Source organism: Sphingomonas trueperi, assembly GCF_040545965.1.
Classification (GTDB): Bacteria; Pseudomonadota; Alphaproteobacteria; order Sphingomonadales; family Sphingomonadaceae; genus Sphingomonas; species Sphingomonas trueperi_C.
In genome coordinates this window covers 115,343-226,882 of record NZ_JBEPMV010000007.1, presented here as the reverse complement: position 1 = coordinate 226,882, position 111,540 = coordinate 115,343, and the positions used below count along the sequence as shown (strand labels likewise).

General features: G+C 67.4%; 102 protein-coding genes, 1 tRNA gene and 2 pseudogenes (2 of these 105 only partly in view). 50 read left to right on the top strand and 55 right to left on the bottom strand.

Translation table 11 applies throughout. The features are described from left to right. Window positions 1-634: the 5' end (the start) of a hypothetical protein gene (locus tag ABIC35_RS18925; protein WP_147425858.1), read on the bottom strand. The gene continues 785 nt to the left of window position 1, outside the view; only the first 634 of its 1,419 coding nucleotides appear in the window; it begins with the start codon at window positions 632-634; the stop codon falls past the left edge of the window. Continuing rightward, entirely contained in the window at window positions 631-1,338 is a 708-nt protein-coding gene (locus ABIC35_RS18920; RefSeq protein ID WP_121079255.1) for a recombinase family protein, read from the bottom strand. Before ABIC35_RS18920 ends, ABIC35_RS18925 begins: the two co-directional genes overlap by 4 nt. Window positions 1,339-1,901: 563 nt before the next feature. Here ABIC35_RS18920 and ABIC35_RS18915 point away from each other — a divergent pair. From ABIC35_RS18915 to ABIC35_RS18905, 3 genes are all read left to right on the top strand, one after another. Further along, a complete protein-coding gene (locus ABIC35_RS18915; protein ID WP_147425859.1) occupies window positions 1,902-2,273 on the top strand; it encodes a hypothetical protein in 372 nt (123 codons plus the stop codon). Window positions 2,274-2,973: 700 nt separating this feature from the next. Beyond that, window positions 2,974-3,288, top strand: a complete 315-nt coding sequence (locus ABIC35_RS18910) for a hypothetical protein (RefSeq protein ID WP_121075802.1) — start codon at window positions 2,974-2,976, stop codon at window positions 3,286-3,288. A gap of 44 nt (window positions 3,289-3,332) precedes the next feature. Beyond that, window positions 3,333-3,596 (top strand): hypothetical protein, encoded by a 264-nt coding sequence (locus ABIC35_RS18905; protein WP_121075805.1) that lies wholly within the window; start codon window positions 3,333-3,335, stop codon window positions 3,594-3,596. Window positions 3,597-3,759: 163 nt separating this feature from the next. Here ABIC35_RS18905 and ABIC35_RS18900 read toward each other — a convergent pair whose 3' ends face one another. From ABIC35_RS18900 to ABIC35_RS18890, 3 genes are all read right to left on the bottom strand, one after another. Next, window positions 3,760-4,290 carry a hypothetical protein gene (locus tag ABIC35_RS18900; RefSeq protein WP_121075808.1) on the bottom strand — a complete coding sequence of 177 codons (531 nt, stop codon included), beginning with the start codon at window positions 4,288-4,290 and terminating at the stop codon, window positions 3,760-3,762. Next, the gene (locus tag ABIC35_RS18895) at window positions 4,287-5,213 is read right to left on the bottom strand and encodes a hypothetical protein (RefSeq protein ID WP_147425860.1); all 927 of its coding nucleotides are present in this window, start codon (window positions 5,211-5,213) and stop codon (window positions 4,287-4,289) included. The genes ABIC35_RS18900 and ABIC35_RS18895 overlap by 4 nt, the downstream gene beginning before the upstream one ends. Before the next feature lie 61 nt (window positions 5,214-5,274). Next, window positions 5,275-6,270 (bottom strand): HNH endonuclease, encoded by a 996-nt coding sequence (locus ABIC35_RS18890; protein WP_354278555.1) that lies wholly within the window; start codon window positions 6,268-6,270, stop codon window positions 5,275-5,277. 588 nt (window positions 6,271-6,858) lie between these two features. On the opposite strand from ABIC35_RS18890, the gene ABIC35_RS18885 reads away from it, so the two are divergent. From ABIC35_RS18885 to ABIC35_RS18865, 5 genes are all read left to right on the top strand, one after another. Next, window positions 6,859-7,473 (top strand): hypothetical protein, encoded by a 615-nt coding sequence (locus ABIC35_RS18885; RefSeq protein WP_121075813.1) that lies wholly within the window; start codon window positions 6,859-6,861, stop codon window positions 7,471-7,473. A 112-nt stretch (window positions 7,474-7,585) separates the two neighbouring features. Next, the gene (locus tag ABIC35_RS18880) at window positions 7,586-8,479 is read left to right on the top strand and encodes a hypothetical protein (RefSeq protein WP_121075817.1); all 894 of its coding nucleotides are present in this window, start codon (window positions 7,586-7,588) and stop codon (window positions 8,477-8,479) included. 9 nt (window positions 8,480-8,488) lie between these two features. Next, window positions 8,489-9,103, top strand: a complete 615-nt coding sequence (locus ABIC35_RS18875) for a hypothetical protein (protein ID WP_121075819.1) — start codon at window positions 8,489-8,491, stop codon at window positions 9,101-9,103. Continuing rightward, window positions 9,100-11,514, top strand: coding sequence for a hypothetical protein (locus tag ABIC35_RS18870; RefSeq protein ID WP_220667344.1), 2,415 nt, complete (start codon window positions 9,100-9,102; stop codon window positions 11,512-11,514). Before ABIC35_RS18875 ends, ABIC35_RS18870 begins: the two co-directional genes overlap by 4 nt. A 101-nt stretch (window positions 11,515-11,615) precedes the next feature. Beyond that, window positions 11,616-12,110, top strand: a complete 495-nt coding sequence (locus ABIC35_RS18865) for a hypothetical protein (RefSeq protein WP_147425862.1) — start codon at window positions 11,616-11,618, stop codon at window positions 12,108-12,110. Between the two features lie 99 nt (window positions 12,111-12,209). Here the strand turns inward: ABIC35_RS18865 and ABIC35_RS18860 are convergent, their stop codons facing one another. Together ABIC35_RS18860 and ABIC35_RS18855 are read right to left on the bottom strand one after the other, a co-directional pair. Then, on the bottom strand, window positions 12,210-12,398 hold the full coding sequence (locus ABIC35_RS18860) for a hypothetical protein (RefSeq protein ID WP_121075826.1): 189 nt from the start codon (window positions 12,396-12,398) through the stop codon (window positions 12,210-12,212). Further along, window positions 12,398-14,026: a recombinase family protein gene (locus tag ABIC35_RS18855; protein WP_147425864.1), complete on the bottom strand. Its 1,629-nt coding sequence runs from the start codon at window positions 14,024-14,026 to the stop codon at window positions 12,398-12,400. Before ABIC35_RS18855 ends, ABIC35_RS18860 begins: the two co-directional genes overlap by 1 nt. 99 nt (window positions 14,027-14,125) lie before the next feature. Between ABIC35_RS18855 and ABIC35_RS18850 the strand changes: the two are divergent. The 6 genes and pseudogenes from ABIC35_RS18850 to ABIC35_RS18825 all read left to right on the top strand — a co-directional run. Beyond that, a pseudogene (locus tag ABIC35_RS18850) lies at window positions 14,126-15,553 on the top strand (YifB family Mg chelatase-like AAA ATPase); the annotation flags it as partial. Between the two features lie 263 nt (window positions 15,554-15,816). Then, the gene (locus ABIC35_RS18845) at window positions 15,817-16,116 is read left to right on the top strand and encodes an antibiotic biosynthesis monooxygenase family protein (RefSeq protein WP_121075828.1); all 300 of its coding nucleotides are present in this window, start codon (window positions 15,817-15,819) and stop codon (window positions 16,114-16,116) included. A 44-nt stretch (window positions 16,117-16,160) separates the two neighbouring features. After that, complete coding sequence (locus tag ABIC35_RS18840) at window positions 16,161-17,000, top strand: formate/nitrite transporter family protein (RefSeq protein WP_121075879.1); 840 nt, start codon at window positions 16,161-16,163, stop codon at window positions 16,998-17,000. Window positions 17,001-17,072: 72 nt separating this feature from the next. After that, window positions 17,073-17,158: transfer RNA gene (locus ABIC35_RS18835), tRNA-Leu, on the top strand. A gap of 306 nt (window positions 17,159-17,464) precedes the next feature. Then, a pseudogene (locus tag ABIC35_RS18830) lies at window positions 17,465-18,433 on the top strand (glycoside hydrolase family 43 protein); the annotation flags it as partial. A gap of 8 nt (window positions 18,434-18,441) precedes the next feature. Beyond that, window positions 18,442-19,440, top strand: a complete 999-nt coding sequence (locus tag ABIC35_RS18825; protein WP_121075882.1) for an arabinan endo-1,5-alpha-L-arabinosidase — start codon at window positions 18,442-18,444, stop codon at window positions 19,438-19,440. Window position 19,441: 1 nt separating this feature from the next. Here ABIC35_RS18825 and ABIC35_RS18820 read toward each other — a convergent pair whose 3' ends face one another. From ABIC35_RS18820 to ABIC35_RS18805, 4 genes are read right to left on the bottom strand one after another with little or no spacing between them, the layout of a single operon-like run. After that, window positions 19,442-20,437: a glycoside hydrolase family 43 protein gene (locus ABIC35_RS18820; protein WP_121075885.1), complete on the bottom strand. Its 996-nt coding sequence runs from the start codon at window positions 20,435-20,437 to the stop codon at window positions 19,442-19,444. Then, window positions 20,434-21,468 carry a glycosyl hydrolase family 43 gene (locus ABIC35_RS18815; RefSeq protein ID WP_121075888.1) on the bottom strand — a complete coding sequence of 345 codons (1,035 nt, stop codon included), beginning with the start codon at window positions 21,466-21,468 and terminating at the stop codon, window positions 20,434-20,436. The genes ABIC35_RS18820 and ABIC35_RS18815 overlap by 4 nt, the downstream gene beginning before the upstream one ends. 60 nt (window positions 21,469-21,528) lie before the next feature. After that, window positions 21,529-22,671, bottom strand: coding sequence for a cellulase family glycosylhydrolase (locus ABIC35_RS18810; protein ID WP_183049484.1), 1,143 nt, complete (start codon window positions 22,669-22,671; stop codon window positions 21,529-21,531). 26 nt (window positions 22,672-22,697) lie between these two features. Further along, window positions 22,698-23,858 carry an aldose epimerase family protein gene (locus ABIC35_RS18805; RefSeq protein WP_121075890.1) on the bottom strand — a complete coding sequence of 387 codons (1,161 nt, stop codon included), beginning with the start codon at window positions 23,856-23,858 and terminating at the stop codon, window positions 22,698-22,700. Window positions 23,859-24,017: 159 nt separating this feature from the next. Here ABIC35_RS18805 and ABIC35_RS18800 point away from each other — a divergent pair, with 159 nt between their 5' ends. Then, window positions 24,018-26,798, top strand: a complete 2,781-nt coding sequence (locus tag ABIC35_RS18800) for a TonB-dependent receptor (protein WP_121075893.1) — start codon at window positions 24,018-24,020, stop codon at window positions 26,796-26,798. Between the two features lie 70 nt (window positions 26,799-26,868). Then, window positions 26,869-27,834, top strand: coding sequence for a family 43 glycosylhydrolase (locus ABIC35_RS18795; RefSeq protein WP_121075896.1), 966 nt, complete (start codon window positions 26,869-26,871; stop codon window positions 27,832-27,834). A 74-nt stretch (window positions 27,835-27,908) separates the two neighbouring features. Here ABIC35_RS18795 and ABIC35_RS18790 read toward each other — a convergent pair whose 3' ends face one another. The 12 genes from ABIC35_RS18790 to ABIC35_RS18735 form a co-directional block, all read right to left on the bottom strand. Next, a complete protein-coding gene (locus tag ABIC35_RS18790; RefSeq protein WP_121075899.1) occupies window positions 27,909-28,622 on the bottom strand; it encodes a DUF6683 family protein in 714 nt (237 codons plus the stop codon). Between the two features lie 17 nt (window positions 28,623-28,639). Then, on the bottom strand, window positions 28,640-29,395 hold the full coding sequence (locus tag ABIC35_RS18785) for a DUF6683 family protein (protein ID WP_121075902.1): 756 nt from the start codon (window positions 29,393-29,395) through the stop codon (window positions 28,640-28,642). A gap of 142 nt (window positions 29,396-29,537) precedes the next feature. Next, window positions 29,538-30,350: a DUF6683 family protein gene (locus tag ABIC35_RS18780; RefSeq protein WP_354278554.1), complete on the bottom strand. Its 813-nt coding sequence runs from the start codon at window positions 30,348-30,350 to the stop codon at window positions 29,538-29,540. Between the two features lie 96 nt (window positions 30,351-30,446). Then, the gene (locus ABIC35_RS18775; protein WP_183049357.1) at window positions 30,447-31,325 is read right to left on the bottom strand and encodes a DUF6683 family protein; all 879 of its coding nucleotides are present in this window, start codon (window positions 31,323-31,325) and stop codon (window positions 30,447-30,449) included. A 75-nt stretch (window positions 31,326-31,400) separates the two neighbouring features. Beyond that, the gene (locus ABIC35_RS18770; protein WP_121075912.1) at window positions 31,401-32,036 is read right to left on the bottom strand and encodes a hypothetical protein; all 636 of its coding nucleotides are present in this window, start codon (window positions 32,034-32,036) and stop codon (window positions 31,401-31,403) included. 151 nt (window positions 32,037-32,187) lie between these two features. Then, on the bottom strand, window positions 32,188-32,568 hold the full coding sequence (locus tag ABIC35_RS18765) for a helix-turn-helix transcriptional regulator (RefSeq protein WP_121075915.1): 381 nt from the start codon (window positions 32,566-32,568) through the stop codon (window positions 32,188-32,190). After that, window positions 32,565-33,392, bottom strand: a complete 828-nt coding sequence (gene sctT, locus ABIC35_RS18760; RefSeq protein WP_121075918.1) for a type III secretion system export apparatus subunit SctT — start codon at window positions 33,390-33,392, stop codon at window positions 32,565-32,567. Before sctT ends, ABIC35_RS18765 begins: the two co-directional genes overlap by 4 nt. Next, on the bottom strand, window positions 33,389-33,655 hold the full coding sequence (gene sctS, locus ABIC35_RS18755; RefSeq protein ID WP_019368943.1) for a type III secretion system export apparatus subunit SctS: 267 nt from the start codon (window positions 33,653-33,655) through the stop codon (window positions 33,389-33,391). The genes sctT and sctS overlap by 4 nt, the downstream gene beginning before the upstream one ends. 12 nt (window positions 33,656-33,667) lie before the next feature. Next, complete coding sequence (gene sctR, locus ABIC35_RS18750) at window positions 33,668-34,366, bottom strand: type III secretion system export apparatus subunit SctR (RefSeq protein ID WP_121075921.1); 699 nt, start codon at window positions 34,364-34,366, stop codon at window positions 33,668-33,670. Continuing rightward, on the bottom strand, window positions 34,363-35,280 hold the full coding sequence (locus tag ABIC35_RS18745) for a FliM/FliN family flagellar motor switch protein (RefSeq protein ID WP_121075924.1): 918 nt from the start codon (window positions 35,278-35,280) through the stop codon (window positions 34,363-34,365). Before ABIC35_RS18745 ends, sctR begins: the two co-directional genes overlap by 4 nt. Further along, the gene (gene fliO / locus ABIC35_RS18740) at window positions 35,280-35,600 is read right to left on the bottom strand and encodes a flagellar biosynthetic protein FliO (RefSeq protein ID WP_121075927.1); all 321 of its coding nucleotides are present in this window, start codon (window positions 35,598-35,600) and stop codon (window positions 35,280-35,282) included. The genes ABIC35_RS18745 and fliO overlap by 1 nt, the downstream gene beginning before the upstream one ends. A gap of 24 nt (window positions 35,601-35,624) precedes the next feature. Then, window positions 35,625-36,782 (bottom strand): EscU/YscU/HrcU family type III secretion system export apparatus switch protein, encoded by a 1,158-nt coding sequence (locus ABIC35_RS18735; protein ID WP_183049358.1) that lies wholly within the window; start codon window positions 36,780-36,782, stop codon window positions 35,625-35,627. A 522-nt stretch (window positions 36,783-37,304) separates the two neighbouring features. On the opposite strand from ABIC35_RS18735, the gene ABIC35_RS18730 reads away from it, so the two are divergent. From ABIC35_RS18730 to ABIC35_RS18675, 12 genes are read left to right on the top strand one after another with little or no spacing between them, the layout of a single operon-like run. After that, the gene (locus ABIC35_RS18730; RefSeq protein WP_354278553.1) at window positions 37,305-38,099 is read left to right on the top strand and encodes a lytic transglycosylase domain-containing protein; all 795 of its coding nucleotides are present in this window, start codon (window positions 37,305-37,307) and stop codon (window positions 38,097-38,099) included. Between the two features lie 2 nt (window positions 38,100-38,101). Then, window positions 38,102-40,063, top strand: a complete 1,962-nt coding sequence (locus ABIC35_RS18725; protein WP_121075933.1) for an FHIPEP family type III secretion protein — start codon at window positions 38,102-38,104, stop codon at window positions 40,061-40,063. Then, window positions 40,060-41,898 carry a type III secretion system outer membrane ring subunit SctC gene (gene sctC / locus ABIC35_RS18720; RefSeq protein WP_121075936.1) on the top strand — a complete coding sequence of 613 codons (1,839 nt, stop codon included), beginning with the start codon at window positions 40,060-40,062 and terminating at the stop codon, window positions 41,896-41,898. The genes ABIC35_RS18725 and sctC overlap by 4 nt, the downstream gene beginning before the upstream one ends. Next, entirely contained in the window at window positions 41,895-43,115 is a 1,221-nt protein-coding gene (locus ABIC35_RS18715; protein WP_121075940.1) for a hypothetical protein, read from the top strand. Before sctC ends, ABIC35_RS18715 begins: the two co-directional genes overlap by 4 nt. Beyond that, window positions 43,112-43,420: a hypothetical protein gene (locus ABIC35_RS18710; RefSeq protein ID WP_121075943.1), complete on the top strand. Its 309-nt coding sequence runs from the start codon at window positions 43,112-43,114 to the stop codon at window positions 43,418-43,420. Before ABIC35_RS18715 ends, ABIC35_RS18710 begins: the two co-directional genes overlap by 4 nt. A 2-nt stretch (window positions 43,421-43,422) precedes the next feature. Continuing rightward, window positions 43,423-43,845 (top strand): hypothetical protein, encoded by a 423-nt coding sequence (locus ABIC35_RS18705; protein ID WP_084581885.1) that lies wholly within the window; start codon window positions 43,423-43,425, stop codon window positions 43,843-43,845. Then, window positions 43,842-44,606 carry a type III secretion system inner membrane ring lipoprotein SctJ gene (gene sctJ / locus ABIC35_RS18700; protein WP_121075946.1) on the top strand — a complete coding sequence of 255 codons (765 nt, stop codon included), beginning with the start codon at window positions 43,842-43,844 and terminating at the stop codon, window positions 44,604-44,606. The genes ABIC35_RS18705 and sctJ overlap by 4 nt, the downstream gene beginning before the upstream one ends. Continuing rightward, window positions 44,603-45,079, top strand: a complete 477-nt coding sequence (locus tag ABIC35_RS18695) for a hypothetical protein (RefSeq protein WP_121075949.1) — start codon at window positions 44,603-44,605, stop codon at window positions 45,077-45,079. Before sctJ ends, ABIC35_RS18695 begins: the two co-directional genes overlap by 4 nt. Next, window positions 45,076-45,663 (top strand): FliH/SctL family protein, encoded by a 588-nt coding sequence (locus ABIC35_RS18690; RefSeq protein ID WP_121075952.1) that lies wholly within the window; start codon window positions 45,076-45,078, stop codon window positions 45,661-45,663. Before ABIC35_RS18695 ends, ABIC35_RS18690 begins: the two co-directional genes overlap by 4 nt. Next, window positions 45,660-46,979: a FliI/YscN family ATPase gene (locus ABIC35_RS18685; RefSeq protein ID WP_121075955.1), complete on the top strand. Its 1,320-nt coding sequence runs from the start codon at window positions 45,660-45,662 to the stop codon at window positions 46,977-46,979. Before ABIC35_RS18690 ends, ABIC35_RS18685 begins: the two co-directional genes overlap by 4 nt. Beyond that, window positions 46,969-47,424 carry a hypothetical protein gene (locus ABIC35_RS18680; RefSeq protein WP_121075958.1) on the top strand — a complete coding sequence of 152 codons (456 nt, stop codon included), beginning with the start codon at window positions 46,969-46,971 and terminating at the stop codon, window positions 47,422-47,424. The genes ABIC35_RS18685 and ABIC35_RS18680 overlap by 11 nt, the downstream gene beginning before the upstream one ends. Further along, on the top strand, window positions 47,421-47,975 hold the full coding sequence (locus tag ABIC35_RS18675) for a hypothetical protein (RefSeq protein WP_121075961.1): 555 nt from the start codon (window positions 47,421-47,423) through the stop codon (window positions 47,973-47,975). Before ABIC35_RS18680 ends, ABIC35_RS18675 begins: the two co-directional genes overlap by 4 nt. A gap of 11 nt (window positions 47,976-47,986) precedes the next feature. On the opposite strand, the gene ABIC35_RS18670 is transcribed toward ABIC35_RS18675, so the two are convergent. Further along, window positions 47,987-48,457 carry a hypothetical protein gene (locus tag ABIC35_RS18670; protein WP_121075964.1) on the bottom strand — a complete coding sequence of 157 codons (471 nt, stop codon included), beginning with the start codon at window positions 48,455-48,457 and terminating at the stop codon, window positions 47,987-47,989. Between the two features lie 123 nt (window positions 48,458-48,580). Between ABIC35_RS18670 and ABIC35_RS18665 the strand changes: the two genes are divergently transcribed. After that, a complete protein-coding gene (locus tag ABIC35_RS18665) occupies window positions 48,581-48,958 on the top strand; it encodes a hypothetical protein (protein WP_121075967.1) in 378 nt (125 codons plus the stop codon). A 4-nt stretch (window positions 48,959-48,962) separates the two neighbouring features. Here the strand turns inward: ABIC35_RS18665 and ABIC35_RS18660 are convergent, their stop codons facing one another. After that, window positions 48,963-49,298 carry a hypothetical protein gene (locus ABIC35_RS18660; RefSeq protein ID WP_121075970.1) on the bottom strand — a complete coding sequence of 112 codons (336 nt, stop codon included), beginning with the start codon at window positions 49,296-49,298 and terminating at the stop codon, window positions 48,963-48,965. Beyond that, entirely contained in the window at window positions 49,295-50,599 is a 1,305-nt protein-coding gene (locus ABIC35_RS18655) for a phage tail tip lysozyme (protein ID WP_121075973.1), read from the bottom strand. The genes ABIC35_RS18660 and ABIC35_RS18655 overlap by 4 nt, the downstream gene beginning before the upstream one ends. A gap of 207 nt (window positions 50,600-50,806) precedes the next feature. On the opposite strand from ABIC35_RS18655, the gene ABIC35_RS18650 reads away from it, so the two are divergent. After that, the gene (locus ABIC35_RS18650) at window positions 50,807-51,517 is read left to right on the top strand and encodes a GAF domain-containing protein (protein WP_121075976.1); all 711 of its coding nucleotides are present in this window, start codon (window positions 50,807-50,809) and stop codon (window positions 51,515-51,517) included. Window positions 51,518-51,547: 30 nt separating this feature from the next. Here the strand turns inward: ABIC35_RS18650 and ABIC35_RS18645 are convergent, their stop codons facing one another. Both ABIC35_RS18645 and ABIC35_RS18640 read right to left on the bottom strand, forming a co-directional pair. Continuing rightward, the gene (locus tag ABIC35_RS18645; RefSeq protein ID WP_121075978.1) at window positions 51,548-52,468 is read right to left on the bottom strand and encodes an ankyrin repeat domain-containing protein; all 921 of its coding nucleotides are present in this window, start codon (window positions 52,466-52,468) and stop codon (window positions 51,548-51,550) included. A 34-nt stretch (window positions 52,469-52,502) separates the two neighbouring features. After that, window positions 52,503-53,426 carry a lipase family protein gene (locus ABIC35_RS18640; protein WP_121075980.1) on the bottom strand — a complete coding sequence of 308 codons (924 nt, stop codon included), beginning with the start codon at window positions 53,424-53,426 and terminating at the stop codon, window positions 52,503-52,505. A 179-nt stretch (window positions 53,427-53,605) separates the two neighbouring features. On the opposite strand from ABIC35_RS18640, the gene ABIC35_RS18635 reads away from it, so the two are divergent. Together ABIC35_RS18635 and ABIC35_RS18630 are read left to right on the top strand one after the other, a co-directional pair. Further along, a complete protein-coding gene (locus ABIC35_RS18635; protein ID WP_183049359.1) occupies window positions 53,606-54,460 on the top strand; it encodes a DUF1521 domain-containing protein in 855 nt (284 codons plus the stop codon). 255 nt (window positions 54,461-54,715) lie between these two features. Continuing rightward, on the top strand, window positions 54,716-55,141 hold the full coding sequence (locus ABIC35_RS18630) for a DUF805 domain-containing protein (protein WP_121075986.1): 426 nt from the start codon (window positions 54,716-54,718) through the stop codon (window positions 55,139-55,141). A 12-nt stretch (window positions 55,142-55,153) separates the two neighbouring features. On the opposite strand, the gene ABIC35_RS18625 is transcribed toward ABIC35_RS18630, so the two are convergent. From ABIC35_RS18625 to ABIC35_RS18580, 10 genes are all read right to left on the bottom strand, one after another. Then, complete coding sequence (locus tag ABIC35_RS18625) at window positions 55,154-56,035, bottom strand: RDD family protein (RefSeq protein ID WP_121075989.1); 882 nt, start codon at window positions 56,033-56,035, stop codon at window positions 55,154-55,156. After that, window positions 56,013-57,056, bottom strand: coding sequence for a stage II sporulation protein M (locus tag ABIC35_RS18620; RefSeq protein ID WP_354278552.1), 1,044 nt, complete (start codon window positions 57,054-57,056; stop codon window positions 56,013-56,015). The genes ABIC35_RS18625 and ABIC35_RS18620 overlap by 23 nt, the downstream gene beginning before the upstream one ends. Next, complete coding sequence (locus tag ABIC35_RS18615; RefSeq protein ID WP_121075992.1) at window positions 57,053-58,363, bottom strand: DUF58 domain-containing protein; 1,311 nt, start codon at window positions 58,361-58,363, stop codon at window positions 57,053-57,055. Before ABIC35_RS18615 ends, ABIC35_RS18620 begins: the two co-directional genes overlap by 4 nt. Before the next feature lie 7 nt (window positions 58,364-58,370). Next, window positions 58,371-59,327, bottom strand: coding sequence for an AAA family ATPase (locus tag ABIC35_RS18610; RefSeq protein WP_121075995.1), 957 nt, complete (start codon window positions 59,325-59,327; stop codon window positions 58,371-58,373). After that, window positions 59,324-60,577: a DUF4350 domain-containing protein gene (locus tag ABIC35_RS18605; protein WP_121075998.1), complete on the bottom strand. Its 1,254-nt coding sequence runs from the start codon at window positions 60,575-60,577 to the stop codon at window positions 59,324-59,326. Before ABIC35_RS18605 ends, ABIC35_RS18610 begins: the two co-directional genes overlap by 4 nt. Then, on the bottom strand, window positions 60,574-61,272 hold the full coding sequence (locus ABIC35_RS18600; RefSeq protein ID WP_121076002.1) for a DUF4129 domain-containing protein: 699 nt from the start codon (window positions 61,270-61,272) through the stop codon (window positions 60,574-60,576). Before ABIC35_RS18600 ends, ABIC35_RS18605 begins: the two co-directional genes overlap by 4 nt. A gap of 78 nt (window positions 61,273-61,350) precedes the next feature. Further along, entirely contained in the window at window positions 61,351-63,741 is a 2,391-nt protein-coding gene (locus ABIC35_RS18595) for an FtsX-like permease family protein (RefSeq protein WP_121076005.1), read from the bottom strand. 11 nt (window positions 63,742-63,752) lie between these two features. After that, entirely contained in the window at window positions 63,753-66,164 is a 2,412-nt protein-coding gene (locus tag ABIC35_RS18590; RefSeq protein ID WP_121076008.1) for an ABC transporter permease, read from the bottom strand. A 94-nt stretch (window positions 66,165-66,258) separates the two neighbouring features. Then, window positions 66,259-66,939 carry an ABC transporter ATP-binding protein gene (locus ABIC35_RS18585; RefSeq protein ID WP_121076011.1) on the bottom strand — a complete coding sequence of 227 codons (681 nt, stop codon included), beginning with the start codon at window positions 66,937-66,939 and terminating at the stop codon, window positions 66,259-66,261. A 9-nt stretch (window positions 66,940-66,948) separates the two neighbouring features. Next, complete coding sequence (locus ABIC35_RS18580) at window positions 66,949-68,196, bottom strand: efflux RND transporter periplasmic adaptor subunit (protein WP_121076014.1); 1,248 nt, start codon at window positions 68,194-68,196, stop codon at window positions 66,949-66,951. Between the two features lie 175 nt (window positions 68,197-68,371). Here ABIC35_RS18580 and ABIC35_RS18575 point away from each other — a divergent pair, with 175 nt between their 5' ends. Together ABIC35_RS18575 and ABIC35_RS18570 are read left to right on the top strand one after the other, a co-directional pair. Next, on the top strand, window positions 68,372-69,616 hold the full coding sequence (locus ABIC35_RS18575) for a sigma-54-dependent transcriptional regulator (protein WP_121076017.1): 1,245 nt from the start codon (window positions 68,372-68,374) through the stop codon (window positions 69,614-69,616). 90 nt (window positions 69,617-69,706) lie between these two features. Then, window positions 69,707-70,885: a sensor histidine kinase gene (locus ABIC35_RS18570; protein ID WP_121079267.1), complete on the top strand. Its 1,179-nt coding sequence runs from the start codon at window positions 69,707-69,709 to the stop codon at window positions 70,883-70,885. 54 nt (window positions 70,886-70,939) lie between these two features. Here ABIC35_RS18570 and ABIC35_RS18565 read toward each other — a convergent pair whose 3' ends face one another. The 6 genes from ABIC35_RS18565 to ABIC35_RS18540 all read right to left on the bottom strand — a co-directional run bounded on the left by ABIC35_RS18565 (window position 70,940) and on the right by ABIC35_RS18540 (window position 80,521). Beyond that, entirely contained in the window at window positions 70,940-72,109 is a 1,170-nt protein-coding gene (locus tag ABIC35_RS18565) for a pyridoxal phosphate-dependent aminotransferase (protein WP_121076020.1), read from the bottom strand. A 34-nt stretch (window positions 72,110-72,143) separates the two neighbouring features. Next, window positions 72,144-72,959, bottom strand: coding sequence for a sulfite exporter TauE/SafE family protein (locus tag ABIC35_RS18560; RefSeq protein WP_121076023.1), 816 nt, complete (start codon window positions 72,957-72,959; stop codon window positions 72,144-72,146). 90 nt (window positions 72,960-73,049) lie between these two features. Continuing rightward, window positions 73,050-75,656 (bottom strand): TonB-dependent receptor plug domain-containing protein, encoded by a 2,607-nt coding sequence (locus tag ABIC35_RS18555; RefSeq protein WP_121076027.1) that lies wholly within the window; start codon window positions 75,654-75,656, stop codon window positions 73,050-73,052. 691 nt (window positions 75,657-76,347) lie between these two features. Next, a complete protein-coding gene (locus ABIC35_RS18550; protein WP_121076030.1) occupies window positions 76,348-77,877 on the bottom strand; it encodes a DHA2 family efflux MFS transporter permease subunit in 1,530 nt (509 codons plus the stop codon). A 12-nt stretch (window positions 77,878-77,889) separates the two neighbouring features. After that, entirely contained in the window at window positions 77,890-79,083 is a 1,194-nt protein-coding gene (locus ABIC35_RS18545; RefSeq protein ID WP_220667345.1) for an HlyD family secretion protein, read from the bottom strand. Then, window positions 79,076-80,521: an efflux transporter outer membrane subunit gene (locus tag ABIC35_RS18540; protein WP_354278551.1), complete on the bottom strand. Its 1,446-nt coding sequence runs from the start codon at window positions 80,519-80,521 to the stop codon at window positions 79,076-79,078. Before ABIC35_RS18540 ends, ABIC35_RS18545 begins: the two co-directional genes overlap by 8 nt. 117 nt (window positions 80,522-80,638) lie before the next feature. On the opposite strand from ABIC35_RS18540, the gene ABIC35_RS18535 reads away from it, so the two are divergent. From ABIC35_RS18535 to ABIC35_RS18520, 4 genes are all read left to right on the top strand, one after another. Next, window positions 80,639-81,280: a TetR/AcrR family transcriptional regulator gene (locus ABIC35_RS18535; RefSeq protein WP_121076034.1), complete on the top strand. Its 642-nt coding sequence runs from the start codon at window positions 80,639-80,641 to the stop codon at window positions 81,278-81,280. A gap of 74 nt (window positions 81,281-81,354) precedes the next feature. Beyond that, a complete protein-coding gene (locus ABIC35_RS18530; RefSeq protein WP_183049360.1) occupies window positions 81,355-81,804 on the top strand; it encodes a hypothetical protein in 450 nt (149 codons plus the stop codon). A 72-nt stretch (window positions 81,805-81,876) separates the two neighbouring features. After that, a complete protein-coding gene (locus tag ABIC35_RS18525) occupies window positions 81,877-82,515 on the top strand; it encodes a hypothetical protein (RefSeq protein WP_121076040.1) in 639 nt (212 codons plus the stop codon). Further along, window positions 82,512-82,832, top strand: a complete 321-nt coding sequence (locus ABIC35_RS18520; protein ID WP_121076043.1) for a hypothetical protein — start codon at window positions 82,512-82,514, stop codon at window positions 82,830-82,832. The genes ABIC35_RS18525 and ABIC35_RS18520 overlap by 4 nt, the downstream gene beginning before the upstream one ends. On the opposite strand, the gene ABIC35_RS18515 is transcribed toward ABIC35_RS18520, so the two are convergent. From ABIC35_RS18515 to ABIC35_RS18500, 4 genes are all read right to left on the bottom strand, one after another. After that, window positions 82,829-83,218: a DoxX family protein gene (locus tag ABIC35_RS18515; RefSeq protein WP_121076046.1), complete on the bottom strand. Its 390-nt coding sequence runs from the start codon at window positions 83,216-83,218 to the stop codon at window positions 82,829-82,831. The genes ABIC35_RS18520 and ABIC35_RS18515 overlap by 4 nt on opposite strands. A 4-nt stretch (window positions 83,219-83,222) precedes the next feature. Continuing rightward, entirely contained in the window at window positions 83,223-84,746 is a 1,524-nt protein-coding gene (locus ABIC35_RS18510; RefSeq protein ID WP_121076049.1) for a fumarate hydratase, read from the bottom strand. Between the two features lie 71 nt (window positions 84,747-84,817). Continuing rightward, entirely contained in the window at window positions 84,818-85,567 is a 750-nt protein-coding gene (locus ABIC35_RS18505; RefSeq protein ID WP_183049361.1) for an EAL domain-containing protein, read from the bottom strand. A gap of 69 nt (window positions 85,568-85,636) precedes the next feature. Continuing rightward, complete coding sequence (locus ABIC35_RS18500) at window positions 85,637-86,512, bottom strand: LysR family transcriptional regulator (RefSeq protein WP_121076051.1); 876 nt, start codon at window positions 86,510-86,512, stop codon at window positions 85,637-85,639. Window positions 86,513-86,615: 103 nt separating this feature from the next. Between ABIC35_RS18500 and ABIC35_RS18495 the strand changes: the two genes are divergently transcribed. From ABIC35_RS18495 to ABIC35_RS18460, 8 genes are all read left to right on the top strand, one after another. After that, window positions 86,616-88,163 (top strand): proton-conducting transporter transmembrane domain-containing protein, encoded by a 1,548-nt coding sequence (locus ABIC35_RS18495; protein ID WP_121076054.1) that lies wholly within the window; start codon window positions 86,616-86,618, stop codon window positions 88,161-88,163. 4 nt (window positions 88,164-88,167) lie between these two features. Further along, on the top strand, window positions 88,168-90,558 hold the full coding sequence (locus ABIC35_RS18490) for a YbcC family protein (RefSeq protein WP_121076057.1): 2,391 nt from the start codon (window positions 88,168-88,170) through the stop codon (window positions 90,556-90,558). A 2-nt stretch (window positions 90,559-90,560) separates the two neighbouring features. Further along, window positions 90,561-90,803 carry a hypothetical protein gene (locus ABIC35_RS18485; protein ID WP_121076060.1) on the top strand — a complete coding sequence of 81 codons (243 nt, stop codon included), beginning with the start codon at window positions 90,561-90,563 and terminating at the stop codon, window positions 90,801-90,803. A 52-nt stretch (window positions 90,804-90,855) separates the two neighbouring features. Then, window positions 90,856-91,797 (top strand): hydrogen peroxide-inducible genes activator, encoded by a 942-nt coding sequence (locus tag ABIC35_RS18480; RefSeq protein WP_121076063.1) that lies wholly within the window; start codon window positions 90,856-90,858, stop codon window positions 91,795-91,797. 73 nt (window positions 91,798-91,870) lie between these two features. Further along, complete coding sequence (locus ABIC35_RS18475) at window positions 91,871-93,562, top strand: ABC transporter ATP-binding protein (RefSeq protein ID WP_121076065.1); 1,692 nt, start codon at window positions 91,871-91,873, stop codon at window positions 93,560-93,562. Continuing rightward, on the top strand, window positions 93,546-94,607 hold the full coding sequence (locus tag ABIC35_RS18470) for an HlyD family secretion protein (protein WP_121076068.1): 1,062 nt from the start codon (window positions 93,546-93,548) through the stop codon (window positions 94,605-94,607). Before ABIC35_RS18475 ends, ABIC35_RS18470 begins: the two co-directional genes overlap by 17 nt. Next, window positions 94,604-95,989, top strand: a complete 1,386-nt coding sequence (locus ABIC35_RS18465; RefSeq protein WP_121076071.1) for a TolC family protein — start codon at window positions 94,604-94,606, stop codon at window positions 95,987-95,989. Before ABIC35_RS18470 ends, ABIC35_RS18465 begins: the two co-directional genes overlap by 4 nt. A 137-nt stretch (window positions 95,990-96,126) precedes the next feature. Continuing rightward, complete coding sequence (locus ABIC35_RS18460) at window positions 96,127-96,975, top strand: MlaA family lipoprotein (protein WP_121076074.1); 849 nt, start codon at window positions 96,127-96,129, stop codon at window positions 96,973-96,975. Here the strand turns inward: ABIC35_RS18460 and ABIC35_RS18455 are convergent. Continuing rightward, complete coding sequence (locus tag ABIC35_RS18455; protein WP_121076077.1) at window positions 96,965-98,749, bottom strand: thiamine pyrophosphate-requiring protein; 1,785 nt, start codon at window positions 98,747-98,749, stop codon at window positions 96,965-96,967. The two genes, ABIC35_RS18460 and ABIC35_RS18455, sit on opposite strands and share 11 nt — an antisense overlap. 143 nt (window positions 98,750-98,892) lie before the next feature. Here ABIC35_RS18455 and ABIC35_RS18450 point away from each other — a divergent pair, with 143 nt between their 5' ends. The 3 genes from ABIC35_RS18450 to ABIC35_RS18440 are packed head-to-tail and all read left to right on the top strand — an operon-like array spanning window position 98,893 to window position 104,673. Further along, window positions 98,893-102,006 carry a response regulator gene (locus ABIC35_RS18450; protein WP_121076080.1) on the top strand — a complete coding sequence of 1,038 codons (3,114 nt, stop codon included), beginning with the start codon at window positions 98,893-98,895 and terminating at the stop codon, window positions 102,004-102,006. After that, window positions 101,991-102,863 carry a CheR family methyltransferase gene (locus tag ABIC35_RS18445; protein WP_121076083.1) on the top strand — a complete coding sequence of 291 codons (873 nt, stop codon included), beginning with the start codon at window positions 101,991-101,993 and terminating at the stop codon, window positions 102,861-102,863. The genes ABIC35_RS18450 and ABIC35_RS18445 overlap by 16 nt, the downstream gene beginning before the upstream one ends. Continuing rightward, window positions 102,856-104,673, top strand: coding sequence for a response regulator (locus tag ABIC35_RS18440; RefSeq protein WP_121076086.1), 1,818 nt, complete (start codon window positions 102,856-102,858; stop codon window positions 104,671-104,673). The genes ABIC35_RS18445 and ABIC35_RS18440 overlap by 8 nt, the downstream gene beginning before the upstream one ends. On the opposite strand, the gene ABIC35_RS18435 is transcribed toward ABIC35_RS18440, so the two are convergent. The 3 genes from ABIC35_RS18435 to ABIC35_RS18425 form a co-directional block, all read right to left on the bottom strand. Continuing rightward, window positions 104,670-105,656: a LacI family DNA-binding transcriptional regulator gene (locus ABIC35_RS18435; RefSeq protein WP_121076089.1), complete on the bottom strand. Its 987-nt coding sequence runs from the start codon at window positions 105,654-105,656 to the stop codon at window positions 104,670-104,672. The genes ABIC35_RS18440 and ABIC35_RS18435 overlap by 4 nt on opposite strands. 59 nt (window positions 105,657-105,715) lie before the next feature. Continuing rightward, window positions 105,716-107,779: a phosphocholine-specific phospholipase C gene (locus ABIC35_RS18430; RefSeq protein WP_121076092.1), complete on the bottom strand. Its 2,064-nt coding sequence runs from the start codon at window positions 107,777-107,779 to the stop codon at window positions 105,716-105,718. A gap of 78 nt (window positions 107,780-107,857) precedes the next feature. Then, a complete protein-coding gene (locus ABIC35_RS18425; protein ID WP_121076095.1) occupies window positions 107,858-108,946 on the bottom strand; it encodes a PLP-dependent cysteine synthase family protein in 1,089 nt (362 codons plus the stop codon). A 138-nt stretch (window positions 108,947-109,084) separates the two neighbouring features. Here ABIC35_RS18425 and ABIC35_RS18420 point away from each other — a divergent pair, with 138 nt between their 5' ends. Next, complete coding sequence (locus ABIC35_RS18420; RefSeq protein WP_121076098.1) at window positions 109,085-109,267, top strand: hypothetical protein; 183 nt, start codon at window positions 109,085-109,087, stop codon at window positions 109,265-109,267. 1 nt (window position 109,268) lies between these two features. On the opposite strand, the gene ABIC35_RS18415 is transcribed toward ABIC35_RS18420, so the two are convergent. The 3 genes from ABIC35_RS18415 to ABIC35_RS18405 all read right to left on the bottom strand — a co-directional run. Continuing rightward, window positions 109,269-110,006 carry a Crp/Fnr family transcriptional regulator gene (locus tag ABIC35_RS18415; RefSeq protein ID WP_121076101.1) on the bottom strand — a complete coding sequence of 246 codons (738 nt, stop codon included), beginning with the start codon at window positions 110,004-110,006 and terminating at the stop codon, window positions 109,269-109,271. A 58-nt stretch (window positions 110,007-110,064) separates the two neighbouring features. Then, a complete protein-coding gene (locus tag ABIC35_RS18410) occupies window positions 110,065-110,733 on the bottom strand; it encodes a sensor histidine kinase (RefSeq protein WP_147425865.1) in 669 nt (222 codons plus the stop codon). A 166-nt stretch (window positions 110,734-110,899) separates the two neighbouring features. Next, window positions 110,900-111,540, bottom strand: the 3' portion of a protein-coding gene (locus ABIC35_RS18405) for a bifunctional glycosyltransferase/UDP-glucuronate decarboxylase (protein ID WP_354278550.1). Its footprint extends 1,459 nt past the window's final position; 641 of the gene's 2,100 nt are visible here — the last part of the coding sequence; the start codon falls outside the window, past its right edge; it ends in the stop codon at window positions 110,900-110,902.

Sequence of the window (111,540 nt, the reverse complement as noted above, 5' to 3'; positions counted from 1 at the left end):
TTCGGACATCCACAGCCATACTTGCGCCGGGCGCCCCCTTGCCAGCTCGGGGCTCTTTGGCCGCTCGCAACTCGACCAAGGGCGCTCCCAGCTCTCTAAGTACGGGGAGGGCAGTCGCGGTCACCGATCGCCCCCAATGGTCGCGATGATCGCCACTAAGCACCCCTGCCGAGGCCGCTAGAGAAAGCGCCTCCGGTGAAAGTCGGAACCTAGACCGCCAGCCGCCGGACAGCATACCTGCAGACCCGTCCGTCATCGTCTTCGGGCTGGCCCTGCGCCCTTTTCCGTAACTCAGCCACCCGGCCGTCTCTAGGCCCTCGACCACCTCCATGAAGGCCGGCCGTCCGAACCCGAGCAGCTTCGCGGGGAGGTCAGCGGGCCGCGTTCCGTGGGAGCCAGCCTGTCCCTGGACGTAGAGGCGCAACAGGTCCGCTAGGAGCGCCTGCACGGCCCTACGCATCTTCAAGGCGTTGCTTGGCCGGCTCTGTTTGGTGCTTGCGCCATTGGCCTTCTGGGCCGCCTCCAGGGCCATCGCGCTAAACGCCAAGGCCTCGGACGACACAGCGACGCTGCGCAAGTACATCTCTCCAGCGGCCTTCCATTCAGCCGGTGAGAAGCCATCTCGCTTGGTCACTCTCCGGTGCCCCCCGTTCCGCTTGGCCTCTTCACTTCCAGGCGTGCAAGCAGGTTCCGCACAGACGAAGCGTGCCACTTGCCACCCTGCCGCGTTGGAATGGGAATAGCGTTCAACCCGTCCGCAAGCTCCCGCAGCGACGTGCGCCCCTCTTGCCGCAGCTTTGCAACCACCAGGTCAAGCCGCTGGGCCGAATGATCCGCCCGCACCTTCCGCTCTGCGACTGCCGCACTGTTGCCCTTGCCGGCACGCTGGAGGGCAGCGGCCCCGTTTGGATTGCCCAGACGTACGCCCCGTGCCTTAGCTGCCGCGAGTGCCTCCCGAGTACGCGTCCCAATCGCCTTGCGCTCCGCCTGCGCGACCGCAGCGAGGATATGGACGGTCATCTCATTCGCCTCTGGCATATCGGCGGCAATGAAGCGGACGCCACTATCCTGAAGGGTAGCAAGGAATCGCACGCTTCGGCTTAGGCGGTCCATCTTCGCCACCAGTAGGGTCGAGGCAGTGACGTCGGCCCAGTGCAGCGCCTTCGCCAACTCGGGGCGATCGTCGCGCTTGCCGCTCTCGACCTCCACGAACTCGGCGAGCACCTCACAGCCCCGTTGTCGGCAGAAGGCTTCCACTGCCGCCCGCTGCGCTTCCAAGCCGAGCCCCGAGCGCTCTTGGGCCGCCGTGGATACTCGCAGGTATATTACGACGCGCATGGGGTCGGCTCCGGTGTACATCATTGCGCAATGAGCGTTAGGCGGTGTTGTACAACGCGTCAAGGAAGCTCGGGGCAGCGGGGCTATAGGTCCCTCGGCGTCCGGCCACCTCCGCAGTGTGTTGTCCGACCGGCACACTATCCATGGCGTTGGATAGCGCCGAAACTAGCCGCCAACCGGCGGCCCTAATGTCCCCCTCTTAACGCGCTGCTGCCAAAGGCCCAATCCGCCCCGCTTGCCGCCCGTAGCGAGACCCGCACTGGCTCCTGCATCCAGTAAGGAAGCTAGGTTTCCTGCGGCCTTCGGGTCCCGTGGGGGACTCAGGCGTGGGGCAATCGGCCACTTCGGGTCCCTTCCGCCGCTCCCGATGGAACCGCCCGGACGCGATCGGATGCGGTTCGCAACTGGCGGTTTCGCTAGAGCGCTGACAGCGCCAGTCCGACCCTAATTGACGCAGCGGTTCCCCTGAGTTTTCTGAGAGTTACCCGAAGTTCTGCGCGACTATTGAGGTTCGCTCTGGACCCGGAACGATCACCCGATTATTTTCCTTTTGGATGTGCTTGATGCGCATCAAGACTCGGGAGGGAGGTAGTGTGTACACTTCACCCATCGGCGTCCGTGAGATGAGCAACGCGCCGGCTGACGGCCACTCCAAAGGCTGCCGCTTGCCGCCCGAGGAGGGAACGGTGGAAACCGTCCGACTGATACCCCTAAGCGAAGACCTAATCATCCTCCAGGGCTTGGACCCCGAGAAGGACATCCAGGTCTCCTTGCATTCGAGTGCTCGGATGAAGCTGCTAGGGTCCAAGCTAACCGACTTCGATCCCCTGGACCCTGAAGTCACTCCTCGCATCCGTAGCGCCGTGCAGCGCCTGCTGACGCTTGAGGGGGCCGGGAGCGAGCCTATCACCCTTACGGCTCTCGATATCGATTAGAAGGACGCGAACCCTATCGCGCTTGCGGGATCGAGACAGCCGGAGCTTGCCGTGCCTGGAGGGCGCGATCCGCATCATCGACCGCACGGAGTAGCTCGTCGAAGCAGGGCGCCTCGTCCACGCTATAGATGCGCATGACCGTGTCCCCAAGTATCTCAGCGGATGTTGGAGGGCCGACGACGACCACTGGATTTTCCTTGGGCATGCCGGTCCCTGTGCGTTCGAGCGCCTCGCATCAATAACCCTGATTAACCCAGAATGTTGCGCGATCTAGCAGGGATAATGGGTAGGTCCCTTTTGGCCCCGTCGAGGGACCCAAAGACGCCTTCCGCTGCTCGCCGGTTGACCCGTTGCCCTCTTGGAGCTGAAGGTCCCCGTGGGTCCCCTATGACCGCTGGGAGAGGCCCGCAGACGTCCCGAACAACCGCGCATTGACCCGTTACCTCGTTCAAGGCGGGAAGGGACATGGGGTCTCCTGTCCTCGTATCGCTGATGAGGGACTCGACGGTTATAGGCGAACACCCGTACCTAGCGCCTGTCGTGCGTGCTCGATCTTCTTTGCTCCTCAAGGCTGTTGGCGGCGCGTGAAGGGTATATGCGCGTCCGAAGATTTCTTGAATTGCGCCATGTAGTTGCAAGTCTGGTCTCGATCCTGCGCCGTCCACTCGTTAGACTCAGCCGGGGCAAATGAGGGGGGCGAATGAGGATCAAAGCTGTTCTAGGGGTGCTCATGGCGCTCGCTGTCACTGCATGCAACGCAGAGGCGGGATCGACGAAGGAGGCGCTACAAGACCGCATTGCGGAGCTTGAGGAGCAGAAGGCCGACCTTGAGCAGCAACTACAGGAAGCGCAGTCCGCGGCCGACGAGGCGCAGAGCGCAGCAAGTGAGCTTCAGGACGCGGTGGGGCGGCTCGATAGTGAGAACTGGCGCGATGTTGTGCCGGACATTCAGTCGGCTAGCGACCAGGTGGACAGCGCCGTGGAGGACGCCAAGAGCGCCGCGGAGGAGCAGTAAAGCCGCACGTGCGTTCAGTCGCTGAAGTCATCTAGGGAGGCCGCATGTCCGCAGAGGAAGCCAATACGGGCCGCGAGATCATCGGCAAGGCCATTGCGGCGCTTGATGAGGGCTATTCGGTCCTGATCAGGCTTAGAGGGCGCGGCAGGGGCATCAAGGCTGTCAAAATCGTGCCAGACAGCCTGAGCTTCCGGGTTGATGAGGCTGATGGGTTTAGCTGTGATGTGGCGTTCAGTGCCGTCGAGCACGTGGCGTACAGCAAGGATGCTGGAGGCGAGAAAGGCTTCAACATGGAAAACCTGACCTGAGAATGGCTGCCTCCGCTTTCGATGAAGCGGATTTGCGGGGATTGGGACGAAGCCGTCGTTCGGGCACAGTGGGCTGAACGGCAGCTCCATCGTCAGAACCTGACGCTTAGCGGACGGTCTTCCGAACAGGAACTTTAACGGAAACCATCTCCGCCACGTCAGCTTATTTGGGACTGTCGCGGTATTCCTTCTGAAACAAAGCATGGGATCGCTTCACAATCATCACAAACGTCAAAATGAAATGAGAGTAAAGTACAACCGCGATTGCTGGCCAAAGCCCTTCTTTTAGTTCCGCGACATAAAAGATCAGAAACGCGATGAGGGCGATGCAGCTAACAATCGTGAGGTATGAAATGTTCGAATTTAGCTCCCCTAGAAGCTTGCGGCGATCTGCTAAGTCCATCCTTTGCGCATCGGCTTGGCGTTTGTCCGATGGCTCATCCCACTTCCGCTGAAATATTGCAAAAATAGCGACCTGAATGTTCAGCAGGAGCGCCAGAAAAATACCGAAGAAGGTTATTGAGACATTATATCCCTCAGGTTTAACCTTGAACGACAAGAAATATGCAATCGCCCCCGCCGCGATTGGCGCTCCGTAGAACACGATCACATCGACAAAGTTTGTCCGGTTCGATTGAGCATCGTAAAGCGTTGCCCAATGATCACGAATGATCGAGGTGACGTTGATTTTCACTCCTTCGAACCCTCTAACGTTTCAAAAAAGTCCCGTAGGATCGAATCGGACTCCTTCTTCAGCGATTCGAACGTGGGATGTCCATCGGCACCTCGAACGATCACGTCGGTAACGTCGATCACGCCCGCCTCGCCATTGAAGCCCAACACACCAACTCGTCGCGTCCGATTCCCTACGCGAATCTCGGCAACGGCCTCAGAAAACTCGATACCATCGTGCGTAATGATGGTTTTTGCGCCGTCGCTTCTGACTGATTTTAGCAGAGACGTGAGATCTCCAAGATTTTTTCGCCGCCTTGCCGACATTATAATCTCGAAATCGATCGGCTCGGGCGAAGGGTTGTCGAAATAACGATCTGCGATGTCACTCGAAGCCTTACGCTTTATAAGTCGAAGCTGCTTCACCGGGGCCGAGTAATAGGCGCTACCCTTCGCATCGTTCGGTAATAGCTTCTTGAAGCTGAGAATGTGATCTGGGTTTGCATTTTCAAATGCTTCCTTCATCTTTGTCATCACTAAGCTGATACATGATCTGCCCTGAAATGACTGAAATGTAGCCAAGCCAAATGCGCTCTGGTCGGGGCACCAAAATTCGTAAAAGAGGGGGATTTCTTCGATATCGGTGGTTTTCCGCCGATAGTTTTTCTTCTTGGTCTTCGTGTCTATGAAATCACTCTCGAATCCGAAGGTGCCGTAATGTACGTATCCCTGGCTGTTTCCAGGCCCATCCTCGTCCTTCTCTTCGAAATACCAACTGCGTTCCAACGCGTCGTTCTGAACGACACTGTTGTGCAGCTTCATGAAGGCAGTGATAAAGTCCGGAACCGACTGGTTTAGTTTTTCATCGTCGAAAGCAACAAGCGAAGATTTTCCACGTGCGTGCACACCAATCCGGTAAACTCGCAGGCCGATAGCACTTGCCATAGAATGTCCTGTTCTCAAATCAAAAGAATCTGTAGATAAAGACAGATGTGCGCAAATGCCACTAATGTCTCGATATAGGTGAACAAGCGCCCAATTTCTCACTGCTCCCAATTTTGACGATCGCTTTTAAATCGGCGAGGGTGAGCGGAATGCGGCTTCGATGCGCCATGCGGTGACAGTTCGCGCATAGCAAAACCAAGTCCGTTAGCTTAGTCTTCGTGCCGGGCTTCATCATGTGAACGGGCGTCGTGTGGTGGATTTCGATGAACTGTGCACCTAGCGGCCCGTAAGTCGCTTCGAAATCAAAAGTGCATGCTTCACACTCGAAGTCTCCAGCAGCTCTTGCGGCTTTGAGCTTTTCTCGAATAACACGCGGATCGCGTTCGTGGCGCTTGTGAAGGCGCATGATGACGCCGCCTTCCTCCCCCTCATAAGGTTCTACCGTTGGCAGTTTTGCCACGGCTTCCTCATTTGTGTTCGCCACGGCATCTCGGATTGCCTTCGCATCGGCTGCCAGCTCGATCCGGCGCCCGACGTATTCCGCCCAAACCGCTTTATCGAGCGATCCCCCGGCCTTCATGCCCACTTTGCCTTGCACGATGAATGTCGGGTCTAGAGCCCGGATGTTCATCATCTTTAGATATACGCCATCAGGATTTCGAAACGTCGTACCGCCGACGCCACCAGATAAGCGATGGATCTTGTTCAGGAGGTGCGACAGTGCCGCCACCGCTGCACTCTTTTTCCCCGGCGGATTAGCCGGATTTGTGAAATATAGTTCTAGCGCGAGGATCAGTTCGTCGCGCGTCCAATCCGGGTTGCGTCCTGGCGTTCCAATTTCAAATCCCAGTTTGCGCAGCTTGCGAACTACCGTGGCTTCTCCACTCTTGAATGCCGACGCAACGAGCGGCACCCCGTCCACGAACTTGTGTGCCGCGCCTGCGATGGCCTTGGCTGGATATTGATTGCCGTTGAGCTTGATCCAAATGCGCTTCGGTTCCGGGAAGCCATACTGCGACAGGAACGGCTCGTGCCCCATGGCTTCATATTCCGCCAATGCGGCTTCTACAGCCGGTCTCGTCAATTCACTAAGCCCCATACTCACAGCATGGCAGCGAATCCGCCTTTACGCTAGATCGCGCCAGCGGATACCCATCCGCGACCGACGATTATCGAGTCTTATTCAGGCTTCTCGGCTGCTTCGTGAGCAACTACTTCTGGGATCGACGACAGTCGCCTGAACCGCTGAGATGCGCCGCCAACTGGCGAAAGAGCGATCATTGACCGCTTCCAGCCTGAGCGGCCGTTCCTGCCCTCCGCTCGGAACGCCGTATATTGGTTGTTAGCTGCCATGCCAGCGCCGCGGGGTCTGTTGCAGCTACCCGGTGAGAGCCCGGCGGATAACTAGATGAAGCACTTGGCCGCCGATCTTCGAAAGAGATCAAGGCCTCCATCGAGGTGCTCCACGGCAGCTGTGGGCGGTCGATCAGTGGTCAATTAAATCAAATAGTTAGCGCTAGTACGGATATAAGCACAACAGTCGACGATAGACGGCGGCCGCCGCCTCTCGAAAGTTCGCGACCGACTCGCGCCGCATTAGCGTGCAGACATCTTATCTTCCCTACACCCGAAAGGATCGCGCTGCATGATTGAGCGCACCCTGAGCTACGGCAAGCAACCCATCCGTATCCATGTGATGCCGGACGGGTGGTGGCTTGCCGCTTACGACATTTTCAGAGCCACGAAGTGCGAGCACGACCGCGAGTACCTATCGTACTTCGATCCCGCACACCTACGCCGGCTGACATTCTCGTCCACTGAGGGGCCCGTCGAGCTGACAGCCGTGTCGCCTCTCGGCGCGGCAACGATCGCGCTCGGCCTCTACTTTCCGTCCGATCGCATCATGGATGCCACCATCCGCAAATGGGATGGCCTCCTCGCCGCTGAGTTCGGCTTCCCACCCATGGGATGGACCGTCCTCGCAGACGGCAGGCTCCCGGTGAAGCCGCAGGGTAGCACAGAGCTTTTCTACCACTGGAAGGGCTTGGAGATGCAGATGCCGGACACCTGCGACCGCCGGGACCCCAACTTCTACGAACCGGCGCTGTTCGACAACGCACCGGGCGTCCCTCCGCACGATCCTGCGGCAATCTTCGGCGAGGTTGAGGCTGCGAACGCAAAAGCCGAAGCCAACCTCCAGCCCATCACTCCCGGACCCGCCCGGTACACCAAGTCACGGCCCAGAAGCCGCAGACGCTGAAAGAACCCAATGCACCTAACACCTGCCTACTCGTGGCCGCGCTATCGCGTCCGCGCTCGCACCGTCACGTTCAGACCGCAGGCCCTTCCGGCCGCCCAAAGAAGAGGCTGATATGCTGCCATTCATCGGCTTCCCCGGCGTTGCATCAAGCCCCGCCTTCGCCGCCTCTTCGCTTCCAGCCGCTCCCCCGACCGGCGCTGATGGCAACCACTTCCGCGACCCCTACAGGGACTATCCCGGTGACCTCCAAGCGCCTTCCGCACCCGGCAGCGCCCCCCGTCTACCTTCGGCCCCGCCCGTCCCTGGGGCGCACCTTTGGGACCCCGGCAACCGCCACAAGACGCTGATCGCTCTCGGCACTGGGCTCCTCTCAGGCAACAGCCTCGCAGACGGTATCGGCCGTGCAGGGGCGAACGCGCTGGGCCTCGAAGAGCAGCTCAAGGCCGAACGCCGCGCCCAGCTCCCACAGCGCCAGTATGGAGGCCCGGACGACGCTTTCGAGATCGTCACGAACCCTAGCACCGGAGAGCACACTGTCCGGTCGGTCCAGCAGTTCATGGACTACGCGACGGCCAAGCGCACCAAGGCCAAGGACACCGCAGACCTCAATGGTCGCGCCATGGCGGCGCTACAGCAGCTTCCCGAGGCCGACCGCCCGGCGGCCTACGCCATGATGCTCCAGCACCCCGACCAGTACGGCATCGACGCCGAGCACATGCCGGCCGCTTACGATCGCCAGTACGCGGACATGACATCGCGGATGGGGATGACTGTTGCCCAGGCTCAAGCGATTGAACGCAAGGCCGCTGAGGACGCCGCAAGGGCTGAGGCTCGCAAGCGGGCCGACGAGGATCGAGCGGCACGCACCAGGGCCCTGGTCTCCCGCAGTGCAGCACTCACGGCCCAGGGCCAGCAGCGTATCGGCATCGCAGCCGCAAAGGCGAAGACCGGCGGCCCTCACAAGGCCGCTGGGGCTCACCCCGACCTCACCTACGTCTTGAACTAAGGAACCCCCATGTCACAGAATGACCCCCTGAAGGAGCGCATTGGCCTCCTCGAAATGGGCGAAGCAAAGGGTAGGTTGAAGCCCGAGCACCAGGCCGAGCTGGCGAAATATCGCGCCCAGGGCCTCGCTAGGCCGGCGCCCTCTGCGGACGGAAGCCCGAGCATGTCCCTGGAGATGCCGAAGGCGCGAGACGACGCCCGAAAGGCCCTTGCGCTTATCGACCGCGTTACTCCCCTCCTCGACAACGTGGACAAGCTCCAACGGACCGCAATGCGGGGACAGGGCCTTGCAGGGCTCAAGGAGTACAACCCGTGGCGACGCGAGAACCAGGAGTACGATGCGGCTACCGCGATGCTGGCAACCGCTGTCCGGCCGGCGACCCGAGTGACCGGCGAAGGCTCCACTTCGGACTTCGAGTCCAAGCTCGCCCTCCAGGTCATCCCCGATCGCTGGAACTTCGACGCGAGGAACGAGGGCGCCATTAAGAGCCTCCGGACCTTCCTCAACACCAGCCGCGAAAACTACACGAAGCAGCTCGGCGGCGGTCTCCCCAAAGCGCCTCCGCCCCGCAGACCCGCCGCTCCCGCCCAAGGCGGCGGCTGGACGGTCACCAGGACGAAATGATGCAAGACACATTCACGGTCCGCGCCCCCGATGGCTCGGAGTATCGGGTCCAGGCTCCCGCCGGGGCCACTGAGCAGGACATCCTAGCCCGCGTTCAAGCGGAGCACGATGCTGCCCCCCAGCGGATGTCGGCAGAAGACGAAGCGGACTACATCAAGCTCGCTCAGGACCCGCACGCCACGGCCGGACAGCTCGTGGACTATGTGGCCTCTAAGGGCTTCAACCTGGATCGCCGCACCGCCGACGAGTTCATAGAGCAGCGGGAGGCCGCAGGCGGGCAGGCGGGTAGCCGAGTGTCCTATTTGGACGCGCAGCCGTCTCAGGCCGCGCCAGAGTCCCTCCGGGCCGCCCCAGCGGCACCCGAGGAGCACAACAGCCTTCGCGAGGACATTCGGGCCGCCGCCGGCCGGATTGCGGATGGTGCTCTGCCGGGTGCTGCGAGCACCATCCGGGGCCTCCGAGGCGCGATCGACAACGCTTGGGACTGGGCAGTCCACGGCAAACCGCTGGAGCCCGGCAAGGCGTTCGACGAATACTCCGACGACATGAAGAAGGTGACGAAGCGCTTCTCAGACGAGCACCCCGACCTCGGGGATGGCCTTGGCTGGGCAGGCTTCGGTGCGAGCTTTCTGGCGCCCGAGCTTCGGGTGGCCAGGGGCGCAGGCCTCGGCTCCCACGCCGTCAACGGGCTCGCCACCGGCGCGGCTTACGGCACTGCCGGCGGCCTCCTCAACGATAGCGGCGAGGGCCGCTTAGCGAACGCAGGCAATGGCCTCATGTTCGGCGGTGCCGTTGGTGCCGCTGCACCCGCACTTTTACGCGGTGGCGCCGCTGCGGGCTCCTATGCGCTCCGCACGGTCCCCTTCGCCGACCGAGCCGTAGAGGCCATCGGCGACGCCGCAAGCCGGGTCCGCGGGCTCCCTGTGCCCCCTCCGAACCGTGCAGCCCGCGCCCAGGCCGAACGCCTGATCGGCACGGAGATGCGCAACGGCAACCTCGCTCAGGGCATGGGTGCAACCGGCGCCGCAGCGACCCCGGCGAGCGTCGAGGCCGAAGTGGCCCGCCGGCAGGCACTCGGGACCCCCGCGATGCCCGCAGACACCACGGAGGACCTTCGCCGGCTCACGAGCTGGGCCCTGCAAGGTCGCGGTCCGATGACGACGCGAGCCCGCGCGGCGCTGAGTGCCCGACAGGCACAGCAGGGGACTCGCATCCGCCAGCACGTGCAGGATGAGCTTGGGCAGGCCGTGGACCCCATCCAGGCCGCCGAGGACATCAACGCCCGCGCTGCGGCTGCATCTGGCCCCGGCTACCAGCGGGCCTATGCGCAGCCGATGGTGCTCACTCCCGAAATCGAGAGCATCATGCGGACGCCGGCCTTCCGCAACGCCCTCCCGCAGGCCGTTGAGAACATCCAGAACGCTCAGCGCAACCCGACCGAGTTGGGCTTCCGGCTCCACCCGGACGGCTCGATCGAGGGCGCCAACACGCTCAGCGTAGAGGGATTCGACCAGGTCATCCGGGCCATGCGCGATTCCGCAACGGCCGCTATGGACACCTCAGGCTTCCGTCCGAGGAACACGACCAACTCGGTTCACATCAACGCCCGTCGCCAGGACCTTCAGCGCCTCATTGGGGAGCAGAACGAGCCCTACCGCGACGTGGTGGCGAACTATGCGGACGAGATGGCCATTCGAGATGCTCTCGGCCAAGGCCAGGAGGTCGCGAAGCTCACTGGGCCTGAGATTGCCGGCCAGATGGCAGATATGCCCGACCACGCCCAAGAGGCGTGGATGACCGGCGCTCGGACTGCTCTGGCAGACAGCGCAACTGAAGGCGGCCTGAAGCCCACGGCCAACGTTGCCCAGCGCATTCGCCAGCAAGTCGGCCTCTCCGGAGGCGGCAGCTACGCGGCTCCAGGCGACGCAGCGAAACTCCAGGCCACCGAGACCATGTCGGGCCGCCCCGGCGTCATGAACCGCCTGGATGACCGGCTCGAAGCCGAGGACCAGGCCTACAAGACCTTCTCGGAGACCTTCGGCAACTCGAAGACCTACGGGCGGCAGGCGTATGACGAAGCCATCAACGGCGGGGATGCGAAGGTTGCGGCGAAGTTCCTCACAGGTCGCGCAATCGGCGCCACCATGGACCTTCTGTTCCGTGGCCGTGGCGCAGGTCGCTTCAAGCAAGCGGTCCAGGAGCGTGTCGCCGAAGTGCTGACCGCTGCCAACCCGGCGGACGTCACCGAGGCTATGGCAGCGATTCAGCGCCGTGCCGAGACTGACCGGGCCTTCAACGCCTCCCTTCAGCGGGCAGGCATCAAGCTCGGCCAGCTCACCGCCCTCCAAGCAGCCGGTATGCCCACCGCGGCGGACCCCGTGCCTCCCGCAGCCATTCCCGGCTACCGCTAACCACCTAACGAACCCCGCCGGCAACTATCCGCTGGCGGGGTCGTCGCACATGAGATTACACCATGCCCTCTAAGCCGACTGGCCGCCCTCGTGGGAGACCCGTGGGAGTCAAGAACAAGCCCAAGACAATTGAAGCGTTCGTACTCCAGCAGATCAGCTCTCCGATCTCGCCGCTGTCCTTGCCCCCGAAGAAGGCGCCGCGAGGACCATGGGCCAACATGACCCCCGAGCAGCGCAAGGAATACTCTGCGAAGCTCGTAGCTGCACGGAAGGGCAATCGCCCAAACACGAACCTCCCCGGCAAGCCTCGCCGCCTGACCCATGGGCAGTGGGCAGCAATCAAAGAGGAGGCGGAAGGGGACGCAAAGCGGATCATCGCCAGAATGAAGGACGCCGGCCAGCTCCCTGATGACCCCCGCGCCGTCGAGGCCCTCCAAAAGGCCGTTACGACCTTGCGATCCTCTCAGAACCCGAAGGACGTAGCCGCCCTCGGGCGCCTCATCCTCGACTTCACGAAAGTCCGACCGGCCCAGAAGGTCAACCACACGGTCCGGTCCGCTGAGGACATCCTCGACGAGATGGCCGAGGACAAATGACCCTCCCGGCTTCTTCGTCGTTCCCAGCTGCAGCCAGATGCTAACTACCCCCAGCGCCCTCTTCGGGTGCCGGGGGTATTTTATCGACCAGCCTCCGATTTAGCCCCGCAGCTTGGCCAACAGCAGCTCAAGGTCCTCCTCGGTGAGAACTACGCGATGCCGCATTTTTCTTCCGGGCTCCGCCTGATCAACGACGATCAGCCCATCACCCATGAGTTCTGCGACGATGTCATTCTCGGGGATGTGAATGGTCAGGCGATCGGAGGAGACTACCAATTCGGGTGACATCACGACGCCTGCTCCGAGTTCGATTCATGATTGCTGGACGCCTGCACATCGAAAAGGATGGCGTAAGTGATCCGGCACAAGCCGCCAGCCTTCCACTCAAAGTCTAGGGTCCCATCCGGCGAGTTGACTATAACCCGGCTGAACAGGGTTCGGAGTGCTTGATTGGCAGCCGCTCGGTCTATTTCGCCGTTGGTCTTGTTAAGAGCTTCGATGGCGCGATCGACCCTTGCGGCAATGATCGTGTGGTCAGCGGCGACGTTGAGTTTCCTCAGGCGCTCCAGCTCTTCGCTTTGGTCCTTACGCGCCTCGGCGAGCTGCCGCAGCTTTTGGCGCAGAATGCGACGGACATTCTCATCGTCCTCCGCAGCCAGATCGTCGACCAAGCGCCCGATGTCGTCGCTCACGTGGCTAAGGCGATCTTCTGTTTCGGCTATCCGGACTGCCAGGTCACCATCGGTGGCATCCAGGCCCTCCCGCTGCCGGAGCCTTGCGGGAAGGTCCCTCAGCAAACGCTCTTCGATCAGCGCGTACCTTACGGATCGGTACTCACATGCCTTGCCCGCTTTCGCCATCGAGCAGACCAAGCTGGGGTACGAGCGCTTGCCCTTCATCACGCGGACCATGCTGCCCCCGCACTTCGGGCAGGCAGTCAGCCCAGCCAGCAAGTTCTGCGTGGGGAAGAGGGCCCTAGGGGCACGCACGCGGTCACCTCGGGCGGCTTTAGCGGCGTTGGCTTCCCTGAAGATCTCCTCCGATACCACAGGCGGATAGTAGTCCCTTACCGTCTCTTGAGGCACCCGCGACATCACGCCTTCTTCATCGTGCGCGGTGCGGTGGAGGGTGATTTCTCCGATCGCGGCAGGGTTCTTGAGGATACGGGCGATATAGGACCGGTGCCACATCTTGGCCTTGCGCTTCCCTCGCCCCCATGTGTCGACGCCTTCGGCGTTGAACGTGTTCGCTATCGCCTCGACGCCAGTGCCACCAATCGCCATCTCAAAGATGCGGCGGACAACGGCCGCGCGTTCTTCGATCAGCTCCAGCTTGCCTGTCGCATCGTCCAAGGCGATCCAAGCGGGGGTCATTGAGGTGAGGGGCTTCGAGCCTATCTGCGCCATCTTGTTGCCCCATGCGGCGCTGCCGCGCTCGGACTTCGTGCGGCTTTCCTCATTCGCCCGCATGAAGAGCACCACGGCCATGATCAGGGACGTGAAGTCCTTCTTCAGGGACTCCCGAGTGTACTCCCGGCCGTCGCTAATCGTCACCACCGTCACGCCGTGCCGCACGATGTCACGAAGCACATCGATTGCGTCCAGCGGGTCCATTCGACTGATGCGGTCTAGCTGTTCCACCAGGAGCACGGAGCCGGGCTCCACATGTCCGGCCGTAACAGCCTCCAGGAATACAGCGAGCCTTCCAGCCTTGTAATTCGCGCCGCGGTATCCCGAGCGGCCGACGTCATGGAAGGTGAGCGTCTCATCCAGTTCCAGCCCATGCTGCTGAGCGTACCGCTTTGCCAGCTCGTGCTGGCGCCGGAAGCTGTCCCCCTTACCCTGCTCGGGCGTACTGAACCTGATGTAGGAGTATGCTTTCCGAGGTCGCCCACCCGCCGTGTTGTCCGTTTCCATTTCCAACCAATCTTCGTCTCGGTAACGCATAGATGCCTCGGGCCCCGAGAAACGCGCCAAGCTCAACCGCTTTGGCTCCCCGCTCTCTGTGGGTCAACTGTCCCTACAAGGGTCGTCGTCGGCCTGCCCGACAAGGCGGTGGCGGAAAGCCGCGAGCGGGTGCGCGCCGCGATGGCCGCGATCGGGCTGGCGCTGCCGCCCAAGCATATCGTGCTCAACCTCTCGCCCGCCGACCTGCCCAAGGAAGGATCGCATTTCGACCTGCCCATCGCGTTGGCGCTGCTGGCGGCGATGGGCGTGATCGATGCCGAGACGATCGCGGGCTATGTCGTGGTCGGCGAACTGGCGCTCGACGGGCGGATCGCGCCCTCGCCGGGGGTGCTGCTCGCGGCGATGCACGCGGCCGAGGCGGGCAAGGGGCTGGTCTGCCCCGCCGCGCAGGGGCCCGAGGCGAGCTGGGCAGGGCAGGTGGAGGTGCTCGCCGCGCCCGATCTCATCAGCCTGCTCAACCACTTCAAGGGCAACCAGCTGCTCCCCGGCCCGGCGCCGGGCGAAGTCGACCCGCCGGGTGCGGGGCCGGATCTCGCCCAGGTAAAGGGGCAGGAGACCGCCAAGCGCGCGCTGGAGATCGCGGCGGCGGGCGGGCATAACCTCTTGTTCGTAGGGCCGCCGGGGGCCGGCAAGTCGCTGATGGCGGCGTGCCTGCCGGGCATCCTGCCGCCGCTGGAGGCGGCCGAGGCGCTGGAAGTGTCGATGGTCGCCTCGGTCGCGGGCACGCTGCAGGGCGGGCGGCTGACCCGCACCCGGCCGTTCCGCGCGCCGCATCACTCGGCGTCGATGGCGGCGCTGACCGGCGGCGGGCTCAAGGTGAAGCCGGGCGAGGTGAGCCTCGCGCACCTAGGCGTGCTGTTCCTCGACGAACTGCCCGAGTTCCAGCGCGCCGTGCTCGATTCGCTTCGGCAGCCGCTGGAGGCGGGCGTGGTGAGCGTCGCGCGGGCCAATGCGCATGTGACCTTCCCGGCGCGGGTACAGCTGATCGCGGCGATGAACCCGTGCCGCTGCGGGCATCTCGGCGACCCCGCGCTCGCCTGCGCCCGCGCGCCGCGCTGCGCGGCGGACTATCAGGCCAAGGTCTCCGGGCCTTTGCTCGACCGCATCGACCTGCATGTCGAGGTCCAGCCGGTCACCGCCGCCGACCTCGTCCTGCCGCCCCCCGCCGAAGGATCGGCCGAGGTCGCGGCGCGGGTCGCGGCGGCGCGGGCGCTCCAGACGGCGCGCTATGCGGGCACGTCGGTGCGGACCAATGCCGAGGCCGATGGCGAACCGCTGATGGCGGTCGCAACGCCCGACGATGCGGGCCGCAAGCTGCTGGCCCAAGCGGCCGAGGCAATGCGGCTCTCGGCGCGGGGCTATACCCGGGTGCTGCGGGTGGCGCGCACGATCGCCGATCTGGCAGGCGCCGAGGGAGTAGGGCGCATCCATGTGGCGGAGGCACTCAGTTACCGCCGCCAAGCGCCGCGGAGTTGAGGCACGAATGTGGATCGAGGCGATTTTGGAGTATCTTGTCGCGATCGGTAGTCCCGATCGCGAGACATGGCGGCTGTGGCTCGCGATTTTGGTGGTCGGCATACTCCTTTGCGTGGTGCTGGCGATATTCGCGTAGCGCGGCAGCGGCTTCGTCAGAGGCCCGTCCGTCAAGACCAACCCGCGGATGCCTTACCCAGCATTTTCGGGCTCCTACCTTGAGGCGCAGGGCGCGCGCGATTTTGTGGCCGCCACCGGAACTGCAGATGATCGCCTTTTTCAACCTCTTCCACGTCGCACCCGCCGATCGGCAGCGCGCCATCGACTTGCTGCGCGGCATCACCGACGCACATGTCCGCAACGCGCCCGGCTTCATATCTTCCACGCTGCACCGGAGCGCGGATGGGGCAAAGGTCGCGATGTACGCGCTGTGGCGCGATCAGGCCTCCTATGACGCGATGCGCCGCGACCCGGCGCCCTCGGCGGCGCTGGCGGAATTGATGGAGATCGCCCGCTTCGAGCCCGGCCAGTTCGAGGTCGTGCAGACCTTCGCCGGGCAGGGCTGACCCTTCGCCCGGCAACCTCCCGCGCGCCACCGCGTTCAGGCCCGGTGCAACAGCCCCGAAACGAAGCGCCCGAAGGCGAAGAGCCCGATCTTCCTCCCGACGAGGAGGAAGAAGTCCAGGACCGCGAGGCTGCGTCCTCGCGCGTCATCCATGAGGTCATTCGCCGCCAGGGCGACGAGGAGCTCGACCGGCCGGCGAGTTCGCTGTTCTTCTCCGGCGTGGTCGCGGGCGTGGCGATGGCGGCCTCGGTGCTCGGGCGCGGGCTGATCGAGAGCCATCTGCCCGACACCGAATGGCGGCTGCCGGTGGCGAGCATCGGCTATTGCCTGGGCTTCGTGATCGTCGTGCTCGGGCGGCTGCAGCTGTTCACCGAGAGCACACTGTCCGCGGTGATCCCCGTCGCGGCCAACCCCAGCTTCCGCAACTTCGCGCGGCTGGGGCGGCTCTGGGGGCTGGTACTGGCGGCGAACCTCGCCGGCACGCTGCTGATCGCCTGGCTCGCGACCGAGGGCTGGGTAGGCACGGAGGCGAGCACCAAGGCGATGCTCGATACCTCGCGCAGCCTGCTCGAACTGACGGGATGGGACGCGGTGCGCGCAGCAGTCCCGGCGGGGTTCCTGATGGCCGGCATCGCCTGGTCGCTGCCCGGCGCGCGGCGGCAGGAATTCTTCGTGCTGGTGTTCTGCACCTATTTTATCTCGCTCGGCGAGTTCGCCCATGTCGTGGCGGGCGCGGTCGAGGCATGGATGCTGTGGCTGGCGGGCGAGGCGAGCCTCGGCTGGGTGCTCGGCGGCTTCCTGGCGCCGGCGCTGCTCGGCAACATCCTCGGCGGATCGGTGCTGTTCGCGCTGCTGGCGCATGCCCAGGTCCGCGAGGAGACGTGATCGGGCAGAACGTCGCGCTACCTTTCCGGTTGCAGGGCGCGAGCCGCGCGCTATAGGCTCGGTGGCCATCACGCGGGCGTGGCGGAATGGTAGACGCAACGGATTCAAAATCCGTCGTTGGCAACAACATGTCGGTTCGAGTCCGACCGCCCGTACCACCCTCCCTGCGCAAAAGCCGCCCAATGCGGGCTCCGCCCTGCGGACCGGCACGCCGAGCCTTGGTTCTCGCTGGCGCGCCGCGCGTGCGTTGCGCATGCGCCGATGGGCTTTGATTTGACGCCGCCTTCCATTTGTCTGACTAGTGAGCCGCGCAGACCGCCTCGATGTGGGCGGCTGCACGCGGAGAGGCGGAAATGATGGAAGAAGCAGGATTATTCGACAGCACCGACGCGCCACGGCAGGGCGGCGACGCGTCCACGGTCACGCGCCGCCTGTTCCTGGGTGGTGTGGCAGCCGTTTCCGCGATGCCGGCGATGGCGCGCACCACCGGGACGATCGTCAACCCGGTCGTTCGGCAGCGGGCCGATGCGCAGGTCTTCCGGCACACCGACGGCTGGTATTATCTGACCGGGTCGGTGCCCGAATATGACCGGCTCGTGCTGCGTCGCTCCAAGACGCTGGCGGGCCTGGCCACCGCACCCGAGCGCGTGCTGTGGCGGCACGAATCGCGCGGGCCGATGTCCGGCTTCCTCTGGGCACCCGAGCTGCATCGGATCGACGGCAAATGGGTGATGTATTTCGCCGCGGGCCCCAGCGGCGGCGGCGAGGACGTGTTCCGCATCCGCACCTACGCCGTGGTGTGCGACGGACCCGATCCGATGACCGGCGCCTGGTCGGTGCTCGGGCAGCTCGAGACGCCGTGGGACAGCTTCAACCTCGATTCGACCAGCTTCGTCCACAAGGGCCTTCGCTACCTCGCCTGGGCGCAGCGCGAGCCCGGCATCGACACCAACTCGAACCTGTACCTGGCGCCGCTCGCCTCGCCGCTGAAGCTGGCCGCCAAGCCGGTGCGGCTGTCGGTACCCACGCTCGACTGGGAAATCCGCGGCTTCAAGGTCAACGAGGCGCCCGCGGTACTCGCGCGCAACGGCAAGCTGTTCATGACCTATTCGGCGAGCGCCACCGATTCGCGCTACTGCCTAGGCATGCTCACCGCCCGCGCGGATGCGGACCTGATGGACGCGGCCAGCTGGACCAAGTCACCGGTCCCGGTGTTCCAGACCTCCGCCGCGCACAAGATCTACGGGCCGGGGCACAACAGCTTCACGGTCGACGAGCAAGGCCGCGATGTGCTGGTGTACCATGCGCGCGACTATGCCGAGATCCAGGGCGATCCGCTGTTCGATCCCAACCGCCACACCCGCATGCAGTATTTCCGCTATCAAGCCGACGGGTCGCCGGACTTCGGCGAGCCGGTCGCCAACGGACCGTTGCGCCGGCCGTGAAGCGCTCCGCGTCGCTTGCACTGGCCCTGCTCGCCGCGGCGGGCGGGGCGGCGGCCAGTGCGCCGCGCCCTGTGCCGCTGGTACTGGAGGGGGCGGTCGCTGGCGTCCACGACCCCGCGATTCTCAAGGACGGCAACACTTACTACCTGTTCGTCACCGGTCATCTCGGCAGCGCACAGGGCCTGCTGCCGCTGCGCACCTCCACCGATCTGCGCCACTGGACGCTGCGCGGCGCGAGCTACGCGACGCTGCCGGACTGGGTGCGTACTGCCGTGCCGGGTGCAACGGGGATCTGGGCGCCGGACCTCTCGAAAGCCGGCAACGAATATCGGCTCTATTATGCGGTCTCGACCTTCGGGAAGAACCGCTCCGCCATCGGCCTCGCCACCGCGCCACGGATCGACCCGGCCGCCCCGACGGCAAATTGGGTCGATCGCGGACCGGTCGTGCAATCCGGGCCGGGCGACGATTTCAACGCGATCGATCCAATGCCTTTCGGCGACAACCAAGGCCGCGCCTGGTTGGTGTTCGGCAGCTTCTGGTCGGGAATCAAGCTGATCCGGATCGACCCCGCCACCGGTCTGCGGCTGTCGGGCGACGCACCCCCGCGCGCGCTGGCGGCGCGTCCCGCACCGGGCGCGGTAGAGGCGCCTTATGTGATCCGTCACGGCGCGCACTATTATCTGTTCGTGTCCTTCGACTTTTGCTGCCGCGGGGCAGCGAGCAGCTATCACACCGTCGTTGGCCGGTCCTCGGCACCCGAAGGCCCCTATGTCGATCGCGCGGGACGGGCGATGCTCGCGGGCGGCGGCACGGTCGTGCTCGGCAGCGGACAAGGCACCCGCTTCGTCGGGCGCGGGGGTGCCTCGATCCTCCAGCGCCGCGACGGCGATTTCATCGTCTACCACGCCTATGACACGGCGCATGGCGGCACCCCGACGCTGCAAATCCAGCGGCTGGGCTGGACCCCCGACGGCTGGCCGGTCGCGCGCTAGCTTATCGGGGCGGCGCGAGCGGGGCGATCACCCCGGCGGGTCCGGTGACGTCCGGCACTCCATCCCGCCAGCGGACGCGCTGGATGCGCGGCGCGCGCTTGGCGGTGCAGCCCATCCCCGCCGCCGGATTGGCGTGGTAGACGATCCAGGTCTCGCCGCCGGGCGTCGTGAAAAAGCCGTTGTGCCCGGGCGCAAAGATGCGCTGCGCCGGGTTGGTCGCAAGGATCGGGGCAGGTGCCTTGGTCCAGGCCGCGGCATCGAGCGGATCGCTGCCTGCGGGGGCACGCAGCAGCCCGATCGCATAGCCGTCGGACCAGCAGGCACTGCCCGAATAGGTGAGGTTTAGGGAGCCGCTCGGACCCTCCAGATACTCCGGGCCCTCGACGATCTGGCGGCCGCCCTGGCGCTCCCAGGCGCGGTCGGGGCGCGCGATCGTCGTCTCCGCGCCGGTCAGCGTCCAGGGATTGGCCATCGCGACGATCCGCAGCGCGCTGTCGGGCCCGTCATAGGCGGAATAGACGAAATAGCGCCGGCCCCGATAGGCGAAGGTGGTGCCGTCGATCCCGGTAAGCTGCGTCTTTAGCCGACCGCGGTCGACCCAGCTGCCCCGCGTGGGATCGCGCCCGGCATTCTCCAGCACGAAGATGCCGCGATGGGCGTCGTCATCATGCCCTGCCGCCGCGGCGGTATAGTAGAGGTACCAGCGGCCGCCGATCCGGTGGAGCTCGGGCGCCCAGATCGACTGCGCGTTCGGACCGGCGGCCGGCGGCGTCCACACCGTCACTTCCGGCGCGTCGGCGAGGCGGGAGAGGTCCCGCGTCTTGCGGATCGCCAGCCGATTGCCCTGCGTGTTCATGTAGTAATAGGTCTGCCCGTCGCGCACGATCCACGGGTCGGGACCGGAGTCCAGCAGCGGATTCTGAACCTGCCGGGTCTCCTGCGCCCCGATGGGAGCGGCAAGGGCCAGCAGGGCGAGCGGAAGGAGCTTGGGGATCATGGGTTCGGGAACGCCTTCAGCAGTGCGTCATATTGGCGCCGCGTGATCGGGAGCATCGATCCGTGACGGATGCCCGCGGGCATCTCGTAGCGGTTCCATGCAGGGACGCCGGTATTGCCGGAGACCTGGAACCAGGGCCCATGCAAGGTCGGGGCCTTGGACAGGCCGTAGCTGGTACCGGCATATTGCTCGTAATAGAGGAACCAGTCGGCGCCGTCGGGCGCGCGGATCAGCGTGGGCGCCTCGCGGAAATTGGGGCTGAGCGGCGGGCTCGGCAGCGGATACGGGCCTAGGAGGCTCCCGGCGCAGCTGATCCGGATCGTCTTGCCCGTCGTCCAGTCATAGCTCGGATAACGCTCGTCCTTGAGGATCGCGCAATAGCCGCCGTGATCGTCGGGCTGCAGGATCGTGTCGATCGTCGCCATGTCCCAGCCGAACAGGCGGCGGGGCTTGTCGGGGAACGACCGGAGATCGCGCGACAGCACATAGAGGGTGCGCTGGCTGGCCCAATAGCGTTCTGGGTCCTGCGCATCGCCGTCCTCGTTGGGCGTGTGCCAGCTAAGCAGGAAATGGCCGGACGCGCGATCGAAGAACAGCTTGGGTGCGCCGATCCGCTGGAGGGCGTGCGGGTGGCCGGAGATGTTGGTCAGGTCTGGCTGATAGGTGCCGAACGGTGTCCAGCGGATCAGATCGTCCGAGACCCAGAAGCGGATCAGCGGATCCTCGTCGCTGCGGTTGCCGACTAGATAATAGCGCCCGTCTGGCCCGCGCGCGATTGAGGCATGGCCGTGATAGTCGGTGGAGACGGGGCGGCCGCCATTCAGCCGCGTCCAGTGCAGCCCGTCGATGCTGACCGAATAATGGAGGACGCCGTAGCGCTCCTTGGTCATGTGCGCGAACAGATAGGCCTTGGCGGGGTCGACGGCGGGCGTCTCGGGGCCGCCGGGCGCGGTCTGCGCGGAGGTCGACGTCACGCCTGCGAGCGCGACCGCGGTCAGGGCGAAACGGCGCAGCGATCGAAGCAGGTCCATCGTGCTCTCCCTCCAGTGGAGCGGCTGCACCGCACATACGGCGGCGGTGCAGCCTGCCGGTCAGCGCGCGGCCGGCACCACGCCCTTGGGCGCCGCGGACAGGCGCCGGATCAGGTCGACCTCGGCCTGGCGGTAGGGCTTGCCGTCGCCGTGGAAGACCTCGTGGAACCAGATGGTCGGCTCCTCATAGGTATAGGGCTTCTTCCAGCTGTCCCAGGGCAGTCGGGTCTGCGACTTGCCGTCGACAAAGCCCCAGTTGAACATGGCGATGTTGAGCCGCTTGCCGATCGGCAGCGTGCCGTCGAAGGTCGATCCGTTGCCGCGCGCCATATATTCGGTACACAGCACCGGGCGGCCATAGCCGAGCATCTGGTTGGCGCGGCGCTCGAACGTCTCGGGCCAGCTGTAATCGTGGAAGCTCAGCACGTCGGACTGGGCGATCTGGATCTTCTCGACCGCGTCGAGTGTGCTCTGATCGTCCCAATGGTCGCCGATCCACACGCCTGAGGTCAGCGGCTGGACCGGGTTCGCCGAACGCGCCGCGGCGAACACGCGCGGCAGCAGCAGGGCGACGTACTTGTTCTTGTCCGGCGTCGGCGCGTAATTGCCGCCGCCGGGGTTGTTGGGCTCGTTCCACACGTCCCAGCCGAGTACGCGCTCGTCCTTGGCGAAGGTGGTGACGATATCCTTCACATAGGCTTCCAGCTTGCCGTACTGCGACGCGTCCTTGAGCCGCGCGGCGCCCGGCGACTGGGCCGATCCCGAATTGTGGACGCCGGGGATCGGCGGGTGCTGCGGGCCGGCATGGGGATCGGGATCCCAGCAGCTGTCGAAGAAGATCCACAGCGTCTTGATGTGGTGCTTCGCCGCGATCGTCATGAACTCGTCCATGCGGCGCTTGAGGCCCGGCGCGTCGGTTTCCCAGAGCAGGTGATGCAGGTTCACCCGCATCACGTTCATGCCGATCTTCTCGGCCCAGCCGAGTTCGAGATCGATGCGCTTGGGATCCCAGGTCTCGGCCTGGAACATCTCGAGCTGGTTGATCGCGGTCGCGGGGGTGAAGTTGGCGCCCACCATCCAGGGCTGCTGGGCATACCAGCTATTGGCCTGCGCCTTGGTCCATTGGTCGCGCGCCTGCGCGCCCGGCGCGGTGGCGGCGATCGCCAGCGCCGCGCCGGCGAGAAGGAATGTGCGGCGGATCATCATATGGTCTGCTCCCCTAAAGTCGTTCAGCGCTTCTTCGGCGCCGCGGCCTGGCCGGTGGTAAGGCGGTAGGTCATCACGTTGCGATAGGTCTGGCCGGGATCGAGCCGGGCGTTGGGAAAGCCCTTCTGGTTGGGCGCGTCCGGGAAGATCTGCGGCTCCATCACGATCGCATCGCCCTCGCGGTAGATCCGCTTGGACTTGCCGTGGGTGGTGCCGTCGAGGAAATTGCCCGAATAGAATTGCAGCCCCGGCTGGTTCGACCAGAGCTCGAAGCCGCGGCCCGAGGCGGGATCATAGACCTTCGCCATCAGATGCTGGTCGCGCGTCACCTCGCGGCCGATCACCCAATTGTGATCATAGCCCCGGCCGAAGACGATCTGCTGGTCGCGCGCGTCGCGGACGCGGTCGCCCACCGCCTGCGGCGTGCGGAAGTCGAACACCGTGCCGGCGACGCTCTTGAAATCGCCCGTGGGGATCGCGCCCGCATCGGTGGGCAGATAGGTCTGCGCCGGGATGGTGACGCGGTGGCCCATCGCGCCGCCCGTCGCGCCCTCGCCGGACAGGTTCCAGTAGCTGTGGTTGGTGATGTTGGCGATCGTCGGCGCGTCGGTGGTCGCCGTGTAGGTGATCGTCAGGTTGTTCTGCTCGTCCAGCGCATAGGTCGCGTCGACGGTCATCGTGCCGGGATAGCCCTGGTCGCCGTCGCGGCTCACATAGCGCAGCGTCACCGAAGCGGTAGGGCCGTCCTTCACCGAAACCACATCCCACACCACCTTGTCGAAGCCGACGGTGCCGCCGTGCAGCGCGTTCTTGCCGTCGTTGACCGGCGTCTGGAACGTCCGACCGCCGATTTGGAAGCGGCCCTCGGCGAGGCGATTGGCAAAGCGGCCGACGGTGGCGCCGAAATACTGCCCCTTGGCGAGATAGTCGGCCATATTGTCATAGCCGAGGATCACGTCCGCCTTGCGGCCCGCGCGATCGGGCATGATCAGGGACTGGAGCATCGCGCCGTACGCGACGACGGTCGCCGAGACCCCGCGTCCGTTGCTGAGCGTGACCGAGGCGACGGCGCGTCCGTCGGCCATCTTGCCGAAGGTGCCGCGCCTGGCGGTAGCCGCGTCGGCGTGGCTCGTCAGCGCGACCATCGCGGCCAGGCCGCAGATCGCCGTTGTACCCTTCATCATCCTTCTCCTCCCAAGCAGCGTTTTCTTGCGATTCGCGTCGTGCGCAGAGCGCTTCGCTAAAAATAAGATAAATATGTTGCTTGCGATGTCGGGCTTATATAATCTCCGCATCACGAACAAGCCCGCCTTTCGAGCGGTGCGAAAAAGGGGAGGTTTAGCATGAAGATGAAGCCGTTGTTGTGCGCGTCCGTCTCGGCCGTGGTTGCTTTGGCACTGGCGCCCGCCGCGTTTGCTCAAACCGCGTTGGAATCGCCCAAGCCGCAAAGCTCCAGCGCAGACAGCATCAACCCCGCGTCGCCGGCCGCTGCCGTGCAGGAAACGGGTGCGAGTGCCGAAGACACTATTGTCGTCACCGGCCTGCGCCGCAGCCTCCAGTCCGCCCAATCGATCAAGCGCAATTCGGACGGCATCGTCGACGCGATCGTCGCTGAGGATATCGGCAAGCTGCCCGATACCTTCGCGTCCTCCGCGCTGCAGCGCGTCGCCGGCGTCAACGTCACCCGCGGTGGCGGTGAATCGGCGGGCGTCACGGTGCGCGGCCTGCCCGACCTCACCACCACCTATAACGGCCGGCAGATCTTCACCGCCGAGGGCCGCTACGTCCAGATCCAGGATTTCCCGGCGGGCACGGTCGCCGCGCTGGAAGTGTTCAAGTCCGGCCTCGCCAACCAGATCGAGGGCGGTATCGCCGGCGAGATCAACGTCCGCGGCCGCCGGCCCTTCGACTTCAAGGGCTTCGAGCTGTCCGGCTCGGTCAACGGCGTACTCTCACAACAGTCCAAGGGCACGACCTGGAACGGCAATCTGCTGGTCAGCGATCGCTGGAACACCGGCATCGGCGAGATGGGCCTGCTGGTCAACGCCTCCTATGTCGGCATCAACTTCCTCGATTCGACCCGCGAACAATCGCTGGTGATCCAGACGACCAATGCCGGCAACGCCCCCGCCGGCCAGGCGGGGCTGCGCTACCCGGACGCGCAGGGCCTGTTCCTCGGCTATGGCGATCGCTGGCGCCCCTCGGCCAACGCCGCCTTCCAGTGGAAGCCGACGCCCGAGCTGGAGATCTACGCCGACGGGCTGTTCCAGGGCTTCCGCTCGCGCGACTATAATCGCTACATGTTCATCCCGATCTTCGGGGACAATCTGCAGCTGTCGAACATCACGACGCAGGCGAACGGCCGGAACATCGCCAGCATGACGGTGTCTGGCGCATCGCGCCCCGACGGCTATAGCGGTTCGTTCAACGGCCATACCGACACCTATCAGGGCGGTGGCGGCGCGATCTGGACACGCGACCGGCTGCGCATCTCGGCCGACGTCGCCTATACCGACAGCACGTATACGGCGAACAACGTCAACATCGACTATGCCGCGGCCAGCTCGCCGGTGCGCAACGTGCAGTTCGAGGCACCGGTCGACGGTGGCCCGAGCCAGCAGTTCGTCAATTTCAGCCTCACCGATCCGGCCAACTTCATCAGCCGCGGGCTCTGGCAGGAGCTGCTGGTGGTGAGCGGCACCGACTGGCAGGCGCGCACCGACCTGTCCTATGATTTCGACGGCGGCTTCCTCAAGCGGATCGATGTCGGCCTGCGCTATTCCGACCGCAAGGCGGCGCGCGATCTCGGCAATCTCTACATCAACAACGAGCCCGCACGCGTTCCGCTGGCCTCGCTGCCGGGTGCCGATGTGCGCCCGACCCGGCCGGGTTTCGCCTATCACGACGGCTACCCCAATGTCTTCTACGCGGCGAGCACCCGCGACAGCATCCGCAACAACCTGCCGGCGCTGCGCAGCTTCTTCGGCGCGCCCGCGGGCATCCCGCCGTTCAACCCGGCCGAGACGTTCCGCGCGAACGAAAAGTCCTACGCCGCCTATGCGCAGGTGAAGTACGGCTTCGAGCTGGGCGGCACCAATATCGACGGCGTGGTCGGCCTGCGCGCGGTGAAGACCAAGACCGACATCAGCGGCTTCTCGCGCGTCGAGGATGCGGGCGGGGTCGTTACCAACCCGCCGGTCAGCGCCAAGAACGACTATACCGACTATCTGCCCAATGCGAGCGCCCGCATCGGCTTCACCGACAAGCTGCAGCTGCGCCTTGCCTTTACCCAGACGCGCACCCGGCCCAACTTCTTCGATCTGCGGCCCAACACCTCGCTGAACCAGCCGGTAATCCTCGCGCCGGGCGATCCCTGCCTTACCAACGCGACCACACCGGAATGCGTCGAGCGCCTGCGCCGCGGCGGATCGGCGGGCAACCCGTATCTCAAGCCGCTGACCTCGGACAATTACGACGTCAGCCTGGAGTGGTATTTCTCGCGGACCGGCTCCTTCACCGCCGCGCTGTTCCGGCACGACGCCAACGGCTTCCTGGCTACGGTCGACGATCGTACCCAGCCGGGGCTGCGCCTCGCCTCGCCGATCAACCTCGGCAAGACCAAGCTGCAGGGCGCCGAGGTGACCTTCACCAGCTTCCTCGACATCGACGGGCTGCCGGACTGGGCCAAGGGCTTCGGCATCCAAGCCAACGGCACCTATATCGACGCCAAGGGCGACCTGGTCCCCAATTTCGCCGCGACCTATGGCAATCAGCAGCAGGCCTTCCCCGGCGTGTCGAAATGGTCGGGCAACATTGTCGCGCTGTACGAGAAGCCGCAATTCTCGGCGCGCGTCGCCTATAACTACCGCTCGAAGTTCGTGTCCTTCTACAGCCTCGAGGCGCTCGACCCGATCGCCCATCCGGTGATCGAGAAGGGCCGCGGCCAGCTCGATCTGTCGGCGACGGTGACTCCGGTCGAGAACATCACCATCGCCTTCGACGTGGTCAACGTGCTCGGCAACCCGCTGCAGCGCTATCGCCAGTTCGACACCGGCGACAGCTACACGCGGCAGGTGCTGTATCTCGAGCGCGCCTATTCGCTGGGCGTTCGCTTCCGCTTCTGACCCGACGCACGGAGAGGGCAGGGCGTGGCCATGGTGCCGCGCCCTGCCTCGATATTGGTAAGGACCTCCTATGCGACGCTTCATCCTGGGCGCAGGACTGGCCGCGCTCCTCGCGGGCACCGCGCTCGCCGACAATCCGCAGTTCACCGGCGCGGACCCGCACGCGGTGTTCATCGGCAACGAGCTGTGGGTCTTCCCCACCGGCGGGCCCGGCGGCAGCTGGGCGGCGGACCGTTTCGGCGCCTTCTCGTCGCGCGACCTGCGGCATTGGCGCGCCCGCGGCGAACTGATCCGCCGAGAGCAGATCAGCTGGATCAAGGACGACGGTGCGCCGGCGCATTTCCTCTGGGCCCCGGCGATCGCGCGCCGCGGCGGCCGCTATTACCTCTATTTCTCGGTGGGGCCCCAGAACCCGACGCCGAGCCGCATCGGCGTCGCCGTCGCCGAGCGGCCCCAAGGCCCCTATCGCGACATCGGCCATCCGCTGATCGCCGATGGCGGCCACGGTTTCGAAGCGATCGACCCGATGGTCTTCGTCGACCCCCGATCGGGCAAGGCCTATCTCTATGCGGGCGGCAGCGCGGGGGCCAAATTGCGGGTGTGGGAACTGGGCGCGGACATGATCAGCATCGTCCGCGAAATCCCGGTCGCTACCCCGCCCAATTTCACCGAGGGCGCCTTCGTCCATGTGCGGAACGGCACCTACTATCTGTCGTACAGCCATGGCCGCTGGAACGGCCCCGACTATTCGGTGCACTATGCGACCGCCAAGTCGCCGACGGGGCCTTGGACCTATCGGGGCGCAATCCTCACAGCCGATGCGCGGCACCAGGGGCCCGGGCATCACAGCTTCGTCCGTACGCCCTCGGGCGCATGGCTGATCGTCTATCATCGCTGGGAGCGTCCGCCCGGCCCCGGTCCGTATAGCGGCGAACGCGAGATCGCGATCGACCGCATCCGCTATCGAAGCGATGGCAGCCTCCGCGAGGTGGCGATGACGGACGGTGCGGCAGCGCCGAGGCTTGCAGGCCACTAGGCGCCCCGGTAAGCGGCGCGCCTTGGTCCGTGGAGAGGCGGCGGGGGTGGTCCTCCCACGCGATCCGAGGTTGTTCAGTCAGCCCCCGCGGGAACGAACCCATGGGAGGTCAGGGTGATCGCATCGAGGTCAAGGCCCATGCCTTTGGCGCCCTGGCGCACCGCATCGCCGATCTGGCGGAGGCGGGCAGGGTCCTGCTTGGCCTGTTCCATCGCCACGTCGATAAGCGCGCTCTGGACCCACAGCGCTTCGGCGAGTTCCTGCTTCTGCGCATCGGAGGCCTGGGCGATCTCGCCGGTGGCCAGCACTGCGCGCGCGGCCTGCGCCTGCACGGCGGAGATCATCTGCTGCGGCGGGGTGTCGTTGTTGCCGCGCGCCGCGTGCCATGCGGTGAGCCACCAGAGCGCATAGGCATCGGCGACATCGTCGACGTGCAGCCCCTGCGACGCAACGAGCCCGCCGATCCGTTCGATGAAGTCCCCTTCCGCGAAGACCTTTTGCAGGTCGTCCGCACCCCTCGGATCCCTGGCGCGCGTCTTCTGGACGAAGGCGGCGAGGTTGGCGCTGCGGCGGGCCTTGGATGGGGTGTAGCGCAGCGCGGCCGGATTCACCGCAGGCTGCGCAGGCGCCCGCGGTTCGCTTTTGCTGCTGGAAAAGCGGTTGGCATGGCTTTCCAGCGCGATCCGCGGCCCTTCGTACAGCATCGGGCTGATCATCTGGGCCCGCGCCGCACCCGGCAGTGCGACGAGCGGGAGCGCGAGGAAGATGGCGGCGTGACGTCGCTGCATGCGGAGACCCTCCAGCGTCAGCCGCGGCGCTGGCGCAGCAGCAGGAAGCCGCCGATGCCCATGCCGCCGGCTGCCAGCGCAAGGGCGCCGTATGCGGGGGGCGTGCCGCCCTGTCCGGGCGCCGCGGCGGTAGGGTCGTTCCGCCCGACGCGGGCCGGCACGAACCCCTGCGCGGTCAGGTCGATCGCATCGAGGTCGAGACCCATGCCCTTGGCGCCCTGGCGCACCGCATCGCCGATCTGGCGGAGGCGGGCAGGGTCCTGCTTGGCCTGTTCCATCGCGACGTCGATCAGCGCGCTCTGGACCCACAGCGCTTCGGCGAGTTCCTGCTTCTGCGCATCGGACGCCTGGGCGATCTCGCCGGTGGCAAGCACCGCGCGGGCCGCCTGCGCCTTCACCGCGGCGAGAATTTCCGGCGGCGGCGTGTCATTATTGCCGCGCGCGGCGTGCCAGGCGGTGAGCCACCAGAGCGTATAGGCATCGGCGACGTTCTCGATCTGCAGCCCATGCGGGGCCACCATCGCGCGGATCCGCTCGATGAAGTCGCCCTCGGCGAAGACCTTCTGCAGGTCGGCCGCGCCTTGCGGATCCGCGGCGCGGGTCTTCTGGACGAAGGCCGCGAGATTGGCGCTGCGGCGGGTTTTGGAGGGGTGGTAGAGCAGATGCCCGGCGTTGACGGGCGCTGTTGCCCGGGACGCGTCGTCGCTCGGCAGCGGCCTTCCCTCGCGGCGCGCCCTCTCCTCGTCCTGCGCCATGCGGTCGTCGAGCATCATGCTCAAGGGGTCGGAGTGCGTGGCCGTGGAAATGATCCCTACCCAGCCTTGCTCCTGCGCCCGAGCGCTACCTGCCCAGGGCAGGGCCGATGCCAGGACGATCGCTGCTCTCAAGCTTCTCATTGGTCTGATCCTCTCATCTTCACCCACGGCGCTGGCGCAGCATCAGGAACCCGCCGATCCCCATGCCACCGGCGGCGAGCGCCAAGGCGCCATCGGGGGCGGCACTTCCCGGCTTGGGCGTCGTGGCAGGTACGTCGTTCTGGCCGACGCCAACGGGCACGAAGCCCTGGGAAGTCAGGTCGATCGCATCGAGATTGAGGCCCATGCCCTTGGCACCCTTGCGCACCGCATCGCCGATCTGGCGGAGGCGTGCAGGGTCTTGCTTGGCCTGTTCTACCGCGACGTCGATCAGCGCGCTCTGGATCCAAAGCGCTTCAGCGAGTTCCTGCTTCTGCGCGTCGGAGGCCGTTGCGATCTCGCCAGTGGCAAGTACCGCTCGGGCCGCCTGCGCCTTCACCGCGGCGAGGATTTCCGGCGGCGGCGTGTCGTTATTGCCGCGCGCGGCGTGCCAGGCGGTGAGCCACCAGAGCGTATAGGCATCGGCGACATTCTCGATCTGCAGCCCGTGCGGGGCGACCAGCGCGCGGATTCGCTCGATGAAGTCGTCCTCGGCGAAGACGCTCTCCAGGTCGGCGGCGCCCTGCGGATCGGCGGCGCGCGTCTTCTTGACGAAGGCGGTGAGATTGGCGCTGCGACGAGTTTTGGAGGGGACGTAGCGTAGCTTGGACACGTCTACTGCTACGGCCTGTTCTGCAACCAATGGCGCCCGCTTAGTGTGTGGTTCGGGCGTTCCCGCTGCCTCTCCCGATTGGCTTGATCGTCGAGCAGCACGCTGAGCGGGTCGGTGTGATACATAGAGGGCATCATGAGCGACAATTGAGTGCTGTCCCACATCTGGGCGGTGGCGCTGCTGCTCCAGCCGGTGACCGTCAGTAGTCCAAGTGCTCCCAAGACCTTCTTCATGTTGCGCTCCTGCTGCCCATGGTTATCAGCCCCGACGCTGGCGCAGCAGCAGGAACCCGCCGACGCCCATGCCACCGGCTGCGAGCGCCAGGGCGCCATAGGGGGCGGCGCTGCCTGGCTTGGGCGTTGTAGAGGGGGCGTCGTTCTGGCCGACGCCAACGGGGACGAAGCCCTGGGAGGTCAGGTCGATCGCATCGAGATTGAGGCCCATGCCCTTGGCGCCCTTGCGCACCGCATCGCCAATTTCGCGCAGACGCGCGGGGTTGCCCTTGGCCTGCTCTATGGCGACTTCGATCAGCGTAGCTTGGACCCAAAGCGCCTCGGCGAGTTCCTGCTTTTGCGCATCGGAGGCACGTGCCATCTCCCCCGTCGCGCTTATTGCCCGAGCTGCCTGGGCGCTTACGGTGGCAGCAAGCGCCGGTTCGGTCTGTTCATACTGGCCGTGTGCAGCTTGCCAGGCGTTGATCCACCAGCACGCATAGGCGTCGGCGACGTTATCGATGTGCAGCCCGAGCGGCTGGACAATGCCGGCAATCCCCTCAATGAAGTCACCCTCCGCAAAAACTTTTTGCATATCCGCAGCGCCACGAGGGTCCACGGCGCGTGTCTTCTGTACGAAGTTCGCCAAGTTGGCGCGGCGACGTGCCTTGGAAGGGGTGTAGCGGAGCGCGGACATATCTACTCTCGATGTCTGTTCTATCCCCAAAGGTGCCAGCCTGTTGCGCGGCACGGGAGCTCCTCGCTGCTTTTCACGATTGATGCGATCATCGAGCATCATGCTCAGCGGATCACTATGTGTGATGGACGGCATGATCGTCGACCAGCTGGAGACATCCTGCGCAAACGCCTCGTTCGCCAAACCGGACGCGAGGACCAGGGTGGAAACTGCCAGAAACCGATTCATGCTACGCTCCTCTTCCAAAACGCGAAAAGGGGGGAACGGCAAAGGCCGTTCCCCCGATCAAGAAAATCGATCGATTTACTGCTTGCGGGCCATGCCGCTGAGGCCTTCGCCGATCGTCTTGATAACCGTGCTGGAGGTGTTCATGAGGAACGAGAACTCCTGGCCGGCGACCTGCAGATCGGTGCTCATCTTGGTAGAGCGATTGGTGCCCTGCTTGTCCAGCGCCTGCGACATCCGATCCATATCCTGCACCTTCTTGTCGAGCACCGCCGACATCGAGTCTGCGATCGCTTGAAGCCAGCTGCGACCCTTGCCGCCGCGCGAGGACTGCGCCTTGGCCTGCGCTTCGCCGCTTTGGAAAGCGTCGCTGAGCTGCTGGAACATGTCGCGTGCGTCGGATTCTGCTGACCGCTGCAGCTCGCCTTGTGCGAACGGCGTGAGGCCGCCAACCTCCGCGAGGCTTGCTACCGCTTCAGCGATCGAGGCCGGGCCGCCCACGGAGCCAGTAGCCATCGAGAAGCCGTCCTGCACGAGGTTGATCGCACTCTGAGGCAGGCCGAGCTGCTGGCCGAGCTGCTGCAGTACTTCCTTGGCGATTGCCGTGCCGAGCGTGCGCACCGCGAGCGACGCCCACCCCGCCGGGCCCATCGCGAGGGAGGCCACGTTCATCGGATTGACGAGCGAACGGGCCATGCCGGTCAGACTGAACATGAAGTAGATCCTTCCATCCAGATTTCGCGCTCCCTTGGGAGCCAAGCCGCCGACACCATGTCGCCGGTACGAGAGCAAAGTGCCCGGAATCGGGTCCCCGCGCGCTCCACGATTCGTTTAGCCGGGCTCAACGAATCGTGGAGGGGCGCGGTCATTCGAGCGGCAGGAAGAGCAGTCCTGCCAGGCTGTTGAGTTCGCGAACGCCGTCGAGATCGAGCTTGCGGATCGCGTTGTTCATGTGCGTGCGCACGGTGTTTTCGGTCATGTTGAGCAGGGTGCCGATGTCGCCGTTGGCGCGGCCCCAGCCGAGGAAGCGGAGCACCGCGGCTTCGTTGCGGGTCAGCGTCTGCAGCCCCGCCAGATGGAGCAGCGGTACCCGCCAGCCGGGCACGGTGAATTCGCCGATGCGGATCTCGCGGGTGGCGGCGCCGCGGCGTTGTTCGGCGGCGCGGAGCTCGGCGATCAGCTGGGCGAGCTGCTCGGCATCGCTGGGCGGCGGCGCGGGCGCGCGGAGGGCGGTGGCGCTGGTCATTGGGGCTTGGCCGTTCGCTGGAGGACGCCGCCTGCAATCTCCTCGCGCGTGCCGAGATCGGCGAGGATCGCCTGGGCGAGCAGCGGCAAGGTGAGGATGACGACGAAGGTGGCGGCGGCGGCCTTGATCGGCATCGCCATCGAGAAGACGTTGAACGACTGGGCGAAGCGGTTGAGGAACCCCATCGCCAGGTCGATCACGTAGAGCACGGTCAGCACCGGCGCCGCGAACAAGAAGGCGAGCGCGAACAGCCGGCCGAACTCGCCTTCGAAGAACATCAGCGCGCGGGCATCGAGCTGCAGCCCGCCGGGGCCGAGCGGCCAGATCAGGTAGCTGCCCATCACCGTGCCGACGAGCAGGGTGAGTCCCCCGGCGGTGACGAACACCACCTCGGCGAAGCGGCTGAGCAGGATGCCGGTAAGCGAGCTGGTGTTGCCGCTCAGCGGATCGACCAGCTGGCCGATGGTCGCGCCCACCTTGGTGTCGATGATCTCGCCCGCCGCGCCCAGCGCCCAGAGCACGGTGCCGAAGAAGAACCCGATCGCCCCGCCGGCGGCGGCTTCCTTGAGCAGCATCTTGAGCCAGCCCATCGCGGAGAGATCGTTCGGGTGGAAGTCCGGCTGCATCTGCAGCGCGACCAGCCCGAAGGTGACGATGATGCTGTTGCGCACCGTCCCCGGCATCACCTCGCGCGAGAAGACCGGCACGAACACGAAGGCGAAGGCGAAGCGCGCCGAGGCGACAGCGACGACCAGCAGCTGGTCGAGCCACGGCATCGCCGCGAACAGCGGCACGCCGACGCCGGGGGGCACCGCCTCGATCATCGCCCCACCGCCGCGAGGCCGGAGAAGATCGAATCGGCATAGCTGTACAGCGTGCCCGCCATCAGGCTGGCGGTGACGAAGATGCTGATCACGATCGCGAAGAACTTCAGCGTGTATTGCAGCGTCTGTTCCTGGAGCTGGGTTGCCGCCTGCACGATCGCGACGAGCAGCCCCACCACCGACGCCGCGATGATCGGCGGCGCCGAGAGCAGCAGCACCAGCCACAGCCCCTGGGTGGTGACAGCGACGAGGTCGTCGCTCATGCGCGCGCCTCCTCAGGCATAGGACAGCACCAGCCCGTGGCTCAGCTTCACCCAGCCGTCCACCAGCACGAACAGCAGGATCTTGAACGGCAGCGAGATGGTCACGGGGGACAGCATCATCATGCCCATCGCCAACAGGATGTTGGCGATCACCATGTCGATCACGAGGAAGGGCAGGAAGATCAGGAAGCCGATCTGGAAGGCGAGCTTGAGCTCCTTCACCACGAAGGCGGGAATGACGATCACGAAATCGGTGTCGCGCAGGCTGCTGACCTTGCCGGGATCGCCGATGCGCTGCTGCGTGCGCAGGAAGAAGGCGCGCTCGCGCGGATCGCTGTGCTTGACCAAGAATTCGCGCAGCGGCTCCTTGGCGCGATCGGCGGTCGCGAAGATGTCGCCGGTGCTTTCGATCGGGTTTTCCGCCTGCGCCGGGGGATCGCCGGGCATGGTGGGTGTGGCCGGGCCCTGGACGGCGGCGGCCGCCTGCATCTTCTCCAGCGTCGGGTACATCACGAACACGCTGAGGATCAGCGCCAGCCCGTTGAGCACCAGGTTGGGCGGCACCTGCTGCAGCCCCAGCGCATTGCGCACCAGGCTGAGCACCACGGCGATCTTGGTGAAGCTGGTCACCATCACCGCGAAGAAGGGCGCGAGCGCGATCAGGACGACCGTGATCAGTGCCGAGCCGGGGGTGAACTGGGCGAGGTTCACGCGTCCACCTCCACCGGCTGCTGGACCGCGCCTTCGACGAGGTCGACGCGGGATTCGATCAGCACCGCGAAGCGATCGCCGAGCTGGACCAGCTCGCCGCGCGCGAGCGGGCTGCCGGCGACCAGCAGCTCCACCGCCATGCCCTCGGATACGGGGCCGAGCGGCAGCGCCACACCCGGGCGCAAATCGGCGAGCGCCGCGGCGCTGACCCGCTGCTCGGGCAGGCGAAGGGTGAGGGGCACGGCGAAATCGCGGGGGGAAGGGGCAGCGTCGCTGGATTCCATGGGCGCTCCATCGGGATGCGGGGTGAAACTGCCGGCGGCGAGGTCGAGCTGACCGGCCTGGCGGAAATGTGGGGCTTCGAGCGTGGCGCGGGGGCGGGCGCCGATCAGCACCAGATCGCCCGGGGCAAGGTCGCCCGCTTCGGCGATACCGAGCCGGGGTCCCTGGACCAGCAGGTGGGCGAGTACCGGCAGACGCGCGCCGAGCGGGGTGAGGGCGTCCGCTTCGGCGCGCCAGTTCGCGGCATGCGGATGGTCGCAAGGCAGGAGTAGAGCGGCGTCCAGCCCTTCGCGGCGCAGGACGAAATGGAGCGCGGCATCGTCCGATGCGTTGCCGAGATCCTCGGGTTCGAGCTGCAGTCCGAGCGCTTGCTCCAGCCCGAGCAGCAGTGGCTCGGCATCGTCCAGCGCGGCGGCGGCCTCGGCGATCCGCTCCGGATGCAGCACTGCACCGCCGGGGCGGAAAAGGCTGCCATCGGCGCAGCGAAACCAGCTGCCGCGCGGTGGCGCTACGACGATCTCGACCGCAAACCCGGCATGTTCGAGCAGTCGCGCGACCGCGCCCGCGAGTGCATCGCGCGCCGGATCGACCCTCGGCAGGTCAAGCGCATCGAGGCGGAGCATCGTCGCCATCAGAAGCGCACCGGCGAAGGCATCGGCTTGGCTGGGGCCTGCCCCTCGGGCCAGCGGGCGAGCAGCGTTACCGACCCGGCGGTGACGCCGACCAGCATCGTCTCGCCGCGCGCCTCGATCAGCACCACCCGCTCGCGCTGGCCGAGCGGCATCGAGCGGAGGAAGCGGATCGGCGTGTCGCTCTCGCCATTGGCGGCGACGCCCAGCTGGCGATCCTGCAGCTTCTTCAGCAGCCAGATCACCCCCCAGGCCATGCCCAATACCAGGGCAAGCGCCACGACGATGGCGAGGATCGAGGATAGGACGGCTCCGATTCCCATGATGCGATTGGTTCTCCGGTCTGATCAGCGTTGGCGCGCGGCGAGGCGCGGGGCGGCGGTATCCATGTCGTGCTGCATCGGGCCGTCGCCGCTCTTGGCCTTGGCGGCCCAGAGGATCACGGCGGCGATCGCATCGAACATGTCCTCGGGGACGATCTCGCCGATCTCGCCGCGGGCCCACAGGCTGCGGGCGGCGGCGACATTGCGGACGATCGGCACGCGGGCCTCCTCCGCCTCGGCGCGCATCGCGGCGGCGAGCTCGCCCATGCCCTTGGCGGCGATCACCGGCACCGGGCAATGTGTCTCGTCATAGTTGAGCGCGATGGCGATATGGGTGGGGTTCACCAGCAGCGCGGCGGCACCCCGCGTGGCGCCGATATTGTTCTGGTTGGCCCATTCCTGGTGCATGTCGCGGCGGAGCGCGCGGACCTGCGGATCGCCTTCGCTTTCCTTGTGCTCCTGCTTGATGTCGCGGCGGCTCATCTTCATCTTCTTGATGAAGCTGTGCTTCGAATAGATGCGGTCGGCCACTGCGACGAACAGGAATACGGCGACCACCATCGCCAGCATCTGCAGCGTCAGCGAATAGGTGAGCCCGATCGTGCTCAGCGCGGCACCTTCGCGCGATTCGTCGATGGGGGAGGTTGCGGCGAGTCGAATCAGCTGGCCGGAACTGGACAGCGCGCTCTGATAGACGAGATAGCCGATCGCGCAGATCAGCGCTGCCTTCACCAGCGTCTTGGCAAGTTCGAACAGGCCGTCCTTGCCGAACATCCGCTTGAGGCCCTCGATCGGGTTCAGCTTCTCCAGCCCGAACTTCATCTTCTCGGTCGTCATCATCGGACCGACCTGAAGGAACTCGGCGAAGGTGCCGATCAGCGCGGCGGGGACCAGCGTGGCGAAGGTGAGGCGCAGCAGCGTCCAGGCCGCATCCCAGCCAATCGCCGGGGCGGTCTGCTCGAACGAACCGGTCGCCGCCTGCGCCACCACATCGGTAGCGAGGCGCGCGAGCTCGCTCGCGGCATAGCCCGAGACCCCGACGAACAGCAGCAACCAGGCGAGCGTAAGAAGTCCCGTGGCCAAATCCTTCGACTTGGCGACGTCACCCTTCTTGCGCGCATCTTGTAGCCGCTTCGGCGTCGGGAGCTCGCTCTTGTCGGCGCTGTCCTTGCCTTGGCTCATGAAGTTGAACTCTTGCTGCCGGACAGTGCGAACGAAGTCGCGGGCGGTCCTGGCAGGTAGAGCAGGTCGACACATTGTCTGCCCGTGGGGCGGGGCAGCAACATCGTTAAAATCCTGTAACCGGTTCCCGGATGCAACAGGCAAAATCCGTGCCGGATGCCAAACGAACCACCTAAGCCATTGATATCAAACAATGTGCGACGAACTGATTCGCGGTGGGCGGTTGCTCAGCGTCGATTAGTCGTACTGACAGCCATGTAGGTAAATCGGAAAATCGAGAAGGTTCCGCAGCTCACCGCTTGATATGCTCGGCTCGTCGTTCGTCACACTCTGAAATATTTCTGAATAGCGACTTGAAATTGTAAGAAAATCGCGACAGCCTATAGGTGTTCCCGGACGAGCAGGCCGGGAATTGTGGGGCATCGTGCTGAGACAACTGTTGGCCAGGAGCGCCATCGGCTGGAGAGCGATGCAATGTGTAGAGTAGTTCTTAGCGTATCCTCGCTAGCCCTGTGCGGCGCGGTGATCTTTATTCCGGAAGCGGCATGGTCGCGGGACAAGACCCCGCCGCCACCGCCTTGTGCGCTGACCGCGACCTTGCGGGTGGCGGATGCGGCTTCGTTGGCGGGAATCCAGTCCCTCCAGGGGTGCAGCAACATCATCGTGGCGCCGGGCACCCCGGCCGAGATGCCGAAGGACGTGCGCATCGCGCCGGAGGCCGAGGAAGGTTCCTCGGGGGATCGCGCCGCGTCGTTCCAGCTGGTCTCGGGCAAGAAGCACCGCGAGGCGGAGCCTGCGCCTGCCGCCACGCTGCGGGTCGCGGCGATCGCGCCGCTCCGCCAGGAGCCTGCGTCGCTGACCGCTGCCGCTGCATCGGACGCCGCGATCCTGTCGATGCGGCCGGTATCCTATGCCACCCGCTATGACGCGATGATCCAGCGGGTCGCCGCGCGCCGACGGGTGGATCCGCTGTTGCTCCATGCCGTGATCGACCAGGAATCGCGCTATCGCGCCGATGCGCGCAGTCCGGTAGGCGCGCACGGCTTGATGCAGCTGATGCCGGGCACGGCGCGGATGCTCAACGTGTCGGCGTCCAATGCCGAGGCCAATGTCGACGGCGGCGCGCGCCTGCTGCGCCAGCTCCATGGCCGCTTCAACGATTTCAATCTGACGCTCGCCGCCTATAACGCAGGCGAGGGCGCGGTGCGGCGCTACGGCAATCGCATCCCGCCCTATCGCGAGACCCAGTCCTATGTGGCCGGCGTGATGGGCCGGTACAGCCGCTTGCTCGCCGAACAGGCCGCGCGGAGCCGCTGACCATGGCCCCAGCCCTGATCCTGCGCGGCCTGCGCCGCATGCCCCTGCGCGTGGCCGATATGCTGCTGGTCGGCAGCGTGGTCACCGTCGTGCTGCTGATGATCGTGCCGATGCCGCCGCTGGCGCTCGACGCGTTCATCGCCACCAACATGACGGTCGGCATCCTGCTGCTGCTCAGCTGCATGTACGTTGCCAAGCCGCTGGATTTCTCGACCTTCCCGACGGTGCTCCTGCTCTCGACGCTGTTCCGGCTGGCGATCAGCATCTCGACGACGCGGATGATCCTCACCCATGTCGACGGCGGCGAGATCATCCAGCAGTTCGGCCAGATGGTCGCGGGCGGCAATCTGGTGGTCGGGCTGGTGGTGTTCCTGATCATCACCATCGTCCAGTTCATCGTCATCTCGAAGGGCGCCGAGCGCGTCGCCGAAGTCGCTGCGCGATTCAGCCTCGACGCGATGCCGGGCAAGCAGCTCTCGATCGACAGCGACCTGCGCTCGGGCATCCTTTCCAAGGACGAGGCGCGCGAGAAGCGGCGCACGCTGGAGATGGAAAGCAAGCTCCACGGCAGCCTCGACGGCGCGATGAAGTTCGTGAAGGGCGATGCCATCGCGTCGGTGATCATCGTGCTGGTAAATCTGCTCGGCGGGCTGGCGGTGGGCATGCTCTACCACGGCATGTCGGCGGGCGAGGCGGCGACGACCTTCTCGATCCTGACGATCGGCGACGGGCTGGTCGCGCAGGTACCGGCGCTGTTCTCGGCGATGGCGGCGGGCCTGCTGGTCACGCGCACCACCGACGAGGAGCGCGACAGCGACCTGGGCCCCGCGATCGCGCGGCAGATCACTGGCAAGCCGCATGTGCTGATGATCGCCGGCGGCCTGGCGATGCTGCTCGGGCTGGTGCCTGGCTTCCCGACGCTGATCTTCTTCGCGCTGGCGAGCGCGCTGCTGCTGGGCGGGGCCTTCCTCCACCCGACCTCGGGCGCCTGGCTGCGGACGCGGCTGGGGCTTGCCTCGGGCGAGACGGCGGTTGCGACCGGCGAGACGCTGATCGCCGCGCAGGCGCTGCCGGTGGTCGATCCGCTGCGGCTCGCCGTCGGCCTGCCGCCGCAGCATCCGGCCTTCGCGGCACTGGCGGACCGGCTGCGCGAGGGCGCGGCGGCGCTCCAGACGCGGACCGGCATCGCCATTCCCGACCTGCGCGTCGTGCCCGACGCTCGGCTGAACGAGGGCGAATGGCTGCTCAGCGCGCACGACGCGCCGCTCGGCGGCGGTGCCAGCGACGCGGGCGCGCTGCCGGAGGTGGCGGCAGAGCGGGTCGCCCAGCTGCTCGAACGCAATCTCGGCCTGTTCCTCGGCCTGCAGGAGGTGACCGACCACCTCAACCGCCTCGGCGAGACGCATCCGGAAGTGGTCAAGGAAGCGGTGCGCGCCGTGCCCACCGGCCGGATCGGCGAAGTGCTGCGCCTGCTCGCCGAGGAAAGCGTGCCGCTGCGCAACTTCCGCGACGCGATCGAGGCGATCGGCGAAGTCGGCCAGTATGAACGCGAAGCCGTGCCGATGGCCGAACGCGTCCGCGTGGCGATGCGCCGCCACCTGATCGCGCCGCTGTGCGAGGCGGGACGCCTCCGTGTGCTGATCGTCGGCGCCGATCTGGAGGAGACGATCCGCCAGACCGTCACCCCGGTCGACGGCCAGATGCGCCTGGCGATCAATCCGCACCAGATGCGCGCGCTGATCGCGCTGCTCTCCACCCAGGTCGCCAGCAGCGGCGCCCGGGCGATCCTCACCGCGCAGGATCTCCGCCGGCCGCTACGTCTACTCATCGCGGGCGACCTGTTCGAGGTGCCGGTGATCAGTTTCAACGAGCTCAACCCGGCCGTGCCGCTCGACATCGTCGGCGAGATCAACGCCGCCCCGGAGAGCCTGACCAACCAGATGTCGGACGAGGTTTCCCTATGATCCGCGCTCAGCGCTTCCTTGCCCTGCTTGCCTGTACCGCGTTGCTGCCCGTCTCGGGGTACGCCGAAACGCCGCCCATGGGGCAGAAGCGGATCACGCTCACCGCGCGCAACCAGCGCGTCGATGTCGCGGTGGTCGATCTGTTCGGCCAGGCCGGCGTCAAAGCCAAGGTGAGCTCGGCGGTTACCGGCAAAATGAACGGCGTGTTCGTCGGCACGCCGCGGCAGGTGTGGACCCAAATCGCCAAGGCGTTCAACCTCGTCGCCTATTATGACGGCGCGGTGGTGCGGGTGTATTCGGCGGCCGAGGTTACCTCGCGCAGCTTCAACGCCGCCGACCCGGAGGCGGTGGTCCGCGATGCGCAGAAGCTGCGGATCCTCGACGACGCCAATCGCGTCTCGGCGGCGAGCAATTCGGTAAGCGCCACCGGCGTGCCGGCGTTCCTCGATCGGGTTGCGCAGCTGGCGGGGACGGCGGGCAATCCGGCGGTGATCCAGGCGTCCGCCACGTCCTCGAATGCACCCATCGTCTCGCCGCTCCTGGGCCCGGCCGCAATGGAGACGGTGACCAGCTCGCCGCTGCACTCCAAGGTGCTGAGCGGCGCGACGACGCGCTCGCCCTATGAAGTGCGGATCTTCTACCTGCGCTATGCCCGCGCCGACGACACGATCCAGAAGAGCTTCGATCGCACCATCACCATCCCCGGCGTCGGATCGATCCTGCGCGGGATGATGGGTGACGGGCGGCCGAGCTCGACGGTTTCGACCAGCGGCAATTTCGATGTCCAGCGCCAGTCGCTGCCCCGGCTCGGCGGACGCGGCCTCAACGCGGTGCCGCCTGACGAGGCGCAGCGCAGCTTCGACCAGCAGGGCACGCCGGGGCTCGACACGGTGGTGGTGCGCGAAGCCGCCGTACGCGACATTAACGGGCCGCGTGTCGAGGTCGACCCCAGCAACAATGCCGTGCTGATCCGCGACCGGCCCGAATCGATGACCGTGTACGAAGACATCGTCCGCGCGCTCGATGTCGAGCCGCGCGGCGTGGAGATCGAGGCGACGATCCTCGAGCTCGATACCAGCAAGCTCAAGGAACTGGGGCTGGACTTCGGCTTCAAGACCGGCGGCCTCGGCGCGCTGTTCGGCGGCAATGCGACCAACCCGGCGAGCAATTTCTCCAGCGGCAATGTCGGCGCGGCGTATCTCACCGGCGGGCTCGACCTGTTCGCCGCGCGCATCACCGCGCTGGAGAAGACCGGCGCGCTGCGCGTGATCTCGCGGCCGCGGCTGAGCACGCTCAACAACATCCCCGCCGTGTTCAACAACCAGGTGCAATACTATGTCCGCGTCGCCGGCGACCGGCAGGTGGACCTGTTCCCGGTGACCGCGGGCATGGTGATGCGGGTCAACCCGTCGATCCTCTATGACGGCGGCGAGCTGCGCACCCGCATGGCGATCGAGATCCTCGACGGCTCGCCCACGGGCCTCGTCGTAGACGGCATCCCGGCGGTGAAGCAGAGCAGCATCAACACCAGCGCGGTGGTGAAGCAGGGCGAGAGCCTGCTGATCGGCGGCATGACGGTCGAGACCTCCTACGACTACAAGTCGAAGGTGCCGGTCGCCGGCGACGTGCCGATCCTCGGCCAGGCGTTCCGCAAGCGCAAGAAGGGCGACCAGCATTTCGAGCGCATCTTCCTGATCACCCCACGCGTCGTCTCGCGCCGCGAGCAGCAGGCGGCGGCGGTGCAGCCTGCGACGGCTACCAACCCGATCCCGATCGAGCAGATCCAGGCTGCCGCCGATCATCATCAGAAGCGCCGCCGGAGGACCCGCCGGTGAACGCGCCCTTCGCCCCGGTAAAGCCCGGCACCATGGTGCTGCGGGTGCTGAACGGCCGCCTGTCGGGCGCCGAGCACCGGCTGCACCGGGGCAAGTTCGTCCGCGTCGGGCATGGGTTCGAACACGACATCGTGCTGCGCGATCCTTCCGCGCGGGGCGTGTCGCTGGAGCTGGACCTGGGCGAGGGCATGGCGTGCGTGCGCGTGGCGGCGGGGCAGGTGACCTTGCTCGGGCGACCGGTCGCGGCGGGCGAGCAGGCCTCGCTGCCGCCGTTCGTGCCGATGCTGGTCGGATCGGTCGCCGTCGCGATCGGTGAACCGGAGGATCCGCGCTGGGACGATGCCATTCGGCTTGCGCCGATGGTCGCGCCAGCCGCCAGCGATGCGCCCGTCCTGTCGCCGCAGCGCGCCGCGATTCCAGAGCGGGTGGCGACGCGGCTCTACCCAATGCGCGGGGCGTTGGCGCTCGATCGCTATTGGCCTGCCTATGCCGCTGCCGTTGCGGCCTTGCTGCTCCTGCTGCTGTTCGCACCGCCCGCGGTCCGCTGGGCGACGCGCCAGCTGCACGACACGGCGGGTGAACAGGCGATGCTCGCCGCCGCCGGCTTTCGGGACCTGAAGGTGGAGGAAACCCGCAACGGCACGATCGTGCGCGGGATCGTCAAGGACGACGCCGCGCTCGCCCGGCTGCGCCAGGTCGTCGCCGAGCAGATCGGCCCTGCGACGCTCGATGTCGAGACGATGGACGGCCTCGCCGCCGCCGCTACCGACCTGCTGCGCGCGCAAGGGGTCGATGCCGAGGCCATTCCCCGCCGCGGCAACGCGCTGATGGTGAAGGCCGAATTCCTCCCCGCCGATCGCCAGGCCGATCTCGCCCGGCTGATCAAGGAAGACGTGCCCGGCATCACCCGCGTCGACTTCGCCACCGACGGCAAGCGCGGCGATCGCGACCTGCAATATTTCTTCTCGGGCTCGGAATACGGCCTCGCGACCTTCGTCGACGGCGATCCGGGCTACATCACGACAGCCGACGGCACCCGCTGGTTCGCCGGCGCCACGGTGCCGACCGGCCACCGCATCGTCGCCATCGGCAACGGCCGCGCCAGCTTCGAGCGCGACGGCCGGATCGAAGAACTCGTCCTGGGACCCAGCACGCCGCCGTCCCCGGCACCTTCCACCACCCCTGGCGGCGACACCAACGGAGTGACCACCCAATGACCAACCCGATCAACAGCGCCGTCCTCGGCACGATCGCCTCGCTCGGCAACATGGGCACCACCGAAAGCCGCACCGGCAAGGGCAACTGGTTCGAGGCGTTCGGCGAAGCCTGGGGCAAGGCGCTCGACACCCAGGCCGACAACATCACCGCCCAGTCCGACGTGGTGAGCCAGGGCGGCGACAAGCCCTCCGACATCACCCAGCTGACCACCGAATCGATGCGGATGAGCTTCATGGCGAACAGCTCGCACAGCTCGATCGACAGCGTCTCCAAGGCGCTCGAAACCATGGCGCGGAAGAACTGACGATGAGCATCGATGCGATCGGCGCGCTGGTCGCGCCGGCCGGGGGGCAGGGCACGAACGGCGTGTCCCGCGCCTTCGAGTTGCTCGCCCCCGGCGGCCATGGCGGCGGCGCCACCACCCCGCAGTTCGACGCGCGCTTCCAGGCGGCGCTGGAGAAGATGGGCGGGGTGCAGGGCACCGTCGCGGCGGGGCCCATCCCGCCGGCGATGAAGGGCATGTTCAACGCGCTCGACCAGGTGAACGTCCAGGCCCGCGCCGTCTCGCGCTATGCCGAGACGGCCGAGGCCAGCGGCGGGCAGCTGACGCCCGGCGAGATGGTCCAGCTCAACATGAAATGCTCCGAATTCATGTTCCAGGCGCAGCTTACCTCCAACATCGCCAACCGCAGCTCGGACGGCGTGCAGCAACTGTTCAAGCAGCAATGAGCGGCCGCGCCCCCGCTAACCGCTGGCAGGCGCGGATCGCCGCGCCGCTGCTGGTGATTGCCGCCTTCGGGCTTGCCGGCTGCAGCCGGCAGGAAGTCTATGGCAAGCTCACCGAACCGGCCGCCAACGAGATGATCGCCGTGCTCAACCAGGCCGGCATCACCGCGACCAAGGTGGCGGGGGAGAAGGACCAGTGGAGCATCGCCGTCGACCAGGCCGATTTCGCCCGCGCGGTGGAGACGCTGCGCGCGCACGGCCTGCCGCACGAGGACTATGACTCGCTCGGCTCGGTCTTCAAGAAGGAGGGCTTCACCTCCACGCCGCTGGAGGAGCGGGCGCGGCTGATCTACGGCCTCTCGCAGGAGTTGAGCCGGACGATCAGCGGCATCGACGGCGTGGTGCAGGCGCGGGTGCATTTGACCATGCCCGAGGCCGATCCGCTGTCGCGCGAGGCCAAGCCCTCGGCGGCATCGGTGTTCGTGAAGTATCGCACCGGCTTCGACCTGCGCAGCCAGACCGGCGCGATCAAGTCGCTGGTCACCAACTCGATCGACGGGCTCACCTATGACCGCGTTTCGGTAGTGATGGTGCCCGCCCAGGCGGCGCCGGTGCTGCCGGAGAGCGAGGGCATGGTGTCGGTCTCCACGCTGATGCGCGGGGCGATCGGCTTGGTCGCGCTGATCGTGCTGGCGATTGCCGGACGCGGGCTGTGGCGGATGCGCAAACCCCGGACCAGCCTGCCGGATACGGTGCAGCGGTGAACCGGGAGGCGCGGACCGCCAAGCTGGCGCTGCTTGCCCGGCATTGCGGGCAGGGGCGCGGCGCGCGCTTTGCCCGCCGGGTGCAGGGCCAGCCGACGGTGGGGTTCGGCGACCTCGCCAAGCTGCCCGACTGGCTCGACGCGCCCGAGGAACAGCGGGCGCGGATCGCGGCGGCGGCCGGGCTGCTGCGCCACCGCCGAGCGATCGATGCCGAGCTTTCGGGGCCGCGGCTGGCAGCACTGGCGGCCGCCGTGGGCGAGCCGCTGTTCGACGCGGTCTGCGAAGCCGAGGTTCCGGAGATCGTCGGTGCGGAGAAGTTGCCCGCGCCCGAGCGGGTGCTCGCCGCCGGTGCGCAGTTGCTGGAGGCGGCCCTGCCGCTCGCCTTGCGGGACCGGTTTCCCGGCGCGCGTGACGATGCCGTGGCGCGCGACTTGCTGGCGCGCGCCCATGCCATTGCGGAGAGCCTTGCATGACCTATCATCTCGTCCATGCCGATGACGCCGCGCTGCTGTTCAGCGAGCGGGCGGTGATCAAGCGCGACGAGCGCCAGTCCTTCGCCGATGCGGTGGCGTTGCTGGGGGCAGTGCGCGAGGCGCAGGCGCGGGCGGTGCAAGCTGCGAACGATGCGTCGGAAGAGGCGTACAGCGCCGCGCTTGGCAGCGCCAAGGCGGAGATCGGCGACGTGCTCGCCCGCGAGATTGCGCGATTTTCCGAGGCTATTGATTTGCAAGAGCAGGCTCGTCGCAGCGAGATCGCCGATGCGGCGTTGGCGGCGGTGCATGCCGTGCTCGGCGAACTCGACGATGCGACGCTGGTGCCCGCGCTGGTCGCCCGCGCGCTCGACCGGCTGCAGCCACAGGGTGCGGTGATCGTCGCCGTGGCGCCGGACATGGCGGACAAGGTTGCGGCACGGCTGGAGGCGTTGACCGAAGTCACCATTCTGCCCGACCCGGCGCTCGGCGCCCATGACTGCGCGATCCGCACCGAACAGGGGCAGGTGATCGCCAGCCTTTCCGTGCAGCTCGAAACGCTCGCCAAGCGCTGGGGGGTGGCATGAGCGATCCGCTGGCGCTGCTCCGCGCGCTCGATGCCGCGCCGATGTTCGAGCAGCATGGCCGCATCGTCGGCGCGCTCGGCACGACGCTGCGCGTCACCGGGGTGCGCGCGCGGATCGGCGAGAATTGCGAGATCGTCGATGCCGAGACCGGCTTCTCGCTCTGGGCCGAGGTCATCGGCCTCGCCGATGGCGGCGCGATCCTCACCCCGCTCGGTGACTTGCGCGGCCTGTCGATGCACAGCGACGTGATCCTGCGCAGCGGCGAGGATCGCGTGCCCTATGGTGCGGACATGCTGGGCCGCGTACTCGATGCCCGGCTCCAGCCGCTCGACGGGCTGGGGAGCGTGCGTCGCGGCACCGACCGGCCGATCCATGGCGAGGCGCCCAACCCGATGCACCGCCGCCCGATCGACGCGGCGATGGAGACCGGAATCCGCGCGATCGACGGGCTGATGCCGATCGGCATCGGCCAGCGCGTCGGCATCTTCGCCAGCGCCGGAGTCGGCAAGTCGACGCTGCTCGCCAATCTCGCCCGCAACGCCCAGTGCGACGCAATCGTCATCGCGCTGATCGGCGAGCGCGGCCGCGAGGTGCGCGAGTTCATCGAGGAGACGCTCGGCGCCGAGGGGCTCGCCCGCTCGGTGGTGATCGTCGCGACCTCCGACCGCCCGGCGATGGAGCGCGTGCGCGCCGCCCATGTCGCCACCGCCATTGCCGAGGGGCTGCGCGACGAGGGCCGGCACGTGCTGCTGCTGATGGACAGCGTCACCCGCTTCGCCCGCGCGCTACGGGAAATCGGGCTGGCGGCGGGCGAGCCGGCGGTGCGGCGCGGCTTTCCGCCGTCGGTATTCGCCGAGCTGCCGCGGCTGTTCGAGCGCAGCGGTACTGCGGAACACGGGGCGATTACCGCGCTCTACACGGTGCTGCTGGAAGATGAGGACGGCGATCCTATCGGCGAGGAAGTGCGCTCGCTGCTCGACGGCCACATCGTGCTTTCGCGCAAGCTGGCGTCGCGCGGGCATTATCCGGCGATCGACGTGCTCGGCAGCCTCTCGCGCCTGTTCCCCCGCCTCGCGAGCGGGGCGCAGCAGCGTGCCGCGCACGGACTGCGGGCGATGCTGGCCAAGCTCGACGAGATCGAGCTGCTCGTCCAGATCGGCGAATATCAGCCCGGCCGCGACCCGCTCGCCGATCGCGCGCTGGCCGAACGCCAGGCGATTGCCGCCTATCTGCGCCAGTCCGGCACTGAACGCACCTCGCTGGGCGAGAGCATCGCCCGGCTGCGCACCTTCGAGGAGATGGACCATGCCCGCTGACAATCGCGCGCCCGTGCTGGCGCGCATCGCCCAGATGCGCGAGCAGCGCCTCACGCGCGCGCTGATCGAGGCGCGCGCGGCTGCCGAGCAGGCGCAAGCAGCCGCCAGCGCCGCCGAAGCCGCGCGTATCGCGGCGGAACGCGAGCGCGGCGATGCCCGGCTGCTCTTCCAGGCAAGCCCGGCCTGCCCGCAAACGCGGCTCTGGCTCGACCAGCGCGTCTCGGAAGAGATTGGCGCGGCGGCACGCGCCAGCGACCAGCGTGCGCGCCACGAACTCGCGGTCGATGCCCAAGGAGCCGCCGGACGCGCGCTCGACCAGCACCGCGTGCGCAGCGAGAGCGTCGCCGCGCATCACCAGACCCTGCGCCGCGCCGAGCAGCGCCGGGCCGAGGATCGCGTCGATTCGGAGGCCGCCGCCTTTCTCCTGTCGCGAGGCTGGGCATGAACGGCGCGCCCACCAGCGGCTCGGTCCAGAGCAAGCCTGCACCCACCCCCCGCGATGCGCCTGCCAAGGGCGAGCCCGAAGCCGCGCCGAAGCAACGCAAGGCGTTCGCTGATGCGCTCTCCCGTCACGCCGGCAAGCGGGCGGCGAAGGATCCCGGAACGGACAAGGCCGACGGGCTGGCGGCGATGATGGCGCCGCGCGACTTTGCGGCGCTGGCCATCGCGGCACGGCCCTCTGCTGCGGGTGCGGTCGATCCGGCGCAGCATGCCCAGCTCGATCGGATCGCCGCCGCCATTGCCGAAGTCAGCAAGACCGCGAAGCCCGAAGTACACCTGTCGCTGCCGCTTGGCAGCTACAAGGTGGAAGGCGCGGTGCTGGGGCATGACCTGGCGGGGCAGGTCAACGTGCTGCTGATCCCCTCCGCCGCGGTGCCGCCTGCCGTGGCAGCGCAGTGGAGCGAGCAACTGCACGAGCGGCTGCTGCGCCGCGAGGTGCGCGTCGGCAAGGTGGGTGTGCAGGGCAATGCGGTGCCGTTGGCGGCGCGGCGCTGAGGCCGCGTCGCTCAGCGATCGACCCGCGTCGGATCCTCGCGCAGCTGGAAGATGGCGGAATCGATCGTCGCGACGACCTTGTCGCTGTCCGACATACCCGGCCGCCCATCGGGATCGAGCAGCGCATAGCCCAGGCCGGACAGCCGATCGAGCACGTCGCTGGTCGGGCTGGCCGCGACGAGCGCCGCAACCTCGCTGGTGAAGTCGTTCAGCGCACGCGACAGCCGCCCGGCATCGGCCGGGCTCGCGTTCAGCTGGGCGGCGAGGTCGCGCGCCACGCCTTCGGTGCCATAGGCGTCTCCGGCCCGCAGCGGCGATCGCCCGCCCGGCACGAGGCCCAGCTCGCGGGTCACGGTACCGGCGACACGGTTGCTGATCACCGTCATCGCCTGGCCGGCGAGCGATCCGGGCGTGCTGCCAGCGGCACCGACGGCGCCGATCGCGCTTGTACGGGGGCCAGTGATTCCGATGGGCTGGGTCATCGCCGAATCTCGTCCGTGGAATGGAACATGCCAGCGTAGATAGCGGGTTGCGAGCGCCCGCGCGCTCCACGAATCGCTTAGGCAATGCTACGGAACCACGTCGCTGTTTGCGGGAGTTGCGTGATGATCCTTCCCCTGGTCGCTGCTGTCGCCGCCGAGGTCGCGCCCGCGGATCGCGCCGCCATTCTCGATGCCGCGCACCACGCGATCGCCCGCCGCATCGGCAAGACGCCCAGGCTGCTGGTGCGCACGCTTGGCCATCAGGGTGAGTGGGTGTTCCTGATCGCGACGATGCAGGACAAGGCTGGGCGCCCGATCAGCTACGCGGGCACCCCGCTGGCATCGGCGGAGGCCGAGGGCATGGTCTCGAAGGACTATGTCGCGCTGTTCCGCCGTGCCGGCACTGGCTGGCGCGTGGTCGAGGAGGCGCTGGGCCCCACCGACGTTGCCTGGGCCGATTGGGCGGAAAAGCACGGCGCGCCGAAGGCGATTTTCGGCTGAGCGCTCAATAGGTCCCGCGCGCGTTGCCGCGGGTCCAATATTCGAAGCTGCGGTCCAGCGCGCGCGTGGAGAAGACCACATGGCCGCGGTTGCGCTCGAAGCCCATCGCGGGGGTGCCGTCCAGCGTCCCCGCCCACCAGCCATTGGCATGCTTGCCGGCGAAGACGACCTGCTTGCCGCTCTTGCCCTTGGCACGCAGCTCTAGGGTGCCGCCGGCCCCCGCCTGCACCTGAAGGGTGCAGGGCTCGGGCGGGGCGATGTCGAACACGCAGGTCGCGGGTTCGGCGGCGGCGGCGGCGGCGGCAGCGGCGGCGAGCGCAGCGAGGGGCAGCAGGATCATCGCTGGAAGATGGTGTTGGCGAGCTGCGACCGGTAGGCGGAATCGCCCACGATATCGGCAGGCCGTTCATAATAGCGGCAGACGATCGCCCCGGCATCGCCGGCGCTGGTCGCCTGGGCGAGGCGACGCCCGGCCGCGCTCTCGGTGCCCTTGAGCTCGTGCTGAACGAAGGCGAGCTGCTCCTCGAACGTCGAGTTGCGGATGTCGTGCCCGGCAAAGGCGGCGAAGTCGGCCTGGCGCGGCCCTTCCCATTGGCCGAGGCCATAGCCGGGGCCGCCGCCGGTCTGGCGGATATTGGGCTCCATCCGGCTTTCGGCGTCGAGATTGGCGACGATCCCCGCTGCCTGTGCACGGGTCCAGCCCTGCGCCTGGAAATAGGTCATCGCCTGGTCGATCCGGCCCTGGCGGGTCGCCGAGGGCGCGCCGGTGCCCGCGGTGCCGCTCGCCTTCGTGGGAGCCGTGACCGAACCGGGCGCGTGGAGGATCTTGGCGCCGTGCGACAGCGCCCAGGAGAGATTGCCCGTCGTCACCTTCTGGGTGCCGTCGGCATTGCGGTTGTTCGATCCGATCGTCTGGCCGTTGCCCGCATAGAGCACGGTATGCGAGACGCCGCCGCCCTGGATGATCACCACGTCGCCGGGCTTGGCCTGTGCGGCGCTGACCTCGGTCCAGCCCTGCGCGCGCAGCGTCTTGTCGAGCTGGGCAACGGAGTCCGTGTGGAGATTGCCCGGCAGCTGCCCCGCCTCCGTGAGCACCGCCGATACGAAGTTGGCGCAGCAGACGTTTGCCGGGACATTGGCGTTCATCGGCAGATTGTCGCTGCGGTCGCCGCGCAGTTCGGCGGCGTTGCGGCCGAGATATTGCCGCGCGACATCCGCGGCGTTGCGCCCCGTGCCGCCGCCTTCGATACCGCCGGTTGCCTCGGCCCCTTGAGTGCGGGCAGTCCCTCCGCCGTTGAGCCGCAGCGTCTGGCCGGGCAGGATCATGCCCGGATTGGCGAGGCCGTTGTCGAGCGCGAGGTCGTGCCAGTCGAGCCCGAAGCGGGCGGCGATGCCCGAAAGCGTGTCGCCCGCTTGCACGGTATAGTCTGCGACACCGGACTGCGGCAGCGCGATCGTCTGGCCGGGAAAGATCAGGTTGGGATTGCGGATTTGCGGATTGGCCGCGCGCAGGGCGGAAAGCGACACGCCGTTCCGTGCCGCGATGCTCGACAGCGTGTCCCCATGGCGGACGGTGTAGCCGCCGCTATCACCACTGCGGACGCCGCCGGATGTACCGGTGCGGCTGATCGAGTCGAGCATGGAACGCCTCCCTGAACTGTCGGGAGCAAAGGTCGCACCGAGCGGCTGAGCTGTCTCTCGACGATTCGTTTAGACGCGGAGTGCCGAGGGTCCGCCGCAGCCGACGGCTTTACGATATGCACGCCACCGGTCGCGAAGTTAAGGCGAAATCAGTTGCGCAACTACATGTTCGACCCATAATATCACTTGTCATCAAGGGAATAGAACATGCGTTTGGAGAAGGCTGAGGGTGAGCCGCAGCACTTGATCGAGCTGCGGCGCCAGGCGCGTGTACTTACCAGCGGTGTGTTCGGCATGCGCGGCGATGCAGAACTTTCGCAGATCGTAGAAGATGCAGCCAAGGCGACGCGTTTTCCCTTCGCGGCGGTCTCCATCGTAGATCGGTCTCGGCTCTGGCTTGCCGTCGCCTATGGTTTCGACCCCCGGGAATTTGACCGGCCCGACAGCTTTTGCGACGCCGCCATCAAGGTGCCTGGCTTCGCGCCGCTCTGTGTCGCCGACGCGTGGCAGGAGCAGCGCTTCCAATTCGCGCCTGCCGTCATCGAAATGAACGTGCGGGCCTATTATGCAGCGCCTCTGGTCACGAGCGACGGCCTGGCGCTGGGAACGCTTTGCCTGCTGGACCAGAAGCCGCGCAAGGTTGGGGCCGACGCGCTGGACACGCTGCGGACTTTTGCAGGGAACGCCTCGGCGGTTATCGACCGTGAATCCAATGCGGTGGCCTATGCCGAATTCGCCATTGCCGAGCTCTCCTCGCGCATCCGTTTCGCCATGGCGGAACGCGACGAAGAGACGGTTGGCGCACTCGATGCCGAGCTTCGACGGCTGGAAGCCACGCTGGAGCCGAACTGGCAATCGAGCGGGGTGCAGGCCGGCGGGGCAGCTGCGGATGCCGTGGACGGGCCGACGAGCCACTGACCGCCACCGGGCCTGCGTCTGCGGCAAGCGTTAGTTCTTCGTCGCGCGGATCCGTTCGAGAACCGCGGGCGCCACTAGCATCCCTGCCTTGGCCATGGCGGGTGTCGGCCAGCTGCCGCTTGCCACCTGTTGCTTGATCGTCGCCCGATCGGGTGGGGGCCAGCCAAAACCGGCGTTGCGCGCGCGTTCGAGCAATCGGGCGCGTGCTGCGAGCATCTCGGGGCTGGTGAAGATCACCGGCTGGTCGAGCAGCGCGTGCGCGGCCATGCTGCCGTCGTCGGCGACGCTCCACAGCGTGCCGCCTTTCTCGACCAGCAGCTCGGCGATCTCGGCCTGTTCGGCGTCCAGCGCCATGCGAACTGGGTCGATCCCGAAGCGATCGGTGCGACGCGGATCGGCGCCGTGACGGAGCAGCGTCATCACCCCGCCAAGATGGCCGAAGGCGATCGCGTTGCGCATCGCGCTTTCGCTGCCGGCGGCTTGCGGGTCCGGTGACGCGCCGGCCGCAAGCAACTGCTCCGCGATGGCCGGGCTGTCGGCCAGGATCGCCAGTGACAGCGCTGCGCCGGGCTTCACGCCGTCCTTGGGCATGCCGGCGGCGAACAGCATCGTCACCGCATCGGCATCGCAGCGGGCGACGGCGATGGTGAGCAGGTCGCCATATTGGCCGGCGGGGGGCTGCGGGACCTTGGGGTCGGCGACCACCATGGTGCCGATCAGCCGCGGATCGTGCGCCAGCATCGCGTGCGCGTCCTCGACGCGGCCGTCGAAGATCGCCTCGGCGAGTGCCCGGCCCGCAGCGCCGTTGTTCAGATGCGCAAGGACGCGGGTACGGTCGGGCAGCACCACCGAGGCGCGCTTGGTGTAGCAACTGGGCGCGGCGGCCATGCATCCTCCGATCGGGGCGGTCGCCAGCATCAGCGCGGCGAGGATGCGGACGCGGCGGTTCATGGGGCCATGCTGTAGGGAGTAGGCGAGCCCCGGGTCAATGCGCGCCCAGGCTGCTTTGCACCCAGTCCATCTGGTGACGGGCGATCGGCGTGTCCTGATACCAGTGCTGGCCTGCAGGCTGCTTGGCATCGAGCGGGATCCGTGTGCCATAGGCTTCGGGTGCATCGGCAAGGATCGCGCCGGGGATGCCGCCGAGGATCGCCCCGGCCACCCGGTCGCCGCCATCCTGGATGGCCGAGAGGACCTCCCCGCGCACGTAGAAGGCTGCGATCCTGGGCGCCGGCGCATCGCCTCGGATCGCCCCGGCCTGGCTGATCGTGGCATTGCTGAGCCCGGCGGCGTTGAAGGTCTGCGCCTCGCGCCCGCTGGCCAGTGCCGCCGCCGAGGCGAGGCCGCCGCCCAACGAATGACCGGTGATCGTCACCTGCGCCTCCGGGTGACGGCCGATCGCCTTCGCGATCAGCAGCGCGCGGCCATATTGGTCCGAGGGGAGGCCGACCCCCTGCTGGGCATTGGCCTTCCAGTCGCTGCCGTCCGTGGTGCCGCGGAAGCTGACGACGTAATTGGGGCCGCCATCGCCTTCCGCCACGTAGACGCGGGCGCGGAAGCTGCTCTGCGGCGAGGTTAGGTCCTCGGCGCGCAGGCCGAGCTGGGCGAGATCGTCGCTGCTCGCGACGCGGTAGCCGGCGGGCGGGGCGGGGACATCGTTGTAGACGTCCGCCGCCATCGCCGCGAGGTCCACGGTGGAAGGTCCGCCGGTCCGCTCGGCCGTGAGCTGTGGGGCTTCGCTGCGGACGAACTGGACCGGCGGCGCGGGCTGCTGCCAGGCAAGCAGCTCGCGCGGGGGCAGGTGACGGGCCTGGAAATCGTCGTTCGCGGCGCGGTGCCGCGACGTCGAGATCGCCGAGGAAGCCCCGATGCCGGTGGGTCGCGATAGCTGGTCAGCTGCCGACATCATGTTCGTCGTTCCTCGTCGAAGGCCGTCGGACCCCGGATGCCATTCTCGGTGCCCTCCGTCGCTAGACGATTCGTTTAGGCGGGCTACGCGATCTGGCGATGCTGCGGCGGGGCGGGACGTGGGAAGCAGCAGCCATAGCAACGGGCTCGCACCCAATCGCCTTTTCCAGGAGCATGGACATGACGACGATCTCGACCGCCGCCTCGACTCCGTTCGCCGCCGCGCAATTGGCGCTCGCCGGCGGCGTGCTCGCCCAGCAGTTCAACCCGCTCGGCGCCAGCGCCTATGCCAGCGCGATGCTGCCGTCGCTGCTTTCGATCCAGTTGGGAACCATGGCGGGCGCCGGGCAGCTGCAGCCCCAGGCGGGCTTCACCGCACAGACCACCGGCCAGAGCACCGCGCGCGTTGATCTCGGCGACGGCTACCACCTCGCCATCGACGAGCGTAACAGCGAGATGACCATCGTCAACGAGAAGACCGGCCAGAGCACCCGCGTGTGGGGCGATCCGCATGTCGACGTGAACGGCAAGCACCAGTTCGACTTTTACGGCACCACGACCTTCGAGCTCGACAACGGCACCAAGATCACGGTCAATACCGAGCAGGGGAAGGGCAACCCCAACGTCTATTATGCCAGCCAGGTGGTGGTGACGCGCGGCGCCAATGCGGTGGTGATCGACGGCATCAGCCAGCAGCAGCTGGGCGATCTGTCGGTCAGCGTCTCGACCAACGGCTATGCGCTCGATGCCGCCAACCGCGACGGGTTCACCGTCCTGGAGTCGGCTGCCGGCTGGCAGACCGAGCTGGGCGAAAAAGTGACGCAGGCAGATGCCGACCTGACCAAGCCGGGCCAGATCTATGGACCGGACAGCACCATGCCGAGCCTGTCCGAACTGGGCAGCGCGATGGGCAGCTTCCTGCTGTTCGGCAGCCTGATGGGGCTAGCGCTGGAGAGCCATGTCGCTTCGAGCTCGGGCCGGGCGAACGATGCGGCCGCGCTCCATCGCCAGCCTCTGGCGGCCCTGCTGTCGTAAAGGGGCGCTGGACGCGTTTGCAATACCATCAGCGTGGAGCATCGTCGGCAGCGCCAAAGATGCTCCACTGTCTTCTTGCGGTCGATCTGCCGGGAGACCGCAAGATGTGCGGCTTGCATCGCCGCGGGGTAAGTAGTTGTTAATCATAATAGTTTTGTTAACGACGAACCTGCTGCCCCCGCTGGCTGCTTGAACTTGCCCCCATCTGCAAACCGTGGTCTGATATTTTTCCTGTAACGACCCAAGGGGGGCTTAATGGAATGGATGTTTTTGCCGCTGAAGCGGTACGCTGATTTTCAGGGGCGGTCGCGGCGGCTTGAATATTGGATGTTCGCGCTGCTCATGTTTCTCGCCGTGCTCGTTTGGGCAGGCGTGTTCGTGGCTGTTGCCGGCGTGGGCGGATTTCAAGCCGGCGCGATGAGCAACCTTGCCACAATCTGGGTGTTCGCCGGCGTGCTCGCCTATCTCGCGATCCTGATTCCGGCGATTGCGGTACAGGTCCGCCGCTTCCACGATCGCGACATGAGCGGCTGGTTCGTGCTGCTCAACTTCATCCCCTATGTCGGCGGGCTGATCGCCTTCGTGTTCATGGTCCTGCCCGGCACCCCGGGCGAGAACCGCTTCGGCCCCGATCCCAAGGATCCCGACAACGTCGCGAGCATGGCCGAGGTTTTCGGCTAAGCCGGCTTCGGCTCAGCGCCGCGACCAGCCGCTGTGCTTGTCGTCGCGGCGCTTGCCGAGCATCATGCCGCGCTCCAGCCGGGCGCAGAGCGCGGCATAATAATCCTTCAGGAACCCTTGATCGTCGCCGTCGTCGGGCAGACCGGCCTTGCGGCGGATCGTCGCAGCGACGGTGACGATTGCTTCCTCATTGGCCCGGCGCAGCACGTCCTCCAGCTTCTGCAGCTCGAAAACGCCGTACAGGTCGAGCGCCTCGGCGCTGAAGGTGCGGCGCGGTCGCTGCGCGTCCACTGCCGCGAGATCGGCGTGGAGCTTGCCGCGCATGGTGTTCACCACCCAGGTGCCTGCGATCAGGTCGCCCGCGCGCAGCCCGTCGCGGTTGAACAGCGGGAAGAGCAGGAACAGCCCCGTCCACAGCAGCGCGAAGCCGGTGAGCGCGCCGTCCGCCAGGCCCGCGCCGCGCTGTGCGCCGAGGAACGACAGCGGCAGGAAGAGCTCGATCTCCCGCATCGCATTGCGGGCGATCACCGCCGCGCCGGTGAGGCGGCCGCCGTCGCGCGCGACGACGCGCAGCTTCATCAACCGCTTGCCCGGCGTGGCGCCGCGGCTGCCCATTTCGAACAGCACGAACCAGCCGTTGCGCAGCACGAAGGCGCCGAGCAGCCACAGCACCGCGATCGCTTCGAGGCCGACATTCCCCAGCCGGAGCAGGCCGATCCCGACTGCAGCCAGGATCAGGACGATCAGCATGATCATGCTGTCGACGGCGAAGGCGGTCGCGCGTGCGCTGGGGCGGGCGAGTTCCAGGCCCAGGTCGACGCCCTCGGGCGTGACGAAGCTGCGCCGGCGGCTGGCGGGCTTGGGCGCGCGCTTAGCGCGGAAGGGCAGGCGCATCGCCGTCCTCCGAACGTCGCGGCAGGTAGAAATAGGCGATCCATCCCAGCAGCGCGGCGATGCCGATGGCAAAGCGCGCTGCGTCGCTCTGGACGGTCTGGCGACCGACGCCTTCGAGCAAGCCGGCGACCATCAGCATGCAGATCACGCCGCCCATCGCGACCGCGGCGCTGCGCCCGGCGCGCACGGCGGCATCGATCCGCGCTTCCCGCCCCGGAAAGGCCACTGCGGTGCCGATCCGCACCCCGGCGGCGCCGGCGATGGCGACCGCGAACAGCTCGGTCGTGCCGTGGATCGTCAGCCAGCCGGCCATGCCGACGCCGAGGCCGCGCGCGGCGAACAGTGCCAGCATGGCTCCCAGCATCAGCCCGTTATAGACCAGCAGCAGCAGCGTCGGCACGGCGAAGGCAAAGCCCAGCGCGAAGGCGAACAGGGCGATCTGGCTGTTGTGGGTGAACAGGAAGGTCGCGAAGGGCAGCAGGAGATTGTCTTTCTGCTCCCCGTAGATCGTCTGGCGCAGTCCCTCGGTGCTGGCGGAAGGATCGCGGCCCCCCGCCATGTCTTCGGGCATGATGCTGTAGAACCATGCCGGATCGCTGGAGACCAGGACGAAGCCGGCGATTGCGCCGACCGCCAGCAGCAACACGCAGAACAGCGTTTCCCTCCACAGCGCCTGCACCGCCAGCGGCCAGCCGCGGGTGAAGAAGCGCCGCATCTGCCCTGCCAGCGAGGTCGGCACGCCGTAGAGCTGGAAATAGGCGCGAGTGCACAATTGCTCAAGATAGGTGACCAGCGCCCGATCGAGCGAGGTTTCGCGCGCGACGGACAGCGAGGACAGCGCCGAGCGATAGAGCAGCGGCAGCGCCAGCACGTCGTCATCGCTCAGCACGCGGACCGAGCGTTTCTCCATCCGCGTGATCAAGGCATCCAGCCGCGCCCAATCGGCCTCGTGCGCGGTGCGGAAGCGGGTGGCGTTGACGAGCGGGCCGCCAGGGAGCGTATCGCCGGGCAGGGCGGTCACAGCAGGTTCCTCCGCTTGAGCGCCGCATAGCCTTCGACCAGCCGGTCGGGCACGCGGTCATATTCACTTTCGATGACATGGGCGCCAAGATGGCGCAGCCGGGTGAGTACCGTCAGCCGGTCGCGCAGCAGTGCCGCCGCCGTCACCGCGCGGGTGACGTCGTCGGAGCTGGCCGGCGCGCGGTCGAGGATGGCTTCGAGTTCCTCGTCGCGCAGCACGACGACGAGCAGCAGGTGCGTCTTGAGCAGGCGGGCGGCGGCGCCGAGCATGAATTCGGCCGATGTCGGATCGGTGAACTCGGTGAACAGGATGATCATCGAACGCCGCGTCAGCTGCCCGGCCAGCGAGCTCAGCGCGTAGACGTAATTGGTCTCGTCGCCGCTATAGTCGATCTGCGCCGCGAGCCGCTGCAGCGCCCCGAACGCCGCGGTGCCCGAAACCAGTCCGCTGGCCACGCGCGGTCGCGAATCGAAGGCGTGAAGTGCCACCCGGTCCCCCAGCTTCAGCGCCACCCAGCCGGTGAGCAACACCGCCGAGATCACCCGATCGAGACGGCTGAGCCCGGCGACCGGCTCGCTCATCTGCCGTCCGCAATCGACCGCGAAGACGATCTGGTTGTTGCGTTCGGTGCGCATTTCCTTGGCGTGGAGCTTCACGTGGCGGGCGGACTGTTTCCAGTCGATCGAGCGCCGGTCCATGCCGGCGCGGAACTCGACCAGCGCATCGAAATCGTCGCCGTCGCCGTGCTGCAACTGCGCCATCAGCCCGTCGAGCGAGTGACGCTCGAATACTCGCGCCCCGCGCTCCTGTACCGGCGAGAGATCGGGCAGCACGGCGGTGCTGGCCACGAGCGGGAAGACCTGCTGCTTCCAGCTCAGCCCCAGCGTGCCGGGCCACCGCAGCCAGAGCCGCTCGACCTGCGCCGTCCCGCGCCGCACCGCGCGAAAGGGCAGGTGGAAGCGCCCGCGGCCGCCCTCTAGTGCCACCCACGCTGGCGCGACATCGGCCGCTTCGAGCAGGGCATTGGTCTGCAGCGCCAGCTGCGCCCGCTGGACGTTGCCGTCCACCGCGATGTCGAGCGTCACCGGCACCTCGGTGCCGACGCCGACGCTGGACGGCAGCGTCACGCGCGCGCGGGCACTGCCGGGACGGGCGCCTGTCAGCGCGTCGACCAGGGTGAGCAGCAGCACCGCGGCCGGCCAGGCGAGCGCGGCATACCAGCGCCCCGGCACCAGCAGCGCCACGAGGAACGCCACCGGCATGCCGATCACGGTCGCCAGAATCGCGGTGCGGGTGGGATAGATCATGCGGGGCTCAGCGCGGCGCCTCGATCGATTCGATGATGTCCGCCACGACATCCTCGATCGCGCGCCCGTCGATCTCCGCTGCGGGCGAGAGTAGCAGGCGGTGGCGGAGCAGCGCGGGAGCGAGCGCCTTCACGTCGTCCGGTATCACGAAGTCGCGGCCGTCCAGCGCGGCGCGCGCCCGCGCCGCCGCCGCCAGCATCGCCCCCGCGCGCGGCGAGGCGCCGCTCTGCAGATCGGCGACGCCGCGGGTGCCGCGGATCAGCGCCAGGATATAGTCGATCACCTCGTCCGCCAGCCGGATCTCGGCGACGGCGGCGACCGCGGCGGAGACCCGCGCGGCATCGGCGACGGCGTGCACGCCCCAATCCTCGGGTGCCATCGCGCCGCTGCGCGCGCCGTGCAGCGCGATGATCTTCCGTTCTTCCTCGGCGCTTGGATAATCGACGATCTGCTTGAACAGGAAGCGATCGAGCTGCGCCTCGGGCAGCGGATACACGCCCTGCTGCTCGATCGGGTTCTGCGTCGCGACCACGGTGAAGCGCTCGCTCAGCGGCAGCCGCTCGCCGTCGATCGTCACGGTCCGCTCCTGCATTGCCTCCAGCAGCGCGGCCTGGGTCTTTGGCGGGGTGCGGTTGATCTCGTCGGCGAGCAGCAGCTCGGTGAAGATCGGCCCGCGGGTGAGGGTGAACTGGCTGGTCTGGAAGTTGAACAGGTTCGCGCCGATGATGTCGCCCGGCATCAGGTCCGGGGTGAACTGGATCCGGCCGAACTGCAGCCCGATCGCGCGCGAGAAGCTGGACGCCAGCAGCGTCTTCGCGGTGCCGGGCGGACCTTCCAGCAGGATATGGCCGCCGGAAAGCAGCGCGACCAGCATCAGCTCGACGGTCGGTTCGTGGCCCACCACGGCGCGGGCCACCTGCGCGCGGATATCGGCGGCCAGTGCCTGGACTTCTGCAACGCTCACTTGCTCTTCCCCAGTTTGTCGATGTGCCATTGGTGTAGGGCGCGCGCTGCATCGAGCAGCGACGCGCGGTCACGCGCCTGCTCGGCGTTGCGCGCGAGATCGGTAAAGGCGGCCGGTCCGCCCAGCGCGTCGAGATAGGCGTCGAGCGCGGCATCGCGCAGCCGCGTCGGCGCGCCGAAGACACGGGCGGCGCGCTCACGGGCCATCGCGGCATAGCGCGTGCCCATTGCCGCCTCGCGTCGCGCCTTGCGGACCAGCATCGCGCCATTGTCGACCAGTGCGGTTTTGCCGAGCGCGATCGCCCGCTCGCGGCGTGCCAGCGGGCCGAAACGCGCGGTGGCGTGCCAGCCGGCGAGGATCAGCGCGGCGACGATGGTGAGGGTCAGCGCGAGGAACGGCGGTTCGAGCAGCAGCTTGAGCGGGCTGCGCGTCACGCCCAGCCCGTTGAGCGATACGTCGAAGGCGATGCCTTCGGGATCGTTCGAATTGAGCCAGTCGAGCAGCAGCAGCGCCGAACGGGCCGCCTCGACGTCCTTCAGGCCTTGGTTGGAAAGCAGGTCCGGGTCGGCGAGCACGTAGAGCGGCCCCTCGCCGATTTGGGCGAGCAGGATATGCCCGGCGGAATCCGTGATCAGGGGATACAGCGCCGGCGTCGACCCGTCCTCGCGGGGCGTCGCCCGCATGCCGGTGATCGCCTGGACCATGCGCGGCGCGTGGAAGCGGATGCCGGACGGCAATTCCTCGCCTCGCAGCAACTCGCCACTGGATCGGTAACGAACCGTGCCGAAGCGCATGCCCGGCGCCAGAACCCCGAGCGGCTCCGCCGCCGGCAGCATCCTGTTTGAGCGCACCCAGCCGGGGTGCTTCGGGTCGGCGACGGTGTCCCATTTGGGCAGGACGAACAGGGTGGGCCTGGCCAAGCGGTTCTGCAGTACCGCGCTGATGTCGGTTGCCCCCTTCTCGGGCGTGACGACCAGCAGATCCTCGGTGCTGAACGCGTCGGGGCTGCGGGTGATGCGGGCGTGGCGATCGGTCGCCTGGGCCAGCGCGACCAGTGCGCTATAGCCGGTGGCGGCGTTCGACAGCGCGTGCGCGCCACCATTCTCGCCGCCGCGCAGATCCGGTGCATAGGCGCCGAGCACCACCGTGCCGATGAAGCCGAGAATGCCGACTGCAAGCATCACCGCCACGGTGCGCAGGCTGAACGGGGAAGGTGCGGCGGGGGAGCCGCCGATCGCGATGTCGCTCATCCCTGCCAGCTCCGCGCGCGGGCGAAATCGGCATAGGCGTCGCGGCAGCGGCTCCATTCCTCGGCATCGATCGCGCGGCCGCCGAACAGGCTGCGCTCGACCACCGCGGCAAGATCGGCAAACAGCCGGCGCGGGGCAGGCGGGATCGCTTCGGTGCGGGCCAGCTCGCGGCTGGTCAGGGCAGGGCGGAGCAGGCGCGGACGGCGCCGCGCGATGTCGTCGATGCTCCGCAGCAGCAGGTGGTGCACGGCGGCGGCGTAGTCGCCCGCCGCGGCGAGACGATCCGCCTCGGCCAGCCACTGCCGGGCGGGGGCTTCCGCCGGCACCCAGGCCGCGTCCGGCGCCTCGGAAGCGACGATGCTCGCCCGATCCCGGCGCAGCCGCCACGGCAGCCGCCATTCGCCCTGCCGCAGGCCGACATAGAGGACGCGCAGCAGCAGCGCGGCGAGCAGGACGATCATGCCCCACAGCAGGATGCGGGCATAGGGCGCTTCGGGCATGAAGCTCGTCACCCAGCGCAGAAAGCGGCCGACCGGCGCCAGCAGCCGGCCGAGCGCGCGGAGCAGGTCTTCGATCCAGCCCGGCGGTGCGGGCGGGGGCTCGCTCGTCTTGAGATCGAACTGGATACGGCCGGAATCGCGCAACGCCCGATGCGCGGCCACCAGCCGCTCGTCCGCCCCCTTCACATCGTGCATCGATCAACCCCCGGTGATCGACACTAGCCGAACTGCAAGCCTCTGCAAGTCCTGCCCGATCGTGTTGCCCTTGCGCTACTATTCATAGCGGAGCGCGCGGGCGGGTTCGGCACGGGCGACGCGCCAAGACTGGCCGAGCACCGTCAGCACTGCGATCGCCACCGCCAGCGCCGAGGCGCCCAGGAAATACCAGGGTGTCAGCGCGATGCGGTCGTCGAAGCCGGCGAGCCAGCGCTGCATCGCCACCCAGGCCAGCGGCCAGGCGATCAGGTTGGCGATCAGCACCGGGCGCAGGAACTTGGCCATCAGCAGCTGGAGCACGTCGCCGGTGGAGGCGCCGAGCGCCTTGCGGATGCCGATCTCCTTGAGCCTCCGCTCGGTATCGAAGGCGGCGAGGCCGTAGAGGCCGATACAGCCGATCAGCACTGCCAGCCCGGCACCCGCGGTAAACAGGCGGGCGCGTTCCAGATCCGCACGGACATAGGTTTCGTAGAGCTGCTGGTCGACCGTCTGCACCTTGAGCGGCACCGCCGAGGCGTGGCGGCGCCATACCGTCTCCACGCGGTCGAGCAGCGCGCGCGTGTCGTCCCCCGTGTAGCGCAGGCTCAGCACGGGGGACGGCAGGCCGCTGGTCTGCAGCGCATAGGCCTGCGCTTCCACCGGCTGTATCGGTCCCATTAGGCGCAGGTCGTCGACCACGCCGATGATCGTCTGCCGTTGCTGCCCGCCGGCAAGCACTTTGCCGATGGCGGCGGCAGGGCTCGCGAAGCCGAGCCGGACGACCGCGGTCCGGTTGAGCAGCACGGCATGGATCTTCCCGGCAGCGGCATCATCGCTGGCGTAGCGGCTCGGGTCGAACCAGCGTCCGGCGAGCAGCCGCGCGCCGTAGAGCTGGAAAAAGCCAGGTCCGATCGCTGCCTGGATCACCGACACCTTGTCCCCGCCGCTGCCGTCGCGCTGCATCTCCATGATGCCGAAACTGCCGCCCCCTGGTGCGATGGCGGACTCGCTCACGCCGGTGACGCCCGGCAGCGCCGCGACCGCAGCGGCGATATCGTGGCGCTGTGCCGCGTCGAGGCCCGGATCGCCAAAGGACGGAAGCATCGCCAGCCTGTGCCGCTCGAAGCCGAGATCGGCAGTCTGGGTGTGGCGCACCTGGGCGAGCAGCACGCCGGTGCCGATCATCAGCGCGATGGCGATGGCGAACTGCAGCACGACCAGCGTCGCGCGCAGCATCCGCCCTGCACGGCCGCCGCCGGTTGCGCCTGCGCTCGCGAGCACGGCAGCCGGTCGGAAGCGGGAGAGGACGAAGGCCGGGTACGCCCCGGCGATCAACCCGACACCGAGGATCAGTCCCAGCAGTGCGGGCAGGATTGTCCCGCTGCCCCAATAGCGCAGGTGCAGGTCGGTGCCGCCGATCGCGTTGACCATCGGGAGCGTGAGTTCGACCAGCGCCAGGCCCAGCAGCGCGGCGAGCGCGGTTGTGGCGATCGACTCCGCCAGGAACTGGCCGATCAGCGCGCCGCGTGTGGCGCCGAGCGTCTTCCGCATCGCCACTTCGCGGGCGCGCAGGCCGGCGCGGGCGGTGGCCAGGTTCACATAATTGCCGATCGCGACCAACAGCGCGAGCAGCCCCACCATTCCGAGCGTGGCGACGACGATCCGGTCGCGGGTGGCGCGCAGGTGCAGGGCGCCGAGCGGAATCAGGCTGGTTGCGAGGCGAATGCCCTTCGGCGCGCCGGCCAGACTGAGATCGGGATGGCGCTGGTCGAATCCGGCGACCAGCTGCTGCACGGTGGGGGCTTCGGCGGGCTCGACGCGCAGCAGGGTCTGCAGTCCTTGGGTTCCTGCGGCGAACAGGTCGACGTCGGCGGGCAGGCGAAGGAAGATGTCACCGGGCTGGGTCATCGCCTTGCTCAGCCGCACCACCGCGCCGACGCGCACCAGCCGCGGCTTGCCGCCGAGCGTGATTTTCAGCGTGCGCCCCACGGGCGATCCGCCCGGCAGCGAGGTGTTCGCCAGCCGTTCGGTGATAACGGCGCCGTCCGGCGTGGCCAGGGTGGCCGTGGGATTGCCGGCGACGACCGGGAAGGGGAAGAGCTCGAAGAAATTGCCGTCTACCTGGCCGACGATCGTCTGGGTGCTGCCGTTGCCCAGCTGCAGCGCGGCCTCGCCCGGCAGCAAGCGCGTACCCTGCAGGCCGCTATGCTCAGCCTGCAATTGCTCGAGCATCTCGCGCCGCGACGGGATGTTCACCTGGTTTGCACCGGGGAATTGCAGCGTCCGCTCGACGATCCAGGTCCGATCCCAGCCGGGAACGTCGTGATCGAAGCTCGTCTCGTAGCGAACGAACAGATAGAGGATCAGGAACACCGCGATCCCCAGCGCCAGCCCGCCGATATTGACGAGCGTGAACAGCTTGTGCCGGGTGAACGAGCGATACAAAGCGAGCCAGGCGAGGCGGTGCATAAGTGCGATCCTTATTCGTAGCGCAGCGCGCGTGCGGGCTCGGCGCGAGCGACGCGCCAGGACTGGCCGATGACGGTGGCCACCGCGATCAGCACGGCGATGGCGGAGGCGAGCAGGAAGTAGAGCGGCGACAGCCCGATCCGATCGTCGAAGGTCGAGAGCCAGCGTTGCATCGCCACCCAGGCGAGCGGCCAGGCGATCAGGTTGGCGAGCAGCACCGGCCGCAGGAACTTCGTGACGAGCAGCTGGAGCACGTCGCGGGTGGAGGCGCCCAGCGCCTTGCGGATGCCGATCTCCTTGATCCGCCGCGTCGTGTCGAACGCCGCGAGGCCGTAGAGGCCGATGCAGCCGATCGCGATCGCCAGCACCGCACCCATGATGAACAGACGGCCGCGGCGGGTGTCCTCCTCATAATAGGCCTTGTAGAGATTCTCCTCGATCGTCCGGCCCCGGAAGGGTTCGGTGGGGACGATTCGCTTCCATGCGGCTTCGACCGCATCGGCCATCTTCTGCGGGTCGCCACTGTAGCGCAGCGTGATGAAGGCGTCGTTCAACGGACGTGTGTCGAGGCGATAGAAGGTCCCGCTGATCGCCTGACGCGGGCCGAGGAAGCGCAGATCGTCGACCACGCCGATGATCGTCATCGAGGCATCGCCCTCGATCTGCTTGCCGATCGCCGCCTGGGGGCTGGCGAAGCCGAGCAGGCCGGCCGCCCGGCGATTGATCACCACGTTGAAGGGCGCGGTGCTGCCCTTGGCGCGGAGCGCGCGGTCATCGGCAGGGCGCGAGCGATCGAACAGGCGCCCCGCGACCAGCCGGGCGCCGAACGTATCGAAATAATGGTCGCCGACGCGCACATCCATCAGCGAAGGCGCGCGGATGCCCTGCATGCCCGGCTGGTACATCGTCGAGAAATTGGTGAGGTCCTGATCGCCCGGTGCGTTCTGGGCCATGGTGACGCCGCTCACGCCCGGCAGCGCCGCAAAGGCGCGCATCAGCGCGGTCTTCTGCTCGGGCAGCACCGATCCGCTGTTGAGCGAGCGCACCACATAGAGGCCGTCGCGGCGGAAGCCGAGATCGGCGTTGCGGACATGGGCGGCCTGGGCCAGCATCACCGTGGTGCCGATCGCGAAGGCGATCGCGATCGAGAATTGGACGACGACGAGCCCCGCGCGAACCCGGGCGCCGGCGCGGCCGCCGCCCGGTGCGCGCGCGGCGGCGAGCACCGCGGCCGGGCGGAAGCCTGCGAGCACCGCCGCCGGGTACAAACCCGCCACCGCGCCGACCACCAGCACCAGCGGCACGAGCAGCAGCAGCACGCTGTTCGCCCCCCAATAGTCGATCCGCAGCGCCATGCCGCCGAGCGTGTTGATCAGCGGCAGCGCGATCTCGGCCAGGGCGAGCCCGATCACCGCGGAGAGGATGACGGTCAGCATCGCTTCGGTCAGGAACTGGCGGGTCAGGGCCCGGCGGGTGCCGCCGAGCACCTTGCGCACCGCCACCTCGCGCGCGCGGAGGCCCGCACGCGCCGTGGCGAGATTGATATAGTTCACGATGGCGATCAGCAGGGTCAGCACGCCGACTGCGCCGAGCGTGGTGACGACGGCGCGATCGGACGGCGCATAGAGGTGGTTGTCGACCAGCGGGCGCAGGCTCTGCTCCCATTGGCCCTTTTTCAGGTTGTCGCCAAACACGCGGCGCTCTGCGAAGCGCGCCAGCTCGCCTTCGAACTGGTGGGCGGCGGCACGATCCTGGAAGCGCAGCCAGGTTACCAGCGAGGTGCTGCCCCAATGGTCGAACCATTCGGTGGCGAAGCGGGCGGCCACCAGCGGGACGAACAGCTCGGACGTGTAGCTCATATCCTTCCGCATGTCGGCGATCACCGCGCCTACCCGGTAGGTGTAGGGCGTGCCGTTGGCGACCACGGTGAGGGTTCGGCCGATCGGCGACAGCTGGCCGAAATAGCTGGTCGCGGCGCGCCGGGTGATGACGATGCCGTCGGGATCGGCGAGGGTCCGCGTCGGGTCGCCTGCCACGACCGGCAGGCGCAGCAGCTGGAAGAAGTTCGGGTCGACCGCGGCCAGCGCTTCGCGGGTGTTCACCGTACCCTGGCGCACCGTCGCATCCATCTGGGCGATCCGCGTGCCCTGCAGCTGCGGATAATCGGCGCGTAGCTGGAGAAGCTCGTTCCCCATGGTGAAGGGGTTCGGTGTCTCCGGGTACCCCGGCATGTGGTAATGTTCCTGGATGATATAAAGCTGGTCCGCGCCGGGGATCCACCGGTCGAAGCCGGTCTCGAACCGCACGAACAGGCTCAGCACCAGGAACACCGCGATGCCCAGCGCCAGCCCGCCGATGTTGAGCGCTGCGAACAATTTGTGGCGGATGAGCGAGCGGTAGAAGCTGGTCAGCGCGGAGGTCATGGCGTCACTCCCGGTTCGCGGGTGGCGGACAGATGGCGGAGCAGGGCGACGGCGAGGAGCAGCAGCACCAGCACCGTCAGCGCTCGATCGAGCTTCACGCCGCCCGCCGCACGGCGGAGAGGATCCGCCCGTCGAGCATGTGCACGGTGCGCTTGGCGATATCGGCATGCGCCGGCGAGTGGGTGACCATCACGATCGTCGCGCCGTCGGCGTTCAGCAGCGTGAGAATGTCCATCACCTGCGCGCCGTTTTCGGTATCGAGGTTGCCGGTCGGCTCGTCGGCGAGGATCAGCTTCGGCTCGCTGACGATCGCGCGGGCGATCGCGGCGCGCTGCTGCTGGCCGCCCGAAAGCTGGTGCGGATGGTGGTTGCGGCGATGGGCGATGCCGACCCGGTCCATAGCCGCATCCACCCGGTCGCGCTTCTCCCGCGCAGGCATCGAGCGATAGGCGAGCGCCAGCGCGACATTCTCGGCGATGGTCAGCTCGTCGATCAGGTTGAAGCTCTGGAACACGAAGCCCAGCCGGTCGCGGCGGAGCTTCGCCAGCTGCGCCTCGGGCACCTTGGCGATGTCCTCGCCCTCGAACAGATAGGCGCCGCTGGTCGGCCGGTCGATCGTGCCCAGGATGTTGAGCAGCGTCGACTTGCCGCAGCCCGAGGGGCCCATGATCGCGAGGAACTCGCCGGCCTGCACGGTCAGGTCGATCTCGGCGAGCGCGGTCGTCTCGACTTCGTCGGAGCGATAGGCGCGGTGGATGGCGTTGAGCTGGATCATGGCGGGCTCCTAGTGGATCAGCAGGGTCTGGTAGGGGGCGTAGGTGCCGAGCGGCGTGGTGACGATGCGGTCGCCGGGGGCGAGGCCGCTGGTTACCTCGACCTGGTCGGGGTTGCGGCGCCCGGTGGTGATCGCCCGGCGCTCGGCGCGGCTGTCGCTGGTCAGCACGAAGGCGGTGGTGCCGCCCGCGTCGAGCCAGCCGCCCGAGGGCGCGACTACCGCGGGGCGATCGGCGCCGAGGACGAGGCGCACGTCCAACGTCTGACCGCGGTTCAGACCCGCGGGCGCGGCGCCCTTGAAGCCCAGCTCGACACGAAATCGCCCCTCGGTGACTTGCGGCAGCACTTTGATGACGGTGAGCGGCAGACTGCGCCCGTCGAGATCGGCGACGGCGCTGAGGCCGGTATGTACGCGGCCGAGATAGAATTGGTCGACATCCGCGGTCAGCTTCCAGGCGCTTTCGGAATCGACCTGGCCGACGGCGTCGCCCGGCTTGATCATCTGCCCCGGCTGCAGCGTGAAGGCGGTCAGCCGACCGGCGACGGGCGCGCGCACCACCAGCGCGGCGAGACCGGCGCGGGTCATGGCGAGGCTCTCGCGCAGCTCGCCGGCGGTGGCGTCGACGCCGGTGGACTGATCGGCGAGCATCTTGCCCGCCTCCGCCGCGCTGCGGGTGAGGGCGGACAGTCGTGCGCGCTGGTAGGTTACCTCCTCGCGCAGCGGGGTGACCGCGGCGGCGGTGACGATCTGCTTGTCGAACAGGATCTGCTTCTGGCGGAGCAGCGCCTCGGCCTTGGCGAGTTCGTTGCGGGCGGAGGCAATGTCGCGCTCGGTCTGCTCGCGGCTCTGCTGGATCGACAGGCGCTGCCCGCTGATCGAGCTGAGCTGCCCGGCGATGTTGGCCGAGCGGCTGGCGACGTCGAGCGCCAGGGTGGGGTTGGCAAGCCGGGCGAGCGGGGCGCCGGCGGCGACCGACTGGCCGTCGCTGGCGATCAGCGCTTCGACCTGCCCGCCGCTGATCGCGGTGACATAGACGGTCTGGAGAGGGGCGACCTGCGCGCGCAGCGGCACATAGTCGGCAAAGGCGGCGCGGGTCACGGGTGCGATGCGGATCGTCGCTGCGTCGACCGCCAGGCTGCCGGAGCTGGGGAGGAGCCACCAGAGCGCGGCCGCCGCGGCAACCACCGCGATGCCGAGGCCGATGCGCAAAGCCAACTTGCGGCGGCGCGCATGCGGGCGCTCGATCCGCCGGTCCATCGCGGCGCCATTGGTATGAAGAGGCGTAACGTCCATGGCGGACAGTGTACGGTACGCCAGCGTACGGGCCTAAAGCACTGACATCGATGGACAATGTAGAAGGGGCTGGCGCTTGGAGCGAACAGTGTCCAAGCTAGTGTCCGATTCCGAACACTGAACCGGAGCGGTCAAGCCTGTGCCAACCGAATCGCCGACCATCCTGGTCATCGACGACGATTCCGACATCGTCCGGGCGGCGACGCTCCTGCTCGAACGGAACGGCATGCGGGTGCTCGGCGCGCCCGATCCCGATGCCGCCTGGGTGCGGCTGGCCGAGGGGCCGGTCGACGCGATCCTGCTCGACCTCAACTTCGCACGGGGGCGGACGAGCGGGGAGGAGGGGTTCCGCATGCTCGACCGGCTGATCGCGGCCGATCGCAATGCGGTGGTGGTCGTGGTCACCGGCCATAGCGGCATCGCGGTGGCGGTGCAGGCGATGCGCGGCGGGGCAAGCGACTTTGTGATCAAGCCGTGGAGCAACGAGCGGTTGCTCGCCACTGTCGAGCGGGCGGTGGCGTTGCGCCGCGCAAAGCTGGCGGCGGCGCCCGCGCCGGGCGGCGAGGAGGCGTTGCTGCTGCTCGGCGAGGCGCCTGCGATCGAGGCGGCGCGCGGGCTGATCGCGCGGGTGGGGCCGACCGATGCGGCGGTGCTGCTCACCGGCCCGGCGGGGAGCGGCAAGACGCTGGCGGCGCAACTGCTTCACCGCGCCTCCTCGCGTGCCGAGCGGCCGCTGGTGACGCTTGATGCAGCGGTGGCGGATCTGGCAGTGATCGAGGCGCGCGTTACCGCGGCCGAGGGCGCAACCCTGTTGATCGAGGCGGCGGACCAGCTCGCGCCCACACTGCAGCCCGAATTGGCGCGGCGCCTGGGTGGGCTGCGCGTGCTTGCCACCAGCCGGCGCGATCGGGCCGGCACCCGCGCGGCGTTGAGCGACGATCTCCGGTTCCGGCTCAATACGGTGGAGATTGACTTGCCGCCGCTTGCCGAACGGGGCGGGGATGCGCTGTTGCTCGCGCGGCATTTCTGCGCCTTGTATGCCGGGCGCTACGCCCAGCCGCTACGCCCGCTTACCGACGAGGCGGCGCGGGCGATCGCGGCCGATACCTGGCCCGACGGCGTCCACGGCCTGCGCCAGGCGATCGAGCGCGCGGTACTGCTCGGCGGCGGCGAGGCGATCGATGTCCCCGCATTGGGACTTTGCCTGCCCGAGGACGCGCTGGAGCCGCGCGCGATCAAGGCGGACCTTAATTTGGGGCGCAGCGAGGCGGCACTAGTCGCGGCGGCGCTCAAGCGGCACGCGTTCAACGTCAGCCGCGCGGCGACGGAACTGGGGCTGACGCGGGCGGCGCTCTATCGACGGATGGCGAAATATGGGCTGTGATCGACATCTCTCCCCTCCCGTCGGGGGCGGGGCGCACCCTCCGCTAACCCCTCCCGCAAGCGGAAGGGGAATTTTCAGGAGATGGCGGTCGTGACCTCGCGAGGCTGGTCCGCACTGCTGCGTGGCATGTTGCTGCTGCTGGCGGGCGGCGCGTTTGCCGCGGCGTGGGGCGCGGGGCTGTATGCCAGCGCACTGGTGTCGGCACTTGCGGCGCTGTGGGGACTGGTGACCGGAATCGTCGAGGCACAGCGGCCCAAGCTGGTGCCGGTGGCGGCACCGGTGCCCGCACCCGACCCCGCGCATCGCGAGCGGCGGCTGACCGCATTGCTCGATCTTTCTCCCGCGCCGATCGTTACGCTCGACGGCGAGGGGAGGCTCACCGCGATCAACCGCGCCGCGCGCCGGCTGTTTGGCGCGGCAGACCTCGTCGCCGATCCGCCGGCGCTGCTGGTCCAGGCGATCGGCGACGCCTCGGCCCGCGCCGCCACGGTGGCGATCGGCGGGCGCAGCTATGCGCTCACCACCAGCGACTTCGCGCTCGGCGGTGTCCAGAGCCGGCTGGCCGCGCTGATCGACATCGATGCCGAGCTCAAGGCCGCCGAGGCGGCGACCTTGCGCGACCTGGTGCAGGTGCTGAGCCACGAGATCGTCAACGCGCTCACCCCGATCGCCTCGCTCAGCCGCACGGCGGCGGACATGCTGGAGGAGCCCGCGCTGCCGATCTCCGCGCTTCGCGACGCGGTGGGCACCGTCGCGCGACGCGCTGAGGGGCTGCAGCGGTTCGGAGAGGCCTATCGCTCGCTGGCGCGGCTGCCCGCGCCGCGCTTCGCGCCGCTCGACTTGCGCGAGGGGGCGGAGGACCTGGCGCGCCTGTTCGCCACGCGCTGGCCGGACCTGCCGCTGTTGTTCGAGGCGGCAACGTCCTTGCGGCTGCAGGGCGATGCCGACCAGCTCAGCGCTGCACTCTGGGCGCTGCTCCAGAATGCAGCCGAGGCGGTTGGCGGCGAAGCCGGTGGCCGGGTAGGCCTGTCGCTGTGGCGGGACGAGCGCGCCGCCTATTGGCAGGTGTGGGACAATGGCCCCGGCGTCACCGAGGCGGACCGCGGCGCGATTTTCCGCCCATTCTTCACCACCAAGCCGCAGGGCAGCGGGGTAGGGTTGGCGCTGGCCCGGCAGATCCTGCTCGCGCATGGCGGCGACCTGACGCTGCTGGAAGGCGAGGGCGGCGCGCGGTTCGAGGCGATGTTGCCGATCGCGCCGCAGGGCTGAGCAAAACGGACCCGCGCCGCCCGGAGGAGCGACGCGGGCCAGGCACCGCAAACCTCAGGCCATCAGCACCTTGTCGACCGCGATCCGGAACTTCTCCATGTCCGCTGCCGAGCCGACGGTGACGCGCGACATCGTGGGATAGGCGGTCCAGGAGCGGCCGATCTGCACGTTCTGGGCGAGCAGCGCCGCCATCATTTCCTTGGGCGCCTTGCCCTTCCATTCAACCATGAACATGTTGGCATGGCTGCCCGGCAGCACCTTCAGGCCGCGGCTCTGGAGATGCGCGATCGTCTTTTCGCGCACCGCGATCATCTCGTCGCGCCGCGCCTTGATCTCGCCGGCCAGCGGGATCGAAGCGGTGCCGCAGGCCACCGCGGTCATCGGCAGCATGTTGGTTACCTGGAAGCCGTCATAGCGCATCATCTTCTCGTGCAGCGCCGGTGCCGCGAAGGTGAGGCCCAGCCGCATGCCGGCCATGCCGAACAGCTTGGAGAAGGTGCGCATCACGAGCACGTCGTCGCGGGCGGCAACCAGCTTGGCGGCGTTGGGCGCGTCGGCGAAGTGGATATAGGCCTCGTCGACGATCAGCACCGCGTCCTTGGGCTTGTTCTCGGCCAGCCAGACGATGTCGGCGATCGGGGTCAGCGTGCCGGTCGGGTTGTTGGGCGAGCAGACGTAATAGAGCCCGGCATTGGGGTCCGCCGCCAGCATCGCCTTGACGTCATGCTGATATTGCGGGCCGAGCTGCGCCTTGGTGACCTTGGCGCCGATCCAGGCGGCGGTACGCCAGATCTGCTCATAGGTGGGATCGGCAGTGACGATGCCGCGCGTCGGCGAGGCGAAGGTGACCGCGGCGCGGTTGAGCGGATCGCTGGAGCCCGGCCAGGCGCGGATATGGCTGGCGGGCAGGCCTTCCACGGCCGAGACCGCAGCGAACAGCTGGTCATGCTCGCCATTGGGTTCGTAGCGGTTGCCTTCGGTGACGATCTTCATCGCCGCCGCCGCGCCGGCGGGTAGCGGGCCGGTCCAGCATTCGTTGGAACCGATGCGGACGGCGCCGATCACGGCCTTGGCCGATTGCTGGGCGAAGGCGGGCGCGGCGCGGCCCAGCGCGACGGTGCCGCCGAGCAACGCGGCGATGCGGCCCATGTCACGGCGCGAATAGCCGCGACCGCGCAGGTCCTCCGTGATTTCCGGCTTCTTGAGCGTTTCGAGGATGGTCATGTCGAGGGTCTCCCTGTTTCGATCGAGACGCGCGTCAGAACTTCAGCGCGTTGTGGAACATCACCAGCGCGATGACGATGAGGTAAATGCCGAATACCCGTTTCAGCATGGCTGGCTGTAAGGCGTGGGCCGCGGCGACTCCCAGCGGGGCGGTGAGCATCGACATCGAGGCGATGGCGACCGTCGCCGGCAGGTTGACGAAGCCGAGCGACCCCCAGGGCAGCCCCGGCTCGTGCAGCCCGATGATCGCGAAGCCGATCGCGCTGGGCACGGCGATCAGCGTGCCGATGCCGCTGGCGGTGCCCACCGCGCGGTGGATCGAGCGGCCGCACAGCGTCATCACCATGATCGCGATCGTGCCGCCGCCGATGCCGAGCAGCGAGGAGAAAGTGCCTAGCCCCCCGGCGATGGCGACGCGGGTGACGCCCCCCGGCATTTGGTCGCTGATCACCCGGTTGCCCAGCTTGGGCACCAGGAAGTTGATCGACATCAGCAGCACGCCGGTGGCGAAGACCAGGGTCAGCACCCGGCCGTCGACATGGCTGGCGAGCAGCACGCCGATGCCGTCGCCCAGCACCACCCAAGGCGCCCAGGTCTTGAGGATCTCGAAATCGACCGAGCCGCGCTTGTGGTGGCTCAGCACCGATCGAATCGAGGTGATGATGATCGTCGCGGCGGAGGTGCCGATGGCGACGTGGGCGTATTGGCTATGCTCGCCGCCAAGCAGGGGGAGCATCAGCAGCAGCGCGGGGACGACGACGAAGCCGCCGCCAATGCCGAACACGCCGCCGGCGAAACCGGCAGCGAGCCCGGCGACCAGCAGGCCCAGAAGGGGGATCAGCCAGTCCATGGAAGAGGTAAGCAAAGGACATCACTCCCGGTTTATGTTTTTGCACGCGACACGACCGGCCGGGGGCAGGTGCCCCCGGCCGGCAAGGCTTCAGAATTTCAGGCTGATCCGGCCGTAATAATAACCGCCGTTGATCCCGTAGGGCGAAATGGTGGGGTAGAGGTTGGACGAGTAGCCGCGCGAGCCGGCGGCCAGCTGCGCCGAACGGATATTCTCGAACGAGCGCTCGGTCGGATAATGGTTGAACAGGTTGTTCGCGCCGACCGAGAGCTTGAGCCCGCCGGTGATCTTCACGCTGCCTTCGAGATCGGTGATGAAGGCGGCGTTGACCGGCACCTCCAGGTCCGCGCCCTTGAGCGGGCTGTTGCCTGGGGTCGATTCCAGCGCATAGACCTTGGAGTAGTAGCTCTCGCGGAAGTTCAGGCTGAACCGCCCCGACTCCCAGAAGGCGCCCAGCGTCGCGCGGAACTTGGGCGTGCTGTTCTCCAGCTCGATGATCGAGTAGTTGTTGATCAGCGCCGACAGCGCGGGATTGGCCTTGTTGACGTAGAGCGCCGCGGGCAGGGCAGCGATGTTCTTGACCTTGTTGTCGTTGTAATTGGCCGACAGCGTCCAGTTCACCTTCCCGATCGGGCTGTCCATGTCGTAGCTGGCGACGAAGTCGACGCCGCGGGTGCGCATCTTGGCGCCGTTGACGAAGGTCTGGACCGAGACGGTGCCGTCGATGTTGCGCTCGCCGTTGACGTCGGTGAGCACATAGCTGGGGATGGTGCCGCCGAGCGCGGTGGCGACGGCGTTGTAGACCGATTGCTGGTTGTAGGTGCTGTAGGCGTCGGCATTGTAGACGACGCAGTTAGCCTTGTTGGAGCCGGCATAGCCCTGCGGGCAATATTTGCCGTTGAAGCCGTAGAAGGTGCTCGAGATCAGGATGCGGTCGCGGATCTCGATCCAATAGGCGTCGAGCGTGACGTTCACATGGGGGCTGGGCGTGAAGACGAAACCGGCGCTGAAGTTGGTCGACTTCTCCGGCTTGAGGCCGCCGAAGCCGAGCGCCTTGGCGCCGGGCGAGTTGGCCGGCAGCACGCCCGATACGCTGTTCGGGCCGACATTGATGCCCGAATAGAAGCCCTCTGCCAGCGTCGGCGCGCGGAAGCCGGTGGAGACGGTGCCGCGGATCGCAATGGCGTTGGTGATGTCGTAGCGGCTGGTCAGCTTGAAGACGGTGGTGTCGCCGAAATCGCTGTAATGCTCGTGGCGGACCGCGCCGTCGATCAGCCAGGCCTCGACCGGCTTCACGCTGATATCGAGATATTGCGAGAAGTTGGTGCGGTTGTGGTTGCCGGCGTCGTTCGGGCTGTAACCGAAGAAGGACTGGGCGCCGGAGCCGTAATAGGAGGCCGGATCGCCCGAAACGATGCCATAGGTCTCGCGGCGATATTCGAGGCCGCCGGCGACGTTGAGCGGCTCGGCCAGCCCGATGTCGAAGGCGTGGGTCAGGTCGAGCGTGCTCGTCCACTGGCTGGCCTTGAAGTCGCCATTGTGGAACTCGGTCGGCGTGAAGCCGGTATCCTTGTAGAGCGCGGCGTTGGCCGAGTTCTGGACGTATACGCCGACGAAATCGTCGCCATAGGTGGTGGCGACATCGAAGGTGGTGTCGGCGATGGTGCCGCGGAAGCCGCCGGTGACGGCATAGTCGGTCTCGGAGATCGCCTCGAGCGGCTGGAAGCCGTTCGGGTAGAAGGGCGTACCCGCCTTGCTGACCACCACGTCCGGCGTGCGGACATTCTCATAGGCGCGGGCATTCTTGTGGCCGTAGCTGCCGAACGTGTAGAATTCGAAGCCGCCGAAATCATAGCCGGCATTGACCATCACCGAGGTCTGGTCGACCTCTGGGTCGCCGAGGATGCGGTTGGTATAGGGGTAATAGGGCAGGTTCTTGATGCCCGGGTACAGCGTCAGATATTTGGTGGCGTTGGCGTTGTTGCCATAGACCTGCGGGTTAACGTCGCCGCGGAAGCTGAAGCCCTTGTGCTTCTTCTCGGCGGTGATGTTCACATAGGCATTCTCGATCGGCGCGAAGCCGATATTGCCCGAGAAGGCGTAGGTCTTGCCGCCCTGGTCGTAATAGCGGCCGCCGGTAACGTCGATGATGCCGCCGTGATCGGCCTTTTTCTGGATGATGTTGATCACGCCGGCGATCGCATCGGTGCCATATTGCGCGGCGGCACCGTCCTGCAGCACTTCGATATGGTCGATCGAGTCCGGCAGGATGAAGCTGATGTCGGGCGCGGCGCTGCCGCCATAGGGGCCGCCGGCGACCGAGACGTTGGCGGTGCCGTGGCGGCGCTTGCCGTTGAGCAGGATCAGCGTGTGGTTGGGGCTGAGGCCGCGCAGCTTCATCTGCAGGTTGTGTGCCTGGAGGTCGCTGCCGAATGCCTGTGCCTGCACGCTGGGCAGGTTCTGGGCCAGCGCCTGGATCAGGTCGGGCTGGCCGGTGCGGGAGAGGTCCGCCGCGCTCAGCAGCTGGATCGGCGCGGGGCTGTCGGCGGCGCGCAGGCCGGTGACGCGGGTGCCGGTGACGATGATGTCGTCGCCCTGTGCCGCGGGCGCCGCGCTGTCCTGCGCGAAGGCGGGTGTGGCGCCGAGCGCCAGGGTGATGGCCAGAACCGTGAACGATGCCGTTTCGCGAAATTGCATTCGATCGTGCCCCCCGAAGGCTGATGGTTGTCGTTCGTTCCTCAGATTGCGGTCTGTTCTTCTTTCTCGTTCTGGGTCTCGGCCTCGCCCGGACAGGACTGTCCTCTCCCCGAGGCGCAGCTTCGCGAAGGGGGCTGGTCGTGCCGACACGTGTACGCAGGTGCCGCGGCGCCCCGGGGCGCAGCCGCACGTCCTCATGCCATGCTCCCCTGCGGGAGCGCGGCACCGTTACATCAAAACAGGTTCGAACCGGGCCCGCGCAAATCGTCAGGCCAATAATGGGAAGACAGAGAAACTATCGCTTCTGTCACCCTGAACACGCCATCCCGGCATGCCGCCGCGTTGCCCGGATCGCATGGACCCTGGCGGCGTGCCGTCTTGATTATTCGAAAGGAGGCAGGCCGTATCGGTCACGAGAGCATGACCATATCCGCGATGCCATCTGCATGGGCAGCGCCGAAGCGTCGCCTGGAAATCGATAGTCGGTCATTTGATCGCCCTGTTCTTGATCAAAGCACCGATTCGGACATCCGACCCCCGAGATTTTTCTTTCTTATTGCCCGGATGCTATCCCCGGGGCGCACGGTGTCAATGCGCGAATGACGTATGTCGTAACGTTTCTGTCGCATATACGACACATAGCCCGCTCCATCACTGGAACGGGCTATCTGCTTCTACAAACTTGTCAAAATCAGTGCGCGGCGCTGGTGTCCACCTTGCCGCGCGGGCGGGGCGTGAACCAGATGATCCCGGCCGCGAACACGAAGATGATCGCCGACAGCAGGAACACATGGGTGGTGGCCAGGGTCAGGCTCTCCTGGTTGACGATCCGCTCCACAGCGGCGCGCACCTGGCCGATCGAAAAGCCCTGCGCCGTCAGCGCGTTCATCGTCGGATCGGTGTTGAGCCGCGAGACGATCTCGCTGCGGGCGATGCGCGAGCTGTCGTCCCAGATGCTCGTCGATACCGAAGTGCCGATAGCGCCCGCCATCGTCCGCAGGAAGCTCATCACGCCCGCCGCCGAGGCGGTCTCCTCCGGCCGCACCGAGCCCAGCGCCAGCGTGGTCAGCGGGATGAAGAAGAAGGGCATGCCGAAGCCCTGGAGGAACTGCGGGAAGGCGAAGGTCCAGAACCCGGCCTGGCTGTTCCAGTAGACGCGGATCAGCGCCGAAACCCCCAGCCACAGGATGCCGAACGAGACCAGCAGCCGCGGATCGACCTTGTTCGACAGCTTGGCGACCACCGGCGACATGAACACCGCCGCCACGCCCGAAAAGGCGGTGGCATAGCCGGCATAGGTGGCGGTGTAGCCCTGGCTCGACTGGAGCCATTGCGGGATGATCACCGCCGAGGCGAAGAAGGTGGCGAAGGCGAAGGACAGCGAGAGCACCGAGACCGTGAAACCGCGGTGCCGGAACACCCGCAGGTCGACGACCGGGTCCTTGGCGGTAATCTCCCAGGCGAGGAAGACGAGGAAGCCGATCGCGGCGATCACGCCCAGCCAGACGATCGTGGGATCGTTGAACCAGTCATGCTCGCGGCCCAGATCGAGCATGATCTGCAGCGCGCCGATCCACAGTACCAGCAGCGCCAGCCCGCCCTTGTCGACGCTGAGCTTCTGCGTCGGCGTCTCGGCCTTGGTGAGCAGCCGCATTGCGCCGAACGCGCACAGCGCGGCGACGGGAATGTTGATGAAGAAGATCCAGTGCCACGACCAGTTGTCGCTGATCGTGCCGCCGGCGATCGGCCCGAGGATCGGCGCGACGACGGTGGTCATCGCCCATAGGCCCATGGCCTGGGCATGCTGTTCGGGCTTGAAGATGCGCAGCAGCAGCGTCTGCGTCAGCGGCATCAGCGGGCCGCCGCACAGCCCCTGGCCGATACGGCAGGCGACCAGCATGCCGAGCGTCGTCGACATGCCGCACAGCACCGAGAAGATGCCGAAGCCGATCACGCCGAGGATGAACACCCGCACCACGCCGAACCGGCCGGCGAGCCAGCCGGTGAGCGGCACGCACACCGCCTCGGCGACCGCGTAGGAGGTGATGATCCAGGTACCCTGGCTCGACGAGATGCCCAGGCTGCCGGCGATGTGCGGCACCGAGACATTGGCGATGGTGGTGTCGAGCACCACCATGAAGTTGGTCAACGCCAGCACCACGCCGGCGAGGATCAGCGAGGGCCCCTCCAGGAAGCCCCCGCGCTGCATCTGGCCGCTCATGGCAGGCGTTCCTTACTTGGCCGAGGTATCGATCTCGGCATCCATCGACAGGCCGACGCGCAGCGGGTGCGCCTGCAGTTCCTTCGGATCGAGCGCGACGCGCACCGGCAGGCGCTGGACCACCTTGATCCAGTTGCCGGTCGCGTTCTGCGCCGGGATCAGCGCGAAGGACGAGCCCGTGCCGCCCGAGAAGCCGATCACGCGGCCGTGATACTTCACGCCGCCGCCGTACAGGTCGGACGTAAGCTCCACCGGCTGGCCGACCTTCACGCGGGTCAGCTGGCCTTCCTTGAAGTTGGCATCGACATAGAGCTGGTTGAGCGGCACCACGAGCATCAGCTGTGCGCCGGGAGCGACACGCTGGCCGACCTGCACCGCGCGGCGGGTGACGACGCCGTCGAACGGCGCGCGGATCACGGTGCGGGCGAGATCGAGCTTTGCCTGATCCACCTTGGCGCGCGCGGCCAGCACTTCCGGTGCCGTGGTCGCGGTGGCGCCGTTGACCAGCGCCTGGTTCGCTGCCAACTGGCCACTGGCTGCCACGCGGGTCGAGGTCGCCTGGGCGAGACCGGCCTTGGCCAGTTCGAGGTTCGCACGCGCTGCCTGGAAGGCGTTGGTCGCCGAGGTCAGCTCTTCGCCCGAAACCGCGCCGTTGGGGGCGAGCTTCTGGCGACGGCTGAGATCGATGCGGGCCTTTTCGAAATCGGCCTGCGCCGCCGTGACCTGCGCCCGGGCGCGGGCGATGTCGGCCTGGCGGGCCTGGACCTGCGCGGCCAGCGCTTCGCTGGTCGCCGAGGTCTGGCCGAACTGGCGGGTGGCGCGGGCGAGATCCGCCTCGGCCTGGGCCAGCGCGATCTTGGCGTCGCTGTCGTCGATCTGGACGAGCACGTCGTCCTTCTTCACCGCCTGGGTGTCCGAGACGGCGACACGCAGCACCTGACCGCCGGTCATCGGCGTGATGCTGGCGCTGTCGGCGCCGACATAGGCGTTGTCGGTGCTCACGAAATGGCTGCCAACGGCCATGTAATAGCCGCCATAGCCAAGGCCGGCGATCAGCACGAGGCCGCCGACGCCGAGCATCAGCCGCTTGCGTAGATTCTTGCGCTTGCCTTCGTCCATGTCGGCATGGGCGGGGGCCTGCGAAGGCTCGTTGCGATCGGCGGCATCGCCGCGCGCGGAGTGGATGGCGGGTTCTGCATCAGCCATGGGTCTTGACCTCGGAAGCGGCAGCGGCCGCGTTGTTGGTAGAAAAGCCTCCGCCCAGTGCGCGGACGAGCTGGACATCAAGCGCGAACGCACGTGCTTCCAGTTCGGCAACAATCTGGCGGTTCTGCAACACCCTCTCCTCGGCGGTCAGAACATCGAGAAACCGCGACAGCCCGCCTTGATAGCGTTGCTGGGCGATCGAATAGGCCTGTTCGGAATCGTCCAGCGCCTGGCGGCTCTGGGCCAGGCGCGTGGCCAGCGCCTTCTGGCTGGTCACCGCGTCGGCGACATCGTGGTAGGCGGTGGTGACGCTGTTGTCGTAATTGGCGACCGCCTCGTCATAGGTGGCACGGGCGCGGGCATATTGGCCGCGCAACTCGCCCCCATGGAAGACGGGCAGGCTGATTGCGGGGCCGGCCTGGAACACCGAGGCGCCGTTGCCTTTGACAAGGTTGTCAAGGCCGAGCGCGCCATAGCCGGCGAGCGCGCTCAGCCGGATGGACGGGTAGAAGTCGGCGCGGGCGGCCTTGATCCGGCTTGCAGCGGCCTCGACCCGCGCACGGGCAGCGGCGATGTCGGGGCGACGGCCGATCAGGTCGGTGGTCACATCGGCCGGGATGCCGCGCGCCTCGGTCGGTGCGGCGGGCAGGGCAATGCTCAGGCCGCGATCAGGACCCTGGCCGAGCAGCGCGGCGATGCGGTTGCGGGTGAGGCCGATATCCTCGTCGATCGCGGCGAGCTGCGCGCGGGCGGCGGGGACAGCCGAGGCCGCCTGCTTCTCTTCGGCGCGGGTTTCGAGACCGTTGGTCACGCGGTCGGTGACCAGCTTCTGCGTCGCGAGACGGACCTCCAGCGCACGCTCCTGCACCCGGCGATCGGCCGCGAGGCGGGCGAGATCGGCATAAGCGGCGGCGATGTTGGTCGAGAGTGCCAGACGCGCCTGCTCCAGTTCGAGCCGCGCTGCCTCGGTCTCGGAGGTGGCGGCGGCGAGCTGGGCGCGGTTCTTGCCCCACAGGTCGAGGTCGAAGGCCAGGTTCAGCGTGCCATAGCCGAGCGTTTGTACGTTCGAACCGATGTCGATCGGCAGGCCGTCGCCGACGTTGACCTGATTGGCCGCGGCCGAGGCGGAGGCGTCGACGCGCGGCAGGCGGGCCGCGCCGACCTGGACGGCATAGGCCTGCGCCGAGCGCAGCCGGGCGGCAGCTGCCGCGAGGTTGGGTGCGCCGCGGAAGGCCTCGTCCATCAATGCGTTGAGCTGCGGATCGTTATACGCGGTCCACCAGTTGGTGACAGGCCACTGCGCATGTGACTGCGCGACGCCGGCGAGCGACTGGCTGGCGGCATAGCTGTCCGCCGCGCGCACTTCCGGGCGGGCGCCGAGGTTCGGCACCGGCGCGCATGCCGCCAGCGCCGAAGCGGCAGCAGCGGACAGCAACAAGGGCCTTGTTGGGAAACGACTCATCATGGTCTGGAAAAACCGTACTATTGGGTACGAGTTCCAGATGGAGAGCGCTTCTGGCCTTGTCAATAGAAAATCGTACCCTATAGTACGGTTATGGAAATCGTAACCCCCAAATGTCTCGGCAAGCGCGAGGCGCGGAAGCAGGATCGGCGTGCCGCCATTCTTGCGATCGCCAAGCGCCACTTCATGGAGCAGGGCTATGCCGGCGTCTCCATGTCGGCGATTGCGGCCGAGCTGGGCGGCTCCAAGGGCACCTTGTGGAGCTACTTCGCGTCGAAGGAGGAATTGTTCGACGCCTGTGTCGATGAGGCGACGCGGGATTATCGCGAGCAGGTGATGCAGCTGCTGGTGCCGTCGGACAATTTGAAGGCGACGTTGTGCGCGTTTATCCGCAGCCTGTTGCGCAAGGTGACGTCGAAGGACGCGATCCAGCTGCACCGGGTGATCCATGCCGAGGTCGAGCGCTCGCCGGAAATGGGCGAGATTTTCTTCCGTCGGGGCCCGCAGCGCACCCGCGAGCTGCTGGCCGCGCATCTTCAGGATGCGATGCACAAGGGGCAGCTGCGCAGCTCCGATCCGCTCAAGGCCGCATTTGCGCTGACCAGCCTCTGCATGGGCTCCCAGCAGCGGGCGATGCTGGGCCACCAGTTCAGCGACGCGGAGATTGAGGAGGAGACCGACTATATCGTCGATCTCTTCCTGCGCGCGTTTGCGCCCGAGCCGGTGGCAGCCTAGGCTCCCCGGGAAGGGGGAGGGACATGCCGGTGCCGGGTCTTCATCATCGCAATGGGATATGCGCAGCTATCGCCATGGCGGCGCTGCTGCTTGCCGGGTGCAGCAGCGAACCGCCTGCACCGCCGCCCCCGTCGCTCGCCTATGCGGGCCTGCCGGTGAGCGGAAGCCTTGCCGATGCCAAACGCGCCGGGTTCGACCAGTGCCTCCAGATGGACGGCGGCCATCTGCGTTACCGCCGGTCGGGCGTGATGCTGCTCGGGGAAGGCCCCTATGAAGCGGCGCTCGACCTGGTCGGCGGCGACGGCGCGAGTGGATTCCGCCAGATCACGCTCTGGCACGATCGCGATCAGTCGGCGGTGATGAAGGTGGGCGAGGCGCTGAAGAAGCAGGGCTGGGCGTACAGCTATACCGGCGAGGGCGGGCGGGGCGACCAGATGATCCTTACCAAGAAGGGCGCGCCGGTGCATTTCTCGATCGATCTCAGCTATTGGGGCAAGCGCCGGGTGCGGATCCTGCCGGAATAGGATGATCCCGCCGGCGCATCGCTTCGGCGCGAAACGATTGTCCGCTCGTCGGCAGCGTAATAACCGGCCGGCATGACAATCCCATCCTTCCGCATCGCCTTGCTCGCCGCGCTGCTGCCGGCATCCGCCTTCGCTGCCGCCGTGCAGGACGACGAGGTCGATCCCGCCAAGATCGACGTGCGCGACGCGATTGCGTGCCGCCTCGACGCGCCGACGTATAACGGCTTCGCCATGGCCGTGGCGGGCGACGACGCGCTGGCCGCCAAGTTCGGCTGGAAGCCGGTGAAGTCGGGCAATTTCATGCTCAAGGAATATGACCTGCCCGCCCCGATCGTCGTGGCGGGTTCGTACAGCACCCGGCGCATTGCCTTCACCTCCAGCGGCATCCTGGCGATCCTCGACGAGCCCGATCCCGCGGTCGTCGCGCGCAAGGAGAAGATCGAGAACGCAATGGGGCCCGAGGGACTGGTCGACGCGATGGTCGCCACGGGCAAGGTGACGCGGGCGCAGGCGGAATCGCAGATCAAGTTCCGCAAGTTCCTCGGCGAGCGGGTGATCAGCGACGTCACCGATCCGGCTGACGGCGATCATTTCCGTGCGCGCACCCGCATCGCGCTCAACGTGTCCAACGTCACCTCGCATCCGGGCAAGACGCTGTACGGCTGCTCGTACAAAATGGAGATGCTCGACAAGGACGGAAACCCGCTGTGATCGGGATGCTGATCGCGTTCGCCGGGGCGGCCATGCCGATACAGGAGGGCGCCGACGTCTTCATCGGCACGGTCGAGTTGGACGGCACCACCCTCATCCTGCGCCGCTGCGACCTCGCCGAGAACCGCTATGCGCTGGTCGATGCGCCCGGCGGCCATGCGCTGGACGCGCTTCGCAAGGCCAAGCTGCCCGCCTATGGCGAGGTGATCGGGCGCTATGTGGAAGGGAAGGATGGCGGCTCGATCCTGCAGGTCGATCACGTCGAGAAACTGACGCCGGGCAAGAACTGCCATCTGTCGGACGCGCTGGGCGGCTAGCGGCTAACCCCGCCCACCCACAGCGCCCACCAGCAGAGTAGCGGCTGCACGAACAGCCGCGGTGCATGATAGGCCCAGCCAAGCCCGGTGCCAGTCGAGAGATCCTGCACCGCATGCTGGAGGTTGGCCGGGAACACGCAGAGCGCGTAGAGCGCCAGCATCACGCCGGCGAGCTTGCGCAGCCGCACGGTCAGCAGCGCGAGCGCGCCCGCGATCTCGCAGAGGCCGGTGCCCGCAATCACCAGCGCGGGGTAGGGCACCCAGGCCGGCGTGATGTGCAGGAACGGGCGCGGCACCATCAGGTGCAGCACGCCCGCCAACAAATAGAGGCACGCCAGCGTGATCCGCGCGCGGCGGCGCGCTCGTGTCTCGTCCGGCGTGCCCATGCCCTTACGCCTGCTGGAGCAGCCGCTCCCTGGCGATCTTCTCGCGCCACACCAGCGGACCGGTGTGGTGGACGCTCTCGCCGGTCGCATCGACGGCGACGGTGACGGGCATGTCCTTCACGTCGAACTCGTAGATCGCTTCCATGCCGAGATCCTCGAAACCGACGACGCGCGCGCCCTTGATCGCGCGGGCGACGAGATAGGCCGCACCGCCGACCGCCATCAGATAGGCGGCCTTGTGGTTGCGGATCGCCTCGATCGCCACCGGACCACGCTCGGCCTTGCCGACCATCGCGATCAGCCCGGTCTGGGCGAGCATCATCTCGGTGAACTTGTCCATGCGGGTCGCGGTGGTGGGGCCGGCGGGGCCGACCACCTCGTCGCGCACCGGATCGACCGGGCCGACATAATAGATCACCCGACCCTTGAAATCGACCGGCAGTTCCTCGCCCTTGGCGAGCATGTCCTGGATGCGCTTGTGGGCGGCGTCGCGCCCGGTGAGCATCTTGCCGTTGAGCAGCAGCCGGTCGCCCGGCTTCCAGCTCGCCACCACCTCGGGGGTCAGCGTGTCGAGATCGACGCGGATCGATTCCTTCGAGGGCGTCCATTCCACCTTCGGCCATTCGTCGAGGCTCGGCGGGTCGAGATAGACCGGGCCGCTGCCGTCGAGGCTGAAATGCGCGTGGCGGGTGGCGGCGCAGTTGGGGATCATCGCGATCGGCTTGGACGCGGCGTGGGTGGGGTAGTCGAGGATCTTCACGTCGAGGATCGTCGCCAGCCCACCCAGGCCCTGCGCACCGATGCCGAGCGCGTTGACCTTGTCGAAGATCTCGATGCGGAGCCGCTCGATATCGTTCTGCGGCCCGCGCTGCTTGAGCTGCGCCATGTCGATGTCGCCCATCAGCGACTTCTTGGCGAGGGTCACCGCCTTCTCGGCGGTGCCGCCGATGCCGATGCCGAGCATGCCCGGCGGGCACCAGCCGGCGCCCATCTTCGGGACCATCTCGAGCACCCAGTCGACGATCGAGTCGCTCGGGTTGAGCATCGCGAACTTCGACTTGTTCTCCGAACCGCCGCCCTTGGCCGCCAGCTCGACATGGACATGGTCGCCGGGGACCATCTCGACGTTGAGCACGCAAGGGGTATTGTCCTTGGTGTTGACGCGGCTGAAGGCGGGATCGCGCAGGATCGAGGCGCGCAGGCGGTTCTCGGGGTGGAGATAGGCGCGGCGGACGCCTTCATCGACCACGTCCTGCAGCGAGCGCTCGCTGTCCAGCACGCACTTCTGGCCCCACTGGATGAACACGGTGACGATGCCGGTATCCTGGCAGATCGGGCGGTGGCCTTCGGCGCACATCCGGCTGTTGGTCAGGATCTGGGCGATGGCATCCTTGGCGGCGGGGCCCTGTTCGGCCTCGTAAGCCTCGCCCAGCGCGCGGATATAATCCCTCGGGTGGTAATAGGAGATGTACTGGAGCGCGTCGGCGACGCTCTCGATCAGATCGGCTTCCTTGATGAGGACGGTCATGGATCCTGCCTGCAGAAATGGGGGCCCGATGCGGGCTTCACCGTTCCTCTATAGGCCAAGTTGCGGCAGGACTAGGCCCCCAGGGCGATCGCCGGCAGCACACCGAGCGCGGGGCGGGCGTACCAATAGCCTTGGTGGTAACGCACGCCGAGGTCGCGCAGCACTGACGCCTCTTCCGCGGTCTCGATCCCCTCGGCGATCAGCAACGTGTCGAGCTCCTCGCACATGCCGACCATCGCGCGGACGATCGCCTGGCGGCGCGGCTCTCGATCGATCCCGCGGACCAGCGCCATGTCGAGCTTCACCTCGTCGGGGGCGAAGCGGGCGAACAGGTCGAGCCCAGAATGGCCCGCGCCGAAATCGTCGACGGCGACCTTGAAGCCGATCTGCTTGTAGGAATCGATGATCGTCGCGACATGGTCGGGGTCGGCGATCAGCTGGTTCTCGGTGAACTCAAAGATCAACCGGTCGAGCGGCATCGCCACGGCGCGGGCGGTCTGCAGCGTCAGCTGGATGCAGGCGACGGGGGAATAGATCGCGTTGGGGAGGAAGTTGATCGAGAGCCTTGCGTCGGTTTCCATCAGCCCTGCGGCCATCGCGGTTTCGATCGCCTTGACCCGGCAGGCTTGGTCGAAGGCATAGCGGTTGGCATCGGTTACCTGCGACAACACGCCCCAGGCGCCGGACCCGTCCAGGCCGCGGACCAGCGCCTCATAGGCGAAGGGCAGGCCGGTGTCGGTGTCGACGATCGGCTGAAAGGCCATGGCGAACGGAATGTCGAAATCGACCCCGTCGCGGCACCCCGTGCAGATTTTCCGCATTTCCATGCTCTTCTATAGAATGCCTGCGCAATCCTGGCACGAAAATGTGCGCGCTAACAGCGTGTTAGCTCAGCTTCGCGCGGCCCGGAGCAGCTCGGCCACCAGCGGATTGGGGAAACGGCGCTCGAGGGTGACGGCGTAGAAACTCTCGGTAACCTGCGGTAGTTGATCGAATTCGACGAGGCTGCCCGCCGCCAACTCGTCCTGCACGACGATCGGCGGCAGCACGGCCAGCCCCACGCCTTCGCGGGCGAGCAGGCGCATCAGCGCCATGTCGTCCACCTCGGCGGCGATCTGGGGGCGGACGCCGAGGGTCGCCGCCAGCGCATCGAAGGCGGCGCGGACGCTGCTCTCCAGCGTCGGCAGCACCAGCGGCTGGGTAGCGAGCAGCGCGGCGAGACTGGTGTCGCCCGCGATGCCGGGCTGACCGATCAAGCTGACGCGCTGCTCGGCGATCTTGTGCGCGAGATAGGGGGTGATCGCGTCGCGCGCCGGCGGGCGATTTGCGAGCACCACGTCGAGCTGGAGGGCGGCGAGCGCCTGCATCAGTTCCGCCGCGCTGCCCGAGCGCAGGACGAGCTCGACATCGGCGCGGTGGAGCAGCGGCTGGACGAAGCCGATCTGGAAGTTGCGCGACAGCGTGGCGAGCGCGCCGATCCGCACCGCCTGGCGGGCGCGGCCGGTCTCGCGCAGCACGTCGAGCAGCTCGTCGCCGGTCGCGAAGATCGAGTCGGCATGGTCAAGCGCGATGCGGCCCGCCTCGGTGAGTACCAGCCGACGGCCCTCGCGCTCGAACAGGGCGTGGCCAAGCCGTTCCTCCAGCTTGCGGATCTGGGTGGAGAGCGCGGACTGCGACACCGCCATCCGCTCCGCCGTACGGGTGAGGTTCCCGTCATGTGCCACAGCCCAGAAATAGCGGAGGTGGTTGTAGTTCAGGTCACGCATCCGTTCTTTTTAAGTGAACGTTACGCGCCAAACAATGAATTTTATCCGATCGTTCCGCAGCCCTAACGCTCCGTCCGAGAGAAGAAGGAGGTCGGGTGTGAGCATGTGGTGGTTGGCGAATATGGGGCCGGGGCTCCTGGCTGCGGCGGCAGTCGCGGCGGGTGCGGGGCGGCAGTTCCGCCCCGGCTGGACGCGGCAGGTCGTGCCGCTCGCGGCGCTTGCGGCGCTGGTTGCCGCAATCGCACTTGCGGCATGGACCGCCTGGGCCGGACCGCGCACGCTCGGGCTGGCGGGTGTCGACGCCCTCATCGCGACCCGGCTGGACGTGGTGAGCATGACCATGGTGGTGCTGGTCGCCTTTGTCGGCTGGGTGGTGGTGCGGTTCGCTGCGACCTATCTGGACGGCGAGGCGCGACAGGGCAGCTTTCTCGCCTGGTTGGCGCTGACGCTGGCGAGCGTGATGCTGCTTGTTACCGCCGGCACGCTACCCCAGCTGGTCCTCGCGTGGATCGCGGCGGGGCAGGGCCTGCGCCGGCTGCTGCTCTTCTATCCCGAGCGCGCCGCCGCCCGCCGTGCCGCGCGCAAGAAGGCGTTGAGCACCGGCCTTGCCGACGTGCTGCTGATCGGATCGGCGGTGCTGCTGTGGCGGGCGACCGGCACGACCGACATCGCCCAACTGCTCGCCGCCGCCCGTGCCGGCACCGCGCCCGAGGCGATGGCGCTCGCCGCCTGGGGGATCGGCATCGCCGCGATGCTCAAGTCCGCCCAGTTCCCGCTGCACGGCTGGCTGACCGAAGTGATGGAAGCGCCGACGCCCGTCTCCGCGCTGCTCCATGCGGGCGTGATCAATGCCGGCGGTTTCCTGCTGATCCGGCTGGCCGATGTGATGCTGGCCTCCCCGGCAGCGCTGGCGCTGCTTGCGGTGCTCGGCGGCTTCACGGCGCTGTTCGGCAGCCTGGTGCTGCCCACCCAGCCGGCGATCAAGACCCAGCTCGCCTGGTCCACCGTCGCGCAGATGGGCTTCATGGTGATGCAGTGCGGGCTGGGGCTGTTTTACCTGGCGCTGCTGCACATCGTCGCCCACTCGCTCTACAAGGCGCACGCCTTCCTGTCCTCGGGCGGCGCGGTCGAGCGGATCGCGGCGGCGCGGCGCCTGGGCCCGGTCGCCAAGCCCGACGGCACGGCGGTTGCGCTGGCGATGCTGGGCGCGGCGATCCTCTACGGCGCGCTGGCGATCGGCTTCGGCGCCTGGACCAAGCCGCCCCAGGCGGTGGCGCTCGGCGCGATCCTGGTGTTCGGCGTCGCCTATCTGATCGTGCAAGGCATGAGCCCCGCCGCGCCGCGCGCGCTGCTCCAGCGGACGCTCGGCTTCGCGATCCTCGCCACCGCCGCCTATTTCCTGCTGCACGACGCGGCCGAGCGGCTGACCGCCGGCACGCTCCCCGCGGTGCCCGCGCCGGGGCCCTTCCAATGGGCGTTGCTTGCGGTCGCGCTGGTCGCCTTTGGCGGCATCGCGGTGGCGCAGGCGATGCTGCCGCTCTGGTGCGATCATCCCGCGGCGCAGCGCCTGCGCACGCATCTCTCCCACGGTTTCTATGTCAACGCGCTGCTCGATCGGGTGATCGGCGGCCGGGTTCTCGGAAAGGCTTGATCCCATGTACCGCAGTGCCGACCCGCAATCGCATGCCCCGCAGCCCAGCTATGTCGGGCTGCTCCTCGAAGCCGCCGAACAGGCCGCGCGCGCCATCCCGCCGCTCTGGCCGCTGGCGACCAGCGTCGCGGTGAACCCCTTTCTCGGCCACACCGGGCGCAGCCTCGCCCAGGCCTCGGCCTGGTTGGCGCGCAGCGGCGGCGCCCGGGCGACCATGCCGCGGGCCTGGTACCGCGCCCGGATCGCCGAAAGCGCGATCTACGAAGGCGACCTGTACGCTGCATGGAAGGCTGCCCGGCCGATCGAGCGCCCGCAAAGCTTCGAGCGGTTCCTGGTCCAGATCAGCGACGACGCGGCGGACCCCGTGGCGCTGCCTACGCTCGCCGAGCTCGCAGCGGTTTCGGGTGGCATTGACTGGCCGTCGGTGGTTGCGGACCAGATCGGCGGCTGGGCCGGCAGCTATTTCGATGCGGGCCAGGCCTTGTGGGCCGCACCGCAAGGGCAGGGCACCTATGCCGGCTGGCGGACGCAAGCCTGCCTCGACCGAACGCCCGAGATCTTCGGGCTGGCGGGCTTCCGTGCCTTCGTCGCGGGGACGCCGGAAAGTGCCAATGATGCGATCGCGGTCAGCGCAGCGCGGCTGGGTCTGCGGGCCGATGCCGCCGCGCGCTATTTCGAGCGGCTGTTGATGGACCTGGGTGGCTGGGCGCAATTCGCCCGCTATCGCCGCTGGCAGGCCGAGCTGGCGAACGACGCCGATACCACGCTGATCGATCTGCTCGCGGTGCGGCTGGTCTGGGAAGCGGCGCTGTGGGAGCTGGGCGAGGCTTCCCTGCGCGCGCGCTGGGCCGAGGCGGCACGCCGGTACGAAGCGCCGGCGCGGCCGGGGCAGGACAGCTGCGTCGACGCGATCCTCCAGCACGCGGCCGAACTGGCCGAGCAGCGGCGGCTCGCCGAGCGGCTGCACGCGCCGGTGGAAGCAGCGACCGCTGCAACGCCGATCGCGCAGATGGCCTTCTGCATCGACGTCCGCTCGGAGCCGATCCGCGCCGCGATCGAGCGGGTGGCGCCGGGCATCCGCACCAAGGGCTTTGCCGGCTTCTTCGGGGTCGGCACTGCGCATCGGCCGCATGGTGCCTGCGCGGGCGAGGCCCGGCTGCCGGTGCTGCTGCAGCCGGGCCTCGCCAGCGACGATGGCGGCGATCCGCATCTGGAAGCGCTGGACCATGCCAATGCCCGCGGTGACCGTGCCTGGGGGCGGTTCAAGCAGGCGGCGGTGTCCTCCTTCGCGTTCGTGGAGTCGGCCGGGCTGGTCTATGCGGCCAAGCTGCTCAAGGGCACGCTGGGGCTGGCCGAGACCAGGGCAGCGAAGGGCAAGCCGCGCTTCCACCCACCCTTGCCGCACCAGGATGCGGTCGACGCTGCGGAGCGGATCCTTCGTGCCATGTCGCTGACCAGCGACTTTGCGCCGCTGCTGATCCTGGTGGGGCATGGCGCGGGCGTGACCAATAACCTCCACGCCAGCGCGCTCCAGTGCGGCGCGTGCGGCGGCCATGCCGGCGATGTCAATGCGCGGCTGCTGGCAGGGCTGCTCAACGATCCCGTGGTGCGCGGCGGGCTGGCTGCGCGGGGGATCGTGATCCCCGCCGAGACGGTGGCGGTCGGGGGGCTGCACGACACCACCAGCGATCGCATCCATCTGTTCGTCGAGGATGCGGACGTGCCTGCGCCGCTGTTGGCCGAGGTGGAGCAGGCGTTGGCCCGTGCCTCGGTCGAGGCGGCGATCGCCCGTACGGCGAAGCTGCCTCGGGCCGAGGGCGCGGCGCAGATCGTCGCACGGGGCCGCGATTGGGCCGAGGTGCGGCCCGAATGGGGTCTTGCCGGCTGCAGCGCCTTCATCGCGGCCCCGCGCGCGCGGACGGCAGGCCGGTCGCTGGGCGGTCGCGCTTTCCTCCACGATTACGATTGGCAGGCCGATGCCGATCTCTCGGTACTGGAACTGATCCTCACCGCGCCGGTGGTGGTGGCGAGCTGGATCAGCCTGCAATATTATGGCTCTAGCGTCGCGCCGGGCGTGTTCGGCGCGGGCAACAAGCTGCTCCATAACGCCGTGGGCGGGATCGGCGTGCTCGAAGGCAATGGCGGAACCTTGCGCGGCGGGTTGCCCTGGCAGTCGGTGCATGACGGCGAACGCCTCGTCCATGATCCGCTGCGGCTGACCGTGGTGATCGAGGCGCCGACCGGCGCCATCGCGGAGATACTAGCCCGGCACGATGGGGTACGCGCGCTGTTCGACAACCACTGGCTGCACCTGCTGGCGCTCGACGACGCCGGCCGGGTCGCCTGGCGCTATGCCGGCGGCCTGACGTGGCAGCCCTTCGCGCAGGAGGCCTGACGATGCGGATCGAGATTGCGCCGCCGCGACGCGCGGTGGAGCCCGAGGTGGAGATCGCCGCGATCGATCGCCGGATTGCCTGGGTGCTGTCGCACCCGGGCACCAGCCCCTGGTTGCGCACGGCGTTGCAGGCTGCGCTGGTGGAGGATCCGGTGGCCATCGCCAACGACGTCGAGATGCTGCGACACCTGCTGCTGCCGCGGAGCACGGCACACGCGATTCTGGCGGCGGCAACGCCGAATTGAAGGGAAGCACCGTAGGCGAAACGGCGCCGTTTGTGCTTCACTGCAGCGCTGTATGGATGTGAAGGCAGCCCCGGGTTTCGAACAGCAGATCAGCCTGCGCCAGCTCCGCTATCTGGTGGCGCTGGGCAGCGAGGCGAGCTTCACCCGCGCCGCCGCGCTGTGCGGGGTGAGCCAGCCCTCGCTCTCGCAAGCGATCCGCCAGTTTGAGGAGGCATTGGGCGCGCCGCTGGTCGAACGTGGCGCCCGCGCCTTCCTCACCCCGCTTGGCCGCGAGGTCGCGGAGCGCGCGCGCCGTATCCTCTTGGAGGTGCGCGATCTGGGCGAACTCACCGGCGCGGGGGACGCGGCGCTGCTCGGCACGATCCGGCTGGGCGTGACGCCCACGATCGGCGCCTATCTGTTACCACGGCTGGTCGCGCGGCTGCACCAGCAGTTCCACGAGCTGCGCGTACATGTCCGCGAAAACCCGCCGGCCGCGCTGGTCGAGGGGCTTGCTGCCGGCACGCACGATCTCATCCTCGCCCAGCTGCCGCTGCAGGCGTCCGGCGCGCAGGTGGAGCGGCTGTTCCGCGAGCCGCTCCACCTCGCCATGGCCGCCGATCATCCGCTGGCCGCGCGCGAGACGATCGGCCGCGAGGATCTGGCGGGGCAGGATCTGCTCACCCTCCAGCGCGGCTACCGGCTCGCCGAACAGACCATTGCGATCGCCGAGGAGGCGGGGGCCCGCGTCCGCGAGGAATATGAAGGCACCAGCCTCGATGCCATCCGCCAGATGGCGGGCATGGGGATGGGGCTGGCGGTGCTGCCCGAACTCTATGTGCGACAGGAGATCCGTCCCGGCGACGACGTGGTTGCGCGGCCGTTTCGCGGCGGGCGGCACTATCGGGAAATGGGGCTGCTGTGGCGCAGCGGGGTGGCACGCGCCGCCGCCTATAAGAGACTGGCGCAGGAACTCGTCGCCTGCGTCGAGGACATAGGTATTTCCTATCGATGATATAGCCGGGCTGCCATTGTGCTTATCGCGCACGGCCCGCACTTCATCGATCTGGAAGGGAGAAGGTGGAGCGATGGCGAAACAGAAGATCGGGTGGGGGCAGGTGCGCGGCTGGCTGGGTGAGGTGATCGGCCCCGATGGTGGCTACCTCCGCTTGGCGATGGTGTATGGCATCGCGATCAGCCTGCTCTCGCTGGCGACGCCGATCTCTGTGCAGCTGCTGATCAACAGCGTTGCCAAGATCGCGCTGCCCGCGCCGCTGATCACACTCTCCGCGCTGCTGTTCACGCTGTTGCTGATCGTGATGATCCTCTCGGCTCTGCGCGTCCACATCATGGCGCTGTTCGAGCGGCGGATCTTCGCGCGCACCATGGCGGAAATCACCATCCGCGCGGTCCACGCCCGCAACCCCTTCTTCGCCGATGCCCGCCGAGTCGATCTGTTCAACCGCTATTTCGACCTGATGACGGTGCAGAAGAGCGTGCCCAGCCTCGTCATCGGCGGCTTCACCATCCTGCTGCAATCGGTGGTGGGGCTGGTGGTGACGAGCTTCTACCACCCGTTCTTCCTCGGCTTCAACGTGATCCTGATCGCGCTGGTGTGGCTGATCTGGCAGCTTTGGTCGCCGGGCGCGATCCGCTCGGCGGTAGCGCTTAGCCATGCCAAGCATGATGCGGCGCGCTGGCTCGAGGGGCTCGGCACCTCGAACGGCTTCTACAAGTCGAGCCGCCATCTCGACTTTGCGATGGACGGGTCGGAGACGATGACTGCCGCCTATGTCGCCGCGCACCGCCGCCATTTCCGCTTCAGCTTCACCCAGACCTGCGCCTATCTGCTGCTCTACGCCACCGCGAGCGCCGCACTGCTGGCGATGGGCGGCTGGCTGATCCTGCAGGGGCAGCTCTCGATCGGCCAGCTGGTCGCCGCCGAGCTGATCCTGTCGGGCGTGTTCTACGGGCTCGGCCAGCTCGGCACCTATCTCGATGCCTTTTACGACATGGTCGCGGCGGCCGAGGAAGTCTCGCTGCTCTACGCCATCCCGCACGAGACCCACACGCGCAGCAGCGAAGCGCCGGGCAATGGCGAGGTCCGGCTGCGCGAGGTGGAGGCCGGCGACGCGCGCATCGACCTGACCATCTCGGCGGCCAGCCAGCTGGTCGTGGTCGGCGCCCCGACGATGGACAGCCGCCTGGCGATGCTGCTCAAGCGCAACCTCCAGCCCGATCGCGGGCTGGTAATGGTGGGCGGCGTCGATCTGGAGGCGCTCGACGTCTATCGCCTGCGTTCGGACGTGATCGTGCTCGATCGCCCGACCATCGTCGAGATTAGCATTCGCGACTATCTGGGGCTGGCCGGGGCCGGCATTCCGGCGGGCAGGGTACTCGACGCGCTGGCGCTGGTCGGGCTCGACGCGCGGATCGGCCAGCTGCCCGAGGGTATGGAGACGCCGCTCGCCGCCTCTGGCTATCCGCTGTCCATCGGCGAATTGATGGCGCTCAAGCTCGCCAACGCGTTGCTCGCACGGCCGAAGGTGCTGCTGCTCGGGCCGCTCTACGACCTGATCCCCCCGCAACGACTGACCGCCGCGCTTGACGCGTTGCGCGACGCGGAGACCACTGTGCTCCTCTTCACCGGCCGGCCCGAGGCGATCCGCCGCGATGGCTATCTCTGGCTGGGCAAAACCGTCCAGGCACGTTTCGAAACGCTCGATGAGCTCCGCGCCACCCTCACTGCGCAGGAGGCAGGCGATGCCCTTCCGGCCTGACCATATCGGCCATTTCCCGACATTGGCCGCCATGCGCCCGCCGCGCATCGCCCGTGCCATCGCCTGGATGATCGTGATCGCCGTGGCGCTGATCGGCGTCACCATGGTCTATGTCCCCTGGGTGCAGACCGCGCCGGGGCGTGGCCAGGTGGTCGCACTCGATCCGCACGATCGGGTGCAGTCGGTTACCGCACTGGTGCCGGGCCGGGTCGAGCGCTGGTTCGTCACCGATGGGCAGGCGGTGAAGAAGGGCGACCCGATCGCCAAGATCTCGGACAACGATCCCGCCCTGCTCGATCGCCTCGCCGCCGAACGCGACCAGGTCCATGCCGAAATCGCCTCGCTCGAAAGCGCCCGCGCGGTCGCCTCGATCGACGTGAACCGCGCCCGCACGCTGTTCAACGAAGGGCTGGCCGCACGTCGCGACTATGAACAGGCGCAGATCCGCGTCGCCGACCAGGGCGCCAAGCTCGCCGAATCCCGGGCCAAGCTCAACCGGATTGAAGTGTCGCTCAACCGCCAGGCGGTGCAGATCGTCCGCGCGCCGCGCGACGGCCGCATCCAGACGCTCAATGCCGCCGCAGGCGCGACGCTGGTCAGCGCCGGCACCGAGCTGGCGACGCTGGCGCCCGAAGGCGGTACCGAACGTGTGGTCGAGCTGATGGTCGACGGGCGCGACATCGCGCTGGTCCGCCCCGGCCGCCGGGTGCGGTTGGAGTTCGAGGGCTGGCCCGCGATACAGCTGAGCGGCTGGCCGTCCATGGCCTGGGGGCTGTTCGACGGGCGGGTGCGCTCGGTCGACCCCTCGGCGATGCCCGACGGGCTGTTCCGCGTGTTGATCGAACCGATGCCAGGCACGCTCGCCTGGCCGGGCGACCGCTTCGTTCGCCTCGGCGCCAAGGTGCGCGGCTGGGTGCAGGGCGAAACGGTGCCGGTCGGCTACGAACTCTGGCGCCAGCTCAACGACTTCCCGCTCGAATTCGGCACCGCGACCGACAAGGCCGAGGAGAAGAGCATGGACGTCTACAAGAAGAAAAAGAAATGATCCGGCTGCTGCTCGCCCTTTGCGCCCTGCTCCTCGCGGTGCCCGCCGCGGCGCAAGGACCGCTGACGCTAGACCAGGTGCTGCGCTCCTCGGCGCAGAACGCGCCCCAGATCATCGAGGCGCTGGCCAAGCAGCGCCAGGCCGAGGGCAAGGCGCTGAGCGCGGAAGGCGCCTTCGACGTGGTGTTCGATGTCGACGCGCAGGCGCGGCCCTTCGGCTATTATGACGGGTCTGTCGTGGAGGCGAAGGCCAGCCGCGCCTTGGATAACAATGGCGGCGGACTCTACGCAGGCTACCGCGTCTCGCGGGGCAAGTTCCCGGTCTATGAGGACAAGGCCTACACCAACCAGCTCGGCGAATTCAAAGTCGGTGCGGTCTTTTCGCTGCTCCGTGACCGGGTGACCGACGAGCGCCGCACCAGGCTGCGCCTCGCGGATCAGGATGTCGACGTCGCCCGGCTGGAGCGCGAGATGGTGGCGATCGGCGTGCAGCGCCGCGCGATGGGCGCATACCAGGCCTGGGCGATTGCCGGGCTGCGGCTCAAGGCCTATCGCGACCTGCTGGCACTGTCCGAGAAGCGGCGCTCGCAGCTGGCGCGGCAGGTGCAGCTTGGCGCGCGGCCGCAGATCCTGATCACCGAGAACGACCAGAACCTCGCCCGGCGCCGTTCGCTCGTCGCCCAGGCGGAGCAGAAGCTGGCCGAAGCTTCCAACGCGCTCTCCTTCTTCTGGCGCGATGCCAACGGCGTTCCGCTGGTGCCCGCCACCGAGCAACTGCCGGATGCACTGCCCGAACTGGCGATCGCACCGCGCAAGGCGGGCCCAATCCTCCGGCCCGACCTGAAGACGGTGCTGGTGCGGATGGACCAGTCGCTCGCCCGGCTCGACCTGGCCGAGAACGACCTGAAGCCGCGGCTCGATGCGGGGGCTGAGCTGGGCAAGGATGTCGGCGCGATCGGGCTGGGCGGCCCGTCGCGCACCCCGGCCGAGGCGATGGTCGGCGTCAAATTCTCGGTGCCGCTCGAACGACGCAGCGCCCGCGGCCGGATCGCCGAGGCCAAGGCGGAGATCGACGGGCTGCGCACCCGCCATCGCATGCTCGAAGAGCAGATCGCGATCGAGGTGAAGGGCATCGCGATCGGCATCGAAGGCGCCGACAAGGTTGCCGACCTCGCGGGGCAGGAGGCGGAGCTGGCGGGCAAGATGGCGGCGGCCGAGCAGCGTCGCTTCGACATGGGCGCCAGCGACTTCTTCCTTATCAATCAGCGGGAGGAAAGTGCGACCGACGCGCGGCTGCGCGCGCTTGATGCTCGGTATCAGGCACTGGTGGCACGGGCCGATCTCGCCGCGGCAACGGCAGACCGGGCGGTGCTCGGGATGTAACGCCCGTTCACTTCCCCGGGCAACGTGCGGGTTTAGTACGACGGCGACGTCCTGCCTTTGAGCCGTTAACGAGAGATTCCCTTGCCGCACCGCCGGTCGCCTGTTTCCGTCTGCGCCTCCCGTTTGCGGGCGATGCCATGATGCTCGGCACGATGCTGTTCATGCCGCCCGCTGCGGTGGCCGCGGTTTCGACCCTGCAGGCACAGCAATCAGCGGATAGGCAGGCGAGCGTCACCCAGGGCGCAGGCAACCCGCCGGCTGGCGCCGAAGCGGGAGAGCAGCAGGAGATCGTCGTCTCCGCGCGCGCCCGCACGCCGGGCGATCCGCTGGAGAAGGTCAACGCGCTTTCCTTTGCGGTCACCAATCATATCGACGATGCGGTCACCGCACCCGCCTCCCGCGTCTATGCCCATGTGGTGCCGAAGCCGGTGCGCTATGGCCTGCGCAACTTCTTCGCCAATCTGCGCGAGCCGGTGGTGTTCGCCAATTACCTGCTCCAGCTGAAGCCGGGCAAGGCGTTCGAGACCGCCGGCCGCTTCGCGATCAACTCGACGGTGGGGCTGGGCGGGACGCTCGATGTGGCGGTGCGCTGCCCGTTCAACCTGCCGCGACGGCCGAACGGCTTTTCCGACACGCTCGGCTTTTACGGGGTGAAGCCCGGCCCGTTCCTCTTCGTGCCCGTCGCGGGGCCGACGACGGTGCGCGACGTGGTCGGCGGGCTCGTCGACTTCTTCGCCTCGCCCTACACGATCGGCGGTCCGTTCCGCACGCGCGCCTATGCCATCAGCTCTGCGGCGGTCCGCACTCTTGATCGTCGCAACCGCAAGGAAGCGATGCTGGACGAAGTCCGCAAGAGCGACGACCCCTATGCCGCGCGGCGCGACCTCTTTCTCCAGCGTCAGCGCGAGCGGGTGGAGGGGTTGCACGGCGGGGGGCCGTCGGCACCCCCACCGCACCGCTGCCGGCGTACAGAGGTCAGCCAGTAATTTCCTTGGCGATCTGCCGCACCGTTTCCTTGATCACCCCGCCACGTCCGGCGTCGCCCTTGAGCATCGAGGACATGAAGCCCTTGGCCTGGGCGAAGGTGAGGTGGGGCGGGAAGGGCGCGACGTCGGGATCGGTCTTCACCTCCAGCACCACCGGGCGATCGGCGCGTAGGGCTGCATCCCAGGTGTCGCCCAGCGTCTCGGGCGTGTCGACATGGATGCCCTGCAGCCCGATCAGCTCGGCGAAGCGGGCATAGGGCACATCCGGGATGTCCTGCGTGGTCGGGAAGCGCGGATTGCCCTCCATCACCCGCTGCTCCCAGGTGACTTCGTTAAGGTCCTGGTTGTTGAACACGCAGACGATGAAGCGCGGATCGGCCCAGCGCTGCCAATATTTGGCGACGGTGATCAGCTCGGCCATGTTGTTCATCTGCATCGCGCCGTCGCCGACCAGCGCCACCACCGGCCGGTCCGGATGGGCGAACTTGGCGCCGATCGCGTACGGCACCGCCGCCCCCATCGAGGCGAGCCCGCCCGAGAGCGAGGCGCGCTGGCCTGCTTTCACGCGATAATCGCGCGCATACCAGTTGGCGCAGGAGCCGGAATCCGAAGTGACGATGGCGTTCGAGGGCAGGCGCGGGGACATCTCCCAGACGACCCGCTGCGGATTGACAGGGTTGGCCTCGGCCATGGCGCGCTCCTCGATCGTCTTCCACCATTTGGTGACTTCGTGGACGATGCCTTCCTGCCAGCTGCGATCCTCCTTCCGCTTGAGCAAGGGGAGCAGCGCCTTCAGCGTCTCCGATGCGCCACCGTGCAGGTTGCACTCCACCGGGTAGCGCAGGCCCAGCATCGCGGGATCGATGTCGATCTGCACCGCGCGCGCCTGGCCTTCCTTGGGCAGGAACTCGGCCCAGGGGAAACCCGTGCCGATCATCAGCAGCGTGTCGCAGCCCGCCATCATGTCTGACGAGGGCTTGGTGCCGAGCAGCCCGATCGCGCCGGTGACGAAGGGCAGGTCGTCGGCCAGCACGTCCTTGCCGAGCAGCGCCTTGGCCACGCCCGCGCCGAGCCGCTCGGCGATCTCGATCACCTCCGCCTCGGCGCCGCGCGCGCCTGCGCCGATCAGGATCGCGACCTTCTGCCCGGAATCGAGGATCTCTGCCGCCTGGGCGAGCGCGCTGGCAGGCGGCACGACCTGCGGGCGGACATAGCCGGGGCCGGAGCGGGTGAAGCCGTGCTGGAGCGGCGGATCCTGGTAGGGCTCGTCCTGCACGTCCTTGGGCAGCACGATCGCGGTGACGTCGCGGTTGGCGATGGCGATGCGGATCGCGCGATCGGTGACGTGGCGCAGCTGCGCGGGGGCGGAGACCTCCTGCACATAGCCGCACACGTCCGAGAATAGCCGGTCGAGATTGAGCTCCTGCTGGTAGTTGGCGCCGCGCACGGTGGTTTCGGTCTGGCCGGCGATGGCGAGCAGCGGGACATGATCGAGCTTGGCGTCGTACATGCCGGTGACGAGGTGCGTCGCACCCGGGCCGCCGGTGGAGAGGCACACGCCCAGCTCGCCGGTGAACTTGGCATGGGCGGAGGCCATGAACGCGGCCATTTCCTCGTGGCGGACCTGGATGAACTCGATGCCTTCGCCCTCGGTCTCCGCCCGCTGTAGCGCGCCGAGCACGCCGTTGATGCCGTCGCCCGAATAGCCATAGATCCGCGTGACGCCCCAGGCCTTGAGCCGCTCCACGAAAAAGTCGCTCGTCTGCTTCGCCATCTGCCGTCTCCTGAAGTTTTCGGGGTAACCGATGGGGAAGGGGATGGTTCAGCCCCTCCCAAAGGAGGGTCTGGGACGGCGGGGTTGCGGTCAGGCGCTAAAGCCGGGTACCTGCTTGCCCATCTATCCCTTTGAGATTTCATATGTCGCCCAGCCAGCGCAGCCGTAAGCCCACGCTTCCCCTTTACGCGGGGCTCGCCGCCCTGCTGGTGCTGCCGTTCGGCGCCGATACGGTGCTGCCGCTCGGCACGGCGACCTGGGCGGGCTATATCCTGCCGACGGTGATTGCCTACACGGCGGGGCGGCCGGTGGTGCCGCTGGTCGTCGCCGCGCTGGCGACCCTGCTCAACTTTGCGGGCTTCACGCTGGCCCCGCCAGGCGTCGATCCGCAGGTGGTGCTCGTCAACCGCATCCTCGGCACCGCGATCATCTGGATCCTGGCGGGCATCGGCTTCGCCTTCGTCCGAAACCGGCTGGCGATCCGGCGCGAGGAATGGCTGCAATCGGGGCAGGTCGGCCTGGCCAAGGCAGTCGCGGGCGAGCTGCCGCTCGACGAGCTCGCCACCGCCGCGCTGCGCTTCCTCGCCGACTATAGCGGCGCGCAGGCAGGCGCGATCTTCGTGCGCGATCCCAGCGGCGCGGGCTTTCGGCGTCGCGGCACCTATGCCGTGCCCGCCGATGCGCCGCTCCCCGAATGGGTGAAGCCGGGCGAGGGGCTGCTCGGCCAGGCGATCGCCGATCGTCGCCAGTTCGTGCTGGAGCAGGTGCCGGAGGGCTATCTCTATTACGGATCGGGGCTCGGCCAGGCGCAGCCGCGCACGCTGATGATCGGTGTCACCGAAGCCGATGGCGAGATCAACGGCGTGCTCGAACTCGGTTTCCCCGGTGCGATCGACCCGCAGGTCCAGGCGCTGCTGGAGCGGGTCAGCGGACAGCTCGGCGTGTCGATCCGCTCGGGCAAATACCGCGCCCGGCTGCGTGCGCTGCTCGAAGAGACGCAGAAGCAGGCGGAGGAGCTGCAGGTGCAGAGCGAGGAGCTGCGCACCAACAATGACGAGCTGGAGACGCAGAGCCGCCAGCTCCAGGACACCGCCGCAAGGCTGGAGGCGCAGCAGTCCGCACTGGAACAGAGCAATGCCGAGCTGGAGGCGCAGACCCGCGCGCTGGAGCTGCAGCGCGACGAACTCGCCCGCGCGCAGGGCTCGCTGGAGCAGCAGGCCGCCGATCTGGAGCAGGCCAGCCGCTACAAGTCCGAGTTCCTCGCCAATATGAGCCATGAGCTGCGCACGCCGCTCAACTCGCTGCTGATCATGGCGCGGCTGCTGGCGGAGAACCGCGCAGGCAATCTCAGCCCCGACCAGGTCCGCCATGCCGAGACGATCGAGACCTCGGGCAACGACCTGCTCACGCTGATCAACGACATTCTCGACATTTCGAAGATCGAGGCGGGCAAGCTGGAGCTGCAGCCGCGCCGCGTCCGCATCGCGCCGGTGCTCGACAAGCTCAAGGCGGTGTTCGGCGCTCCGGCCACCGCCAAGGGGCTGGCGTTCCGTATCGAGCAGGCGGCGGGGGCACCGGGCGAGATCGAGACCGATCCGCAGCGGCTGGAGCAGGTGCTCAAGAACTTCCTGTCGAACGCGATCAAGTTCACGGCGAAGGGCGAAGTGTCGCTCAGCGTCTCGCGACGGCCCGACGGGCGGGTGGCCTTCACGGTGCGCGACACCGGTGTCGGCATCCCGTCCGAGCAGCAGCAGGTGATCTTCGAGGCCTTCCGCCAGGCCGACGGTACCGTGAGCCGCAAGTACGGCGGCACCGGCCTCGGCCTGTCGATCTCGCGGGAGCTGGCGCGGCTGCTCGGCGGCGAAGTCGCGGTGGAGAGCATGCCGGGCGAGGGGAGTGCCTTCACGCTGATCCTGCCCGAGGTCTATGATCCCGCACTGGTCCAGACGCCGGCGCCGCTGCCGAGCCCGAGCCCGGCGCCGGTCAAGCCGCAGCCCTCCAATCCCAAGCCTGGCCGCCGCCGCAGTGCCGAGCCGTGCGAGGACGATCGCGAGAAGCTGTCGGGCGATTCCCGCGTGATCCTGATCGTCGAGGACGATCCCGTCTTCGCGCGCATCCTGTGCGACATCGCGCATGACCTCGGTTTCCAGTGCCTGATCGCCGGCACCGCGGACGAGGGCGCGCTGCTCGCGCGGCAATATGTGCCCAACGCGGTGATCCTCGACATGAACCTGCCGGACCATACCGGCCTGTCGGTGCTCGACCGGATCAAGCGCGACGTGCGCACCCGGCACATCCCGGTGCATGTCGTCTCGGTGGACGACGACAGCCAGGCGGCGCTGTCGAGCGGCGCGGTCGGCTATCTGTTCAAGCCGGTGAAGCGCGAGCAGCTGGTCGACATGCTCGAAGGCCTCGAGGCTAGGATGTCGCAGCGGATGCGCCGCGTGCTGGTGGTCGAGGACGATGCGCAGCAGGCCGAAAGCGTCAAGGCGCTGCTCGCCTCGCGCGAGGTGGAGACGGTGCAGGCCCATTCGGCCGCGCAGACCTTCGAGCGGCTAGGCCAGGAAACCTTCGACTGCATGGTGCTCGATCTCAACCTGCCGGACGCCTCGGGCCTCGACCTGCTCGACCGGCTGAGCGAGGACGACAGCGTCGGCTTCCCGCCGGTGATCGTCTATACCGGCCGCGACCTCAGCCAGGACGAGGAGCTGCGCCTCCGCAAATATTCCAAGTCGATCATCGTCAAGGGCGCCAAGTCGCCCGAGCGGCTGCTCGACGAGGTGACCTTGTTCCTCCACCAGGTCGTCTCCGAGCTGCCCGAGCCGCAGCAGGCGCTGATCGCCAAGGCGCTGGGCCGCGATGCCGCGCTGGAGGGCCGATCGATCCTGGTGGTCGAGGACGACATCCGGAACGTTTATGCGCTCACGAGCATTTTCGAGCCCCATGGAGTCAAGGTTCGCATCGCCCGCAACGGCCGCGAGGCGCTGCACGCGCTCGACGAATCCGCGCGCCATCTCACCGATCCGGTCGATCTCGTGCTGATGGACGTGATGATGCCCGAGATGGACGGCCTCACCGCCACCCGCGAGATCCGCAAGCAGCCCTGGGGCAAGACGCTGCCGATCCTGATGCTCACCGCCAAGGCGATGGCACGCGACCAGCAGGAATGCCTCGACGCCGGCGCCAACGACTATCTCGCCAAGCCGCTCGACATCGACAAGCTGCTCAGTCTGGTGCGGGTGTGGATGCCGCGGTGATCGACGACCTTGTTCCGCCGCACGCGGAGATCGAGCTGGACCTGCTGCTCGAGGCGATATGGCGGCACTATCAGTATGATTTTCGCGGTTATTCGCGCAGCTCGCTGCACAAGCGGATGGAGCGGGCGTGCCAGCGTTTCGGCTGCGAGGGGTTCTCGCAGCTCCAGCACCGGCTGCTGCGCGAGCCGGCGGTGTTCGCCGAGCTGATGGGGTTCCTCACCATTCAGGTGAGCGAGATGTTCCGCGATCCAGCCTATTTCCGGTCGCTGCGCGAGAAGGTGGTGCCGCACCTGCGCACCTGGCCCTCTCTCAAGGTATGGATTGCAGGCTGCGCCAATGGCGAGGAATTCTACTCGCTCGCCATCCTCTTCCGCGAGGAGGGCCTGGAAGACCGGACGATCTTCTACTGTACCGACATCAGCCCGGCGGCGCTGGCCAAGGCGGAGGCGGGGATCTTCGATCTGGGGCGGATCCCGCAATTTACCGAGAATCACCGGCTATCCGGCGGACATAGTTCGCTTTCCGATTACTATACGGCGGCCTATGGTGGTGCAGTGTTCGACAAGAGCCTCCGTGCCCGCGCCGTCTTCGCGGAACATAGCCTCGCCACCGACCAGGTGTTTGCCGAGGCGCATCTCGTGTCGAGCCGCAACGTGCTGATCTATTTCGATCGCGACCTGCAGGATCGCGCGCTCGGGCTGTTCGGGGACTCGCTGGTGCGCGGCGGCTTCCTCGGGCTCGGTGCGCGCGAGACGCTGCGCTTCTCGCGCCATGCCGATGCCTTTGCCGATTTCGATGCGGGCGAGCGGATCTATCGGCGTACCAATGTCGGCTTGCGGACGATGGCCGATGCGTGATCCGGTGAAGGTCCTCGCCGTCGACGACGTGCCCGAAAACCTGATCGCGCTGGAGGCCCTGCTCGCGCAGGAGGGGCTGGAACTGCTCACCGCCGCCTCGGGCATGGAGGCGCTGGAGCTGCTGCTGGTGCACGATGTCGCGCTGGCGCTGCTCGACGTCCAGATGCCGGGGATGGACGGGTTCGAGCTTGCCGAGCTGATGCGCGGCACCGAGCGCACCCGCCGCGTGCCGATCATCTTCCTCACCGCGGTTGCCACCGATGAACGCCGGCGCTTCCGCGGCTATGAAACCGGCGCGGTCGATTATCTGCTCAAGCCGGTCGATCCGCAGATCGTGCGCAACAAGGTCGAGATTTTCGTCGAGTTGGCGGCGCAACGGCAGGAGATTGCCCGCCAGCGTGATCGTCATGCCGCCGCACTCGCCCGGCTGAAGGCGCATCGCGACAATTCGCCGCTGGCGATCGTCGAGTTCGATGCCGAGCAGCGGATCATCGCCTGGTCGGCGGGGGCCGAGCGGATGTTCGGCTGGCGCGCGGTCGAGGTCTCCGGGCTGCGCCCGTCCGAGCTCGAATGGCTCGATGCCGAGCACGCCGCGCGGTTCGACGCGATGATCGGCGGGATGATCGCCGGCGAGCATATCCGCGACATGCGGCCGCTACGGATGCGCACGGCGGTGGGCGTGACGCTCGATTGTGAGGTCTATGGCTCGGCGCTGCTCGGGGCCGATGGATCGCTGCTGTCGGTCAACACCCAGATCCTCGACGTAACCGATCGAGTGCGCGCCGAGGAGACCCAGCGGCTGCTGATCGGCGAGCTCAACCACCGGGTGAAGAACACGCTCGCGTCGGTGCAGGCGATCGCCACCCAGACGCTGCGCCATTCTTCCGGGCCGTCGGACTTCGCGCCGACCTTCATCGGCCGGATCCATTCGCTGGCGCGCGCGCATTCGCTGCTCAGCAGCACGACCTGGCAGGGCGCGAGCCTGCAGGAACTGGTCGAGGGCCAGCTCCAGACCGGCACGATCGATCCGGAACGGTTTGATACCGGTGGACCGCTGGTCGAGCTGGCGCCCGAGCCGGCGCTGCACTTGGCGCTCGTCCTCCACGAACTGGCGACCAACGCCCACAAATATGGCGCGCTCTCGGTGCCCGAGGGGCGGGTGGGGCTGCGCTGGGGTGTGCGCGGCGGCATGCTCGAACTGGATTGGGAGGAAAGCGGCGGCCCGGCCGCAGCACCGCCGACGCGGCGCGGCTTCGGCACCGCGCTCATCGAACGCAGCCTGAAGGCCGAGGGCGGGAGTGCCGTGCCTAGCTATGGCGAGGGCGGCGTCGCCTGGAAGCTGTCGATCCCCTATGCCAGCGCGGTACGGCTGCGCGAGGAACCGCGCGCGGCGCGCAGAGCAATCCCGATGCTGCCGGCGGGCGGCGGTGCGGCGCTGGTCGGCAAGCGCGTGCTGATCGTCGAGGACGAGCCGCTGGTCGCGCTCGAACTCGCGACGATCCTCGGCGACACGGGCATGGTGGTGGCGGGCGTCGTTGCCACAGCCGCCGACGCGATGGCGGCGATCGCCGACACGCCGGTCGATGCCGTGCTGCTCGACGGCAATCTCCAGGGCGCGCTGGTCGACGACGTCGCTGCGGCGCTTATCGCGCGGGAGATCCCGTTCCTGTTCGTCAGCGGCTATGGCCGCGATCACCTGCCGATCGGCCTCGACGCGGTGACCGTGATCGAGAAGCCGTTCGATGCCCGCACGATCGCCGCGGCGCTCCACCAGTTGCTGGTGCGCGCCGCCGTGCGCGACCCGGCCTAGGCCGAATCGCGGACAATCAGTTCGGGCAGCATCGCCACCGAGCCGACATTTTGCCCAGCGATCCGCGCCAGCAGCAGCTCGACCAGCAGGTTGGCGCCGTAGACCACGTCCTGGCGGATCGTAGTGAGCGCCGGCGTGGTGTAGCCGGCGAGCAGGATGTCGTCATAGCCGATCACCGCCACGTCCTCCGGTACGCGCAAGCCCCGCTCGGCCAGCGCGCGCATTGCGCTCATCGCGATCACGTCGGAGGCGGCGAGGATGCCATCCGGGGCGGGATTTGCAGCGAGATAGGCGGTCATCTCGCGATAGGCGTCTTCCATGGTCAGGTGGATCGGCACCACCATGTCGGTGACGCCCTCCGCCTCGGCGATCGCCGCGTGGAAGCCCTTGTAGCGATCGGAAAATTCCGGCGCTTCCGGGTTGCCGAGAAAGGCGAGCTTCTTGCAGCCGCGGGCGATCAGGTGACGCGCCGCGAGTTCGCCGCCGGTGACGTTGTCCGTGCCGACGGTGATCTGGTCTGAGCCCAGCCGCGCGGCACCCCACACAACCATGCGCTGGTAGCTGCCAGCGATCCGCTCGATCGCCTCCAGCTGGTCCGACTGGCCGATCAGGATGATGCCGTCGACCCGGCCCGAGGCGATGATGTCGTCCAGCCAGCGCGGTCCCTGCGGCACCACGCGCGACAGGAACAGGTCGTAGCCCCGCTTGGTCAGCGCATCGGCCAGCCCGCCAAGCAGCCCCATGAAAAACGGGTCGGAAAGCGCCTGGTCCACCTCATGGCCCAGCGGCACCACTACGCCGATCGCGCCGGTACGCTGCTTGCGCAGCGCACTGGCGGTCTGGTTAAGGCGGAAGCCATGTTCCTGCGCGAGCGCGACAATGCGCTCGCGCGTACCTCGCGCCACGCGAGGATGATTGGAAAGCGCCCTTGAGGCAGTCGAAACCGACACGCCTGCGATCTTCGCCAGCTCGACTAAGCCCACTGACTTCAACTGTCCCGCCCCCCAACGTGATATTCTGTCAGCGCTGACAGTATCGCGTCCTAATCGATTTGGGAAACCTTAACATTGGTATAGGGCGGTTCAGACCAACCATCGCTACCATTTTCGATCCTTCCGGCGAGCCGACGACGGTAACCGGGGACAGCCGGATCGGTGAGGACGAGGTCGTACCAGCCACCGGTAACCGTTAGCGCTACCTTGGTTTCTCCTGATACGATCGGCTTGAGCTGCGGGTGGCGCGGCCATTCCGAACCAAGGCCGGCCGGCGTCTCGATCAGCAGCGACGGCGTGGTGCCGCGGCGCTGTTGCCAGCGCACGGCACTGGCATGGGCAGGCCCCTGGCCGGCAAAATGGCGATGAAAACCGTTCGGACCGAGCAGCCAGAGATCGTAGCGCCCTTCCGAGTCGAGCGGCCATTCGGCCTCGATCGTGCCGCCCTGCTTAAGCGTGTAGCGGCGCGGCACCGCATCGAGCTGGAGCCGGTCATAGACATGCACCACCGCAGGCACGCCGCTGCATTCGAGGCGCAGCACGATCCTGTTCGAATCGAGCGCGGCTTCGCGCACCTCCAGGGCATAGGGTAGCGCGCGGGCGCGGCGGATGCCCGGCTCCTGCGCCGGCGCCTGAGCGGCGGCGACGGGCGCGCTCGGCTCGGGCTGGCTGGGCAGCGCGGCGGCGCGGGTGGCAAGATCGCGCGGATCGGGCAGCACCGGCCCGATCTTGCGGTTGGGGCTGCGGAAGTCGAACGCGCTGGTCAGGTCGCCGCACACCGCACGTCGCCAGGCGGAGATATTGGGCTCCTGCACCCCGAACCGCGTCTCGAGGAAGCGAATTACCGACGTGTGATCAAAGACTTGCGAGTTCACCCAGCCGCCACGGCTCCACGGCGAGACGACATAGCAGGGCACGCGCGGGCCAAGGCCATAGGGGCGGCCGATCAGCTCGGGCCGCTCGGCCTTGTCGTCGGCGACGCTGGGGATCTGGTGATAGTCGTTGGACGTGTCGACCTGCGACGCGCCGAGGAAGCCGCCGACGACGGCGGGATCGCGCGAGGGCGGCCCGGGCGGTGGCACGTGATCGAAGAAGCCGTCATTCTCGTCGAAATTGACGATCAGCACGGTGCGCGCCCACACCTCCGGATTGGCGGTAAGCGCATCGATCACCGCTGCGGTGTACGCAGCGCCTTGGGCCGGGCTGGAGGGCGCGGGGTGCTCGCTGCCCTTGGCATCGGCGATGATCCACGAGACCTGGGGCAGCTGGTTCGCCAGCACGTCGGCGCGGAGCTGGTCGAGCCCATGGGTGGTCAGTGCACGGTCGTACAGCGGGGAGCCCGGCTGCGCCTCGCGATAGGCGGCGAATCCGACCAGGGGGTTGTCGGTGAAATTGTCCGCCATGTCCTGATAGACGCGCCAGTCGATCCCGGCCGCCTGGAGCCGTTCCGGATAGGTGGTCCAGCGGTAAGAATCGGGGTGGCCCCCCTTGGTCGCCAGCTCGTCGTGCGAATTGCCGATCGACGGGCCGCCCATCATCCCGCTGGGATCGTTGGTGCCGGTCCACAGGAACAGCCGATTGGTGTTGGTGCCGGTATGCACCGCGCAATGATAGGCGTCGCAAATGGTGAAACTCTCGGCGAGCGCGAACTGGAAATCCAAGTCTTCGCGGGTGAAATAGCCCATCGCGCGATCGGTCTTGGCGGCAGCCCAGCGCTGCATACGGCCCTGGTCCCAGGCGGCCTGCGCATCGGGCCAACTGTGTGGGGTGCTCGCCACCCGCATCAGCTCGAAATGCTCCTTGGTGGAGAGGTGGAAGGGCGCGACCAGCCGGCCATCGGCGGCTTCCTGCGCGAACACGCTGCGGCCATTGGGCAGCGGCACGGTAAGCGGATCCCCAAAGCCGCGGACGCCCTTCATCGTGCCGAAATAATGGTCGAAGCTGCGGTTCTCCTGCATCAGGATCACGACATGCGCGACATCGGCGATGGTGCCGCTGCGGACGTCCGCAGGGATCGCCGCTGCCCGTGCGATCGAGGCGGGCAGCGCCGAAGCCACTGCCGCCTGTGCGCTTGCTGCCAGGAACCGCCGCCGCGTCGTGCCCCCGTTCGTCATCGTGCCCCCAACTCCCATGTCACCAAAATGATACCTGCGCGCGGGTGCAGCAGCCCGATGACGAATTGATGACGAATTTCAGACAGGCGGCAGGAAAAGATCGTCAAGTGCCCGATCGTGCGTGTCGGTCTCATAGCCATGCGCCGCGCGCCAGCCGGCATCGAAGCAGGTCGAGCCATAGCGGCGGCCGTCGTCGCACAGCAGGGTGACAATCGAGCCGGTCTGGCCGGCGGCGCGCATCTCGCGGATCAGCGTCGCGCAGGCCCAGATATTGGTGCCGGTCGAGACGCCGCAGGGGCGCCCGAGCACCCGGCTGATCCGCAGCGCGGCCGCCAGGCTCGCCGCGTCGGGCACGGTGATCATCCGGTCGATCACGTCGGGCAGGAAGGACGGCTCGAGCTGGAGCCGGCCGATGCCCTCGACGCAGGACGGCGCGCCGTCGACGGTGGTGACGCTGCGATCGACATAGTGGCGGTGGAACACCGAAGCTTCGGGATCGGCGACGCACAGCCGTGTCACCAGCCGGCGATAGCGCAGATAACGGCCGATCGTCGCCGAGGTACCGCCGGTGCCGGCGCCGCAGACGATATAGGTGGGGATGGGATGCGCTTCCTGCGCCATCTGCTCGAAGATCGACTGGGCGATATTGTTGTTGCCGCGCCAGTCCGTCGCGCGCTCGGCATAGGTGAACTGGTCCATGAAATGGCCGCCCAGCTCCGTCGCGAGCCGCTGCGCCTCGCTGCGGACTGAGCGCGGATCGGCCACCTCATGGCAGCGGCCACCATGGAACTCGATCGCTTCGATCTTCTCGGGCGAAGTGCGGCGCGGCAGCACCGCGACGAAGGGCAGTCCGATCATCCTGGCGAAATAGGCTTCGGAAACCGCAGTCGAGCCGCTTGACGCCTCGACGATCGTTGTCTTGGGGCCGATCCAGCCGTTGCACAGCGCATAGAGGAACAGCGAGCGGCCGAGCCGGTGCTTGAGGCTGCCGGTCGGATGGCTCGATTCGTCCTTCAGGTACAGGGTGATGCCCGGTGCGCCCGGTAGCTCGACGCGGACCAGATGGGTGTCGGCGGAGCGGTTGAACTCGGCATCGATCGTACGGACGGCGTCGTCCACCCAGGCGCGGTCGCAGCGGGTGGGGCGGGGTAGGGCAGCGTCGGTCATGGCGCGCGGCTTTAGACGCTCGACCGCGCATACGTCGACTCCGGAAGCGCCCTTTGTCCTGCGTTGTCCTGATCTACGCGAACGCCGCAGGGGGCCCGATGGGTGTAGCGTCGGCGTCCGAGCAACGGAGTGTCGCCCATGCCAAGTTCCGAGGACCGCAGCTATTTTCAGCGCCGCGCACGTGCCGAGCTGGCCATCGCCTCTACCTGCGAGGACAATGCCGCCGCGCTCGCGCATTTCCGGCTGGCCGACGAATATGCGCGGCGCGTACGTTCCATGGCTGCGCCCGCGCCCACGGTGCCATCCGCCCGCAGGTCCTGATCTAGCCGGCGAGCAATGCCTTGCGGAAAGCCGGGATCGCCGCTTCCGGCATCGGACGCCCTTGCGCCGCCGTCGTTGCCGCGCTCTGGCGGAGGCGCACCGTGCCCCCGCGCCATTCGAGAACGCCATCGCGCCGCATCGCCTGCAGCGTGCGGTTCACATGGACGCTGGTGAGGCCCAGCGCATCGGCCAGCATCTCCTGGGTGAGCGGCATCGGGAAGCTCTCCGGCCCCGCGCGCCCGGCGAGGAGCAGGCGCTCGTGGATTTCGCAGAGCCAGTCCTGGATGCGTTCATAGGCGCTCATCCGGCCGAGCCGGGCGATCTGGCGGAGCAGATAGATTTCGTCGAGCGCGGCGCTTGCTGCATAAGCTTCGCGCAGGCCTTCGTCCTCGGCCGCGGGGGCGGGGCAAAGGACCGCTTCGCACAGTGCCGTAATCGTGCTGGGGGCGACGGGCTGGAAGGTGCGGGCGTCCTGGATCACGTCGCCCGGCAGGAGGAAGCTGAGGATCTGGTGACGGCCGTCGCTGAACAACTGCACGCGTCCCAGCCAGCCGTCGAGCACGAGGAGCGGGCCCGGCGTGCGCTGCCCCGCCAGGATCAGGTCGCGGGTGGCGCGGATACGCTGGGGAAACTCCGCCGCCTGCCGGAGGGCACGACGCTCGGCATCGCTGAGCGATGCAAGCGCGCCTAGTCGACTGGACGCCGATGCGTCCGCCGCCTGGGGTGGAGTTGTCAGCATAATCTCGGGGCAACGCGCCGTTGCGCTTCAAAGTTCAGAATTAAGTTACTAACGAAGATCAGTATATCAGTGCTTGTATTGGTATCGTGAACCTGCAGTCGACCCCGCCGGGAAGTAAGCGGAAAATCGGCTGGGTGTCACAATGGGAGGCGAGGGTGAAATCAATCAGTTTTCGCCCGAAACCGGAACGCGGTCGATCTGCCGGGCCCAGGACAGCGACTCCATGTTCTTGCCACGCGACCTCCGCGCCCAGCGCGTTCTGCTTCCACGTGATCTGCAGGGCTTGATGCGGGCTCGTCCCGCTTAGTGCGCCGAACTTGATCGCGTTGGTGGTAAGCTCGTGGAAGACCAACGTCAGCAGCCGCGCAGTCGCCGGGCGAAGCAGTACACCCGGCCCCGAGATAGAAATGCCTCGCGCCTGGCCGAACTGAAAGGCGTGCAGTGCATCGCGCACCAGCAGTTCCAGGTCCGCGGCATCGCTCGTCGCGCTGATCGCCGCTGCGTGTCGCAATGCATCATTGCGACCGGCCTGGTGCGCGTTGGCATCCTTAACAGAAGCCTGGGCACAGGAAAGGGCGGCATGGTGGCCGTCCACAAGCGCATGCAGCGCCACCAGAACCGCGGCCGGCGAGCAGATCGGCGAAACCGCACTTGCCGATCCGTCCTCGTTGAAACCGGGCTGACCGCTCGAAGTGGCAACTGCAGGGCGTAAATGGGGCTGCGTCACCCGGGACCGTTCCTCTCGCCAGCGGGATGCTTCGCGCCGGTGCCGCGTCCCGAGGGCATGCGGCAGGGCGGGACGCGGCATCAAATTCAGTACGCCGCTAGCTGGCGAAAGAAACTACGGCCTTAAGGGCAGTGCAGATGCATTGCGGGCAGGGAACCCGTTGATTTTATTCGGCTGCAACCTCAAGTGCCGCAGCGTGTCGGGGTGCTACGTCCATCGCCTGGGCGAACCAGGCACAGGTCCGTTCGAGACCTTCGGCCAGCGAAACGCGCGGCTCCCATCCGAGTAGCGCATGGGCGCGCGCGATGTCGGGCTTCCGGCGCCGGGGGTCGTCGGTCGGCAGCGGATGATACTCAATAGCGATTTCCGCGCCGGTCAGCGTGGCGACATTCTCCGCCAACTCGCCCACCGTGATTTCGTGCGGATTCCCGAGGTTTATCGGTTCCATTCCGGTGATATCGCTATTCATTAGCAGGGTTAGGCCCCGCACCAGGTCCGAGACATAGCAGAAGCTGCGGGTCTGGCTGCCATCGCCATAGAGCGTCAGCGGCTTGCCGGAGAGCGCCTGGACGATCAGGTTCGACACCACCCGGCCATCGTCAAAATGCATGTGCGGGCCATAGGTGTTGAAGATCCGCGCCACGCGAACCTCGGCCCGCCCGCTACGGCAGAAATCATAGGTCAGCGCCTCGGCCGCGCGCTTGCCCTCGTCGTAGCAAGCGCGTGGGCCGGTGCAGCTTACCCAGCCGCGATAGTCTTCGCGCTGGGGGTGCATCTCGGGATCGCCATAGACCTCCGAGGTGGAGG

What these genes read in the sequence shown, in the direction of transcription:
- ABIC35_RS18920 (WP_121079255.1), bottom strand. Translation starts at nt 1,338, where the DNA reads ATGCGCGTCGTAATATACCTGCGAGTATCCACGGCGGCCCAAGAGCGC.
- ABIC35_RS18915 (WP_147425859.1), top strand. Translation starts at nt 1,902, where the DNA reads ATGCGCATCAAGACTCGGGAGGGAGGTAGTGTGTACACTTCACCCATC.
- ABIC35_RS18910 (WP_121075802.1), top strand. Translation starts at nt 2,974, where the DNA reads ATGAGGATCAAAGCTGTTCTAGGGGTGCTCATGGCGCTCGCTGTCACT.
- ABIC35_RS18905 (WP_121075805.1), top strand. Translation starts at nt 3,333, where the DNA reads ATGTCCGCAGAGGAAGCCAATACGGGCCGCGAGATCATCGGCAAGGCC.
- ABIC35_RS18895 (WP_147425860.1), bottom strand. Translation starts at nt 5,213, where the DNA reads ATGGCAAGTGCTATCGGCCTGCGAGTTTACCGGATTGGTGTGCACGCA.
- ABIC35_RS18885 (WP_121075813.1), top strand. Translation starts at nt 6,859, where the DNA reads ATGATTGAGCGCACCCTGAGCTACGGCAAGCAACCCATCCGTATCCAT.
- ABIC35_RS18880 (WP_121075817.1), top strand. Translation starts at nt 7,586, where the DNA reads ATGCTGCCATTCATCGGCTTCCCCGGCGTTGCATCAAGCCCCGCCTTC.
- ABIC35_RS18875 (WP_121075819.1), top strand. Translation starts at nt 8,489, where the DNA reads ATGTCACAGAATGACCCCCTGAAGGAGCGCATTGGCCTCCTCGAAATG.
- ABIC35_RS18870 (WP_220667344.1), top strand. Translation starts at nt 9,100, where the DNA reads ATGATGCAAGACACATTCACGGTCCGCGCCCCCGATGGCTCGGAGTAT.
- ABIC35_RS18860 (WP_121075826.1), bottom strand. Translation starts at nt 12,398, where the DNA reads ATGTCACCCGAATTGGTAGTCTCCTCCGATCGCCTGACCATTCACATC.
- ABIC35_RS18855 (WP_147425864.1), bottom strand. Translation starts at nt 14,026, where the DNA reads ATGGAAACGGACAACACGGCGGGTGGGCGACCTCGGAAAGCATACTCC.
- ABIC35_RS18845 (WP_121075828.1), top strand. Translation starts at nt 15,817, where the DNA reads ATGATCGCCTTTTTCAACCTCTTCCACGTCGCACCCGCCGATCGGCAG.
- ABIC35_RS18820 (WP_121075885.1), bottom strand. Translation starts at nt 20,437, where the DNA reads ATGATCCCCAAGCTCCTTCCGCTCGCCCTGCTGGCCCTTGCCGCTCCC.
- ABIC35_RS18815 (WP_121075888.1), bottom strand. Translation starts at nt 21,468, where the DNA reads ATGGACCTGCTTCGATCGCTGCGCCGTTTCGCCCTGACCGCGGTCGCG.
- ABIC35_RS18810 (WP_183049484.1), bottom strand. Translation starts at nt 22,671, where the DNA reads ATGATCCGCCGCACATTCCTTCTCGCCGGCGCGGCGCTGGCGATCGCC.
- ABIC35_RS18805 (WP_121075890.1), bottom strand. Translation starts at nt 23,858, where the DNA reads ATGATGAAGGGTACAACGGCGATCTGCGGCCTGGCCGCGATGGTCGCG.
- ABIC35_RS18800 (WP_121075893.1), top strand. Translation starts at nt 24,018, where the DNA reads ATGAAGATGAAGCCGTTGTTGTGCGCGTCCGTCTCGGCCGTGGTTGCT.
- ABIC35_RS18795 (WP_121075896.1), top strand. Translation starts at nt 26,869, where the DNA reads ATGCGACGCTTCATCCTGGGCGCAGGACTGGCCGCGCTCCTCGCGGGC.
- ABIC35_RS18790 (WP_121075899.1), bottom strand. Translation starts at nt 28,622, where the DNA reads ATGCAGCGACGTCACGCCGCCATCTTCCTCGCGCTCCCGCTCGTCGCA.
- ABIC35_RS18785 (WP_121075902.1), bottom strand. Translation starts at nt 29,395, where the DNA reads ATGATGCTCGACGACCGCATGGCGCAGGACGAGGAGAGGGCGCGCCGC.
- ABIC35_RS18775 (WP_183049357.1), bottom strand. Translation starts at nt 31,325, where the DNA reads ATGAATCGGTTTCTGGCAGTTTCCACCCTGGTCCTCGCGTCCGGTTTG.
- ABIC35_RS18770 (WP_121075912.1), bottom strand. Translation starts at nt 32,036, where the DNA reads ATGTTCAGTCTGACCGGCATGGCCCGTTCGCTCGTCAATCCGATGAAC.
- ABIC35_RS18765 (WP_121075915.1), bottom strand. Translation starts at nt 32,568, where the DNA reads ATGACCAGCGCCACCGCCCTCCGCGCGCCCGCGCCGCCGCCCAGCGAT.
- sctT (WP_121075918.1), bottom strand. Translation starts at nt 33,392, where the DNA reads ATGATCGAGGCGGTGCCCCCCGGCGTCGGCGTGCCGCTGTTCGCGGCG.
- sctS (WP_019368943.1), bottom strand. Translation starts at nt 33,655, where the DNA reads ATGAGCGACGACCTCGTCGCTGTCACCACCCAGGGGCTGTGGCTGGTG.
- ABIC35_RS18745 (WP_121075924.1), bottom strand. Translation starts at nt 35,280, where the DNA reads ATGGCGACGATGCTCCGCCTCGATGCGCTTGACCTGCCGAGGGTCGAT.
- fliO (WP_121075927.1), bottom strand. Translation starts at nt 35,600, where the DNA reads ATGGGAATCGGAGCCGTCCTATCCTCGATCCTCGCCATCGTCGTGGCG.
- ABIC35_RS18735 (WP_183049358.1), bottom strand. Translation starts at nt 36,782, where the DNA reads ATGAGCCAAGGCAAGGACAGCGCCGACAAGAGCGAGCTCCCGACGCCG.
- ABIC35_RS18725 (WP_121075933.1), top strand. Translation starts at nt 38,102, where the DNA reads ATGGCCCCAGCCCTGATCCTGCGCGGCCTGCGCCGCATGCCCCTGCGC.
- sctC (WP_121075936.1), top strand. Translation starts at nt 40,060, where the DNA reads ATGATCCGCGCTCAGCGCTTCCTTGCCCTGCTTGCCTGTACCGCGTTG.
- ABIC35_RS18710 (WP_121075943.1), top strand. Translation starts at nt 43,112, where the DNA reads ATGACCAACCCGATCAACAGCGCCGTCCTCGGCACGATCGCCTCGCTC.
- ABIC35_RS18705 (WP_084581885.1), top strand. Translation starts at nt 43,423, where the DNA reads ATGAGCATCGATGCGATCGGCGCGCTGGTCGCGCCGGCCGGGGGGCAG.
- sctJ (WP_121075946.1), top strand. Translation starts at nt 43,842, where the DNA reads ATGAGCGGCCGCGCCCCCGCTAACCGCTGGCAGGCGCGGATCGCCGCG.
- ABIC35_RS18690 (WP_121075952.1), top strand. Translation starts at nt 45,076, where the DNA reads ATGACCTATCATCTCGTCCATGCCGATGACGCCGCGCTGCTGTTCAGC.
- ABIC35_RS18685 (WP_121075955.1), top strand. Translation starts at nt 45,660, where the DNA reads ATGAGCGATCCGCTGGCGCTGCTCCGCGCGCTCGATGCCGCGCCGATG.
- ABIC35_RS18680 (WP_121075958.1), top strand. Translation starts at nt 46,969, where the DNA reads ATGCCCGCTGACAATCGCGCGCCCGTGCTGGCGCGCATCGCCCAGATG.
- ABIC35_RS18675 (WP_121075961.1), top strand. Translation starts at nt 47,421, where the DNA reads ATGAACGGCGCGCCCACCAGCGGCTCGGTCCAGAGCAAGCCTGCACCC.
- ABIC35_RS18670 (WP_121075964.1), bottom strand. Translation starts at nt 48,457, where the DNA reads ATGACCCAGCCCATCGGAATCACTGGCCCCCGTACAAGCGCGATCGGC.
- ABIC35_RS18665 (WP_121075967.1), top strand. Translation starts at nt 48,581, where the DNA reads ATGATCCTTCCCCTGGTCGCTGCTGTCGCCGCCGAGGTCGCGCCCGCG.
- ABIC35_RS18660 (WP_121075970.1), bottom strand. Translation starts at nt 49,298, where the DNA reads ATGATCCTGCTGCCCCTCGCTGCGCTCGCCGCCGCTGCCGCCGCCGCC.
- ABIC35_RS18655 (WP_121075973.1), bottom strand. Translation starts at nt 50,599, where the DNA reads ATGCTCGACTCGATCAGCCGCACCGGTACATCCGGCGGCGTCCGCAGT.
- ABIC35_RS18650 (WP_121075976.1), top strand. Translation starts at nt 50,807, where the DNA reads ATGCGTTTGGAGAAGGCTGAGGGTGAGCCGCAGCACTTGATCGAGCTG.
- ABIC35_RS18645 (WP_121075978.1), bottom strand. Translation starts at nt 52,468, where the DNA reads ATGAACCGCCGCGTCCGCATCCTCGCCGCGCTGATGCTGGCGACCGCC.
- ABIC35_RS18640 (WP_121075980.1), bottom strand. Translation starts at nt 53,426, where the DNA reads ATGATGTCGGCAGCTGACCAGCTATCGCGACCCACCGGCATCGGGGCT.
- ABIC35_RS18635 (WP_183049359.1), top strand. Translation starts at nt 53,606, where the DNA reads ATGACGACGATCTCGACCGCCGCCTCGACTCCGTTCGCCGCCGCGCAA.
- ABIC35_RS18630 (WP_121075986.1), top strand. Translation starts at nt 54,716, where the DNA reads ATGGAATGGATGTTTTTGCCGCTGAAGCGGTACGCTGATTTTCAGGGG.
- ABIC35_RS18625 (WP_121075989.1), bottom strand. Translation starts at nt 56,035, where the DNA reads ATGCGCCTGCCCTTCCGCGCTAAGCGCGCGCCCAAGCCCGCCAGCCGC.
- ABIC35_RS18615 (WP_121075992.1), bottom strand. Translation starts at nt 58,363, where the DNA reads ATGATCTATCCCACCCGCACCGCGATTCTGGCGACCGTGATCGGCATG.
- ABIC35_RS18605 (WP_121075998.1), bottom strand. Translation starts at nt 60,577, where the DNA reads ATGAGCGACATCGCGATCGGCGGCTCCCCCGCCGCACCTTCCCCGTTC.
- ABIC35_RS18600 (WP_121076002.1), bottom strand. Translation starts at nt 61,272, where the DNA reads ATGCACGATGTGAAGGGGGCGGACGAGCGGCTGGTGGCCGCGCATCGG.
- ABIC35_RS18595 (WP_121076005.1), bottom strand. Translation starts at nt 63,741, where the DNA reads ATGCACCGCCTCGCCTGGCTCGCTTTGTATCGCTCGTTCACCCGGCAC.
- ABIC35_RS18590 (WP_121076008.1), bottom strand. Translation starts at nt 66,164, where the DNA reads ATGACCTCCGCGCTGACCAGCTTCTACCGCTCGCTCATCCGCCACAAA.
- ABIC35_RS18585 (WP_121076011.1), bottom strand. Translation starts at nt 66,939, where the DNA reads ATGATCCAGCTCAACGCCATCCACCGCGCCTATCGCTCCGACGAAGTC.
- ABIC35_RS18580 (WP_121076014.1), bottom strand. Translation starts at nt 68,196, where the DNA reads ATGGACCGGCGGATCGAGCGCCCGCATGCGCGCCGCCGCAAGTTGGCT.
- ABIC35_RS18565 (WP_121076020.1), bottom strand. Translation starts at nt 72,109, where the DNA reads ATGACCATCCTCGAAACGCTCAAGAAGCCGGAAATCACGGAGGACCTG.
- ABIC35_RS18560 (WP_121076023.1), bottom strand. Translation starts at nt 72,959, where the DNA reads ATGGACTGGCTGATCCCCCTTCTGGGCCTGCTGGTCGCCGGGCTCGCT.
- ABIC35_RS18555 (WP_121076027.1), bottom strand. Translation starts at nt 75,656, where the DNA reads ATGCAATTTCGCGAAACGGCATCGTTCACGGTTCTGGCCATCACCCTG.
- ABIC35_RS18550 (WP_121076030.1), bottom strand. Translation starts at nt 77,877, where the DNA reads ATGAGCGGCCAGATGCAGCGCGGGGGCTTCCTGGAGGGGCCCTCGCTG.
- ABIC35_RS18545 (WP_220667345.1), bottom strand. Translation starts at nt 79,083, where the DNA reads ATGGCTGATGCAGAACCCGCCATCCACTCCGCGCGCGGCGATGCCGCC.
- ABIC35_RS18535 (WP_121076034.1), top strand. Translation starts at nt 80,639, where the DNA reads ATGGAAATCGTAACCCCCAAATGTCTCGGCAAGCGCGAGGCGCGGAAG.
- ABIC35_RS18530 (WP_183049360.1), top strand. Translation starts at nt 81,355, where the DNA reads ATGGCGGCGCTGCTGCTTGCCGGGTGCAGCAGCGAACCGCCTGCACCG.
- ABIC35_RS18525 (WP_121076040.1), top strand. Translation starts at nt 81,877, where the DNA reads ATGACAATCCCATCCTTCCGCATCGCCTTGCTCGCCGCGCTGCTGCCG.
- ABIC35_RS18515 (WP_121076046.1), bottom strand. Translation starts at nt 83,218, where the DNA reads ATGGGCACGCCGGACGAGACACGAGCGCGCCGCCGCGCGCGGATCACG.
- ABIC35_RS18510 (WP_121076049.1), bottom strand. Translation starts at nt 84,746, where the DNA reads ATGACCGTCCTCATCAAGGAAGCCGATCTGATCGAGAGCGTCGCCGAC.
- ABIC35_RS18505 (WP_183049361.1), bottom strand. Translation starts at nt 85,567, where the DNA reads ATGCGGAAAATCTGCACGGGGTGCCGCGACGGGGTCGATTTCGACATT.
- ABIC35_RS18500 (WP_121076051.1), bottom strand. Translation starts at nt 86,512, where the DNA reads ATGCGTGACCTGAACTACAACCACCTCCGCTATTTCTGGGCTGTGGCA.
- ABIC35_RS18495 (WP_121076054.1), top strand. Translation starts at nt 86,616, where the DNA reads ATGTGGTGGTTGGCGAATATGGGGCCGGGGCTCCTGGCTGCGGCGGCA.
- ABIC35_RS18490 (WP_121076057.1), top strand. Translation starts at nt 88,168, where the DNA reads ATGTACCGCAGTGCCGACCCGCAATCGCATGCCCCGCAGCCCAGCTAT.
- ABIC35_RS18485 (WP_121076060.1), top strand. Translation starts at nt 90,561, where the DNA reads ATGCGGATCGAGATTGCGCCGCCGCGACGCGCGGTGGAGCCCGAGGTG.
- ABIC35_RS18480 (WP_121076063.1), top strand. Translation starts at nt 90,856, where the DNA reads ATGGATGTGAAGGCAGCCCCGGGTTTCGAACAGCAGATCAGCCTGCGC.
- ABIC35_RS18475 (WP_121076065.1), top strand. Translation starts at nt 91,871, where the DNA reads ATGGCGAAACAGAAGATCGGGTGGGGGCAGGTGCGCGGCTGGCTGGGT.
- ABIC35_RS18470 (WP_121076068.1), top strand. Translation starts at nt 93,546, where the DNA reads ATGCCCTTCCGGCCTGACCATATCGGCCATTTCCCGACATTGGCCGCC.
- ABIC35_RS18465 (WP_121076071.1), top strand. Translation starts at nt 94,604, where the DNA reads ATGATCCGGCTGCTGCTCGCCCTTTGCGCCCTGCTCCTCGCGGTGCCC.
- ABIC35_RS18460 (WP_121076074.1), top strand. Translation starts at nt 96,127, where the DNA reads ATGATGCTCGGCACGATGCTGTTCATGCCGCCCGCTGCGGTGGCCGCG.
- ABIC35_RS18455 (WP_121076077.1), bottom strand. Translation starts at nt 98,749, where the DNA reads ATGGCGAAGCAGACGAGCGACTTTTTCGTGGAGCGGCTCAAGGCCTGG.
- ABIC35_RS18450 (WP_121076080.1), top strand. Translation starts at nt 98,893, where the DNA reads ATGTCGCCCAGCCAGCGCAGCCGTAAGCCCACGCTTCCCCTTTACGCG.
- ABIC35_RS18440 (WP_121076086.1), top strand. Translation starts at nt 102,856, where the DNA reads ATGCGTGATCCGGTGAAGGTCCTCGCCGTCGACGACGTGCCCGAAAAC.
- ABIC35_RS18430 (WP_121076092.1), bottom strand. Translation starts at nt 107,779, where the DNA reads ATGACGAACGGGGGCACGACGCGGCGGCGGTTCCTGGCAGCAAGCGCA.
- ABIC35_RS18425 (WP_121076095.1), bottom strand. Translation starts at nt 108,946, where the DNA reads ATGACCGACGCTGCCCTACCCCGCCCCACCCGCTGCGACCGCGCCTGG.
- ABIC35_RS18420 (WP_121076098.1), top strand. Translation starts at nt 109,085, where the DNA reads ATGCCAAGTTCCGAGGACCGCAGCTATTTTCAGCGCCGCGCACGTGCC.
- ABIC35_RS18415 (WP_121076101.1), bottom strand. Translation starts at nt 110,006, where the DNA reads ATGCTGACAACTCCACCCCAGGCGGCGGACGCATCGGCGTCCAGTCGA.